At 62.9% G+C, this 114,517-nt stretch carries 99 protein-coding genes, 2 tRNA genes, 1 pseudogene and 1 riboswitch (1 of these 103 only partly in view); of the genes and pseudogenes, 68 read left to right on the top strand and 34 right to left on the bottom strand.

Annotated elements, in window-relative coordinates; translation table 11 throughout:
- The 3 genes in view from BLV20_RS12185 to BLV20_RS12175 are tightly spaced (at most 55 nt apart) and all read left to right on the top strand, a layout consistent with a single transcriptional unit that may run on beyond the window.
- Positions 1-505, top strand: the 3' portion of a protein-coding gene (locus tag BLV20_RS12185) for a glycosyltransferase (protein ID WP_092301592.1). It extends 452 nt beyond the left edge of the window; 505 of the gene's 957 nt are visible here — the last part of the coding sequence; its start codon lies beyond the left edge, outside the window; the stop codon is at positions 503-505.
- A gap of 55 nt (positions 506-560) precedes the next feature.
- On the top strand, positions 561-1,322 hold the full coding sequence (locus tag BLV20_RS12180; RefSeq protein WP_092301589.1) for a glycosyltransferase family protein: 762 nt from the start codon (positions 561-563) through the stop codon (positions 1,320-1,322).
- A 48-nt stretch (positions 1,323-1,370) separates the two neighbouring features.
- Positions 1,371-2,474 carry a glycosyltransferase gene (locus BLV20_RS12175; RefSeq protein WP_092301586.1) on the top strand — a complete coding sequence of 368 codons (1,104 nt, stop codon included), beginning with the start codon at positions 1,371-1,373 and terminating at the stop codon, positions 2,472-2,474.
- Here BLV20_RS12175 and BLV20_RS12170 read toward each other — a convergent pair.
- On the bottom strand, positions 2,460-3,065 hold the full coding sequence (locus BLV20_RS12170; RefSeq protein WP_092301583.1) for a BUD32 family EKC/KEOPS complex subunit: 606 nt from the start codon (positions 3,063-3,065) through the stop codon (positions 2,460-2,462). The two genes, BLV20_RS12175 and BLV20_RS12170, sit on opposite strands and share 15 nt — an antisense overlap.
- Positions 3,066-3,172: 107 nt before the next feature.
- Here BLV20_RS12170 and BLV20_RS12165 point away from each other — a divergent pair, with 107 nt between their 5' ends.
- The 3 genes from BLV20_RS12165 (at position 3,173) to hldE (ending at position 7,903) form a co-directional block, all read left to right on the top strand.
- Positions 3,173-4,345 carry an O-antigen ligase family protein gene (locus tag BLV20_RS12165; protein ID WP_092301580.1) on the top strand — a complete coding sequence of 391 codons (1,173 nt, stop codon included), beginning with the start codon at positions 3,173-3,175 and terminating at the stop codon, positions 4,343-4,345.
- Between the two features lie 15 nt (positions 4,346-4,360).
- Positions 4,361-6,169, top strand: coding sequence for a lipid A export permease/ATP-binding protein MsbA (gene msbA / locus BLV20_RS12160; RefSeq protein ID WP_092301577.1), 1,809 nt, complete (start codon positions 4,361-4,363; stop codon positions 6,167-6,169).
- Between the two features lie 309 nt (positions 6,170-6,478).
- A complete protein-coding gene (hldE, locus tag BLV20_RS12155) occupies positions 6,479-7,903 on the top strand; it encodes a bifunctional D-glycero-beta-D-manno-heptose-7-phosphate kinase/D-glycero-beta-D-manno-heptose 1-phosphate adenylyltransferase HldE (RefSeq protein WP_092301574.1) in 1,425 nt (474 codons plus the stop codon).
- 54 nt (positions 7,904-7,957) lie between these two features.
- On the opposite strand, the gene BLV20_RS12150 is transcribed toward hldE, so the two are convergent.
- The 4 genes from BLV20_RS12150 to BLV20_RS12135 form a co-directional block, all read right to left on the bottom strand.
- On the bottom strand, positions 7,958-8,929 hold the full coding sequence (locus tag BLV20_RS12150; protein WP_092301571.1) for a metal ABC transporter ATPase: 972 nt from the start codon (positions 8,927-8,929) through the stop codon (positions 7,958-7,960).
- Positions 8,930-8,970: 41 nt separating this feature from the next.
- Positions 8,971-9,783: an aldo/keto reductase gene (locus tag BLV20_RS12145; RefSeq protein ID WP_092301568.1), complete on the bottom strand. Its 813-nt coding sequence runs from the start codon at positions 9,781-9,783 to the stop codon at positions 8,971-8,973.
- On the bottom strand, positions 9,780-10,955 hold the full coding sequence (locus BLV20_RS12140; protein ID WP_092301565.1) for an NAD(P)/FAD-dependent oxidoreductase: 1,176 nt from the start codon (positions 10,953-10,955) through the stop codon (positions 9,780-9,782). Before BLV20_RS12140 ends, BLV20_RS12145 begins: the two co-directional genes overlap by 4 nt.
- 179 nt (positions 10,956-11,134) lie before the next feature.
- Positions 11,135-11,467, bottom strand: a complete 333-nt coding sequence (locus tag BLV20_RS12135) for a DMT family transporter (RefSeq protein WP_007921448.1) — start codon at positions 11,465-11,467, stop codon at positions 11,135-11,137.
- 109 nt (positions 11,468-11,576) lie between these two features.
- Between BLV20_RS12135 and BLV20_RS12130 the strand changes: the two genes are divergently transcribed.
- Both BLV20_RS12130 and waaA read left to right on the top strand, forming a co-directional pair.
- Positions 11,577-12,461, top strand: a complete 885-nt coding sequence (locus tag BLV20_RS12130; RefSeq protein WP_175540191.1) for a LysR family transcriptional regulator — start codon at positions 11,577-11,579, stop codon at positions 12,459-12,461.
- 23 nt (positions 12,462-12,484) lie between these two features.
- Positions 12,485-13,756, top strand: coding sequence for a lipid IV(A) 3-deoxy-D-manno-octulosonic acid transferase (waaA, locus tag BLV20_RS12125; protein WP_092301559.1), 1,272 nt, complete (start codon positions 12,485-12,487; stop codon positions 13,754-13,756).
- A gap of 124 nt (positions 13,757-13,880) precedes the next feature.
- On the opposite strand, the gene BLV20_RS12120 is transcribed toward waaA, so the two are convergent.
- On the bottom strand, positions 13,881-15,320 hold the full coding sequence (locus BLV20_RS12120; RefSeq protein WP_092301556.1) for a TolC family outer membrane protein: 1,440 nt from the start codon (positions 15,318-15,320) through the stop codon (positions 13,881-13,883).
- 196 nt (positions 15,321-15,516) lie between these two features.
- Positions 15,517-15,621: riboswitch (TPP riboswitch) on the top strand.
- Between the two features lie 175 nt (positions 15,622-15,796).
- Here BLV20_RS12120 and thiC point away from each other — a divergent pair.
- Complete coding sequence (gene thiC / locus BLV20_RS12115; RefSeq protein ID WP_092301553.1) at positions 15,797-17,686, top strand: phosphomethylpyrimidine synthase ThiC; 1,890 nt, start codon at positions 15,797-15,799, stop codon at positions 17,684-17,686.
- 293 nt (positions 17,687-17,979) lie between these two features.
- Here the strand turns inward: thiC and BLV20_RS12110 are convergent, their stop codons facing one another.
- Positions 17,980-18,726, bottom strand: coding sequence for an RsiV family protein (locus BLV20_RS12110; RefSeq protein WP_092301550.1), 747 nt, complete (start codon positions 18,724-18,726; stop codon positions 17,980-17,982).
- Positions 18,727-18,949: 223 nt separating this feature from the next.
- Here BLV20_RS12110 and BLV20_RS12105 point away from each other — a divergent pair, with 223 nt between their 5' ends.
- The 9 genes from BLV20_RS12105 (at position 18,950) to BLV20_RS12065 (ending at position 28,259) form a co-directional block, all read left to right on the top strand.
- The gene (locus tag BLV20_RS12105; RefSeq protein ID WP_092301547.1) at positions 18,950-19,567 is read left to right on the top strand and encodes an NUDIX domain-containing protein; all 618 of its coding nucleotides are present in this window, start codon (positions 18,950-18,952) and stop codon (positions 19,565-19,567) included.
- Entirely contained in the window at positions 19,558-20,010 is a 453-nt protein-coding gene (locus tag BLV20_RS12100; RefSeq protein ID WP_092301544.1) for a DUF1249 domain-containing protein, read from the top strand. Before BLV20_RS12105 ends, BLV20_RS12100 begins: the two co-directional genes overlap by 10 nt.
- A gap of 99 nt (positions 20,011-20,109) precedes the next feature.
- Complete coding sequence (gene cpdA, locus BLV20_RS12095) at positions 20,110-20,925, top strand: 3',5'-cyclic-AMP phosphodiesterase (protein WP_092301541.1); 816 nt, start codon at positions 20,110-20,112, stop codon at positions 20,923-20,925.
- Between the two features lie 115 nt (positions 20,926-21,040).
- Positions 21,041-21,649, top strand: a complete 609-nt coding sequence (locus BLV20_RS12090) for a YqiA/YcfP family alpha/beta fold hydrolase (RefSeq protein ID WP_092301538.1) — start codon at positions 21,041-21,043, stop codon at positions 21,647-21,649.
- A gap of 42 nt (positions 21,650-21,691) precedes the next feature.
- Entirely contained in the window at positions 21,692-23,599 is a 1,908-nt protein-coding gene (gene parE, locus BLV20_RS12085; RefSeq protein ID WP_007921422.1) for a DNA topoisomerase IV subunit B, read from the top strand.
- Complete coding sequence (locus tag BLV20_RS12080; protein WP_092301535.1) at positions 23,599-24,582, top strand: esterase-like activity of phytase family protein; 984 nt, start codon at positions 23,599-23,601, stop codon at positions 24,580-24,582. The genes parE and BLV20_RS12080 overlap by 1 nt, the downstream gene beginning before the upstream one ends.
- A complete protein-coding gene (locus BLV20_RS12075; protein WP_092301532.1) occupies positions 24,579-25,100 on the top strand; it encodes a retropepsin-like aspartic protease family protein in 522 nt (173 codons plus the stop codon). The genes BLV20_RS12080 and BLV20_RS12075 overlap by 4 nt, the downstream gene beginning before the upstream one ends.
- A 10-nt stretch (positions 25,101-25,110) precedes the next feature.
- A complete protein-coding gene (gene parC, locus BLV20_RS12070; protein WP_092301529.1) occupies positions 25,111-27,369 on the top strand; it encodes a DNA topoisomerase IV subunit A in 2,259 nt (752 codons plus the stop codon).
- Positions 27,370-27,548: 179 nt separating this feature from the next.
- Positions 27,549-28,259, top strand: coding sequence for a PqiC family protein (locus BLV20_RS12065; protein WP_092301526.1), 711 nt, complete (start codon positions 27,549-27,551; stop codon positions 28,257-28,259).
- Positions 28,260-28,494: 235 nt separating this feature from the next.
- On the opposite strand, the gene BLV20_RS12060 is transcribed toward BLV20_RS12065, so the two are convergent.
- A complete protein-coding gene (locus BLV20_RS12060; RefSeq protein ID WP_092301523.1) occupies positions 28,495-30,039 on the bottom strand; it encodes an AhpA/YtjB family protein in 1,545 nt (514 codons plus the stop codon).
- 134 nt (positions 30,040-30,173) lie between these two features.
- On the opposite strand from BLV20_RS12060, the gene serB reads away from it, so the two are divergent.
- Positions 30,174-31,388, top strand: a complete 1,215-nt coding sequence (gene serB / locus BLV20_RS12055) for a phosphoserine phosphatase SerB (protein ID WP_092301520.1) — start codon at positions 30,174-30,176, stop codon at positions 31,386-31,388.
- A gap of 90 nt (positions 31,389-31,478) precedes the next feature.
- On the opposite strand, the gene BLV20_RS12050 is transcribed toward serB, so the two are convergent.
- Positions 31,479-32,789, bottom strand: coding sequence for an MFS transporter (locus BLV20_RS12050; RefSeq protein ID WP_092301517.1), 1,311 nt, complete (start codon positions 32,787-32,789; stop codon positions 31,479-31,481).
- Positions 32,790-32,806: 17 nt separating this feature from the next.
- The gene (locus BLV20_RS12045; protein WP_092301513.1) at positions 32,807-33,982 is read right to left on the bottom strand and encodes a M20 aminoacylase family protein; all 1,176 of its coding nucleotides are present in this window, start codon (positions 33,980-33,982) and stop codon (positions 32,807-32,809) included.
- Positions 33,983-34,108: 126 nt separating this feature from the next.
- On the opposite strand from BLV20_RS12045, the gene BLV20_RS12040 reads away from it, so the two are divergent.
- Positions 34,109-35,062: a LysR family transcriptional regulator gene (locus tag BLV20_RS12040; protein WP_092301510.1), complete on the top strand. Its 954-nt coding sequence runs from the start codon at positions 34,109-34,111 to the stop codon at positions 35,060-35,062.
- A 148-nt stretch (positions 35,063-35,210) separates the two neighbouring features.
- Here the strand turns inward: BLV20_RS12040 and asd are convergent, their stop codons facing one another.
- The 3 genes from asd to BLV20_RS12025 are packed head-to-tail and all read right to left on the bottom strand — an operon-like array spanning position 35,211 to position 38,486.
- Positions 35,211-36,071 (bottom strand): archaetidylserine decarboxylase, encoded by an 861-nt coding sequence (gene asd / locus BLV20_RS12035; RefSeq protein WP_092301507.1) that lies wholly within the window; start codon positions 36,069-36,071, stop codon positions 35,211-35,213.
- Between the two features lie 17 nt (positions 36,072-36,088).
- Positions 36,089-36,904: a thiosulfate sulfurtransferase gene (gene rhdA, locus BLV20_RS12030; protein ID WP_092301504.1), complete on the bottom strand. Its 816-nt coding sequence runs from the start codon at positions 36,902-36,904 to the stop codon at positions 36,089-36,091.
- Positions 36,905-36,947: 43 nt separating this feature from the next.
- Positions 36,948-38,486, bottom strand: coding sequence for an HDOD domain-containing protein (locus BLV20_RS12025; protein ID WP_092301501.1), 1,539 nt, complete (start codon positions 38,484-38,486; stop codon positions 36,948-36,950).
- Positions 38,487-38,652: 166 nt separating this feature from the next.
- On the opposite strand from BLV20_RS12025, the gene motA reads away from it, so the two are divergent.
- Both motA and motB read left to right on the top strand, forming a co-directional pair.
- Entirely contained in the window at positions 38,653-39,504 is an 852-nt protein-coding gene (gene motA / locus BLV20_RS12020; protein WP_007921402.1) for a flagellar motor stator protein MotA, read from the top strand.
- A gap of 3 nt (positions 39,505-39,507) precedes the next feature.
- A complete protein-coding gene (gene motB, locus BLV20_RS12015) occupies positions 39,508-40,548 on the top strand; it encodes a flagellar motor protein MotB (RefSeq protein ID WP_092301498.1) in 1,041 nt (346 codons plus the stop codon).
- Positions 40,549-40,635: 87 nt separating this feature from the next.
- Here motB and rsgA read toward each other — a convergent pair whose 3' ends face one another.
- Complete coding sequence (gene rsgA / locus BLV20_RS12010) at positions 40,636-41,667, bottom strand: small ribosomal subunit biogenesis GTPase RsgA (protein ID WP_053259419.1); 1,032 nt, start codon at positions 41,665-41,667, stop codon at positions 40,636-40,638.
- Between the two features lie 107 nt (positions 41,668-41,774).
- Here rsgA and orn point away from each other — a divergent pair, with 107 nt between their 5' ends.
- Positions 41,775-42,317: an oligoribonuclease gene (gene orn / locus BLV20_RS12005; protein ID WP_007921399.1), complete on the top strand. Its 543-nt coding sequence runs from the start codon at positions 41,775-41,777 to the stop codon at positions 42,315-42,317.
- A gap of 190 nt (positions 42,318-42,507) precedes the next feature.
- Positions 42,508-43,122, top strand: coding sequence for a trimeric intracellular cation channel family protein (locus BLV20_RS12000; RefSeq protein WP_175540190.1), 615 nt, complete (start codon positions 42,508-42,510; stop codon positions 43,120-43,122).
- Here BLV20_RS12000 and queG read toward each other — a convergent pair.
- Positions 43,104-44,183: a tRNA epoxyqueuosine(34) reductase QueG gene (gene queG, locus BLV20_RS11995; RefSeq protein WP_092301492.1), complete on the bottom strand. Its 1,080-nt coding sequence runs from the start codon at positions 44,181-44,183 to the stop codon at positions 43,104-43,106. The two genes, BLV20_RS12000 and queG, sit on opposite strands and share 19 nt — an antisense overlap.
- 63 nt (positions 44,184-44,246) lie before the next feature.
- On the opposite strand from queG, the gene BLV20_RS11990 reads away from it, so the two are divergent.
- The 13 genes and pseudogenes from BLV20_RS11990 to BLV20_RS32010 all read left to right on the top strand — a co-directional run bounded on the left by BLV20_RS11990 (position 44,247) and on the right by BLV20_RS32010 (position 58,599).
- The gene (locus BLV20_RS11990) at positions 44,247-45,107 is read left to right on the top strand and encodes an NAD(P)H-hydrate dehydratase (protein WP_092301489.1); all 861 of its coding nucleotides are present in this window, start codon (positions 44,247-44,249) and stop codon (positions 45,105-45,107) included.
- Entirely contained in the window at positions 45,095-45,568 is a 474-nt protein-coding gene (gene tsaE, locus BLV20_RS11985) for a tRNA (adenosine(37)-N6)-threonylcarbamoyltransferase complex ATPase subunit type 1 TsaE (protein WP_092301486.1), read from the top strand. Before BLV20_RS11990 ends, tsaE begins: the two co-directional genes overlap by 13 nt.
- Positions 45,568-46,995 carry an N-acetylmuramoyl-L-alanine amidase gene (locus tag BLV20_RS11980; protein ID WP_218190300.1) on the top strand — a complete coding sequence of 476 codons (1,428 nt, stop codon included), beginning with the start codon at positions 45,568-45,570 and terminating at the stop codon, positions 46,993-46,995. The genes tsaE and BLV20_RS11980 overlap by 1 nt, the downstream gene beginning before the upstream one ends.
- The gene (gene mutL, locus BLV20_RS11975; RefSeq protein WP_092301480.1) at positions 46,992-48,902 is read left to right on the top strand and encodes a DNA mismatch repair endonuclease MutL; all 1,911 of its coding nucleotides are present in this window, start codon (positions 46,992-46,994) and stop codon (positions 48,900-48,902) included. The genes BLV20_RS11980 and mutL overlap by 4 nt, the downstream gene beginning before the upstream one ends.
- On the top strand, positions 48,902-49,873 hold the full coding sequence (miaA, locus tag BLV20_RS11970) for a tRNA (adenosine(37)-N6)-dimethylallyltransferase MiaA (RefSeq protein ID WP_092301477.1): 972 nt from the start codon (positions 48,902-48,904) through the stop codon (positions 49,871-49,873). The genes mutL and miaA overlap by 1 nt, the downstream gene beginning before the upstream one ends.
- Before the next feature lie 93 nt (positions 49,874-49,966).
- Positions 49,967-50,227, top strand: coding sequence for an RNA chaperone Hfq (gene hfq / locus BLV20_RS11965; protein WP_007921378.1), 261 nt, complete (start codon positions 49,967-49,969; stop codon positions 50,225-50,227).
- A 12-nt stretch (positions 50,228-50,239) separates the two neighbouring features.
- Entirely contained in the window at positions 50,240-51,541 is a 1,302-nt protein-coding gene (gene hflX, locus BLV20_RS11960; RefSeq protein ID WP_092301473.1) for a ribosome rescue GTPase HflX, read from the top strand.
- 96 nt (positions 51,542-51,637) lie between these two features.
- A complete protein-coding gene (gene hflK, locus BLV20_RS11955) occupies positions 51,638-52,807 on the top strand; it encodes an FtsH protease activity modulator HflK (protein WP_092301470.1) in 1,170 nt (389 codons plus the stop codon).
- Positions 52,807-53,676: a protease modulator HflC gene (gene hflC, locus BLV20_RS11950; protein ID WP_007921367.1), complete on the top strand. Its 870-nt coding sequence runs from the start codon at positions 52,807-52,809 to the stop codon at positions 53,674-53,676. The genes hflK and hflC overlap by 1 nt, the downstream gene beginning before the upstream one ends.
- Before the next feature lie 315 nt (positions 53,677-53,991).
- Positions 53,992-55,179 carry an ATP phosphoribosyltransferase regulatory subunit gene (locus BLV20_RS11945; protein WP_092301467.1) on the top strand — a complete coding sequence of 396 codons (1,188 nt, stop codon included), beginning with the start codon at positions 53,992-53,994 and terminating at the stop codon, positions 55,177-55,179.
- A 54-nt stretch (positions 55,180-55,233) separates the two neighbouring features.
- Positions 55,234-56,526 (top strand): adenylosuccinate synthase, encoded by a 1,293-nt coding sequence (locus BLV20_RS11940; protein WP_009041907.1) that lies wholly within the window; start codon positions 55,234-55,236, stop codon positions 56,524-56,526.
- A gap of 435 nt (positions 56,527-56,961) precedes the next feature.
- Positions 56,962-57,693: pseudogene (locus tag BLV20_RS32015) on the top strand (methyl-accepting chemotaxis protein); the annotation flags it as partial.
- 21 nt (positions 57,694-57,714) lie between these two features.
- Positions 57,715-58,599 carry a methyl-accepting chemotaxis protein gene (locus BLV20_RS32010; RefSeq protein WP_371914313.1) on the top strand — a complete coding sequence of 295 codons (885 nt, stop codon included), beginning with the start codon at positions 57,715-57,717 and terminating at the stop codon, positions 58,597-58,599.
- 70 nt (positions 58,600-58,669) lie between these two features.
- On the opposite strand, the gene BLV20_RS11930 is transcribed toward BLV20_RS32010, so the two are convergent.
- The 4 genes from BLV20_RS11930 to BLV20_RS11915 all read right to left on the bottom strand — a co-directional run bounded on the left by BLV20_RS11930 (position 58,670) and on the right by BLV20_RS11915 (position 61,808).
- On the bottom strand, positions 58,670-60,235 hold the full coding sequence (locus BLV20_RS11930) for an ABC transporter permease (RefSeq protein ID WP_092301462.1): 1,566 nt from the start codon (positions 60,233-60,235) through the stop codon (positions 58,670-58,672).
- Positions 60,235-61,260 (bottom strand): extracellular solute-binding protein, encoded by a 1,026-nt coding sequence (locus BLV20_RS11925; RefSeq protein ID WP_092301459.1) that lies wholly within the window; start codon positions 61,258-61,260, stop codon positions 60,235-60,237. The genes BLV20_RS11930 and BLV20_RS11925 overlap by 1 nt, the downstream gene beginning before the upstream one ends.
- Positions 61,261-61,462: 202 nt before the next feature.
- Positions 61,463-61,549: transfer RNA gene (locus BLV20_RS11920), tRNA-Leu, on the bottom strand.
- A 172-nt stretch (positions 61,550-61,721) separates the two neighbouring features.
- Positions 61,722-61,808 (bottom strand) — tRNA-Leu (locus BLV20_RS11915).
- 224 nt (positions 61,809-62,032) lie between these two features.
- Here BLV20_RS11915 and rnr point away from each other — a divergent pair.
- The 12 genes from rnr to BLV20_RS11855 all read left to right on the top strand — a co-directional run bounded on the left by rnr (position 62,033) and on the right by BLV20_RS11855 (position 79,353).
- Positions 62,033-64,639 carry a ribonuclease R gene (gene rnr / locus BLV20_RS11910; RefSeq protein ID WP_092301456.1) on the top strand — a complete coding sequence of 869 codons (2,607 nt, stop codon included), beginning with the start codon at positions 62,033-62,035 and terminating at the stop codon, positions 64,637-64,639.
- Entirely contained in the window at positions 64,636-65,403 is a 768-nt protein-coding gene (rlmB, locus tag BLV20_RS11905; protein WP_092301453.1) for a 23S rRNA (guanosine(2251)-2'-O)-methyltransferase RlmB, read from the top strand. The genes rnr and rlmB overlap by 4 nt, the downstream gene beginning before the upstream one ends.
- A gap of 279 nt (positions 65,404-65,682) precedes the next feature.
- A complete protein-coding gene (gene rpsF, locus BLV20_RS11900; protein WP_007921481.1) occupies positions 65,683-66,108 on the top strand; it encodes a 30S ribosomal protein S6 in 426 nt (141 codons plus the stop codon).
- A 28-nt stretch (positions 66,109-66,136) separates the two neighbouring features.
- The gene (rpsR, locus tag BLV20_RS11895) at positions 66,137-66,367 is read left to right on the top strand and encodes a 30S ribosomal protein S18 (RefSeq protein ID WP_002551829.1); all 231 of its coding nucleotides are present in this window, start codon (positions 66,137-66,139) and stop codon (positions 66,365-66,367) included.
- A 36-nt stretch (positions 66,368-66,403) separates the two neighbouring features.
- The gene (locus BLV20_RS11890; protein ID WP_092301450.1) at positions 66,404-67,303 is read left to right on the top strand and encodes a hypothetical protein; all 900 of its coding nucleotides are present in this window, start codon (positions 66,404-66,406) and stop codon (positions 67,301-67,303) included.
- A 21-nt stretch (positions 67,304-67,324) separates the two neighbouring features.
- Positions 67,325-67,771 carry a 50S ribosomal protein L9 gene (gene rplI, locus BLV20_RS11885; protein WP_007921484.1) on the top strand — a complete coding sequence of 149 codons (447 nt, stop codon included), beginning with the start codon at positions 67,325-67,327 and terminating at the stop codon, positions 67,769-67,771.
- Between the two features lie 133 nt (positions 67,772-67,904).
- Entirely contained in the window at positions 67,905-69,302 is a 1,398-nt protein-coding gene (gene dnaB / locus BLV20_RS11880; protein WP_007921486.1) for a replicative DNA helicase, read from the top strand.
- A gap of 192 nt (positions 69,303-69,494) precedes the next feature.
- Entirely contained in the window at positions 69,495-71,795 is a 2,301-nt protein-coding gene (locus BLV20_RS11875) for a YgiQ family radical SAM protein (RefSeq protein ID WP_092301447.1), read from the top strand.
- A 111-nt stretch (positions 71,796-71,906) separates the two neighbouring features.
- A complete protein-coding gene (locus BLV20_RS11870) occupies positions 71,907-72,425 on the top strand; it encodes a hypothetical protein (RefSeq protein ID WP_092301444.1) in 519 nt (172 codons plus the stop codon).
- 173 nt (positions 72,426-72,598) lie between these two features.
- Positions 72,599-75,874: a transglutaminase family protein gene (locus BLV20_RS11865; protein WP_092301441.1), complete on the top strand. Its 3,276-nt coding sequence runs from the start codon at positions 72,599-72,601 to the stop codon at positions 75,872-75,874.
- An 87-nt stretch (positions 75,875-75,961) separates the two neighbouring features.
- Positions 75,962-78,448, top strand: coding sequence for a circularly permuted type 2 ATP-grasp protein (locus BLV20_RS11860; protein ID WP_092301438.1), 2,487 nt, complete (start codon positions 75,962-75,964; stop codon positions 78,446-78,448).
- On the top strand, positions 78,448-79,353 hold the full coding sequence (locus tag BLV20_RS11855; RefSeq protein WP_092301435.1) for a transglutaminase family protein: 906 nt from the start codon (positions 78,448-78,450) through the stop codon (positions 79,351-79,353). The genes BLV20_RS11860 and BLV20_RS11855 overlap by 1 nt, the downstream gene beginning before the upstream one ends.
- Before the next feature lie 203 nt (positions 79,354-79,556).
- Here BLV20_RS11855 and BLV20_RS11850 read toward each other — a convergent pair whose 3' ends face one another.
- Positions 79,557-79,742 carry a hypothetical protein gene (locus tag BLV20_RS11850; protein ID WP_092301432.1) on the bottom strand — a complete coding sequence of 62 codons (186 nt, stop codon included), beginning with the start codon at positions 79,740-79,742 and terminating at the stop codon, positions 79,557-79,559.
- 69 nt (positions 79,743-79,811) lie between these two features.
- Positions 79,812-80,399, bottom strand: a complete 588-nt coding sequence (locus tag BLV20_RS11845; protein WP_092301430.1) for an LOG family protein — start codon at positions 80,397-80,399, stop codon at positions 79,812-79,814.
- Positions 80,400-80,750: 351 nt separating this feature from the next.
- Here BLV20_RS11845 and azu point away from each other — a divergent pair, with 351 nt between their 5' ends.
- The gene (gene azu / locus BLV20_RS11840; protein ID WP_092301427.1) at positions 80,751-81,197 is read left to right on the top strand and encodes an azurin; all 447 of its coding nucleotides are present in this window, start codon (positions 80,751-80,753) and stop codon (positions 81,195-81,197) included.
- A gap of 255 nt (positions 81,198-81,452) precedes the next feature.
- Here the strand turns inward: azu and nadE are convergent, their stop codons facing one another.
- The 3 genes from nadE to BLV20_RS11825 form a co-directional block, all read right to left on the bottom strand.
- Entirely contained in the window at positions 81,453-82,280 is an 828-nt protein-coding gene (gene nadE, locus BLV20_RS11835; RefSeq protein WP_092301424.1) for an ammonia-dependent NAD(+) synthetase, read from the bottom strand.
- Between the two features lie 3 nt (positions 82,281-82,283).
- A complete protein-coding gene (gene pncB, locus BLV20_RS11830; protein ID WP_092301421.1) occupies positions 82,284-83,510 on the bottom strand; it encodes a nicotinate phosphoribosyltransferase in 1,227 nt (408 codons plus the stop codon).
- A 226-nt stretch (positions 83,511-83,736) separates the two neighbouring features.
- A complete protein-coding gene (locus tag BLV20_RS11825; protein WP_092301418.1) occupies positions 83,737-84,642 on the bottom strand; it encodes a LysR family transcriptional regulator in 906 nt (301 codons plus the stop codon).
- A 163-nt stretch (positions 84,643-84,805) separates the two neighbouring features.
- Here BLV20_RS11825 and BLV20_RS11820 point away from each other — a divergent pair, with 163 nt between their 5' ends.
- The 9 genes from BLV20_RS11820 (at position 84,806) to BLV20_RS11775 (ending at position 96,501) form a co-directional block, all read left to right on the top strand.
- A complete protein-coding gene (locus BLV20_RS11820; protein ID WP_092301415.1) occupies positions 84,806-86,296 on the top strand; it encodes an L-piperidine-6-carboxylate dehydrogenase in 1,491 nt (496 codons plus the stop codon).
- Positions 86,297-86,503: 207 nt separating this feature from the next.
- On the top strand, positions 86,504-87,787 hold the full coding sequence (locus BLV20_RS11815) for an L-pipecolate oxidase (protein WP_092301412.1): 1,284 nt from the start codon (positions 86,504-86,506) through the stop codon (positions 87,785-87,787).
- 362 nt (positions 87,788-88,149) lie between these two features.
- Positions 88,150-89,286: a branched-chain amino acid ABC transporter substrate-binding protein gene (locus tag BLV20_RS11810; protein WP_092301408.1), complete on the top strand. Its 1,137-nt coding sequence runs from the start codon at positions 88,150-88,152 to the stop codon at positions 89,284-89,286.
- Between the two features lie 181 nt (positions 89,287-89,467).
- Positions 89,468-90,382: an ABC transporter permease subunit gene (locus BLV20_RS11805; RefSeq protein WP_092301405.1), complete on the top strand. Its 915-nt coding sequence runs from the start codon at positions 89,468-89,470 to the stop codon at positions 90,380-90,382.
- Positions 90,383-90,384: 2 nt separating this feature from the next.
- Complete coding sequence (livM, locus tag BLV20_RS11800; protein WP_092301402.1) at positions 90,385-91,680, top strand: high-affinity branched-chain amino acid ABC transporter permease LivM; 1,296 nt, start codon at positions 90,385-90,387, stop codon at positions 91,678-91,680.
- On the top strand, positions 91,677-92,552 hold the full coding sequence (locus BLV20_RS11795; RefSeq protein WP_092301399.1) for an ATP-binding cassette domain-containing protein: 876 nt from the start codon (positions 91,677-91,679) through the stop codon (positions 92,550-92,552). The genes livM and BLV20_RS11795 overlap by 4 nt, the downstream gene beginning before the upstream one ends.
- On the top strand, positions 92,549-93,268 hold the full coding sequence (locus BLV20_RS11790) for an ABC transporter ATP-binding protein (RefSeq protein ID WP_092301396.1): 720 nt from the start codon (positions 92,549-92,551) through the stop codon (positions 93,266-93,268). The genes BLV20_RS11795 and BLV20_RS11790 overlap by 4 nt, the downstream gene beginning before the upstream one ends.
- Positions 93,269-94,281: 1,013 nt before the next feature.
- A complete protein-coding gene (locus BLV20_RS11780; protein ID WP_092301393.1) occupies positions 94,282-95,046 on the top strand; it encodes an SDR family oxidoreductase in 765 nt (254 codons plus the stop codon).
- A 549-nt stretch (positions 95,047-95,595) separates the two neighbouring features.
- On the top strand, positions 95,596-96,501 hold the full coding sequence (locus BLV20_RS11775) for a cation diffusion facilitator family transporter (protein WP_092301390.1): 906 nt from the start codon (positions 95,596-95,598) through the stop codon (positions 96,499-96,501).
- A 105-nt stretch (positions 96,502-96,606) separates the two neighbouring features.
- Here the strand turns inward: BLV20_RS11775 and BLV20_RS11770 are convergent, their stop codons facing one another.
- The 7 genes from BLV20_RS11770 to BLV20_RS11740 all read right to left on the bottom strand — a co-directional run bounded on the left by BLV20_RS11770 (position 96,607) and on the right by BLV20_RS11740 (position 101,910).
- Positions 96,607-97,740: an AGE family epimerase/isomerase gene (locus tag BLV20_RS11770; RefSeq protein WP_092301387.1), complete on the bottom strand. Its 1,134-nt coding sequence runs from the start codon at positions 97,738-97,740 to the stop codon at positions 96,607-96,609.
- A 170-nt stretch (positions 97,741-97,910) separates the two neighbouring features.
- Positions 97,911-98,483, bottom strand: coding sequence for a HupE/UreJ family protein (locus BLV20_RS11765; protein ID WP_092301384.1), 573 nt, complete (start codon positions 98,481-98,483; stop codon positions 97,911-97,913).
- Positions 98,484-98,520: 37 nt separating this feature from the next.
- On the bottom strand, positions 98,521-99,135 hold the full coding sequence (ureG, locus tag BLV20_RS11760) for an urease accessory protein UreG (protein WP_092301381.1): 615 nt from the start codon (positions 99,133-99,135) through the stop codon (positions 98,521-98,523).
- A 52-nt stretch (positions 99,136-99,187) separates the two neighbouring features.
- Entirely contained in the window at positions 99,188-99,862 is a 675-nt protein-coding gene (locus tag BLV20_RS11755) for an urease accessory protein UreF (RefSeq protein WP_092301378.1), read from the bottom strand.
- The gene (ureE, locus tag BLV20_RS11750) at positions 99,859-100,359 is read right to left on the bottom strand and encodes an urease accessory protein UreE (RefSeq protein WP_092301375.1); all 501 of its coding nucleotides are present in this window, start codon (positions 100,357-100,359) and stop codon (positions 99,859-99,861) included. Before ureE ends, BLV20_RS11755 begins: the two co-directional genes overlap by 4 nt.
- Before the next feature lie 255 nt (positions 100,360-100,614).
- On the bottom strand, positions 100,615-101,247 hold the full coding sequence (locus BLV20_RS11745; protein WP_092301372.1) for a TetR family transcriptional regulator: 633 nt from the start codon (positions 101,245-101,247) through the stop codon (positions 100,615-100,617).
- Positions 101,248-101,487: 240 nt separating this feature from the next.
- On the bottom strand, positions 101,488-101,910 hold the full coding sequence (locus BLV20_RS11740) for a hypothetical protein (RefSeq protein WP_092301369.1): 423 nt from the start codon (positions 101,908-101,910) through the stop codon (positions 101,488-101,490).
- 388 nt (positions 101,911-102,298) lie between these two features.
- Here BLV20_RS11740 and BLV20_RS11735 point away from each other — a divergent pair, with 388 nt between their 5' ends.
- Positions 102,299-104,374: an AsmA family protein gene (locus BLV20_RS11735; protein WP_092301366.1), complete on the top strand. Its 2,076-nt coding sequence runs from the start codon at positions 102,299-102,301 to the stop codon at positions 104,372-104,374.
- Positions 104,375-104,856: 482 nt separating this feature from the next.
- On the opposite strand, the gene BLV20_RS11730 is transcribed toward BLV20_RS11735, so the two are convergent.
- Entirely contained in the window at positions 104,857-105,768 is a 912-nt protein-coding gene (locus tag BLV20_RS11730) for a LysR substrate-binding domain-containing protein (protein WP_092301363.1), read from the bottom strand.
- Positions 105,769-105,909: 141 nt separating this feature from the next.
- Here BLV20_RS11730 and BLV20_RS11725 point away from each other — a divergent pair, with 141 nt between their 5' ends.
- The 3 genes from BLV20_RS11725 (at position 105,910) to BLV20_RS11715 (ending at position 108,062) form a co-directional block, all read left to right on the top strand.
- Entirely contained in the window at positions 105,910-106,548 is a 639-nt protein-coding gene (locus BLV20_RS11725) for an FMN-dependent NADH-azoreductase (RefSeq protein ID WP_092301360.1), read from the top strand.
- Between the two features lie 9 nt (positions 106,549-106,557).
- Complete coding sequence (locus BLV20_RS11720; protein ID WP_092301357.1) at positions 106,558-106,863, top strand: DMT family transporter; 306 nt, start codon at positions 106,558-106,560, stop codon at positions 106,861-106,863.
- Between the two features lie 308 nt (positions 106,864-107,171).
- Positions 107,172-108,062: a lipase family alpha/beta hydrolase gene (locus tag BLV20_RS11715; protein WP_092301354.1), complete on the top strand. Its 891-nt coding sequence runs from the start codon at positions 107,172-107,174 to the stop codon at positions 108,060-108,062.
- Positions 108,063-108,123: 61 nt separating this feature from the next.
- On the opposite strand, the gene BLV20_RS11710 is transcribed toward BLV20_RS11715, so the two are convergent.
- A complete protein-coding gene (locus tag BLV20_RS11710; RefSeq protein WP_092301351.1) occupies positions 108,124-109,008 on the bottom strand; it encodes a DMT family transporter in 885 nt (294 codons plus the stop codon).
- Between the two features lie 96 nt (positions 109,009-109,104).
- Between BLV20_RS11710 and BLV20_RS11705 the strand changes: the two genes are divergently transcribed.
- The 3 genes from BLV20_RS11705 (at position 109,105) to BLV20_RS11695 (ending at position 111,451) form a co-directional block, all read left to right on the top strand.
- Positions 109,105-109,893 (top strand): AraC family transcriptional regulator, encoded by a 789-nt coding sequence (locus BLV20_RS11705; RefSeq protein WP_092301348.1) that lies wholly within the window; start codon positions 109,105-109,107, stop codon positions 109,891-109,893.
- A 71-nt stretch (positions 109,894-109,964) separates the two neighbouring features.
- A complete protein-coding gene (locus BLV20_RS11700; RefSeq protein WP_092301345.1) occupies positions 109,965-110,264 on the top strand; it encodes a PsiF family protein in 300 nt (99 codons plus the stop codon).
- A 173-nt stretch (positions 110,265-110,437) separates the two neighbouring features.
- Positions 110,438-111,451, top strand: a complete 1,014-nt coding sequence (locus tag BLV20_RS11695) for an AI-2E family transporter (protein WP_092301342.1) — start codon at positions 110,438-110,440, stop codon at positions 111,449-111,451.
- 157 nt (positions 111,452-111,608) lie between these two features.
- Here BLV20_RS11695 and BLV20_RS11690 read toward each other — a convergent pair whose 3' ends face one another.
- Positions 111,609-112,874: an Hsp70 family protein gene (locus BLV20_RS11690; RefSeq protein WP_009041945.1), complete on the bottom strand. Its 1,266-nt coding sequence runs from the start codon at positions 112,872-112,874 to the stop codon at positions 111,609-111,611.
- 297 nt (positions 112,875-113,171) lie between these two features.
- Between BLV20_RS11690 and BLV20_RS11685 the strand changes: the two genes are divergently transcribed.
- Positions 113,172-114,110 carry a DnaJ C-terminal domain-containing protein gene (locus BLV20_RS11685; RefSeq protein ID WP_092301339.1) on the top strand — a complete coding sequence of 313 codons (939 nt, stop codon included), beginning with the start codon at positions 113,172-113,174 and terminating at the stop codon, positions 114,108-114,110.
- 42 nt (positions 114,111-114,152) lie between these two features.
- A complete protein-coding gene (locus BLV20_RS11680) occupies positions 114,153-114,455 on the top strand; it encodes a chaperone modulator CbpM (protein ID WP_092301336.1) in 303 nt (100 codons plus the stop codon).
- Positions 114,456-114,517: the final 62 nt, after the last annotated feature.

Here is a 114,517-nt window from a genome sequence, read left to right as displayed (position 1 = left end):
GCTGGCATTCGTCGGCAGCACCAACAGCGTGGCCTATAGCGGCCGCAAAGCACTGCTGGACGAGCTCGGCCAGGTCGAACCCCTGGTGGTGACGCGGACCAAGTCGGGCGAAGAGTATTGCGACACGCTCAACCGTATCCGCTTTTTCGTCAGTGCCGATGTCGGCATGGGCGAATACATGATCAAGAATTTCGAGGCCATGGCCTGCGGCTGCGTGTTGCTGGCATTCGACCAGGGTGAGGCGGAAAATCGCGCACTGGGTTTGCAGGATATGCACAACGTAGTCTTTTATCAGAACATTCCGCAATTGCAGGAAAAGCTTGTCATGCTGCGTGCCGATCCGGCATTGGCGCAGAACATTGCGCGAAACGGGCGCGATCTGGCGGTTTCCCAGTTCAGCTTCGCCCGTATCGGTGAGCGTATTGTCAATGAGCTTCAACCCGCATTGCGGCCGCGTGCACCCTTGAGCTTTATCGAGCGTATGCGCTCGAAACTGGGTGTTTGACAGCTATCACTAACCCATCAATAGTGATCGCATTTTTGCTGTAGGTGAGAATCAAGTGCAGTTTAGCCAAGAGAGTGACATCACCCTGGTGGTCACCAGTTGCGGCCGTCTGGATCTGCTCAAGCTGACGCTGGAGAGTTTCGACCGCTTCAACACTGCCCCGATCCGTGAAGTCTTCATCACCGAAGATGCTGGCGACGAGCGAGTGCGCAGCGCTGTGCCCGCCCATTGGAAGGATCACTGTACCTTCTTCGTCAACCGACCGAAGCTCGGGCAGCTGGCGTCGATCGACCTCGCCTACGAGCAGGTCAAGACTCCTTATATCTTTCATTGTGAAGACGACTGGGAATTCTACCGTCCGGGTTTTGTCGAGGACTCGAAGGCGATTCTCGAGCAGCGCCCGGACATCCTGCAGGTCTGGTTACGCAGCTATGCGCACGACTTGCGCGTGCATAGCCCGTACATCCATCTGGGCCCGCGTGAGGTAATCGGTGGGGTGCCATGCTACCCACTGATTTCCGACAAGCCTGAATGGCAGAGCTTCTCGCTCAACCCTGGCTTGCGTCGTATTACTGAATATCGTCTGTGCGCGCCTTTTGCCGGGCACGGCGGAGAGAAAGCATTGTCCAAGCGCTATGCTGAGCTGAACCTGACGGCTGTCAGCCTGGAAGGTGATGCGGTGCTGCACACCGGTTTCGGTTTGCATGTGGAGACGGCGGCCGAGCGTGAACGCAAGGCCAGACGCAGTCGTCGCGAGCAGGTAAAGCTCGTTCTGGTTCTCTTGCTTGGAGTCGGTATTGGCTGGTTTATCAATTAGTTGCGTCGGTATCAGGGTTGCCAAAACCGTGAAAGGGCGGTGTGCCCTATGAACATTCTCAACATCATGTGGGCGGCAGGCCCCGCATTCGCTTCTGTGCACAAGGTTCATCAACAGATCCTGTCCCAGGCCGAGACCGATACGGTGGTCAAGACCTGGCTGCTGCAGGGGGCAGCCACCGGCTGCGTGGCGAATGTCGGTGAATGTCGGGAATGGAACCTGTCTTCGTCCCGCTTGAAAGCCAAGCATTTCTGGCGGCTGGTGCAGCCCTGGATGCGGATGCGTTTTCATCGGGCGCTGCAGGCGAGTGGCGCACGTGTGCTGCTGATCGACGGGATCGGCGTGGCGCGAGTGATGCTGCCGGTTCTCAAATCGTTGTCGCAGCTGCGTGTGGTGGTGGTCATCCATGGCGCTACGCGGCTGCATCAGTCGGATCAGGCCTTGTTCCAGCAGTTCCCGGCTTCGCAACTGACCCTGGCCGCGGTTTCGCAGACCCTGGCGGCGTCCTTGGAGCGCGACCTGCAAAAGCCGGTGATCACCCTGCGCACGGCGTTTGATCCCCAGGCTTTCAGCGCCAGGCTTCTGCCACGCGACCAGGCGCGCGCAAGTCTGGGCCTACCCGTTGATGACGCCCCGGTACTGGGCGCAATCGGACGGCTGGTAGCGGACAAGGGGTTTGCCTGTTTGCTGGAAGCTTTCGCCAAAATGCTCGACAGCCGACCCAACCTGCGTCTGGTGATCGTCGGCGAGGGGCAGGCCCGGCCTGAACTCGAGGCCCGTATCAAGCAGCTGGGCCTGGGTGACAAGGTCATGCTGCCCGGGCATCTGAAGCATGCCGCGACCCTGTTCAAGGCGTTCGACTGGGTAGCCATTCCATCGCTGGAGGAGGGCCTCGGCTTGACGCTGCAAGAGGCCGTGATGTCCGGCGTGCCGGTATTGACCAGCGACCTGCCGGTATTTCGCGAACAGTTGGCTGATACCGGACGCTATGCGCCGGTGAATGATGTCGATGCCTGGCGGGAGGCCATTTTCCAGGCCTTCAACCTGCCGGCACAGGAGGTCGCCGCCGATCAGTACGCCGCCTTGGCGCCCGACCAGGCCTGGCAGCGCTTCAGCCAGACCGCCGCCACCCTGTTGTCATGCCGAAATTAGCGCCTGTTCCAATGCTTGCATGGGAAAGCTGCCGTTCAGCTTCTCCCGGGCAATATAACGGGCGAAGTGTTGCAGGTTGCGTTTGATCAGATGAGGGGGAAGTGGCCCGCGGAAGAAACGCATGTCCGCCACATCGATCAGGCCGAAGCGATTGTCCGGAGTGATGACGATATTGCCCAGGTGCAGTGAGCGAAAGTAGATTCCCGAGCCGTGCAGGCTGCGAATCAGTTCGATCAGGGCTGGCAAGGTCTGCTGCCAGTCGAAGCCTTCCTTGCTGGAGACCTGGCGCAGGGTTTCACCGGGCAGCGGTCGGTATAGCACTGCGGTCATGCCGGGTTGTTCCAGACGATAGAACTCCAGGACCTGCAGCGTGGGAACGCCGAGTCGTTCCAGGCGTGCTGCGTTGTCGATGAAGCGCCTCGAGTAGGGCCGAAACAGGGCGGATGAAAAAAGACGCTTGCGGCGAAACAGTTTCAGAATATTCCCATCCTGCAACAGGTAGACTTTCGGGCCGTAGCTGTCGGCCTCCAGAATTCTGGCGCCTTCAATCATCTGATTCAAAGTGGCTTGGGGAAGCCGGGAGCATTGCATCGTAGGAAGCCTTGTCGAAGTGGCGGGCACAGTGGCGGGCAATGATGCCGAAAAGTTGTTGTTTTCACCATGCCGGGTTGGCGGGTGGACCATTCAGGAGCGAATAGATGCAGGCCACACGCTGGGCGCAAGTATGGATGACAATCGGGTTGCTATGGTTTTTGCTGGCCATTGCACTGGCGCCCACCAACAAGATTTATCAACAGGGGCTAGTGGCTTTCCTATGGCTGCCGGCGATGATTCTGGCTTGGTCTGCGCGCGAGCGCCTGATCGAGTGGTGGCATGCCCAGCGCTGGCTTGGCCTGGCATTGCTGGGGTTGGCGGTATGGGGGCTGATCAGCTTGCTGTGGACGCAGGCGGCAGACCCGTCTCGCGAGGCCAAGCGCCTGCTGTATATCGCGGTATTCCTGTTGTTTTTCCCGATTTTCGCCAATGCCCGGCCTGAACGGGTGATCCGCGTCATGCAGTGGGGCGGGGTGGGGCTGGCGGTGACTGCATTGCTGGCCATCATCCAGTTCTACTGGATCAACGGCAATGTCTGGTGGGCACGTCTCGAGGGGTTGGGTGAACTGGCTCATCCGATCCTCGGTGGTTATGTCATCGGACTGAGCGCCATCTGGATGCTGCACTGGGTGCCGCGCACTCGCGGCCTTCAAGCAGTGTGGCTGGTGGCGCTGGCGTTGCTCGGCGGGTTTGTCGTGCTGTGCCAGAGCCGTGGCGCTGCCCTGGCGCTGTTCCTGACGGTGCTGGCAATGCCTATCTGGTGCCGTGACCGGCTCAGCCGGATGTTTGCGGCTGCGGCGCTGCTGCTGGCGATGTTGGCGTTCTGGTTTCTCGAACCCTTGGTTCTGGCCCGTGGGGTGTCTTATCGTCCACAAATCCTCATGGCCAGCCTGCAGATGATTGCTGAGCATCCATGGACAGGTCTTGGCCTGGGTGCGGGTTATAAGGTATTCGCTGAAGGGCAGCAGTTCGATCACGCCCACAATCTGTTCACCCATATCGCTCTCGAGCTGGGTATTCCCGGGCTGCTGCTGTGGGGGGCGGTCTGGTTTGTGGCGTTGCGCGAAGCCTGGCGCGCCCGCGAAACACTTTATGGCCGGGGCGTTATCGGCATCTGGCTGTTTTCTTTCCTGGCCATGCAGTTCGATGCCGCCAGCCTGACCGGAACTCCCCGCGCCGAATGGTTCATCAGCTGGCTGCCGATCGGTTTGGCCACTGTTTTGGTCTGGGCGCGGGGTGGTCACACAGGCTGTGATAAAATCCCGCGTTCCTCCTAAACAGTGAGCTCGACGATGAGTGATGCACCGCTCAAAGCGGAACAGGATTCCAGCCTGAAAATCTATTTCCGGCTGTTGGGGTATGTAAAACCCTACATTGGCATTTTCCTGCTGAGTATCGTGGGCTTCGTGATATTTGCATCCACCCAGCCGATGCTGGCAGGCATTCTCAAATATTTCGTCGATGGCTTGAGCAATCCCGAAGCGGTGCTCTTTCCCAATGTCCCTTATCTGCGCGACTTGCAGCTATTGATGGCCGTGCCGCTGCTGATCATCCTGATCGCGGCCTGGCAGGGGCTTGGCTCTTTCCTCGGCAACTACTACCTGGCGAAGGTTTCCCTGGGGCTGGTGCATGACCTGCGGGTCGAGCTGTTCAACAAGCTGCTGGTCCTGCCCAACCGTTATTTCGATACCCACAACTCCGGGCACCTGATTTCCCGCATCACTTTCAACGTCACCATGGTCACCGGCGCTGCTACCGATGCCATCAAAGTGGTGATTCGTGAAGGCCTGACGGTGGTGTTCCTGTTCGTTTACCTGTTGTGGATGAACTGGAAGCTGACCCTGGTGATGCTGGCGATCCTGCCGTTGATTGCGGTCATGGTTGGCAGCACCAGCAAGAAATTCCGCAAGCAGAGCAAGAAGATCCAGGTGGCGATGGGCGATGTGACCCACGTGGCCTCCGAGACCATTCAAGGCTATCGCGTGGTTCGCAGCTTCGGTGGCGAAAGCTATGAGCAGCAACGTTTCGTCGACGCCAGCCAGAGCAACACCGACAAGCAACTGCGCATGACCAAGACCGGTGCGGTCTATACGCCGATGCTGCAACTGGTGATCTACTCGGCCATGGCAGTGTTGATGTTCCTGGTGCTGTTCCTGCGTGGCGATGCCACGGCGGGCGACCTGGTGGCCTATATCACCGCGGCGGGCCTGTTGCCCAAGCCGATTCGCCAGCTTTCGGAAGTCAGCTCGACCATCCAGAAAGGCGTGGCGGGCGCGGAAAGCATCTTCGAACAGCTGGACGTCGAGCCTGAAGTCGACCTGGGCCAGGTCGAGCGTGAGCGTATCGAGGGGCGCCTGGATGTGCGCAACCTGAGCTTTACCTATCCAGGCACCGACCGTGAAGTGCTGAAGGACATCAGTTTCTCCGCGGCTCCGGGGCAGATGATCGCCCTGGTCGGCCGTTCCGGCAGCGGCAAGTCGACCCTGGCCAGCCTGATTCCGCGCTTCTATCACCACGAAACGGGGCAGATTCTTCTCGATGACGTAGAGATCGAGGATTACCGCCTGCGCAATCTGCGTCGGCATGTGGCCCAGGTGACGCAGCACGTGACCCTGTTCAACGACAGCGTGGCCGCCAACATCGCCTATGGCGACCTGGCAGGGGCACCGCGGGAAGATATCGAGAAGGCGGCGGCGGATGCCTATGCCATGGATTTCATTTCCCAGTTGCCCGAAGGCCTGGACACCCAGGTTGGCGAGAACGGTGTACTGCTCTCCGGCGGCCAGCGCCAGCGTCTGGCGATTGCCCGGGCGCTGTTGAAGAATGCGCCGCTGCTGATTCTCGACGAGGCCACGTCGGCCCTGGATACCGAGTCGGAGCGGCATATCCAGGCGGCCCTGGACAAGGTCATGAAAGGGCGCACCACCCTGGTGATCGCGCATCGCCTGTCGACCATCGAGAAAGCCGACCTGATTTTGGTCATGGATCAGGGACGAATTGTCGAGCGCGGCACCCATGTCGATCTGTTGGCGCAGAATGGCTACTACTCGCGCCTGCATGCCATGGGCCTGGACGAGCCTGCGTCCGAAGGTATTGCCTGACCCGACTCCAGGGTGGGCAATGCCCACCCTGGAACGGTTTCCCGGCGTGCAATGCGCCGGCTGATTTTTTATCCCGCCTGTTACAGCCTTGTCCAAGACTGAATAATTCTTTGAAACAGCGTTGGATCAGGGTTGCGAGACCGGTGCCGACCACCCGGGCTGGCCCTTGCGACAAGCCGGTTGACGGAGCTTTTGCTCAATAAATGAACAGTTTGCATCGATCGCGAATACTCGTGCAGCGGTAGAACTAGGCAGCGTTCACCCTGTGTTAATATCGCGCCCCTGTTCATTTTGTATGTGGGTTGCTCCATGAAGTTGTCCATGCCGCGATTCGATCAAGCCCCTGTCTTGGTGGTCGGCGATGTCATGCTCGACCGTTACTGGCATGGTGGTACCTCACGGATTTCCCCTGAGGCGCCGGTACCGGTGGTCAAGGTCGAGCAAATCGAGGATCGCCCGGGCGGTGCCGCGAACGTTGCCTTGAACATTGCCGCGCTCGGCGCGCCGGCCTCGCTGGTCGGCGTCACCGGCGACGATGAGGCTGCCAATAGCCTCTCCAACAGCCTGGAAGGCGCGGGCGTGCGCGCCCTGTTCCAGCGCATTGCCCACCAGCCGACCATCGTCAAGCTGCGGGTCATGAGCCGGCACCAGCAATTGCTGCGTATCGATTTCGAACAACCCTTCGCCACGGATGCCCTGGCCTTGGGCGCCGAAGTCGACCAGTTGCTGGACGGCATCAAGGTGCTGGTGTTGTCCGACTACGGCAAAGGTGCCCTGAAGAACCATCAGGCGCTGATCCAGGCCGCGCGTGCCCGTGGCATCCCGGTGCTGGCGGACCCGAAAGGCAAGGATTTCTCGATTTATCGTGGCGCCAGCCTGATTACCCCGAACCTCAGCGAATTCGAAACCATCGTCGGCGGTTGTGTCGACGAGCACGACCTGGTCAGCAAAGGCGCGAAGCTGATGCACGACCTTGAGCTGGGCGCCCTGCTGGTGACCCGTGGCGAGCACGGCATGACCCTGCTGCGTCCCGATCACCCGGCGCTGCATCTGCCGGCCCGGGCCCGTGAAGTGTTCGATGTCACCGGTGCCGGCGATACCGTGATTTCCACCCTGGCGGCGGCAATCGCGGCGGGTGAAGAGCTGCCGCACGCGGTGGCCCTGGCCAACCTGGCTGCCGGCATCGTGGTCGGCAAGCTGGGTACCGCGGCGATCAGCGCCCCGGAACTGCGTCGCGCGATCCAGCGTGAGGAAGGTTCCGAGCGCGGCGTGCTGAGCCTCGACCAATTGCTGTTGGCGATCGACGATGCGCGTGCGCACAAAGAGAAGATCGTCTTCACCAACGGCTGCTTCGACATCCTCCACGCCGGCCATGTGACCTACCTCGAGCAGGCGCGGGCGCAAGGCGATCGCCTGATCGTGGCGATCAACGACGATGCGTCGGTCAGCCGCCTGAAAGGGCCGGGCCGTCCGATCAACAGCGTCGACCGGCGCATGGCGGTCCTGGCGGGCCTGGGCGCGGTGGACTGGGTCATCAGCTTCCCTGAAGGCACGCCGGAAAACCTGCTGGCCCAGGTCAAGCCGGACGTGCTGGTCAAGGGTGGCGATTACTCGGTCGATCAGGTGGTCGGCGCCGACATCGTCAAGGCTTATGGAGGCACCGTGAAGGTGCTGGGGCTGGTGGAGAACAGTTCCACCACGGCCATAGTCGAGAAGATCCGCAAGACCGAATGAGGCTTGCCGCCAATCCGCCCACTCTCGCGAAAGCTGGAGTGGGCGGGGCGGCGCTCAACGTTGCCGGCTGGTCTTGGTCGGTACCATCTTGCGCAATATCTGCCGCGCCTTGCCGGTAAAACGCTGGAGCTTGGAGTCTTTCTCCGGGGCGCTCAAGCCCTGCTGCTTCAGCCAGTCCTTCCAGCGAATCCGCTCCTCGCGCACCAACCAGCCTTGCTGCTGGGCGAAGCTTTCGGCCAGATACAGGCCGCGAGTGCTCGCCGGGTGCAACTGATCCTTCTTCAACGTATAGAGCTCGGCGCAGGGCTGCCCGTCCTTGAGCGGCATCAGGTACAAGTCCGGGCGCTTGCGATCCAGGCGTGCCACCAGTTGATCGCCTTCCAGGCGTTCGTCGACATGGAACAGGCTCAGGGATTTGGCTTCTTTGGGCACGTCCAGCCGCAGGTCATAAATCAGCTGCAGCGAAGCGGTAGGCAGGTGCACATAAGCCCGCGGCCGTTCCAGCAGCTGCAGGTTGGCGCAGCGCACCGGGCGTGCCGCGCCAGAAAGCGGCGTCAGGCGAAAGGGCAGGGCCTCGCGATAATGCAGGGCCGCCGAATAGGGCGCCGGCAGCCAGGTGTCGTTGAAACGCCCGCCGAGCCAGCCTTCCGGGGTTTCCAGCAGGCATTCCTCGGCGATTTCCTGGATGGCGGTATGCAGCGGCAGGTTCAGCTCGTGAGCCGGGACGTAACCGGAAATCAGCTTGAGCACCACGTCGCCGCGGTCTTGCCGGCGCTGGCGCACCAGCACCCAATAATCGCGGTTCTGCCAATGCAGGGTCAGGCGTACCGAGACGCCCAGGTTGGCCAGTTCCAGGGCAAAGCGCTCGGCGTCGGCCACCGCGACCGGGCGCCTACGCTGCAGGGTCTGCGCAAAGTTCAGCGGCATGCCGACGCTCTGGTAGCTGAGGCCTTCGGGAGTCGCTTCGACGAACAGGGGCAGGGTCTTGAAGTTGCTGGGGTTCTTTCTAATGAGCGTACGCGGCATGTCGGCTCCTTCTTGCGTCGGGGTCGGCCGCGTGGGCGGCATCAGTTCTTGCGCAGTACCTGCGCGACAGTGGCGACATTATGGGCCAGGTGCAACGGATTGATGGTCCCGACAATAGCACTGGCGACGCCCGGCTGGTCGAACAGCAATTCGAAGCTGGCGCGAACCGGGTCGACACCGGGGCTCAGGCACACATGGCCACTGGCCAGGGCTTTTTTCACCAGGATGCCCTTGCCGTGGGCTGCGGCGTAATCGATGACCGCTCTTTCGTTCTGTTCGTTCAAATTGTAGGTGACCATCGCGCAGTCGCCCTGTTCCAGGGCCTTGAGGCCGCCCTCGACGGTTTTCCCGGAAAACCCGAAACCACGGATCTTGCCTTCCTGCTTGAGCTCGGCCAGCGTCTGGTAGACCTCGCACTGCTCGAGGATGTGCAGGTCATTGCCGTCGGAATGCACCAGCACCAGGTCGATGAAGTCGGTTTCCAGGCGCTGCAGGCTGCGTTCCACCGAAAACCGGGTATGCGCAGCACTGAAATCGTGCCGCGACAGGCCGTTTTCGAACTCTTCGCCGACCTTGCTGACAATCACCCAGTCCTGGCGTTGTCCGCGCAGCAGCGGGCCCAGGCGCTCCTCGCTGCGGCCATAGGCCGGCGCGGTGTCGATCAGGTTGATGCCCAGGTCGCGGGTCAGCTTGAGCAGCATGCGGGCTTCGGCGTCATCCGGAATCTGAAAGCCGTTGGGGTATTTCACCCCTTGGTCGCGTCCGAGTTTCACGGTGCCCAGGCCCAGCGGAGACACCAGCAGCCCGGTGCTGCCGAAGGGGCGATGCAGGTCGTGCAGGGTCGCCTGGCTCATGGCAGCAGTTGCTCCCATGCCGGTTGCGCGATGGCGGGTTTCGGTAGCTCCGGTAACGGAGTCGCGGGGCCCGGCTTGATGCCGTCGCGCTCGAGGGCGGCGAACACCCGGTCGGCGAAGTCAGGGGCCAGGGCCAGCTTGGTCGGCCAGCCGACCAGCAGACGGTCCTGTTCGGCGAGGAAGGCATTGTCCGGGCGGGTCAGGCCCGATTGCGCGGGTTCGGCGCGGTCAACCCGCAGGGTGGCCCATTGCGCCTGGCTGAGATCGACCCATGGCAACAGGTTGCCGAGTTCTTTCTGGGCGGCGGCAATCTGCGCCGCCGGCTCGCGAGCCACGCCTTCGGCTTCGGCAATGTCGCCGCCGAGGTACCAGACCCATTGGCCGTCGGCCGCCGGGTGGGTGGTCACGGTGATGCGTGGCTTGGGCCCGCCACCCAGGCAATGGGCGTACAGCGGTTTCAGGCTCGGGCCCTTGACGATCACCATGTGCAACGGCCGGCGTTGCATGGCCGGCTGGCTCAGGCCGAGGCGGCTCAACAGCTCGGCGTTGCCGGCTCCGGCGCTGAGCACGACGCGTTGCGCGCGGATTTCCCGATCATCGACCCGCAGGCCCGCCAATTGCCCGTTTTCCAGCAGGGGTTCGATCTTCTGCGCGGCCAGCAGGCTGTCGCCGCCCAGTTCGGCCAGGCGCCCGATCAGGCTTGGCACATCGACCACCAATTCGGCCAGGCGATAGACCTTGCCCTTGAAGCGACGGTCCTGCAGGGCCGGTGGCAACTGGTCGCCCTTGACCTGGTCGACGCGGCCGCGCACCGCCTTGCTGGCGAAAAAGCTGGTGAGGTTGCCGGCCAGGGTGCCGGGGGACCACAGGTAATGGGCCTCGGACAGCAGGCGCACACCGGACAGGTCCAGCTCGCCGCTGCCGGCCAGGGCTTCGCGCCAGCGGCGCGGCATGTCGGCGATGGCTTCCGAAGCGCCGGTCAGGGCGCCATGCAGGGCATATTTGGCGCCGCCGTGAATGATTCCCTGAGACTTGACGCTTTGTCCGCCGCCGAGGCTGGCGCTCTCCACCAGCACAGTGGAAAAGCCCTGGCGACGCAGGCGCGCGTTCAGCCAGAGGCCGGCGACTCCGGCGCCGACAATCAGCACGTCGGTGGAAATAACGGATGGCATGCAGCGACCTCGGTGTTCAAGACTAGGCGCGCAGTATACAGGCTCGAGCCGCACAGGCTTTGTTGGCGATCAAACTGGCAGGGGCGCGCTTGGCGGAGCGCTTTGTGTTGTCGCTGCCGAAGGCTGCGATCGAGCGCGAAACGGTCGTGCTCTTGAAGGGCCTAAGGCAGCGGTACGGATCAGTGCCCGGCGGTCTTGGAAAACAGCTGGATTACCACCACGCCCAGGACGATCAGGGCCATGCCGAGCATCGCCGGGATATCCAGCTTCTGCCCGTAGAGGAACAGCGCGGCCACGCTGACCATGACAATGCCCATGCCGGCCCAGACCGCGTAAGCCACGCCCACCGGCACGGTGCGCACCACCAGGGTCAGCATCCAGAAAGCCACGCCATAGCCGACGATGATCAGCAGCAATGGCAGCGGAGTGCTCAGGCCCTTGACCGCTTTCATCGAAACAGTGGCGATCACTTCGGCGCAGATGGCGATGGCCAGGTAGGTGTAAGCGTTCATGGGAGAGTCCTCGTGTTTGGGCTTGCTTGATGAGGTCGGCATTCTAGAGATTGAGCAGATGGGGTAAAGTCATTACCTATCTGTTCTGAAGATGGGTTGGCTCATGAATGTGCAATGGAATCTGGAGCAGATGCGGCTGTTCGTCAGCGTCGCCGAGCAGCGCTCGTTTTCGGCTGTGGCTCGCGACCAGCGCAAGGCGCAATCGGCGGTCAGCAGTTCGATCGCGCTGCTGGAGGCCGACCTCGGCGTGACATTGTTCGAGCGCAGCAGCGGTCGTCAGCCGAAGCTCACGGAGGCGGGCAGCGCCTTGCTCGCGGAGGCGCGGGAAGTGCTGCGCCAATGCGAGCGCCTGAACGGGCGAGCGCTGGCGTTGATGCGGGGCCAGGAGGCGCGCTTGCGCCTGGCCCTGGACGAGGCGATGCCGTTCCAGCCGGTGCTCGATAGCCTCGAGGCCTTGTCCGAGCAGTTCCCCAGCCTTGAAGTCCAGCTGGCCAGCAGCGCCCAGGGTGATGTGGCGCGCAAGCTGGTGGAGCGCCGGGCCGACCTCGGCTTGCTGTTTCACCATGAACAGATGTCCGAGACCCTTGAGCGCCGGGCCCTGGGCAGTGTCGAGATGGTCACGGTGTGTGCGGTCGGCCACCCGTTGGCCGGCGAGCGACAGGTGGACCGCCAGCAACTGGCGCGGCATCGCCAGTTGCTGATCTCCCCGCAATTGAGCGCTTACCCCAGTGGCGAGCAGATCAGCCCGCAGGTCTGGCGCGCCGACAGCTTCTACGCGATGGCCGAGTTGCTGATGCGCGGCCTGGGCTGGGCCTGGCTGCCGCGGCATGTGGTGCAGTATCCGGCCTATCAGAACCAGATGGTCGAATTGACCAGCGAGTGGACCCCGCCGGCGCTGGTGGTGGAGCTGGTCTGGCGCCGCGATGAACCCCTGGGCCTGGCGGCGCAGTGGCTGGCGGAGCGTTTTGCCGTGCACCTGCGGGCGATTGGCTGAAAAAGCCGATAAACTCCGCCGCCATGAATAGAACTCTCTACACCGCACTGTTTTACTTGGGGCTGCCATTGGTGGCGATTCGTCTGTGGCTGCGGGCGCGCAAGGCGCCGGCTTATGCCAGGCGGGTTGGCGAACGTTTTTCCTGGGGCCTGCCGGCGATGCAGCCGGGCGGGATCTGGGTGCACGCCGTGTCGGTAGGGGAAAGCATCGCCGCCGCGCCGATGATCCGCGCCTTGCTGGCGCGCTATCCACAGCTGCCGATCACGGTCACCTGCATGACGCCGACGGGCTCGGAGCGTATCCAGGCGCTGTTCGCCAACGAGCCGCGCATCCAGCATTGCTACCTGCCCTACGACCTGCCGTGCGCCGCCGCGCGTTTTCTCGAGCGGGTGCGGCCGAAGCTGGCGGTGATCATGGAAACCGAACTGTGGCCCAACCACATTCACCAGTGCGCCAAGCGCGGGATTCCGGTGGCGCTGGCCAATGGGCGGTTGTCGGAGCGCTCGGCCCGGGGTTATGGGCGCTTTGCCAAGCTGACCGCACCGATGCTCGCGCAAATGAGCCTGTTCGCGGTGCAGACCGAAGCCGAAGCCGAACGTTTTCGCCAGTTGGGCGCACGCCCGGAAACAGTCGAGGTGACGGGCTCGATCAAGTTCGACCTGAGCATCGACCCGCAACTGCTGGTGCGCGCCAGCGAGCTGCGCCAGCAATGGCAAGCCGGCGAGCGCCCGGTGTGGATCGCCGCCAGCACCCATGAAGGCGAAGATGCCGTGGTGCTGGATGCCCATCGCCAATTGCTGGCCAGCCACCCGGATGCCTTGCTGATCCTGGTGCCGCGTCATCCGGAGCGATTCAACTCGGTGTTCGAGCTGTGCCGGCAGCAAGGTTTCGCGACTATTCGCCGCTCGAGCGCCGAGCCGGTCACCGCCGGCACTTCGGTGCTGCTGGGCGACACCATGGGCGAGCTGCTGTTTCTCTATGCCTTGGCGGACAGCGCCTTTGTCGGTGGCAGCCTGGTGCCCAACGGCGGCCACAACCTGCTGGAGCCGGCGGCCCTGGCCAAGCCGGTGCTGAGCGGACCGCATTTGTTCAACTTCCTGGAGATCGCGGCGATGCTGCGCGAGGCGGGCGCCTTGCAGGAAGTGGACGATGCTCATGGCCTGGCGGTGGCGGTGCAGCGCCTGTTCGAGTTGCCACGGGATGCACAAAAGATGGCCGACGCCGGGCTGCAAGTGATGCGCAGCAACCAGGGCGCCCTGCAGCGCCTGCTCGACGGGTTGGACCGCTTGCTGTAGCCGCTGCCGCAGGCTGCGATCCTGGCCGAAGGACAGGCAAAAAGGCCACCGCGATTCTGTTGAATGGCGGTGGCCTTTTTTACGACCGTTCCGGTCGATCGCAGCCTGCGGCAGCGGCTACAGGTTATTGGCCTGGGCGAGCCTTGAGCTGTTCCGCCGCGGCCTTGGCCAGGTCTGGCGGCAGGAAGTCGCGGTCCGGGTTGTAGTCGGCTTTCAGGTAGCGCGACAGGTCTTGTAGGTCGCCGGGGTTGAGGGTGCCGGCGGCTTGCTTGAGGCGCAGGTTGTCGAGGATGTAGTCGTAGCGGCTGTTGTTGTAGTTGCGCACCGAGGTGTACAGCTGGCGCTGGGCGTCGAGCACGTCGACGATATTGCGCGTGCCAACCTGATAACCGATTTCCGTGGCTTCCACCGCGCTCTGGTTGGAGATGATCGACTGGCGCCGGGCCTGGACCTGCTCGACATCGGTGTTCACCGCACGGTGCAGGTTACGGGTGTTTTCCACCACCTGGCGGCGCAGGGCTTCACGCTGTTGCTCGCTCTGGGTCAGGCGCGAGTAGGACTCGCGGACCTGGGAGCTGGTCAGGCCACCGCTGAAGATCGGAATGTTCAGTTGCAAGCCCACGGTGCGTTGTTCCACATCGCTGCCATAACGCTGGCCCAGCGGGCCGGGGTTGCTGAAGCCGAGGGCGTCGTTGTCGCCTTTCTTGTATTGCGCCACCGCATCGAGGGTCGGGGCGTGGCCGGCCTTGCGTTGCTTGAGGGTTTCCTCGGCGGCGCTGACCGCGTAGTTGCTGGCCAGCAGGTTGAGGTTTTGCTTGGCCGCGGTATCGACCCAGGCCTTGGCGTCATTCGGAGTCGGCGCCAGCACCGGCAGGCTGTGGACGATGCCCTGGATCGAGTTGTACTGGCGGTTGGTCAGGGTAATCAGCGCTTCGAACGCGTCATCTACCTGGCGCTGGGCGAGGATCCGGTTGGCTCGCGCAGTGTCGTAGCTGGCCTGGGATTGCAGGACGTCGGTCTTGTCCGACAGGCCGACGTCGAAGCGTTCGTTGGATTGGTCGAGCTGGCGCTTGAAGGCGGCTTCTTCGGCCTTGGTCGAGGCCAGGTTGTCCTGGGCGCGCAGGACCGAGAAGTAGCTCTCGGCGCTTTGCAGGATCAGGTTCTGCTCGGTGGCCGAGAGTTCCAGCGCGGCTTGCTCGTTGACGTCCTTGGCCGCTTGCAACTGGAACCAGCGGTCGGCACGAAAAATCGGCTGGGCCAGGGTCGCCTGGTACACGTTGCCGCTGCGGCTGGCGGTCATCGACGGCTCGTCGAACTTGGTCCGGGTATTGCTCAGCTCGGCGCCGGCCGAGAGATTGGGCAGCAACCCGGCGCGCGCCTGCGGTACCACTTCTTTGCGGGCGTCGTAATCGGCACGGGCGGCGGCGAGGTCGGCGTTGTTGTCCACCGCCTCCTGATAGACGCTGACCAGGTCGGTTTTGGTGGTCAAGGGCGCTTCTGCTGCCCAGGCCATTCCATTGGACGCACAAGACACGGCGATGGCCAGTGAGAGTTTGCGCAGCATTCGGCGATCCCTAGAGTTGATATTACAAGGATAATTCTGGCGCCAAGGCTAAGTCTCGGCCTATGCAGCGTCAAGGTTGGACGCAACTCAGCGAGTGTAGATGCGCCTGCGAAGGGCAACAATCCTGCATTTACGCCATTCATCCCGCTGTTTGCCGTGGGGTTGGCGTTCTGTGCCGGCTTTGTCTAGACTGGCCGGGTTCTTGTCGGGGTGCCTTGCTATGAGGCTGAGATCGGATAATCCGGATCCCGTTGAACCTGATCAGGTTAGCGCCTGCGTAGGGAACAAGATTTCTCGTCACCCGGCGAGTCCTCTTGTGCTTCGTCCGGGATGTTGTTCGACAATCGAACACCCCTCGAGCACCAAGCACTGCACCAGCTGGTTTTCGCCTCTGGCTCCAGCTATGGCTGCGTCCGTTCGTTACAGGTTCGCTCCGACAAAAATCCACTGCCTGGATGCCGTCTGGAGAGCCCGTGATGACTACAAAATTAAAAAACGCTACCCACCTTAGCGAATCGGCCAAGGTCGATGAGCAGTCGGTTCAGCCCTTTACCCGCTCGCAAAAAATCTATGTCCAGGGTTCGCGCCCGGACATCCGCGTGCCGATGCGCGAAATCAGCCTCGACGTGACCCCGACCGACTTCGGCGGCGAGATCAACGCACCGGTCACCGTCTATGACACCTCCGGCCCTTACACCGACCCCAACGTGGTGATCGATGTGCGCAAGGGCCTGGGCGACGTGCGCTCGGCCTGGATCGACGACCGTGGCGACACTGAGCGCCTGCCGGGCCTGAGCTCCAACTTCGGCCAGCAACGCCTCGCCGATCCCGAGCTGACCAAGCTGCGCTTCGCTCACGTCAACAACCCGCGCCGCGCCAAGGCCGGAGTCAACGTCAGCCAGATGCACTACGCGCGCAAAGGCATCATCACCGCTGAGATGGAATACGTCGCCATCCGCGAAAACATGAAGCTGCAAGAGGCCCGCGCGGCGGGTTTGCTCGATCAGCAGCACGCCGGCCACAGCTTCGGCGCGAGCATCCCGAAAGAAATTACCCCCGAGTTCGTCCGCGAGGAAATCGCCCGCGGCCGCGCGATCATTCCAGCCAACATCAACCACGTCGAACTGGAACCGATGATCATCGGCCGCAACTTCCTGGTGAAGATCAACGGCAACATCGGCAACAGCGCCCTGGGTTCGTCCATCGAAGAAGAAGTGGCGAAACTGACCTGGGGCATCCGCTGGGGTTCGGACACGGTCATGGACTTGTCCACTGGCAAGCACATCCACGAAACCCGCGAGTGGATCATCCGCAACTCGCCGGTGCCGATCGGTACCGTGCCGATCTACCAGGCGCTGGAGAAGGTCAACGGCGTGGCCGAAGACCTGACCTGGGAGCTGTTCCGCGACACGCTGATCGAGCAGGCGGAGCAGGGCGTCGACTACTTCACCATCCACGCCGGCGTGCTGCTGCGCTATGTGCCACTGACCGCCAAGCGCGTGACCGGCATCGTTTCCCGTGGCGGCTCGATCATGGCCAAGTGGTGCCTGGCGCATCATAAAGAGAACTTCCTCTACACCCACTTCGACGAAATCTGCGAAATCATGAAGGCCTACGACGTCAGCTTCTCGCTGGGCGACGGCCTGCGTCCGGGCTCGATCGCCGACGCCAACGACGAAGCGCAGTTCGGCGAACTGGAGACTCTCGGCGAGCTGACCAAGATCGCCTGGAAGCATGACGTGCAGTGCATGATCGAAGGCCCCGGCCACGTGCCGATGCAGTTGATCAAAGAGAACATGGACAAGCAGCTGGAATGCTGCGACGAGGCGCCGTTCTACACCCTCGGCCCGCTGACCACCGACATCGCGCCGGGCTACGACCACATCACCTCCGGCATCGGCGCGGCGATGATCGGCTGGTTCGGCTGCGCCATGCTCTGCTACGTGACGCCGAAAGAGCACCTGGGCCTGCCGAACAAGGACGACGTGAAGACCGGGATCATTACCTACAAGATCGCCGCGCATGCCGCCGACCTTGCCAAGGGCCATCCGGGCGCGCAGATCCGCGACAACGCGCTGTCCAAGGCGCGTTTCGAATTCCGTTGGGAAGACCAGTTCAACCTCGGCCTCGACCCGGATACCGCGCGTGCCTACCACGACGAAACCCTGCCCAAGGATTCGGCCAAGGTCGCGCACTTCTGCTCCATGTGCGGGCCGAAATTCTGCTCGATGAAAATCACCCAGGAGGTCCGCGAATACGCGGCCAACCAGCGCATCGAAGCGGTGGACGTGGATGTCGCCAAGGGGCTGGCGGAACAGGCCGAGCGCTTCAAGCAGGAAGGCAGCCAGTTGTACAAGAAGGTTTGATCCTGCGTTGATGATCGCTTCGCCAGAAGCGATCACTCATCACCCGTAGGAGCGAGCGGGCAGCGTCCGGCTTGCTCGCGATGGCGTCGTAACTGACACGCCGCTATCGCGGGCAAGCCTCGCTCTTTTTTGCGGATGGTTTTCCTGGCGCCAGCCTGATGGTGCTGCTGGCCGGCGCGCTGGCGGCGCCAGGTCTGGGGCTTGACCGGCCAGCGGCTATCGCCTGCTGGCCAACTTTTATCCGAGTGTTGGTGCAACCCTGCCGTCAGTGGTCCTGGCAGGACTGCCGAGGCTCAGCTACGACCAGGAAACAGCTCGGGTTTGAGGATGCCGTTGAGGCGGTTGTAAGGGATCTTCAGTTCGATGTGGCCCAGCGCGTAAGGCGCGATCACCGACACGTTGTATTTGAGGATCACGCCGCCGTAGGTCAGGGCCACGTTCGGGGTTTTCTGGAACGGCCAGGTCTTGATGAACTCTGGCTCCTGGTCCAGCTTGGTGCTGATCAGCCAGCTGTTGTGGGCCACCTGGGCGGCCTTCCAGAACGCGGCTTCCTGGCCCGGGCGCAGCATGTCGGACAGGGTCAGTTCCTTGTGCAGCTCGCGGGAGTAGTTGATGAAACCGCGACCGGGCGTGCCGTGGGCGCCACCGGTGTCCAGGTAGCTGGCCAGTTCGATGATCACCAGGCCGTCATGCTGTTCGCGTACCTTGGCTTGCAAGTACATGCTGTTGCGGCTGTCGGCCTCGCGCAGGAATTTCTCGCGATAGGCGCTCAGCGTCGCTGGAACGGCCTGGTCCGCCGTGGTGCGAGTCATTTGCAGCAGGCGTTTTTCAATCAGCGCATCCAACTGCGGTTCGTCGGCGAAGTGCACGGTGTCGATGTTCACCAGCGGGCAATCCTGGCTGCTGCAGCCGGGCTTGAGCTGTTCCGACTTGTCGCTGGTGCTTTGCAGGGGCTTTTGGTGGCTGGGTTGAAACAGGCTTTGGCAAGCGCCCAGGGTCAGGGCCAGGCAAGCCACGGAGGCGATTTTAAGAAGCGACATGTGCGTCCTTGATAAACCAGAGGTAGGCAAAAGTTACCGGCTTCGACTGCCTGCGGGGCAATCAGTTCGCCACTAAGCTCAATAGAAGCAATTAGATTAGGTTTGCCCCCTTGCCGTCTATCCCGCTGATGGTAAAGGGGCTGCATCATCGGTCATCGGCGCGTTAGGATGGCGCGATATCGAGGGGGAGCCTCGGATCGGACAGCAAGAAACGAGGATTGCTATGACGGACTTTGCCAACACCACGCCGACCACGGTCGATATCGTTCGGCGCGAAAAATGCTTCCAGGGTTTTTATCAGCTCGACCGTGTGCACCTGCGCCACGAGCTGTTTGCCGGTGGCATGGGGCGCGAGATCAGTCGTGAAATCTTTGTGCGTCACGATGCTGTCTGCGTACTGCCGTACGATCCGCAGCGCGATGAAGTGGTGCTGATCGAGCAGTTTCGCGTCGGTGCCATGGGGAAAACCGCGACTCCCTGGTTGATCGAGCTGGTCGCCGGTCTGATCGACAAGGAGGAGCATCCGGAAGAAGTTGCTCACCGCGAGGCGCAGGAGGAAGCTGGACTGACATTCTCCGCGCTGTGGCCGATGACCAAGTATTTTCCGTCGCCGGGGGGCAGTACCGAGTTTGTGCATCTGTACCTGGGACGCTGCGACAGCGGCGGTGCCGGCGGCCTGCACGGGCTGGTGGAAGAGGCGGAGGACATCCGTGTGTCGGTCTGGGCTTTCGAAGACGCGCTGCAGGCGGTAAGGGATGGGCGGATTTCCAACGCGGCGAGCATTATTGCCTTGCAATGGCTGGCTTTGAACCGCGTTGAAGTGAGGGGGTTATGGTCGTAAACAAAGCGCGCGATCGCTACCGGGTCGATCTCGTGGGGCTGCAAGCGTCCTGCGAGGCGAACTATGCCCGGCTGATGCGCCTGTTGCCCGATATGCGCAACCAGCCTGTGGCGCGGCGGATCGCGGTGACCCAGGGCGACCAGATGCTCGGCGTGCTGGCGCTGGAGGTGCTGCTGGCCTGTCCCTACACCACCACCCTGCAGGTGCGCCAGGAACATAGCCTGCCCTGGCTGCCGGTGCCGCAGCTGGAGGTCCAGGTCTACCACGATGCGCGCATGGCCGAGGTCATCAGCGCCGAGCACGCCCGGCGCTTTCGTGGCATCTATCCGTATCCGAACGCCTTCATGCACCAGCCGGACGAGAAGGCCCAGCTCAATGTATTTCTCGGTGAATGGCTGAGCCATTGCCTGGCCTGCGGCCATGAGTTCGAGGCCGTGCGGTAGATGTGAACTGCGTCCGGTTCGCCGGTTTCCCCTTTTGAATTTCCCCCAGCATAATTGCTCCCATTCCTCACTTCCCGTGACACGCCCTGGGAGACCGCCTTGCCGAGCGTATCCACTCTGACCACCGATGATCCCGTGTTGCTGGTGCAGCTGTCCGACAGCCATCTGTTCGCCGAAGCGGACGGTACGTTGCTGGGCATGAATACCCGCGACAGCCTGCAGCGGGTGATCGACCTGGTGCTGGAGCAGCAACCACGGATCGACCTGATGCTGGCCACGGGCGATCTGTCCCAGGACGGTACGCTGGAGTCCTATCAACTGTTCCGTGACATGACTCGACGGATTCCGGCGCCGGCGCGCTGGATCCCCGGTAACCACGACGAGCCGCAAATCATGGCGCAGGCGGCGGTGCAGAGTTCGTTGCTGGCGCCGGTGGTGGACATTGGCAACTGGCGGATCACTTTGCTCGACTCCGCCGTACCCGGCTCGGTGCCGGGCTACTTGCAGGACGAGCAGCTGCAATTGCTCGCCAGCGCCTTGAGCGAAGCCCCCGAACGCCATCACCTGATATGCCTGCATCATCATCCGGTCTCCATCGGGTGTGCCTGGATGGAGCCCATCGGGCTGCGCAATCCGCATGCGCTGTTCGCCGTGCTGGAGCGGTTTCCGCAGGCGCGCGCGGTGCTCTGGGGGCATGTGCATCAGGAAATCGACCGTCAGCAAGGGCCTTTGCGCCTGTTGGCATCGCCCTCGACCTGCATCCAGTTCGAGCCGGGCAGCGAAGATTTCAAGGTCGGTACGGCCGCGCCGGGGTATCGCTGGCTGCGCCTGCTGCCCGATGGGCGACTGGAAACCGGTGTCGAGCGGGTCAACGGCTTCGACTTCCAGGTCGACTACGGCAGCAACGGCTACTGACTTCGCCCAGGGCCGCAGCCTGTGGCGACGGGACAAAGGGATACACCTGAACACAAGTCAAGCAGCGATACACCCTGTAAACTGCGCCTTTTTGCACGATGCAAAGGGAGTGCGCATGTCCGGTTCGATCCTGTATATCCACGGCTTCAACAGCGCACCGGCGTCGAAGAAAGCCAGCCAGCTGGCGGCTGTCATGGCAGCGATCGGCCGCGCTGAGCAGTTGCGCGTGCCGGCCTTGCATCATCATCCGCGCGAGGCCATTGGCCAGTTGGAGCAGGCGATTGCCGAACTCGGGCGGCCACTGCTGGTCGGCAGCTCTCTCGGCGGCTACTATGCGACTCACCTTGCCGAGCGCCATGGCCTGAAAGCCTTGCTGATCAACCCCGCGGTCAGTCCGCACCGGATGTTCGACGGTTTTCTGGGCACGCAGACCAACCTCTATACCGGGGAAACCTGGGAACTGACCCACGACCACGTGACGGCCCTGGCCGAGCTGGAAGTGCCGGCGCCCCAGGACCCGCAGCGGTTCCAGGTCTGGCTGCAGACAGGTGACGAGACGCTGGACTATCGCAGCGCCCAGCTGTATTACCGAGCCTGTGCCTTGCGCATCCAGGCCGGCGGCGACCATAGTTTCCAGGGTTTTGCCGGACAATTGCCGGCGTTGTTGAATTTTGCCGGCATCGGCCCGGATCAGTACCAGGCGATCGATTTCACCTCGCTGTGAACCCTCGCTTCTATTTCATTGAACGACTAACGACGAGACCCCATGGCCACTCCCAGCGCTAGCTCTTATAACGCAGACGCCATCGAAGTCCTCTCGGGCCTCGACCCGGTGCGCAAACGCCCGGGCATGTACACCGACACCACCCGGCCGAACCACCTCGCCCAGGAAGTCATCGACAACAGCGTCGACGAAGCCCTGGCGGGGCACGCGAAGTCGATCCAGGTCATCCTGCATGCCGACCACTCCCTGGAAGTATCCGATGACGGCCGCGGCATGCCGGTGGACATTCACCCGGAAGAGGGTGTGTCCGGTGTCGAGCTGATCCTCACCAAGCTCCATGCGGGCGGCAAGTTTTCCAACAAGAACTACCAGTTCTCCGGCGGTTTGCACGGGGTGGGTATTTCCGTGGTCAACGCCTTGTCGAACCAGGTGCGGGTGCGGGTCAAGCGTGACGGCAACGAATACCAGATGACCTTCGCCGACGGCTTCAAGGCCACCGAACTGGAAGTGGTCGGCAGCGTCGGCAAGCGCAATACCGGGACCAGCGTGTACTTCGCCCCGGATCCGAAATACTTCGATTCGCCAAAATTCTCCGTCAGCCGCCTCAAGCACGTGCTCAAGGCCAAGGCCGTGTTGTGCCCGGGGCTGCTGGTCAGTTTCGAAGACAAAGGCACCGGTGAAAAGGTCGAGTGGCATTACGAAGACGGCCTGCGCTCTTACCTGGTGGATGCGGTCAGCGAATTCGAACGCCTGCCGGCCGAACCCTTCTGCGGCAGCCTGGCCGGCAACAAGGAAGCGGTGGACTGGGCCCTGCTGTGGCTGCCGGAAGGCGGCGACAGCGTGCAGGAAAGCTACGTCAACCTGATCCCGACCGCCCAGGGCGGCACCCACGTCAACGGTTTGCGCCAGGGCCTGCTGGATGCCATGCGCGAGTTCTGCGAGTTTCGCAACCTACTGCCGCGCGGCCTGAAACTGGCGCCGGAAGACGTCTGGGAGCGCATTGCCTTCGTTCTGTCGATGAAGATGCAGGACGCGCAATTCTCCGGCCAGACCAAGGAGCGCCTGTCGTCCCGCGAGGCGGCCGCTTTCGTTTCGGGTGTGGTCAAGGATGCGTTCAGCCTGTGGCTCAACGCCAACCCCGAATTGGGCATGCAACTGGCGGAACTGGCCATCAGCAACGCCGGCCGTCGCCTCAAGGCCAGCAAGAAGGTCGAGCGCAAACGCATTACCCAGGGCCCGGCGCTGCCAGGCAAGCTGGCGGACTGCGCCGGCCAGGACCCGATGCGTTCCGAGCTGTTCCTGGTGGAAGGTGACTCCGCCGGCGGTTCGGCCAAGCAGGCGCGGGACAAGGAGTTCCAGGCGATCCTGCCGCTGCGCGGCAAGATCCTCAACACCTGGGAAGTCGATGGCAGCGAAGTCCTGGCCAGCCAGGAAGTGCACAACATTGCCGTGGCCATCGGGGTCGACCCGGGCGCCGAGGACATGAGCCAGCTGCGCTACGGCAAGATCTGCATCCTCGCGGACGCCGACTCCGACGGCTTGCACATCGCCACGCTGCTCTGCGCGCTGTTCGTCCAGCATTTCCGCCCGCTGGTGGATGCCGGCCACGTCTATGTGGCGATGCCGCCGCTGTACCGCATCGACCTGGGCAAGGAGATTTACTACGCCCTCGACGAAGCCGAGCGCGACGGCATTCTCGATCGCCTGGTGGCCGAGAAGAAGCGTGGCAAGCCGCAGGTCACCCGATTCAAAGGCCTGGGTGAAATGAACCCGCCGCAGCTGCGTGAAACCACCATGGACCCGAACACCCGGCGCCTGGTGCAGTTGACCCTTGGTGAAGATTTCGCCGCGACCTCGGAAATGATGGACATGCTGCTGGCGAAGAAACGCGCCGGCGATCGCAAGAGCTGGCTGGAGTCCAAGGGCAACCTGGCCGAGGTTCTGGCCTGATGCGCAGAGGCTTTGCCCTGGCGTTACTGCTATTGGCAACCTCGGCGATGGCCGGCACTGCGCCCGAGTTGCGGCTGCTGGCCGAGCATCCGGTAGACGGCATGCGCGGCGGCAACCTTTCGGGGCTGGCGGTATGCGGCAAGGAACTGTGGACCGTCTCCGATCGCGACGATGACCAGATCTACCGGCTCGATACCAGCGACCGCGTGTGGCAGGCCGAAACCGTGCGCATCGAGGTGCCGCCGGTGCCGGACAGCGGTTTGCCGTGGGGCTTGAGCTCGCGCAACTGGGCGGCTTCGTTCGTGCGCGGTGGCGACCTGGATTTCGAAGGCATTAGCTGCGACAGCGCCGGCAACAAGTATGTGGTCAGCGAGTCCCACGCGGCGGTGTTGCAGTTGCCGCCGACGGGCTCGGCGGCCTGGCTGAAGATTTCGCCGATCATGGTGCGCGAGGCCCGGGCCAGCGGTATGTTGCTGCACTTCAATGCCTTGTTCGAAGGCCTGGCGGTCAACCCGGCCGGCGACAGGATCTGGCTGGCGGCCGAGCGCGAGCGTCGCGGGCTGCTGTTGATCAAGCGTCAGCAGAGCGTCTGGGACTGCGACGGCGGTTGCGTGCTGCTCAGCGAAGCGGGGCTGGAAATGCAGCCGTCGCAGATGCCCAAGGCCAAGGCGGTATCCCGGGATTTTGCCGACCTGTCGCTGTTCGAGGACAAGTTGTTCACCCTCGAGCGCAATGCGTTTCAGATCTGTCGCCGGGATGCATCGACCGCCAAGGTCGAGCGTTGCTGGTCGTTTGCCGCCGAGGCGTTGCAGGACAACCGACGTTATTCTCAGGCCTATGGCCTGACCGAGGCGCTGGTGGTGGATGCCGACGGCGCCTGGATCGGTGTGGATAACAACACCGGCGCCCGTGCCGACGGTGAAAAACGCCCGATCGTCTGGCGCTTCGCCGCGCCCGAAGGCGGTTGGAGTGCCAAGCCATGAGCCAGCAACCACCGGGCAAACGTGCCGGGCGCGTGCTGCTGGTGCTGGCCTGGGGCGCCGGGCTGTTCCTGGCGACCCGGTTTTTCGGCGAGTGGGAGCAGCGTCAGGAGAACCCCAATGCTGTCGTCACTTCGCAACAACATGAGGGTTACATCGAAGTGAAACTGGTCGACAACGGCCAGGGGCATTTCGTCGCCAGCGGCCGGATCAACGGCCAGCCGGTGGATTTCATGCTCGATACCGGAGCGACCGACGTGTCGATCCCGTCCGGGCTGGCCGAGCGTCTTGGCCTGGAGAAGGGCGCACCGGTGATCCTGAGTACCGCCAACGGTCGTAGCGAGGGTTATCGAACCCGTCTCGACCGCCTGCAACTGGGCGACATCGTCCTGCGCGATGTCCGTGCGCTGGTTGCGCCGGGCCTGGGCGGCGAGCAGGTGTTGCTGGGCATGAGCGCTTTGAAAAAACTTGAATTTACCCAGCGCGGCGGCACCTTGCTGTTGCGCCAGACAACGAACTGATGAGGCCCGCATGAGCGACTCCCTGGATCTCAGCCTGGATGGCGTAGAACGCCGATCGCTGGCTGACTTCACCGAAAATGCCTACCTCAACTACTCCATGTACGTGATCATGGACCGTGCTTTGCCGCATATCGGCGACGGCCTGAAACCGGTACAGCGGCGTATCGTCTACGCCATGAGTGAGCTGGGGCTGGATGCCGATTCCAAGCACAAGAAGTCCGCCCGTACGGTCGGTGACGTGCTGGGTAAGTTCCACCCCCACGGCGACTCGGCCTGCTACGAAGCCATGGTGCTGATGGCGCAGCCTTTCAGCTATCGCTACACGCTGGTGGACGGCCAGGGTAACTGGGGTGCGCCGGACGATCCCAAGTCCTTCGCCGCCATGCGTTATACCGAAGCGCGCCTGTCGCGTTATTCCGAAGTGCTGCTCAGCGAACTGGGCCAGGGCACCGCGGACTGGGGGCCGAACTTCGACGGTACCCTGCAGGAACCCCTGGTATTGCCGGCACGTTTGCCGAACATCCTGCTCAACGGCACCACTGGCATCGCCGTGGGCATGGCCACTGATGTGCCGCCGCACAACCTGCGCGAAGTCGCCACCGCCTGCGTGCGCCTGCTGGACGAGCCCAAGGCCACGGTCGAACAGCTCTGCGAGCATATCCAGGGCCCGGACTACCCGACCGAGGCGGAAATCATCACGCCGCGCGCGGACCTGCTGAAAATCTACGAAACCGGTCGCGGTTCGGTGCGCATGCGTGCCGTCTATCGCATCGAGGATGGCGACATCATCGTCACCGCGCTGCCGCACCAGGTATCCGGCGCCAAGGTGCTGGAACAGATCGCCGCGCAGATGCAGGCCAAGAAGCTGCCGATGGTCGCCGACCTGCGTGATGAGTCGGACCACGAGCACCCATGCCGGATCGTGATCATTCCACGCTCCAACCGGGTCGACCCCGACGAGCTGATGCAGCATCTGTTCGCTACCACCGAGCTGGAATCCAGCTACCGGGTCAACGTCAACATCATCGGCCTGGATGGCAAGCCGCAGCTGAAGAACCTGCGCGCCTTGCTGGTGGAGTGGCTGGAGTTCCGCGTCCTGACGGTGCGCCGCCGCCTGCAGTTCCGCCTGGACAAGGTCGAGCGTCGCCTGCACCTGTTGGACGGCTTGCTGATCGCCTACCTCAACCTGGATGAAGTGATCCACATCATTCGTACCGAGGAGCAGCCGCGGGCCAAGTTGATCGAGCGTTTTGCCCTGAGCGAAGTGCAGGCCGACTACATCCTCGATACCCGACTGCGCCAATTGGCGCGCCTGGAAGAGATGAAGCTGCGCGCCGAGCAGGATGAGCTGCTCAAGGAGCAGGCCAAGCTGCAAGCCCTGCTCAACAGCGAAGCCAAGCTGAAGAAGCTGGTGCGCACCGAATTGCTGCAGGATGCTGAAACCTATGGCGACGATCGCCGCTCGCCAATCGTCGAGCGCGCCGAGGCCAAGGCTCTGTCGGAAAACGAGCTGATGCCGACCGAACCGGTCACCATCGTTCTGTCGGAAAAAGGTTGGGTACGTTGCGCCAAAGGGCATGATATCGACGCCACGGGCCTGTCCTACAAGGCCGGCGACGGTTTCAAGACCTCGGCAATCGGTCGTTCCAACCAGTTTGCGGTGTTCATCGACTCCACCGGACGCAGTTATTCGGTGGCGGCGCATACGCTGCCATCGGCCCGCGGCCAGGGCGAGCCGTTGACCGGACGCCTGACGCCGCCACCTGGCGCCAGTTTCGAATGCGTGCTGTTGCCGGACGACGAGGCGCTGTACGTGATTGCGTCCGATGCGGGTTACGGCTTTGTGGTCAAGGGCGAGGATCTGCAAGCCAAGAACAAGGCCGGCAAGGCATTGTTGAGCCTGCCGAACAACGCCAAGGTGTTGTTGCCTCGGCCGGTGAGCGATCGCGAACAGAACTGGCTGGCTTCGGTGACCACCGAAGGGCGCTTGCTGGTGTTCAAGATCAGCGACCTGCCGCAGCTGGGTAAAGGCAAGGGCAACAAGATCATCGGGATTCCGGGTGAGCGCGTCGCCAGCCGCGAGGAATACGTGACCGATATCGCGGTGCTGCCCGAGGGCGCGACATTGGTGTTGCAGGCCGGAAAACGCACCCTGTCGCTCAAGGCCGATGATCTCGAGCATTACAAGGGCGAACGTGGTCGCCGGGGTAACAAACTGCCGCGAGGCTTCCAGCGAGTGGATGCGTTGTTGGTAGAAACTCTCAATTGATGCGGGGTAGAGCGTCCGATCTGCGATTTAACCGGTAGATCGACGCTACAGCACTGGAGTCACGGCGCATATTCACGGATGATATGCGCTTTCAAGCGCCGGCGTGGCTGAGCGTTATTCAGGGTTATTTTGAGTATTTACACTGTGGCTAGCCTTGTGGCCGCCACCTGGATGGGATGATGACTGCTCTGCGCCTTCCTCTTGTTTTCTTGCTCGCTGGCGTTCTTGGCCTGGCGGGCTGCAGCGTGCACCAGCCGGTGTCGCTGTATCAGCTGGACAGCGGAAGTCCAGCTCAACCGGCACAAAGTGCCGGTATGGCCGTATTGCTGGGGCCGGTACTGGTTGCCGACTATCTGCAACGTGAAACCTTGCTGCAACGCCAGAACGACGGCAGCCTGCAGGCTTCGACCGATGGTCGCTGGGCCGGCAGCCTGTCTTCCGATATCGATCAATTGCTGTTGCGCCAGGTCGCCGGCCAGCTGGATAGCCAGCGGGTCGTGCTGGCGCCGGCGAGTGCTGGCTTCACCCCGGATGTCCAGGTGCTGCTGTCGATCACTCGCTTGGATTCGGGTGCCTCGCAACCGGCAGTGCTGGACGCGCAATGGCGCCTGATCGATCGTCGTGGGCAGGTTCGCGACAACCGTATCGTTCATCTGCAAGAGCAGCATGCCGGCACCACCGCGTCTCAGGTCCAGGCCCAGGGCGTATTGCTGCAGCGCTTGGCCGAGCAATTGTCGGGAGCGCTCAAGCCACTGGCCAACCAGCCTACGGTAGCCGAGGTACCGCGTAAGGCGGCGCCGGCACCGGCGGCAAAGCCGGCCGAGCAGGAGAAGCCGAAGATTCCGATGGCCACGCCTATCCGCACGGATATGGAAGTGTTCCGCTTCTGAGTGTTGTGGTTCCAGGACAAAGCCCGCTGATCAGCGGGCTTTGTCGTTTCTGGGGAGTTGTTCGGTGGCTCGGGCGCTCTGCGGTGTTCTGCAGATTGCTATCGCGGGCAATCGAGCGTCGACCGGCCGCTCCTACAGAAGCAGATAGGTGCGAGGCTTACCCGCGATGGCGTCAGCCGATCAACACCCAACAAAAAGCCCGCATCGCTGCGGGCTTTTTTGTTGGGCGACTGGCTTACAGCTTGGCGCGGGTCTCATGCATCCGCGCCAGTTGCCGCTCGAGCATCGACGGGTAGGGCTCCATCAGGCGTTCGACGCAGCAGGCACCTTCCGGGCTGGCGATCGGACGAATGCGCGCGCGCTGGCGAATCAGGGCGTCGTCATTGATCTTGCGCTCGACCAGCAGCAGGTTGCGGCTGTGCTGGGACAGTGCCAGGGCGTCCTGGGCGGTCTCGGTCAGCAGCAGGTCGATCTGGCTCAGGCCGAACAGCTCATCGCCCAAAGTCAGGCCCAGTTGCAGCTGCAAGGTGATGCCGCTGTCGGCCACTTCGATTTGCAGGGCATGCCCCAAGGCACGCAACAATTCACCGCAGCAGATGGCGTTGGTCAGGTAATCGTCGCCGCTGTCTTCGCTGTGGAACAGCATCAGCGTGCTGCCGTCGTTCAGGGTGTGCAGTTCGCTCTGGTACAGCGAGGCGGCCTGGTCGAGGCAATCGCGATAACGTTCCAGCAACTCCGTCAGGCGCGCGCGCGGCAGGCGGCGCAGTTGTTCCTGGGCGCCCAGTTGCACTGCCAACACCGCGCTGTGTTGCGGCTGCGCCGGGACGGCGGTCTTGACGATCGGCTTGGTAGCGGTCGCGGTGGACGAGCTGTCGCGCAGGTCGGCGAACGGGTCTTCATCGTCGGCCAGGTCTTCTTCGGCGCTGACTACGTGCCGTGGCGCGGGCTTGAGGCCAGCCACCGGAGCGCTTTCATCGAAGCTCGGGTCGCGCAGGTTGCGCACCTCGAAGGTCGGCTCGGCGTCTTCGCTGTCGTCGTAGTCGCTATCGTCGATCTCGGCTTGCGGTTCCGGTTCCGGCTCGACCTTCTCCGGTGCGAAGCTGGCGTGCAGCTGGCGCGCAAGGTCGCCGATCTCGTCCTGGCGCTGAGTGGCCGGGGTGTGTTCGTCGATGTCCCGCAGCCAGACCCGCAGTTGCATCAGCGGAGTGGAGATGTGCCGCCCCAGGCGCAGGCTCAAGGCCAGGGCCAGGGCCAGCAGGATGGCGCTGAGAATGCCCATGCTCTGCAGGCTGATGGTCATCGGCTGCTGGAACTGTTCCATGTCCAGGCTGATGCGCAGGTTGCCCGCGGTCACGTCCTGGAAGGTGATCTTGGTCTGGTAGACGCCTTCGGTTTCGCCCAGCAGGCTGCTTTTCGGGCGCTGGCCGGCTTCGGCGAGGATGCGGTTGTCCACGCTGTAGATCGCCGCGTGGGCAACCAGCGGGTTCTTGGTCAGGTTATTCAGCAGCACGTTGAGGCTGAGGATGTCGTTGGACACCAGAAGCTCGGTGGCCGAGGTCGCGGTCTGGGTGGTCAGGCTCTGGCCCAGGGCGTCGGCTTGTTCGTGCATGGCCTGCTTGAATTGCAGCCCCATCACGCAGGCATAGATCACCAGGGCCAGGGCGACCAGGATCACGTTATGGCTGGCAATGCGCAATGCAATCGGTACGCGGCGGTGGCGCAGCGCACGGAAGATCAGCAGGAAGAAGTTATCGGTTTTAACTGGCGTGGGCCGGTTCACTGAGCTCGGCTCTTTTGTCCGTGAAGTTGAGGCGCAGTATAGCGACAGGCCCTAGACCGGCAAAGCGCTGGCTGTGCCCGATGGTCACTGAAAGTGGGTAGAATGCGGTTTTTTTCCACCTGCGGGGGTGCGCCTTGCGTGAAATCGTCCTGATAAACATCACCGGTGAAGACCGTCCGGGTCTCACTGCGGCTATTACCGGGGTTCTGGCCCAGGGTGGTGTGAATATTCTCGACATCGGTCAGGCGGTGATTCACGACACTCTGTCGTTCGGCATCCTGGTTGAAATTCCGGATAACGAGCAGAGTTCGTCGGTGCTCAAGGACATCCTGTTCACCGCCTATGAGCTGGACCAGCAGGTCCGTTTCACGCCGGTTTCCGAAGAGGATTACCAGCAATGGGTCGGTGGCCAGGGCAAGAAGCGCCATATCGTCACCTTGCTGACCCGCAAGGTCACCGCCGAGCAACTGCAGCGCGTCAGTTCGATCACTGCCAAGTACGGTTTGAACATCGACCACATCGATCGTCTCTCCGGGCGCATGCCGCTGGACACCCCGGCCGACAAGGGCAAGGGCTGCATTGAATTTTCCGTGCGCGGCGAAACTGCCGATCCGCAGGCCTTGCGTGCCGAGTTCCTCAGCGTGGCCCAGGAACTGAACGTCGATATCGCCTTCCAGGAAGACTCGCTGTTCCGTCGCAATCGCCGCCTGGCGGTGTTCGACATGGATTCGACGCTGATCGAGGCGGAAGTCATTGACGAGTTGGCCAAGGCGGCCGGCGTGGGTGACCGGGTGGCGGAAATCACCGAGCGGGCGATGGCCGGCGAACTGGATTTCCGTGCCAGCTTCAAGGAGCGCCTGGCCTTGCTCCAGGGCCTGGATATCAAGGTGCTGGACTCCATCGGCGCATCGCTGCGCCTGACCGAAGGTGCCGAGACGCTGTTCGCCGAACTCAAGCGCCTGGGTTACAAGACCGCGATTCTTTCGGGTGGCTTCACCTACTTTGCCAAGCAGTTGCAGGCCAAGCTGGGGATCGACTACGTATTCGCCAACGAGCTGGAAGTGGTCGACGGCAAAGTGACCGGTGTGGCGGTCGAGCCGATTGTCGATGCACAGCGCAAGGCCGATCTGCTGCGCGAGCTGGCCGCCAAGGAAGGTTTGCGCCTGGAGCAGACCATCGCGGTGGGCGACGGCGCGAACGACTTGCCGATGCTGGCGATCGCCGGCCTGGGCGTGGCCTTCCGCGCCAAGCCGCTGGTCAAGCAGTCGGCCAAACAGGCGATCTCCACCCTGGGCCTGGATGGCGTGCTGTATCTGCTGGGCTTCCGCGATCGCGACGGCCAAAGCTGATCTAGTAGGAGGTGCGCCGTCGCCAGGCTGCGCACCGCGGAACCTGAGTCCGCTGCCGGCCCGATGCTCTCCAGGCCGGCAGCGGGAGGTTTAGTCCAAGGCTTTGCCCGCGGTTTCCGGCACCATGGCCAGGCCGATCAGCGACAACAGAATGCAGGCCATCACATACCAGGCCGGCGAGCTGGGGTCGCCCGTGAGCTTGATCAGGCCGGAGGCGAAGAACTGCGCAAAACCGCCGAACACCATGACTCCCAGGCAATAGACGATGGACATGCCGCTGGCACGGATGCGGCGTGGAAACAGCTCCGGCAACACTGCAAGGGAGGGTACCGAGGTATATACCAAAGGCACGCTCAGCAGGCTGACTACCAATAGCAGCATTGGCAAGCCAGGCATGGCATGCAGCAGCAGGAAGCCAGGGTAGATCAGCGCCAGCAACGCCAGCCGCGGCAGCAGGATCGATCGGCGCCGGCCGATCCGGTCGCTCAGTCGCCCCGCCGGGACCGACAGCAGCACCGTCAGCAGCGCCGACGCCGAGGCCGCCCAGATCGCCACCGACAGGGGCATGCCGAGCAAGGTCACGGCGTGGTTGGCCTGGTAGTGGCTAATGATAAAGGTCGGTGCCGTTGCTCCCACCGCCACTAACACTCCGGCGATAATCTGCCGCGAATGCTGGCGCAGCAACGGCCCCGCCGGCTCCTGGTCTGGCGCAGGCTCACCTTGGGGCGAGCTGGTGCTAACGGCGGCAGTTTCATCCAGCCGGTGGCGAATGTATTCACCTACCGGGATCGTCAGCACGCCGACCGCGAACACCATCCGCCAGCCCCAACTGTCCATGGCTTCCGGTGACAGGACTGCGCCCAGCAACGCCACCACCAATGTGCCGCAGAGTACCCCCAGGCCCTGGCTCAACAGCTGCCAGCTACAGTAATAGCCGCGTGTTCGGTCGTTGGCGTACTCCATCAGCATGGAGGTGGCCGCACCGACCTGGCCACCCACGGCAAAGCCTTGTACCAGGCGCGCCAGCAGCACCAGCAACGGGCCCAGCAGGCCGGCCTGGGCGTAAGTGGGGGCGATCACTAACAGCAGCGAACCAATGGCCATCAGCCAAAGGCTTAGTCGCAACGCCGGTTTGCGGCCTCGACGGTCGGCATACAGGCCAATCAGGATGCCGCCGATGGGCCGACTGATAAAACCGGTGCCAAATACCGCCAGCGACAGCATCAATTGCAACAAGGGTTCATCGGTGAATGGAAAGAACAGGCGCCCCATCAAGGTGGCCAGGGCGCTGTAGACGATGAAGTCGTAGAACTCCAGGGCGTTGCCCAGTGTGATGGCGATAATTGCGCGCCGACTGGGAGCCGACGCATTGAGCGCCGGCGCTTCCTGTAAAGCGGTCATGGCAAGTGCTCCCGGAGTCAGGCCAGATAGCGTTCTACCAGCTTGACCCAGTAACTTGCCCCGATCGGCAGGGCCTGGTCGTTGAAGTCATAACCTGGGTTATGCACCATGCAGCCGCCTTCGCCGTCGCCATTGCCGATAATCAGGTAGCAGCCTGGTACCTGCTCCAACCAGAAGGCGAAGTCCTCGCTGCCGGTCAGCGGCTGCATGTTCGTCGCCAATCCTTCCTCCCCGAGCCAGTCTCGCGCCACTGCCTCGGCCAGCCGGGTCGCCGCGACATCATTGACCAGCATCGGATAGCCATACTCGTAATCCACCTCGGCACGGGCGCCAAATCCCGCGGCCTGGGCCTCGGCCAGGGCCACGATGCGTTGACGCAACAGCTCGCGGATGTTCGGGCACAAGGCACGTATGCTCAGGCGCATTTGCGCGGTATCCGGAATCACGTTGGGGGCCTCGCCGGCCATGATCGCCCCCACAGTGATTACGGCCGTCTCCAGTGGAGGCACGTTGCGCGACACAATGCTTTGCAGGGCCATCACCAGAGAGGCACAGACCACGATCGGGTCCACGGCCTTGTGCGGCATCGCACCGTGGCCGCCGGTGGCCTGGATGCGGATGGTGGCGGTATCGGTGGAGGCCATGAATGGCCCAGGCAGGAAGCCCAGCTTGCCCAGGGGCACCCCCGGCATATTGTGCATAGCGAAAATCGCCTGGCAGGGGAACAGATCGAACAGGCCATCCTCCAGCATGCGCTTGGCCCCGGAGCCGCCATGACCTTCTTCGGCCGGCTGAAAGAACAGGTGCAGGGTGCCACGAAAAGGCCGGCGCTTGGCCAGGTCCCAGGCCGCGGCCAGCAGCATGGCGGTATGGCCGTCGTGGCCGCAGGCGTGCATCTTGCCCTCGACCCGGCTGGCCCAGGGCAGGCCGGTGGTTTCCTGGATCGGCAGGGCATCCATGTCGGCGCGCAGGCCGATAGCGGGCCCTTCTCCATTGCGGAGTGTGCCGACCACGCCGGTTTCCCCCAGCCCTTCGTGAATGTCGTAGCCCCAATTCTGCAGGCAGCGAATCACCTGGGCGCGGGTCTCGAACTCTTCGAATCCCAATTCGGGATGGGCATGGATCTCATGGCGCAGGGCGATCATGGATGGGGTGATTTCACGGATACCGGGCAAGATGGCGGACGCGTCCATGACGATGTCTCCTTTTTATTGTTGGGGTTATGACCTAGGCCTGGGGATACTAGAAGCAACCCAGAACACCGGGAAGGCGCAAAAAAGTTGTCAGTAGCACTTCTGGTTGATGGTGGGAGAGGAACAATGAAGATCCATCAGTTGCAGGCATTGATCGCCATGGCGGAGCACGGCAGCATCCGCGCCGCTGCCAAGGCGCTGGCCCTGTCGCAAGCCGCGGTCAGCAAGACCTTGCGCGAACTGGAGGCTGAACAGCAGTTGCCCTTGCTACAACGCCATGCCGGCGGTACGCGGCTGAACGATGCCGGACGGGTACTGCTCAAGCATGCCCGGCAGGTGCTCAGGCAACTGGAGCGAGCCGAGGATGAACTGGCCGCTTTGCGCGGCCAGCACGCGGCGCGCCTTTGCGTCGGGGTCACGCCCTGGCTGGCTGAAACGCTGTTGCCGGATGTGGTGCGGTTGTTTCGCCAGCGCATGCCGGAGATTCGCCTGGAATTGTTCGAGGGATTGCTGGCGGTAGCCTTGCCCCTGCTACGGGATGGTCAAATGGACTTCGCCATCGGCCCGCTGTTCAGCAGCATTTCCGCCCAGGAGTTCCATTGCCAGCCGTTGTTGACCCACCCTTGTCGGGTCTTCGCCCGCCATGGCCATCCGGCGTTGCGGGCCAGTTCCCTGGAGGAGTTGCTGGAGCAGGACTGGGTGGTCAACTACAGCCCGGTCACTTATGAGCAGGTGATGCACTCGTTGTTCGGTCGGCATGGATTAGGCATCGGTCCCGAGCGATTGATCTGTGCCCATTCGATGACCCTGCTGTCGAGCATGGTGCTGCAAGCCGGCATGTTGAGCTTCGGCCCGGAGCCATTGTTGCTGTGCCATGGCTTCCAGCCCCATGTGCAAGCCTTGTCGCTGCGCGAGGAGATGGATGGACAGGCCATGGGCATCATCAGTCATCAGGGGCATACCCACAGTTATGCCGCGATGTGTTTTATCGACTGCCTGCAACAGAGCCTGAAGCAGAAAAGCCGTTCGTCGCACCCGACGGATCGTGCCCTGAGCGAGATGCTGAGCTTGTTGTTCTAGTGGCCCCAGTGGTACTGCGTCGGGAGCCTGCGACGGGCAAAAAAAAGCCGCCTGTCGAAAGACCGGCGGCTTTTTTCGGGCACTCCCCGAACTGGCGGGGCTTCATCGCGCCTGGAGCTGCTCGCTCTTCAGTGCGCGGTCAACCGCCTCAGGCGTTTGCCGAGGTCAGGCTCTGGCCCATCTGGACCGGCGAGCCGGCGGCCAGTGTTTCGGCCCACTGCACTTGGTTCGGACCGAATAGCACGATCGCGGTGGAGCCCAGTTTGAAGCGGCCCAGTTCGGCGCCTTTTTCCAGGTGGATCGGCGCACGAGCGGCTTCGTCGTAGCGCACGGTCTTCAGTTCGCGCTTCGGCGGAGTCACCAGGCCAGCCCAGACGGTTTCGATCGACGCCACGATCATCGCGCCTACCAGTACCACGGCCATCGGGCCGCGTTCGGTGTCGAAAATGCACACCACGCGCTCGTTGCGGGCGAACAGTTCCGGAACATTTTCCGCGGTGGTCTGGTTGACCGAGAAGATTCGCCCCGGCACATAGACCATTTCCCGCAGGGTGCCGGCCAGCGGCATGTGCACGCGGTGGTAGTCCTTCGGCGACAGGTAGATGGTGGCGAAGTCGCCGCCCATGAACGGTGCGGCCAGGGCCGAATCGCCACCCAGCAGTTCAAGCACGCTGAAGCTGTGGCCCTTGGCCTGGAATACCCGACCATGTTCGATCGGGCCGAGCTGGCTGACTGCGCCGTCGGCCGGGCTGAGGATAGCGCCCGGGGTCTGGTCCAGCGGGCGGGCACCGTCTTTCAGGGCGCGGGTGAAGAAGGCATTGAAGTGCTCGTAAGCGGTGAGGTCTTCCACCAGTGCTTGCGACATGTCTACCTGATAGCGCTTGGCGAACCAGGCGGTGAAGGCATTCTTGAACCAGCGCACGCGGCATTCGGCGATGCAGCCGGCCAGGCGCGACAGCAGGTGGTGAGGCAGCAGGTACTGGCTGAGGATAAACAAACGCTTTTTCATTAACTGTCCTTAAAACCTTAAATCTCTACGGGAGTGTCGGGGTGGTTGCCCCATTCGCCCCAGGAACCGGCATAGCCTTTGACTCTCGGATAACCGAGCGCCTTGGCCACCAGATAGGTGAAGCCAGAGCGGTGGTGAGTCTGGCAGTGGGTAATCACTTCTTTGTCTTTGCTGATGCCGAGTTGTTCCAGGATCTGCGGCATGTCGCTGCGGATCCGCAAGCTGCGCGCCGGGTCCATGCCCGCCGTCCACTCGAAGTTGATCGCGCCGGGAATGTGCCCACCCTTGGCCGCGAGGACTTTTTCCCCCGAATATTCCAGCGGGCCACGAGCATCCCAGATTGCCAGGTCGGCCGCGCCAAGACGGCTTTGCAGGTATTCGCGGGTGGCGGTCGGCTCATCGTGCAGGGTCAGGGCGACAGGGCCGCCGACGGCCGCCGGGACTTCGATCGAGACCGGCAGGCCGTCGGCCAGCCAGGCCAGCAGCCCGCCGTCCAGGTAGTGGTAGCGGGAGTGGCCGATGACATCCAGCAACCAGATGAAGCGCCCGGCCCAGCCGCCGCCTTCGTCGTCATAGACCACGTAGACCGCATCCGGGTTATGCCCCAGCTCGCCGAACAGGGTTTCGAGGGCTGCCTGTGGCGGCATCAGCCCGGGAGTCGGTGCCTGACCGAGCTGGGTACGCTTGGGGTCGACGAAATGCGCGCCGGGAATATGGCCCGCGGCATAGCGAGCGGCGCTGGTCAGGTCCACCAGGATCAGTTCGCGGGCGTCCAGGCGAGGGAGCAGGTCGCTCGGCTCGATCACCAGCGGCAAGCCAGAGAAGTCAGGCATGTGAGGTCTCCAGGGCACAAAGGGAAGGATTGTAGCGCAAGCGTCAGCGGCTGCGGTTGGTAAAGCTGTGCAGGGCCTTTTCGATGCATTGCGCGGTTTTGCCGAACGCTTGCACAGAGACTTCCGAGAACGGCTGGCCGCCCTGGTCGGCGACGATCAGCATGATCACGCGGCCATTGCTCGGCACCGAGCGCATCAGCAGGTGTTCGCCACGAAACAATGTGCGCAGGCTCGCGGGCAGGCGGGAGGAGAACTGGGCGTTGTTGGCCGGCGTCAGGCGCACTTGCGCCGGGGCCTCCAGCAGTCTTTGCAATACGCTGCTCTGGTCGATCGTCAAAGCCAGGTTCATGGCGGGCGCGGGCAGCCCGGCGGTTTGATGCACGCGCAACTGGGTCCGCGTGCGATCGACCATCAGCAGCATCACCCGCCGCATGCCGCAGGCTACCAGCGCGTCGCGGGCAAAGGTGGTCAGGTGCATGGCATTGCTGAAGCGGCTGGGTTCCGCCAGCAGCTCGCTGCACTGCTTGCGCCATCTGGCCAGGTCTTCGGCGGTTGGCGCGGAAACCGGGAGCTCGCCGCGATGCACGCGCCGGGCTTCCCAAGGCCAAAGCAAAGCCTCGGCCGGGTGCCAGAGGTCGGGCATGTGGTGATGCCGGGCGCTCTGCACGGCTTGCTGGTGCAGCTGTTGTTGCAGCTCATCCATCGGCATTTGCAGGTACAGGCTGGTCAGGTATTGCCAGCGCATGCAGTGCGGGCCGTTCCAGGACTCCTGCGCCGAGAGGGCCAGGGCATTGGCCAGCAACACACTGTTGGCCGGCTGGTTCAGCCAGCGCTGCAGGGCCGGGTCGGCATCCAGGCATTGGCGCTGGTGCAGCGGATGGGCGTTGTCCCGGGCGATATGCAGGGCCTTGACCAATTGGTCCTGCTCGTCGATCAGCAGGCGGTAGCCTTGCAGCACCCAGATCGGCAGATGCCAGACCTCGACCAGTGCCTGGCACAGCTGAAGCAGGCCGACGCCGAACAATTCCTGCTCGACCTGCTGGACTGGTTCGGCCTTGTGGACGACGCGCAGCTCCCATTCTTCGAGCAGTTTTGGATAGGTCAGCGCCAACGGCCACAACGGCGAAAGAAACAGCAGGCTGCCCCAGTGAATGTCCTGCCAGAGCCTGGCCAGGCGCCCGGCGAAAAAGCCGTTGGCCTGTTGGGTCGCGTGCTGGCTGACCAATTGCAGCTGGCGCAGCCCGAGCGGAATTTCCTGTTCGGGCTGGGCGGGCAGGCGGGCGAGCAACTCTTCGGTGCGCGTAAGGCCCAGGCGGTTGAGCGCGATCTCGAGGTTCTCGGCCGGCTCGCCCATGCTGCCGTGAGTGTGACGGTTGGCTTCGCGAATCACGCTCAAGGCCAGCGCGGGGCTGTCCTGCATCAGGTCGGCAATGTCGCGCAATGAGCTGCGATTGTCCCTGATGGCTTTGCAGACCCGGTCATGGCTGGCTTGCGGCACTGGCAAGCGAACCGCGTCGAGCAGCTTTATCCAGGATTCGAGGGAGTGGGGGGCGGTAGTTGGGACTGTCGTTTCATTAGACATGGCTGGGCGCAATCATCGTCTGCTGTAAACACGCCCAGAGCGGGCCAAACTGGCTTTTCGCCTTAACGGCCTATAGTCTGGCGCAGTTTTGCCGATAAGTAGAAGAAGAGTTTTAAGAACTTCCGAATATGACCTTGAACCCGACTCAATAAGTACTTTCCTACCTATGGCTAAAATTATCGGCATCATCGTCGTGTTCGCGAGCGTGCTCGGCGGATACGTGCTTTCTCACGGCAAAATTGCCGCCCTGATCCAGCCTTTCGAGGTCCTGATTATCGGCGGCGCCGCTCTGGGGGCGTTCCTGCAGGCGAACCCTGGCTACATGACCATGCATGTACTCAAGAAGTCCTTGGGGATGTTCGGTTCGCGCTTTTCCCAGACCTTCTACCTGGAAGTGCTGGGCCTGATCTACGAGATCCTCAACAAGAGCCGCCGCGAAGGCATGATGGCGATCGAGGGCGATATCGAAGACGCCGCCGCCAGCCCGATTTTCGCCAAGTACCCGTCGGTGCTCAAGGACGAACGCATGACCGCGTTCATCTGCGATTACCTGCGCATCATGTCTTCCGGCAACATGGCTCCCCACGAGCTGGAAGGCCTGTTCGACATGGAGCTGTTCAGCCTCAAGGAAGATCTCGAGCATCCGTCCCATGCGGTCAACGGCATCGCCGACGGCATGCCGGGCTTCGGTATCGTTGCGGCGGTACTGGGTATCGTGGTGACCATGGCCTCCCTGGGCGATGGCGACCAGAAATCCATCGGCCTGCACGTAGGTGCGGCGCTGGTCGGTACCTTCTTCGGTATTCTCGCGGCCTACGGCTTCTTCGGCCCGCTGGCCCATTCCCTGGCACACGATGCCAAGGAAGAGCTGAACGTCTACGAGGCCATCAAGGCTTCCCTGGTGGCCTCGGCTTCCGGCATGCCGCCATCGCTGGCCGTGGAGTTCGGGCGCAAGGTTCTGTACCCGGCGCACCGTCCGAGCTTCGCCGAGCTGGAACAAGCGGTTCGCGGTCGCTAAGCCATGGAAAACAATCAGCCGATTATCATCAAGCGCGTCAAGCGCTTTGCCGGCGGGCATCACGGCGGGGCGTGGAAGATCGCCTTCGCCGACTTCGCCACGGCAATGATGGCGTTCTTCCTGGTGCTGTGGCTGTTGTCCACCGCCACCCCGGAACAGAAGATCGCCATCGCCGGTTACTTCAAGGACCCGATCGGCTTCTCGGAAAGCGGCACGCCCTACATTATCGACCTGGGCGGTTCTCCCGAGCTGGCACCGGAAAACACCCTCAACCCCGAGATCAAGTCGCAGCCACAGCCGGACAAGGTCACGGTCGACACCGACCAGGTCGAAAGCATGGCCGAGCAGGTTGAAAGGGAGCGCCTGGAACTGTTGCTGCAGGAGCTGCAGAACAAGGTCGAGGAAAACCCGCAGTTGCAGAAGTTCAAGGACCAGATCCTGTTCGAGATCACTCCGGACGGCTTGCGCATCCAGATCATCGATTCGGAAAACCGGCCGATGTTCGACTCCGGCAGTGCGCGCCTCAAGCCGTACTTCGAGGACATCCTGCTGGCCATGGCCGACACCATCAAGGCGGTGCCGAACAAGATCAGCATCAGCGGGCACACCGATGCCAAGCCATATTCGGGCACTGGCGACTTCGGCAACTGGGAGCTTTCGGCCAACCGTGCCAACGCCGCGCGTCGCGCGCTGGTGGCAGGCAGCTATCCGGATGGCCAGGTGGCGCGCGTGGTGGGTTACGCCTCTTCGTCGCTGTTCGATCGCAAGGATCCGTTCAACCCGATCAACCGGCGTATCGACATCGTGGTGCTGACCAAGAAGGCCCAGCGCGCGATCGAAGGCGAAGTTGCCCCCGAGGCTGCGGCGCCAACCCAGGGCCAGGGTGCCCCGGGCGAAGTGCCGGTCGACCCGAACGCCTTGCCGCCAGAGCAGGAGCCTTTGCCGGCCCATGAACTGCGCGAGCGATTGAATATCTTCGAAGACGCAGCACCGAAGACCGAAGGCGCGGCTGCACCCGCCGCTACGCCTCCAGCTGCGCAGTAACCGCTAGCAACGGGCCTCTATAAAAGAGGGCCCATGAAAAAGGCCGCGATCATCGCGGCCTTTTTTGTTTCTGCTTGGCGCTGCCTATTAATAGCTGCTGTCCGGCAGGCTGGCGATGATCGAGCGATAGCTGTTCATCCGCTGCTGCTGGATCCGCCCGTCTTCCAGGGCCTTGAGCAAGGCACAGCCCGGTTCGCGGTCATGCTTGCAGTCGCGGAAACGGCAGGTGCCCAGCAGGTCGTTGAACTCGATGAAACCCGCCTCGACATCGGCGCGGCTGACGTGGCCCAGGCCGAACTCGCGAATGCCGGGGGAGTCGATCAATTCGCCGCCGCCCGGGAAGTGGAACAGGCGCGCGGTGGTGGTGGTGTGGGTGCCCTGGCCGGACAGTTCCGACAAGGGCCCGACACGGGTCTCGACTTCCGGCAGCAGGCTGTTCACCAGCGACGACTTGCCCACGCCCGACTGGCCGACGAATACGCTGATCCGCCCATCCAACTGGGCTTGCAGCTGTTCCATGCCATTGCCGTGGTGGGCCGAGACTTCCAGCACCGGATAGCCCAATTGCCGATAGACCGCCAGCAAGGCGTTCAGCGCCGGGGCATTCTGCTCGTCGATCAGGTCGAACTTGTTGAGCAGCAACAGCGGGCGGATGCCGGCATGTTCGGCCGCCACCAGGTAACGGTCGATCAGGTTGGCATGGGGCTCGGGCAGCGGGGCGAAGACGATCACGATCATGTCGACGTTGGCGGCGACCGGCTTGAGCTGGCCGCGGCTGTCCGGGCGGCACAGCTCGGTGTGCCGCGGCAGTTGCGCGACGATCACGCCAATGCCCTGGTTGCCCGGGCGCCAGACCACCTGGTCGCCGGTCACCAGCGCCGGCAGGTTGGCGCGCAAGTGGCAGCGGAACACCTGGCCGGCCAGCTCGCCTTCGCGCGCCTCGACCTCGACCTGCACGCCGAAGTGAGCAATCACCAGGCCGGTCTGTTCGGGGCCGAGATCGCCGCCTTCCAGCGCTTCCACGGCAGAGGACTCGCGTTTGGCGGCGCGGGCGGCGCGTTCGCCTTGAATCTTTTCGATGCGCCAGTTTTGGCGACGATTGAGCTGGCGTTTGGCCATTGGTGTTCCGTGTCGATAATGCGGCGGTTAGGTAAAACGGCCGCGAGTTTAGCACGCCGGCAGGTCCCTCTAGGCTAAACTGCGCAACTACGCCGAGGAGCCCCCACATGCAAAACCCGCAGAATCTGATCTGGATCGATCTGGAAATGACCGGTCTGAACCCTGATACCGATGTCATCATCGAGATGGCGACCATCGTCACCGATAGCAACCTCAATACCTTGGCTGAAGGACCGGTCATCGCCATCCACCAGAGCGATGAAATTCTCGCCGGCATGGACGAGTGGAATACCCGCCAGCACGGCGGTTCCGGGCTGACCCAGCGCGTGCGCGAAAGCCGCATCAGCATGGCTGAAGCGGAAGCGCAGACCATCGCTTTCCTGGAGCAGTGGGTGCCCAAGGGCAAGTCGCCGATCTGTGGCAACAGCATCTGCCAGGACCGGCGCTTCCTGTACCGCCATATGAAAGCCCTGGAAAGCTATTTCCACTACCGCAACCTTGATGTTTCCACCCTTAAGGAACTGGCCGCCCGCTGGGCCCCGGACGTGCGCGACAGCTTCAAGAAAGGCAGCACCCACCTGGCCCTGGACGACATTCGCGAGTCCATCGCCGAGCTGCAGCATTACCGCAAGCACTTCATCAAGCTTTGATGGTCCGGGGGGGGGGGGCGTCGGCTCTGACGTCATCGCGGGCAAGCCTCGTTCCTACAAGTCCGCGTGATCCGTAGGCGCGAGGCTTGCCCGCGATAGGCGCCTTGCGCTCTCCAGTAATTCCAGCTGGCGCCCCCTTTTGGTGCCAGCAGCAACTGAGTAGACTGCGCGCCTTCCTGCAAGGACCGCCATCATGCTGCTGATGCTTTACCTGATCGCCATTACCGCTGAAGCCATGACTGGCGCGTTGTCCGCCGGCCGTCGTGGCATGGACTGGTTCGGCGTGGTGTTGATCGCCTGCGTCACGGCCCTGGGCGGCGGTTCGGTGCGTGACGTGCTGCTGGGGCATTACCCGCTGACATGGGTCAAACACCCGGAATACCTGGTACTGACATCGGTCGCGGCCCTGGTGACGATCTTTATCGCGCCCTTGATGCGCCACTTGCGTTCGCTGTTCCTGGTACTCGACGCCGTGGGGCTGGTGGCGTTCACCCTGATCGGTTGCATGACCGCCCTGGAAATGGGCCACGGCATGGTTGTGGCATCGGTCAGCGGGGTGATTACCGGGGTATTCGGCGGCATCCTGCGGGACATTTTCTGCAACGATATCCCGCTGATCTTCCGTCGTGAGCTGTATGCCAGCGTCTCGTTCGCCGCGGCCTGGTGCTACCTGCTCTGCATCTATCTGCAATTGCCCGGCGAGCAGTCGATCCTCATTACCCTGTTCGGCGGTTTCCTACTGCGTTTGCTGGCGATCCGTTTTCACTGGGAAATGCCCAAGTTCGTCTACAACGACGAGCAATGACGGCTGGCGTGCTGCTTCAGCGCCCATTCCACGTGTTCGCGCACCAGTTCTGACGGGTAGTCCCGACGGGCTTTCAGGGCTTCCAGCACGGGAATGCTCGATGGCGCGTTGCCCAGCCCGACCGCCAGGTTGCGCAACCAGCGCTCATAACCGGCGCGGCGCAGCGGCGAGCCTTCGGTGCTGCTGAGAAACTTTTCCTCATCCCACATGAACAGTTCGGCCAGTTCGGCATTGTCGAGGTTGTGGCGGGGCTTGAAGTCGCCCTCGCCGGACGGGCGGGCGAAGCGGTTCCACGGGCAGACGATCTGGCAATCGTCGCAGCCGAATACCCGGTTGCCGATCAGTGGGCGCAGGTCCTCGGGGATGGCGTTTTTCAGCTCGATGGTCAGGTACGAAATACAGCGCCGGGCGTCCAGTACGTAAGGGCCGACGAAGGCCTTGGTCGGGCAGATGTCCAGGCACGCGCTGCAGCGACCGCAGTGCTCGGTGGCGTGTGGCTCGTCCACCGGCAAGGGCAGGTCGACGAACAATTCGCTGAGAAAGAAATAACTGCCGGCCTTGCGGTTGAGCACCAGGGTGTTTTTACCGATCCAGCCGAGCCCGGCCTGTTCGGCGATGGCTTTTTCCAGCACAGGGGCGCTGTCGACGAAGGCGCGATAGCCGAACGGGCCGATCTCTTTCTGGATGCGCTCGGCCAGTTGCTGCACCCGTTTGCGGATCAGCTTGTGATAGTCGCGGCCCAGGGCGTAGCGCGAGACGTAGGCTTTTTCCGGCTGGGCCAGGCGTTGCGCCATCTGGGTGTCGCCGGGCAGGTAATCCATGCGCAGGGACACCACGCGCAGGGTGCCGGGTACCAGTTCCTCCGGATGCGAGCGTTTGCTGCCGTGGGCGCCCATGTAGTCCATTTCGCCGTGGTAGCCGGCCTCGAGCCAGCGTTCCAGGTGCTGCTCATGCTCGGCCAGGTCGAGGCCGCTGATGCCGACTTGCTGAAAGCCGAGCTCGCGGCCCCAATCCTTGATCGATTGGGCGAGGGCGGGCAGATCGGTGGTGATGGCAGGCATGAGGCGAGAGAAACCGGGGCTGAGGTGCGTATAATTCTGCCAGACATCGGAGCCCGAAGACGCATGCCGCAGACAAAACACCCTTTACCCGACACGCAGTTACTGACGCCCGGTACGTTGTCGCGGCTGACTGCCCGCTCGCCGAGTGCCCACAAAGGCCAGTTCGGGCACCTGTTGCTGATCGGCGGCGATCGCGGTTTTGGCGGCGCGGCGCTGCTTTGCGCCGAGAGCGCCCTGCGCAGCGGTGCCGGGATGGTTTCCCTGGCGACTCGTCGCGAGCACGTGCCAGCGGCCCTGGCGCGGGTCCCGGAGGTCATGGCGCTGGGCACGGACTCGGCCAACCAGTTGATGGGCTTGCTGGAGCAGGCGTCGGTCATTGTCGCCGGGCCCGGCCTGGGCCAGGCGGCCTGGGGGCGCAGTCTGTTGTCTGCCGCCGCCAATGCGCCTCGGCCGCAGGTCTGGGATGCCGATGCCCTCAATCTGCTGGCCAAAGGTGGTTTGAGCTTGCCTTCGGGCAGCGTAATCACCCCGCATCCTGGGGAAGCCGCACGGTTGTTGGGTATTTCCACTGCGCAAGTACAGGCGGATCGCCCGGCCGCCGTTCGGGCTCTGAGCAAAAAATACACAGTTGTCGCCGTCCTGAAGGGCGCTGGAAGCCTGATTGCCAGCCCTGATGGGCGCCTATCCCGTTGCGACCGGGGGCATCCAGCCATGGCCACCGCAGGCCTGGGGGATGTGCTGGCCGGCCTGGTCGGGGCCTTGCTGGCCCAGGGACTGCCGGCGTTCGATAGCGCTTGCCTGGCGGTGTGGCTGCATGCCGTCGCGGGCGAGCATCAAGGTAAGTTGGGCCGGGGGCTGGCGGCCAGCGATCTGATCCCGGCCATTCGTCAGTTGCTGGAGGAGCAATCACCGTGTCTGAAATAACCCTGTATCTGGCAGACGAAGACGCCATGATCGCCTTTGGCGCGCGCCTGGCTCAGGTCACTCAAGGGGTGGGTGTGATCTTTCTGGAGGGCGACCTGGGGGCGGGGAAGACTACCTTGTCCCGGGGCCTCATTCGTGGCCTGGGGCACACCGGCGCGGTGAAAAGCCCGACTTTTACCCTGGTCGAGCCTTACGAAATCGGCGATGTGCGGGCTTTTCACTTCGATCTTTATCGGTTGGTCGATCCGGAAGAGCTGGAGTTTCTCGGCATTCGCGATTACCTCGAGGGCGATGCACTGTGTCTGATCGAGTGGCCCCAGCGTGGTGCGGGCTTTTTGCCAAAGCCGGACCTGACCATTACCATTAGCCCGCATAACAGCGGGCGTTCCCTGCATTTGTTGTCGCAAGGCTCGCGTGGCGAGGCCTGGTGTGCCGCTTTGGCGTTGGAATTCAATAATTGATGGGGTTAGGTATGCGCATTCGCGCGTTGGTTGCTGTCGTAGGACTGTTGCTTACGGCATTGGCCGTCGACGCTCTGGCTGCTACACAGGTCCGCAGTGTTCGCCTGTGGCGGGCACCGGATAACACTCGACTGGTATTTGACTTGTCCGGTCCGGTGCAGCACAGCGTCTTCACCCTGACGGCCCCTGATCGTCTGGTGATCGATATCAACGGTGCGACCCTCGGCGGGCCGCTGAATGTCTCTACGGCCAATACGCCGATTACCGCCATGCGTTCGGCCCAGCGCACGCCTACCGACCTGCGGGTGGTCGTCGACCTGAAAAAAGCCGTTACCCCCAAGAGCTTTACCCTCACGCCCAATGCCCAATACGGCAATCGCCTGGTGGTCGACCTGTTCGATAACCCGGCCGACGCCGCGCCAACGCCGGCGCCCGCGCCGAATGTCGCGACCGTGCCGGCGGTGCCGGTAACGCCGACCAAGCCCGAGATCAAGCTGCCACCGGCTCCGGCCGGCAAGCGCGATATCGTCGTGGTCATCGATGCCGGTCACGGCGGCGAAGACCCGGGCGCCTCAGGCTCTCGTGGCCAGCATGAAAAAGACGTGGTATTGGCCATCGCCCGTGAGCTGCAGCGCCAGATCAACGGCATCAAGGGCTTCCGCGCCGAGCTGACCCGTACCGGCGACTACTTCATCCCTCTGCGCGGGCGCACCGAGATCGCCCGCAAGAAAGGCGCCGACCTGTTCGTCTCGATCCATGCCGACGCAGCGCCTTCGCGCGCGGCCTTCGGTGCCTCGGTGTTTGCCCTTTCCGACCGTGGCGCCACCTCCGAGACGGCCCGTTGGCTGGCCGACAGCGAAAACCGTTCCGACCTGATTGGCGGGGCCGGCAACGTCAGCCTCGATGACAAGGACCGGATGCTTGCCGGCGTATTGCTCGATTTGTCCATGACCGCCTCGCTGACCTCCAGCCTCAACGTCGGCCAGAAGGTACTCAGCAACATCGGCCGGGTCACCCCGCTGCACAAGCAGCGCGTCGAACAAGCGGGGTTCATGGTGCTCAAGTCTCCGGACATTCCGTCGATCCTGGTGGAAACCGGCTTTATCTCCAACGCCAACGAAGCCTCCAAGCTGGCCACTGTCAGCCACCAGCAGGCATTGGCGCGTTCCATCAGCAGCGGCGTACGGCAGTTCTTCCAGCAGAACCCGCCACCGGGCACCTACATTGCCTGGCTGCGCGACTCCGGGAAGATTGCCCAGGGGCCTCGTGATCACCGCGTGAGCCCGGGGGAAACCCTGGCGATGATCGCCGTGCGTTATCAGGTTTCCGCCGCCACCTTGCGCAGCGCCAACAACCTGAGCAGCGATGAGCTGAAAATCGGTCAGACCCTCACCATCCCGGGTACAGAACTGGCGGCCAAGGAATGAACGACGCAGTGATCAGCAGCGCCCGCATCGAGCTGCTCAGCCCGCGCCTGGCGAACCAGATCGCCGCCGGCGAGGTGGTCGAACGTCCGGCCTCGGTGATCAAGGAGTTGCTGGAAAACAGCCTGGACTCGGGGGCCAAGCGCATCGACGTGGATGTCGAACAGGCGGGGGTCAAACTGCTGCGGGTGCGCGATGACGGCAGCGGAATTTCCGCGGACGACTTGCCGCTGGCCCTGGCGCGTCACGCCACCAGCAAGATCCGCAACCTCGAGGACCTGGAACAGGTCATGAGCCTGGGCTTTCGTGGTGAAGCACTGGCCTCCATCAGCTCGGTGGCGCGCTTGACCCTGACCTCCCGCACTCGCGATGCCGATCAGGCCTGGCAGGTCGAAACCGAAGGTCGCGACATGGCACCCCGGGTGCAGCCGGCGGCCCATCCGGTCGGCACTTCGGTGGAAGTCCGCGATCTGTTCTTCAATACCCCGGCCCGGCGCAAATTTCTCAAGGCCGAGAAAACCGAGTTCGATCACCTGCAGGAAGTGATCAAGCGCCTGGCCCTGGCGCGTTTCGATGTGGCTTTCCACCTGCGTCACAACGGTAAAAGCGTTCTCAGCCTGCACGAAGCCAATGACGATGTGGCGCGTGCCCGGCGAGTGGCGGCGGTGTGCGGTTCGGGGTTCCTCGAGCAGGCCCTGCCGATCGAAGTCGAGCGCAACGGTCTGCATCTGTGGGGCTGGGTAGGCTTGCCGACCTTTTCCCGCAGCCAGGCGGACCTGCAATATTTCTACGTCAACGGTCGCGCGGTGCGCGACAAGCTGGTGGCCCACGCGGTGCGCCAGGCTTACCGTGACGTGCTGTTCAATGGTCGGCATCCGACCTTTGTCCTGTTTTTCGAAGTCGACCCGTCGGTGGTCGACGTCAACGTGCACCCGACCAAGCATGAAGTGCGCTTCCGTGACGGACGCATGGTCCATGACTTCCTCTATGGCACCCTGCACCGCGCCCTGGGCGATGTGCGTCCGGAAGATCAGTTGGCCGCACCGGCCGCGGTCGCTGGCATAGTGCGGCCGAGCGGGATCGAGGCCGGCGAATTCGGTCCCCAGGGCGAAATGCGCCTGGCGGCGAACATGACGCTGGAACAGCCGCAGGCGCAGCCGGCCTTCAACTCGCCGGGAGGCGGCTCGGGTGCGGGTTATCAGTACCAGTACACGCCACGTCCGCAGCCCGTGCTGCCAGCGGCCGAGGCGCAAAGCGCCTATCGCGAGTTTTTCGCTCCGCTGCCGGAGTCCGGGGCTGCGGCCTTGCCGGATGCTCAAGGCGATATCCCGCCGCTGGGCTACGCGCTGGCGCAGCTCAAGGGCATCTATATTCTCGCGGAGAACGCCCAGGGCCTGGTGTTGGTGGATATGCATGCGGCCCACGAGCGGATCATGTATGAGCGCCTGAAGGTGGCAATGGCCAGCGAAGGCCTGAGTGGCCAGCCGCTGCTGGTACCGGAGTCGATCGCGGTCAGCCAGCGCGAAGCGGATTGTGCCGAAGAACATGCCAGCTGGTTCCAGCGCCTGGGCTTCGAGTTGCAGCGCCTGGGCCCGGAATCGCTGGCGATCCGCCAGATTCCAGCCTTGCTCAAGCAGGCGGAAGCCAACCGCCTGGTGCATGACGTGCTGGCCGACCTGATGGAGTACGGCACCAGCGACCGTATCCAGGCGCACCTCAACGAATTGCTGGGCACCATGGCCTGCCACGGCGCGATTCGGGCCAATCGCCGGCTGGCCCTGCCGGAAATGAACGGTTTGTTGCGCGACATGGAAAACACCGAGCGCAGCGGCCAATGCAACCATGGCCGACCGACCTGGACCCAGTTGGGCCTGGACGATCTGGACAAACTATTCCTGCGCGGTCGTTGATGAGCCAGCTCCCTCCAGCGATTTTCCTGATGGGCCCGACTGCCGCTGGCAAGACCGACCTGGCCATCGAACTCACCAAAGTCCTGCCTTGCGAGCTGATCAGCGTCGATTCGGCGCTGGTCTACCGCGGCATGGACATAGGCACCGCCAAGCCGTCCAAGGATATCCTGGCCGAGTTTCCGCACCGTCTGATCGATATTCGCGACCCCTCCGAGAGCTATTCGGCGGCGGACTTCCGCACCGATGCCCTGGCAGCGATGGCCGACATCACCGCGCGAGGCAAGATTCCGTTGCTGGTAGGCGGCACGATGCTCTATTACAAGGCTTTGCTCGAAGGCCTGGCGGATATGCCGCCGGCCGATCCACAGGTTCGCGCCGAGCTCGAAGAAGAGGCTGCACGCCTTGGCTGGCAAGCCTTGCATGACCAACTGGCGGTCATCGACCCGGAATCGGCGGCGCGGATCCACCCCAATGATCCGCAACGCCTGACCCGGGCGCTGGAAGTCTATCGAGTCAGCGGCCTGAGCATGACCGCCCACAGACTGCGACAATCTGCGCAAAGTACTGAAGCAGCCGCTTCGGGACGGGGACAATTGCCCTATACTGTCGCGAACTTGGCCATTGCCCCGGCAAACCGCCAGGTATTGCATCAGCGTATTGCACAAAGATTCACAATTATGTTGGAACAGGGATTCGTCGACGAGGTCGTAGCTCTGCGTTCTAGAAGTGACCTGCATGCCGGGTTGCCGTCTATACGTGCTGTAGGCTACCGACAGGTCTGGGATCATCTGGATGGCAAGCTGACATTCGCCGAGATGCAGGAGCGCGGCATCATCGCCACGCGCCAATTGGCGAAGCGCCAGTTCACCTGGTTACGCAGCTGGGCTGATTTACACTGGCTGGACAGCCTGGATTGCGACAATCTGCCACGCGCCTTGAAATACCTGGGAACGGTCTCCATATTGAGCTGAGTCCTTGCAATTGCCGTCTATCCTTGGGGGTGGGGCGGTTTTAGCCATCTGTTTTCCGATTTTTTATTATTGATCCTTAAAGGAGTGCGGCACATGTCAAAAGGGCATTCGCTACAAGACCCTTACTTGAATACTTTACGTAAAGAGAAAGTTGGGGTTTCCATCTATCTGGTCAACGGGATCAAGCTGCAAGGTACGATCGAGTCTTTCGACCAGTTCGTCATCCTGCTGAAAAACACCGTCAGCCAAATGGTTTACAAGCACGCTATCTCGACAGTGGTGCCGGTTCGTCCAATTCGTCTGCCTAGCGCATCCGAATCCGAGCAAGGTGACGCTGAGCCAGGTAACGCCTGATAGGAGTCTCCTTTGTTCTTTGAGCGCCACGGTGGTGGTGAACGTGCAATCCTCGTTCACTTGGATGGTCAGGACCCTGAGGCGCGCGAAGATCCGCAGGAGTTTCAGGAGTTGGCAATATCGGCCGGCGCCGAGACCGTCGCGTTTGTTAACGTGCCGCGTCATCGGCCAACCGCCAAATACCTGGTTGGCAGTGGCAAGGTCGAAGAATTACGCGACCTGGTCAAAGCCGAACAGGTCGATCTGGTGATTTTCAATCACATCCTCACACCCAGTCAGGAACGTAACCTCGAACGTGCTTTCGAGTGTCGCGTGATTGACCGCACGGGTCTGATTCTCGACATCTTCGCCCAGCGCGCCCGCACTCACGAAGGCAAGCTCCAGGTAGAACTGGCCCAGCTTGAGCATATGAGTACGCGTTTGGTGCGTGGCTGGACTCACCTTGAGCGGCAGAAGGGCGGTATCGGCCTGCGCGGCCCGGGTGAAACCCAACTCGAGACCGACCGGCGACTTCTGCGGGTTCGCCTGCGGCAGATCAAGGCCCGGTTGGAGAAGGTCCGCAGCCAGCGCGAGCAAGCTCGTCGTGGGCGCAAGCGTGCCGATATTCCTTCGGTATCGTTGGTGGGCTACACCAACGCCGGCAAATCCACCTTGTTCAACTCCGTTACCGAGTCCGATGTATTCGCGGCCGACCAACTGTTCGCCACCCTCGATCCGACTTTGCGCCGGCTCGAGCTGGACGATCTCGGCCCGATCGTGCTCGCTGACACTGTGGGCTTCATTCGTCACCTGCCGCACAAACTGGTCGAGGCGTTTCGGGCTACGCTCGAAGAGTCGAGCAACTCCGACCTGCTGCTGCATGTGATCGATGCCCATGAGCCTGAGCGCATGGCCCAGATCGAACAGGTCATGGTGGTGCTCGGCGAGATCGGGGCCCAGGACTTGCCGATACTGGAGGTCTATAACAAACTCGATTTGCTCGAGGGAGTAGACCCGCAGATCCAGCGCGATGCCGATGGCAAGCCGCAGCGGGTCTGGTTGTCGGCTCGCGAAGGGCAAGGGCTGGACCTGCTCAAGCAGGCCATCGCCGAACTGCTCGGCGAAGATTTGTTCGTAGGCACCTTGCGCTTGCCGCAGCGTTTTGCTCGACTGCGAGCGCAGTTCTTCGAGCTGGGCGCAGTGCAGAAAGAAGATCACGACGAGGAAGGTGTCAGCCTGCTGGCTGTCCGCTTGCCACGGGTCGAGCTGAATCGACTGGTAAGCCGCGAAGGCATGCAGCCGCTGGAATTCATCGAGCAACACACTTTGCAATAAAAGCCTGAAAAAGCGGTTGTGCCGCTGTAGCAGGCATTCTGTAGCATTGGTCGGCGCGCCGTGGGTGCGTCTTTGCTTTATCAGATGGAGAGCGCTATGGCTTGGAATGAGCCGGGTGGCAACTCGAATAATCAGGATCCTTGGGGTGGTAAACGCCGCAACAATGGCGACCGCAAGGGGCCACCGGATCTCGACGAGGCCTTCCGCAAGCTGCAGGAAAGCCTGAATGGGTTGTTCGGTGGTGGTAAGAAACGTGGTGACGATGGTGGCAGCTCCGGTAAGGGCGGCGGTTTCGGCCTGCTCGGTATCGGCCTGGTCGTGCTGGCGGCTGTTTGGCTGTACAGCGCGGTATATGTCGTGGACGAGCAGGAGCAGGCCGTGGTGCTGCGCTTCGGCAAGTACTACGAAACCGTCGGCCCGGGCCTGAACATCTACTTCCCGCCGATCGATCGCAAGTACATGGAGAACGTCACGCGTGAGCGTGCCTATACCAAGCAGGGTCAAATGCTGACTGAAGACGAAAACATCGTCGAAGTGCCGCTGACCGTGCAGTACAAGATCAGCAACCTGCAGGACTTCGTGCTGAATGTCGATCAGCCGGAAATCAGCCTGCAGCACGCCACCGACAGTGCCCTGCGCCACGTAGTGGGTTCTACCGCTATGGACCAGGTGCTGACCGAAGGCCGTGAGTTGATGGCTAGCGAGATCAAGGAGCGTCTGCAACGTTTCCTCGATACCTATCGCACCGGTATCACCGTTACCCAGGTGAACGTACAGAGCGCAGCGGCACCGCGTGAAGTGCAGGAAGCCTTCGATGACGTGATCCGTGCCCGTGAAGATGAGCAGCGTTCGCGCAACCAGGCTGAAACCTACGCCAACGGTGTCGTACCGGAAGCCCGTGGTCAGGCCCAGCGCATCCTCGAGGATGCCAACGGTTATCGCGATGAAGTGGTTTCTCGCGCCAAGGGTGAGGCCGATCGCTTTACCAAGTTGGTGGCTGAGTACCGCAAGGCGCCTGAAGTCACCCGCGAGCGTCTGTACCTGGACACCATGCAGGAAGTCTTCAGCAATACCAGCAAGGTTCTCGTGACCGGCAACAAGAACGGCCAGAGCAATCTGCTGTACCTGCCGCTGGACAAAATGGTCGAAAGTGGCCGTAACACCAGCGCTCCGGTGACTGGCGCAGCAGCCAGCAGCAACGAAGCGAATGTGCGTTCGGCAGCTGATCTGCAGCAACAGCAAGCGCGTACCAGGGAGAGTCGCTGATGAGCAATAAATCGCTGATCGCCCTTATCGTCGGCGTCGTCGTGGCGATCGCTGCCTGGAACTGCTTCTACATCGTCGCTCAGACCGAGCGCGCGGTGTTGCTGCAGTTCGGTCGTGTGGTCCAGGCTGACGTGCAGCCGGGCCTGCATGTGAAAGTGCCCTATGTGAATCAGGTGCGTAAGTTCGACGCCCGCCTGATGACCCTGGATGCACCGACCCAGCGTTTCCTGACGCTGGAAAAGAAAGCCGTGATGGTCGATGCCTATGCCAAATGGCGCGTGAAGGATGCGGAGCGTTTCTACACCGCGACTTCCGGCCTCAAGCAGATCGCCGACGAGCGTCTTTCCCGTCGTCTGGAGTCGGGCCTGCGTGACCAGTTCGGTAAGCGCACCCTGCATGAAGTGGTTTCCGGTGAGCGTGATGCGCTGATGGCGGATATCACGGCTTCGCTCAACAAGATGGCCGAGAAAGAACTGGGCATCGAAGTGGTCGATGTCCGGGTCAAGACCATCGACTTGCCGAAGGAAGTGAACCGCAGCGTCTTCGAGCGCATGAGCACCGAGCGTGAACGTGAAGCCCGCGAGCATCGCGCCAAGGGTAACGAACTGGCGGAAGGTATTCGTGCCGACGCCGATCGTCAGCGCCGTGTTCTGCTGGCTGAAGCCTATCGTGAATCCGAAGAGATTCGCGGTGACGGCGACGCCCAGGCTGCAGCCATCTACTCCAAGGCCTACGGCCAGGACCAGGAGTTCTACGGCTTCTACCGTAGCCTGCGCGCCTATCGTGAAAGCTTCGCGAACAAATCCGACGTCATGGTCCTCGACCCAAGCAGCGATTTTTTCCGTTACCTGGAAAAGGCCAAGCCTTGATGCGACGTTGACCTGAATCGCCCCGCCCGGCGGCTAAAGTGTCTGGCGGGGTGCTCCTTTGGGAAAACGAGTGTATGATGCGGCAGCCGGGAAATTCCCGGCTTTTTTGCGTCTGCACGTTTGATTGTGGTTACTGGTGCAAGACGGCGAGTTGAACGACTCGACAGTTTTTTTCGAGGAAAGTGAGTGGCGAAGCCGGTTCCAGGCTTTTCGCCCCGTCGCCCATGCGCGTGGTTTGCGCATGAGCCGATCATTTTCTGCTTCACTCAAGGCCCGCCCATAGGTTGGCCGCCTGGATCACAGGGGAATGGCGTAATGGCAACGGTAGACCGCTGGCTGCTGCCAGATGGCATCGAAGAAGTACTGCCACCTGAGGCGGCGCGCATTGAAGTTGCGCGTCGCCAGGTGTTGGATCTGTTCCAGAGCTGGGGTTACGAGTTCGTCGTGACCCCTCATATCGAGTACCTGGAATCCTTGCTGACTGGCGCGGGCCAGGACCTCGACCTGCGTACTTTCAAGGTCATCGACCCGCAATCGGGCCGGCAGATGGGTTTCCGTGCCGACATTACGCCGCAAGTGGCCCGCATCGACGCGCATACCCTGCGTCGCGAAGGCCCGAGCCGCCTGTGTTACGCCGGTAGCGTGCTGCATGCGCAGCCGCGTGCCTTGTCGTCCTCGCGCAGCCCGATTCAACTGGGCGCCGAGTTGTACGGCGATGCGAGCCCGAGCAGCGACGTCGAAGTCATCAGCCTGATGCTGGCGATGCTGCAATTGGCCGATGTGCCGGATGTGCACATGGATCTGGGGCATGTCGGTATCTACCGCGGCCTGGCCCGTGCGGCCGGCCTCTCCGGCGAAGTCGAGCAGCAGCTGTTCGATGCCCTGCAACGCAAGGCCATCGACGAGGTCATTACCTTGACCGAAGGCCTGCCGGCCGATCTGTCCGGCATGCTGCGCGCGTTGGTCGACCTGTGCGGCGGCCGTGAAGTGCTGGCTGCGGCCCGCGAACGCCTGGCCCATGCACCGGCGGCGGTGCTGGCGGCCCTGGACGACCTGTTGGCGATCGCCGAGCGTCTTTCCGTGCGTTTCCCTGAATTGCCGCTGTACTTCGACCTGGGCGAGCTGCGCGGTTACCACTACCACACCGGTGTGGTGTTCGCAGTGTTCGTGCCGGGCGTTGGCCAGTCCATTGCCCAGGGCGGTCGTTACGACGACATCGGCGCCGACTTCGGTCGCGCCCGTCCGGCAACCGGCTTCTCTACCGATTTGAAAACCCTGGTGACCCTGGGGCGTGCTGAGATCGAGCTACCGTCTGGCGGTATCTGGATGCCGGACAGTACGGATGCAGCCCTCTGGCAGCGGGTTTGCCAGTTGCGCAGTGAGGGTCAGCGCGTGGTTCAGGCCTTGCCTGGACAACCATTGGCCGCCGCCCGTGAAGCGGACTGCGACCGGCAATTGATTCAGCAGAACGGGCTTTGGCAAGTATTGCCGCTGGCTTCTTGAGTTTTCCCGCCGGCCGTTGCCGGCACCAAGTTTGCGCGAATGAGGACAAGTGTTATGGGTAAGAATGTCGTAGTCCTGGGCACCCAGTGGGGTGATGAGGGCAAAGGCAAGATCGTTGATCTGCTGACCGAACATGCTGCCGCCGTAGTGCGCTACCAAGGTGGCCACAACGCTGGCCACACCCTGGTGATCGACGGCGAGAAAACCGTCTTGCACCTGATCCCTTCGGGTGTGCTGCGCGAAGGCGTCCAGTGCCTGATCGGCAACGGCGTGGTGGTAGCACCGGACGCCTTGCTGCGTGAGATCGTCAAGCTGGAAGAGAAGGGTGTACCGGTGCGTGAGCGCCTGCGTATCAGCCCATCCTGCCCGCTGATCCTGTCCTACCACGTAGCACTGGACCAGGCGCGTGAAAAAGCCCGTGGCGAGCAGAAGATCGGTACCACCGGTCGCGGCATCGGCCCGGCTTACGAAGACAAGGTCGCTCGTCGCGGCCTGCGTATTGGCGACCTGTTCCACCGCGAGCGTTTCGCCGCGAAGCTGGGCGAGTTGCTGGACTACCACAACTTCGTGCTGGTCAATTACTACAAAGAGCCGGCCATCGACTTCCAGAAGACGCTCGACGAGTGCATGGAATACGCCGAGCTGCTCAAGCCGATGATGCTGGACGTGACCGCCGAGCTGCACCAGCTGCGTCGCGCGGGCAAGGACATCATGTTCGAAGGCGCCCAGGGCTCGCTGCTGGACATCGACCACGGTACCTACCCGTACGTCACCAGCTCCAACACCACCGCCGGCGGCATCGCCACCGGTTCGGGCGTTGGCCCGATGTACCTGGACTACATCCTGGGCATCACCAAGGCTTACACCACTCGCGTAGGCTCGGGCCCGTTCCCGACCGAACTGTTCGACGACGTCGGCGCATTCCTGGCCAAGCGTGGCCATGAGTTCGGTGCAACCACCGGCCGTGCACGTCGTTGCGGTTGGTTCGACGCCGTCATCCTGCGTCGCGCCATCGACGTCAACAGCATCTCGGGCCTGTGCCTGACCAAGCTGGACGTGCTGGACGGCCTGGAAACCATCAATATCTGCGTGGGCTACAAGAACCAGGATGGTGCGGTCATCGACGCGCCAACCGACGCCGACAGCTACATCGGCCTGGAGCCGGTGTACGAGCAGATGCCAGGCTGGAGCGAGTCGACCCTGGGTGCCAAGACCCTGGAAGAGTTGCCGGCTGCTGCCCGTGCCTACATCAAGCGCATCGAAGAGCTGGTCGGCGCGCCGATCGACATTATTTCGACGGGCCCGGACCGCAACGAGACCATCGTTCTGCGTCATCCGTTTGCTTGATAAGTCGTTGATGTAAAAAACAAAGGCCCCTCTCGAGGGGCCTTTGTCGTTTCTGCCTGCCAGGCGGCACGACCCTTGCTGTGATTTCCCCTTTCAGAGTGCCATCACTTTAATGGCGTCCAAGTAGAGGGATTTCCTGTGTCGGCTGTTCTCTCACTGTTACAAAGCCGTTTGTTGCGGCCTGTGTTCGTTACCCTTGGTATCGCCCTTTTGGTGCAGGTACTGGTTGCCGTTGCCCTGACCCGGAGCACGGTGACGGCGCTGGAGGCTGACCTGGCCGCTCGCCTGGGCGTTGATAGCCAGAAGCTGTCCGGCGAGTTGGAGCAAGCGGCTCGCGAAGTCACGTCCAGCCTGGAAAGCCTTTCCAGCAGCACCCGGCAGCGCTTGACCGCGGGGCTGTCCTCGCGTCTTGAAGAAGAGCAGGCGCAATTGCGGATGACGCTGGAGAAGGATCTCAAGGATTCGGCCAACGATATGGCCCAGCTGCTTGCATCGGTGGCGCCGCGGGCCATGTGGGACAGCGACGTTCCGACCCTTTCCGAATTCGCCCGGCGCGCCCAGCGCAATCCCAATGTGCTGTTCGTGGTGTATGACGACGCCAATGGCGAGCACTTGACCCGTTACCTGAATCGGGAGAATCCGATCAACAAGGCGCTGCTGGAAAAGGGCCAGGGCGACCGCGCGCTGGACAAGGTGCTGGATGCGGCCAAGAACGATCCCTCGGTGTATTACCTGGAGGCCTCCATCAGCCCTAATGGCGTGGAAATCGGCAAGGTGTTGATGGGCGTTTCCACGGCGTCGGTCGAGGCCGATGTGGTGGCTCTGGACAAGCGCTTCGCCGCCTTGATCGCCAGCAGCGATCAGTTGGTCGGCGATAGCCTCAAGGGCGCTTCGGCAGACAGCTCGGCGGCCATGCGCGCGCGCCTGCAATCGGCGCAAGCCAGTGCTTCGGACATGCAGGCCAACACTGCTGCCACTGTTCAGGACGCGGCGGCCACCCTGCGCTGGCGCATTGGCGTGGGCCTGGCGCTGGTCGGCGGCGGGGTCTTGCTGTTGCTGGCGGTGGTACTGGGGCGGCGGGTGGTCAGCAAGCTGCATCTGCTGATTGCGGCACTGAACGACCTGGCGGCCGGCGAGGGCGATTTGACCAAGCGGGTCCAGCTCAACAGCAATGACGAGATTGGCGACATGGCGTCGGCGGTCAACCGCTTTGTCGACAAGTTGCAGCCGATCGTGCGCGAAGCGGGCGATGTGGCGCAGCGTACTGGTGTCGAAATCGGCGCGATGAGCCTGCGTAACGCCGGCGCGGACGCTGCGGCCGAGGCTCAGCGCGACGAGGTGGCGGAGAGTTTGCGGGCGCTGTCGCAGATGGCCGATGAGGCGCAGGCGGAGAGCCAGGCAATGCAGGCGGCCTTGCAGCAGGTGGTGGAGATCCGTCAGGCGACCGACGAAAACACCCGGACTTCGGCCCAGGTGGGCAGCCTGATCGAGGCCCTGGCGGGGCAGGTCGACACGGGGGCCAAGGTCATCGAGCGTCTGGCGCAGCAGAGTGAACAGATCGAGGTGGTGTTGACGGTGATTCATGGGATTGCCGAACAGACCAATCTACTGGCCTTGAATGCGGCCATCGAAGCGGCACGGGCCGGGGAGACCGGGCGCGGCTTTGCGGTGGTGGCCGACGAGGTGAGGGCATTGGCGAGCAAGACGCAAAGCTCCACCGGGGATATCCAGGCGCACATTGGCGCTCTGCAGCAGGGCGCGCGCGAGGCGGTCGCGGCGATCGGCCAGGCTGGAAGGCAGGCCAATGAAGGGTTACTGGTATTGCGCGACAGTGCGCGATTGCAGCAGTCGGTGCAATCGTCGGTGGAACAGGTGCATGCAGCGATCGGCCTGGCGACCCAGGCGGCTGCTCATCAGGCCCAGGGTGCGCAAGCGGTGCGCGGCCGGGTCGAAACCATTCATGCCCAGGCCGAACGTGCGGCGCAGGCGGTGGTGGAAACCACGGCCAGCGGCAAGGTGCTGGATAGCTTGGCGGCACAGTTGAAGGCCAGCCTGGGGCAGTTCCGGGCTTGAGTTTTCGCGAGGGTTGAATGCGGGTTGCAGGCTCCTGCAGAGGGCCTTTGCGCTTTCTGCAGGAGCGGGCTCAGCGGCTCAGATACATTCGTGTCGTCAGCAGATAGACCGGTAATCCCGACACCAGGATCAGCAGCGCCGCATAAGGCGCTGCGGCAGCAAATTCCACATTCGCCGTGTGCGCCCAGACTTCCGTTGCCAGTGTATTCAGTCCGGTTGGGCTGAGCAGCAGGGTAGCCGTCAGTTCCTTCATGGCATCCAGGAATACCAGGGCAAAGGCGGCACCCAATGCCGGGAAAATGATTGGCAGGGTCACGCGGCAGAAGGCCGTAAATGAGGAGGCGCCCAGGGTGCGGGCGGCTTCTTCGAGTTGCGGTGCCGCCTTGTTCAGGGCAGTGCGGATCGGCGCCTGCGCCAGGGGCAGGAACAGCAGGGCATAGGCGATCAGCAGCAGGGTCGAGGTTTGATACAGCGCCGGTACATAGTGCAAGGCAAAGAACACCAGTGTCAGGGCGATCACCAGGCCTGGCAGAGCATGCAGCAGGTAGGGCAGACGCTCGGCCCAGAGCGCCAGGCGACCCTTGTGGCGTACCACCAGCAACCCGACCGGTACCGCTAGCACCAGGCACAGCGCCGCGCCGCCCAGCGACAGCGCGAGGGAAGACAGCAAGGCTTCGCCGATGGCCGCCACCGGGAAAGCGGCTGATGAACCGACGGCCAGCCAATACGCCAGCATGCCCAGCGGAATACCGCTGCCGATCAGGGTCAGCAGCGCGCAGTACAGTTGCCCGCCAATCGCCCACTTGCCGAGGCGCACTTGCTCGGCATGTCGCGCCGCGCCCTGGCCGGTTCGTACATGGCGGCCTTTACCGCGAACCCGCAACTCCAGCCACAGCAGAGCCATGCACAGCGCCAGCAACACGGCGGAAAGCATCGCCGCGTTGGCGTTGCTGAATTCCAGTTCGAATTGTTGATAAATCGCGGTGGTAAAGGTTTGCAGGCCAATGATCGACAGTGCGCCGAACTCCACAAGCATGTGCAGGGCGATCAGCAGCGAACCGGCCAGCAATGACGGCCAAAGCAAGGGCAGGGTGATCCTGAAGAACACGCCCCAGCGATTTTGCCCGAGGGTGCGGGCCGACTCCTCCAGGGACGGATCGAGATTGCGCAGGGTGGCCGCGACAGGCAGGAACACCAGCGGGTACTTGGACAGGCTCATCACTAGGATGGCTCCACCCAGGCCTTCGAAGCTGGCGCTGAGGGACACCCAGGTAAAGCTGCTGACAAAGGCGGGTACGGCGAAGGGCAGGCACAAAATCACGCCCCACAGGCGCCGCCCCGCCAAATCGCTGCGTTCCAGCAGCCAGGCCAGGGACAGCCCGACTATGGCGCAGGTAATGGTTACGCCGATCAGTAGCAGCAGGGTATTGCGCAGCAGGCCGAATACGTAGGGTCGCCACAGCAGATGCAGGGCTTCGGCCCAGCCGGCCTGCCAGGCCTTGAGTCCGACGTAGAGCAATGGCAACAGGCTGAGGCCGACCAGCAGCAGAACCGGCAACAACAGCCAGATCGATGGTCCCTTGCGCCTCGGTATGTAGTTTGTACGCGAGGCAGGGGCAGGCAACGATGCGCTCATCAGTTCAGGCCGACTTCGCGTTCCAGCTCCAAGGCTTCTTCAGCGTTGCCAAGATCGGCCGGAGTGACTTTCGGCGCTTCCAACTCATTGAATGGCTTGAGGCCGCGATCTGACTCCAGGCCCTTGCGCAGCGGGTACTCGGCGGTGGTCTGGGTGATCACCCGCTGACCTTCTTCGCTGGCCATATAGGCGAGGAATTGCTGGGCTTCTTTGGGGTGCTTGCTGGATTTGAGCACTGCGGCGCTGGATACGGTGATCAGCCCGCCAGCATCGCCGCCAGTGAAATAGTGCAGCTTCGAATCCAGTTGGCCTTTCTCGCGTTGCAGGGCGAACCAGTAGTAATTGTTCACCAGCACGGTGGCGATTTCGCCATTTTCCACGGCCTTCAACGCCACCATGTTGTTGCTATACGTCTTGCCAAAGGCGCGCAGGCCAGTCAGCCATTCTTCGGCGGCGTCCATCCCGTGCAGCTTGATGATCGCCACGGCCTGTTCCTGGAATGCGCCGCTGGTGGGGACGAAGCCCACTTTGCCTTGCCATTGTGGCTGGGAAAATTCCATCACCGATGTTGGCAGGTCTTTTTCATCGATCAGCTTCGGGTTGAAGGCCACCACGCGAACGCGGGCGGTGATACCGATCCAGGTGTCATTGCTGGCGACGTAAGCCTTGGGCAGGGCTTCAAGGGTCGCTGCGTCGGTTTTGGCCAGCAGGCCTTGCTCGCCAAGTTTGTTCAGTGGCGGCGATTCTTCGGTGTAGATCACGTCGGCGGGGGAGCGCTCGCCCTCTTCCACGACTTGGCTGGCGAGCTGGTTGCTGCTGCCTTTGCGCACATTGACGTGAATGCCGGTCTTGGCTTCGAAAGCCTTGGCGATAGCGTCACCGACTTCCTTGTGTTGGCCGTTGTAGAGAGTCAGGGAAACCGGGTCGGCTGCTTGAGTGAGTGGAGATGCCAGGGCCAGGCCCAGCAAAGTGATGGTCAAGCCACGCAGAAGGGATGTTGGAAGGGCGGTGTTTCTAAACATCATTCGCAGGTTTCCTCACTGTGGTGCCGCAAAAACTTGTAACAATCATAAACGATATTGTTTCTCATGTGCGGCTTGACAAGGCTGGATCGCCAAGGAGGAGGGGTGGTTTGGTGGGGGAGATAATTGTTCTGGATCAGAAACGCAAAAACCCGCTTTCGCGGGTTTTTGTGATGTTTCACAGCTATGCTGTGAAACTTGAATGTGGTGCCCAGAAGAAGACTCGAACTTCCACGGCCTTGCGGCCACCAGCACCTGAAGCTGGCGTGTCTACCAATTTCACCATCTGGGCAGTATCAGCAACGTTGCCGCTGTTGATGGGGCGAACTATACGGAGCACCTTCGGATCTGTAAAGCCCTGTTTTGACTTAGACTCAATAAATCAAACACTTAGAATGCAAAAAACCCGCTTTCGCGGGTTTTTTGAGGGAGTCTGAAGATTCAAATGATCTGCAGCTCTGAATTGGTGCCCAGAAGAAGACTCGAACTTCCACGGCCTTGCGGCCACCAGCACCTGAAGCTGGCGTGTCTACCAATTTCACCATCTGGGCAGTATCGACAGCGTCTCCGTCGTCGATGGCGCGCACTATACGGACCACTTTTTGAGCTGTAAACCCCTGTTCTTGAAAATATTGAAAAAAATGCGCCAGCGGCTTTTGCTGGCTGATTCTGAGGCGACTAAAGGACTTTTCAGAGCCTGACTTAGCCTGAAATTTCCCGTTTCAATACGCGTATGCCAAACTAACCCGCATATAGACAAGGTGAAATTTATCTAATGGCCGATTGGCAGTCCCTCGATCCCGAGGCCGCTCGTGAAGCGGAAAAATATGAAAACCCTATCCCTAGCCGCGAACTGATCCTTCAGCACCTTGCTGATCGGGGTTCGCCTGCTAACCGCGAGCAGTTGGTCGAAGAGTTCGGTCTGACCACCGAAGACCAGATAGAAGCGCTGCGTCGCCGCCTGCGCGCCATGGAGCGCGATGCTCAACTGATTTATACCCGTCGCGGCACTTATGCGCCGGTGGACAAGCTCGACCTGATCCTCGGCCGCATCAGCGGGCATCGTGACGGCTTCGGCTTCCTGGTTCCCGATGACGGCAGCGACGACCTGTTCATGAGCCCGGCGCAGATGCGTCTGGTGTTCGACGGTGACCGTGCACTGGCCCGGGTTTCGGGGCTGGATCGCCGCGGTCGCCGTGAAGGCATGATCGTCGAAGTGGTGTCCCGTGCTCATGAGAGCATCGTCGGCCGTTACTTCGAAGAAGGCGGCATCGGTTTTGTAGTGGCAGACAATCCGAAGATCCAGCAAGAAGTGCTGGTAACCCCGGGGCGCAATGCCGGCGCCAAGATTGGCCAGTTTGTCGAAGTGAAAATCACCCACTGGCCGACGCCGCGCTTCCAGCCGCAAGGCGACGTGGTCGAGGTCGTGGGCAACTACATGGCCCCAGGCATGGAAATCGATGTTGCCTTGCGCACCTACGATATTCCTCATGTCTGGCCGGAAGCGGTGCTTAAGGAAGCTGGCAAGCTCAAGCCGGAAGTCGAAGAGAAGGACAAAGAGAAGCGCATCGATTTGCGCGACTTGCCGTTCGTGACCATCGACGGCGAAGACGCTCGTGACTTCGACGATGCGGTCTATTGCGAAGCCAAGCCTGGCAAGCTGCGCCTGTTTGGCGGCGGCTGGAAGCTGTACGTGGCGATTGCCGACGTTTCCAGTTACGTGAAGATTGGTTCGGCGCTGGATAACGAGGCGCAGGTGCGTGGCAACTCGGTGTACTTCCCCGAGCGCGTGGTGCCGATGTTGCCGGAGCAACTGTCCAACGGCCTGTGCTCGCTGAACCCGAAAGTCGATCGTCTGGCCATGGTGTGCGAGATGACCATCTCCAAGTCCGGCGAGATGACCGACTACCAGTTCTACGAAGCGGTGATCCACTCCAAGGCGCGCCTGACCTACAACAAGGTCAGCACCATCCTCGAGCAACCGAAAACCAGCGAGGCCAAGCAGCTGCGCGGCGAGTACGCCGATGTCGTGCCGCACCTCAAGCAGTTGTACGCGCTGTACAAGGTTTTGCTCGGTGCCCGTCATACCCGTGGCGCCATCGACTTCGAAACCCAGGAAACCCGGATCATCTTCGGTTCCGAGCGCAAGATCGCCGAAATTCGTCCGACTACCCGCAACGACGCGCACAAGCTGATCGAGGAGTGCATGCTGGCGGCCAACGTGGCCACCGCGGAATTTCTCAAGAAGCACGAAATCCCCGCGCTTTATCGTGTTCACGACGGTCCGCCGCCAGAGCGCCTGGAAAAGCTGCGAGCCTTCCTCGGCGAGCTCGGCCTGTCCCTGCATAAAGGCAAGGACGGCCCGACGCCGAAGGACTATCAGGCATTGCTGGAAAGCATCAAGGATCGTCCGGATTTCCATCTGATCCAGACCGTGATGCTGCGCTCGTTGAGCCAGGCGGTGTACAGCGCTGACAACCAGGGCCACTTCGGCCTGAACTATGAAGCCTATACCCACTTCACCTCGCCGATTCGTCGTTACCCGGACCTGCTGACGCACCGGGCGATTCGCAGTGTCATCCACTCCAAGCAGAACACGCCTCACGTGCGTCGTGCCGGTGCGATGACCATTCCGAAGGCGCGCATCTATCCCTACGACGAGGCGATTCTCGAGCAACTCGGCGAGCAGTGCTCGATGAGCGAGCGGCGTGCCGACGAAGCGACTCGCGACGTGGTGAACTGGCTCAAGTGCGAATACATGAAAGACCGCGTCGGCGAGTCTTTCCCGGGCGTGATCACCGCGGTGACCGGGTTTGGCTTGTTCGTCGAGTTGACCGATATCTATGTCGAAGGTCTGGTGCATGTCACGGCTCTGCCGGGCGACTACTACCACTTCGATCCTGTGCATCACCGCCTGGCCGGCGAGCGTACCGGTCGCAGCTTCCGCCTGGGTGACAGCGTGGAAGTGCGGGTCATGCGTGTCGATCTGGACGAGCGCAAGATCGACTTCGAGATGGCGGAAAAAACCATCAGCGCGCCGATCGGTCGCAAAAAACGCGGCGCTGCCGACGTGCCTCCGGCCAAGACCGCTGCCGAGCCTGCTCCAGCCAAGGCTGGGCGTCGTGGCCCGGCCAAGGAAAAGCCGGTCGAGGCTTATCGCTCCAGCGATGCGGCGGCGAAAAACGCCGAAGTGCGCAAGAGTCGTGAAATGAAACAGGCGTTGCTGGCCGAAGCCAAGAGCGGCGGTAAAGCGGCGCCTGGGGGAAAGTCCGGAAAGCCGGCGTCCAGCAAACCGAGCAAACATCGTAAAGGTCCGCCAAAAGCGGGCGCAGGTCCTGCGGCGAAAAGCGGCGGGGCGCGTAAACCCAAGGCCAAGTCATGAGTCAGTTGGAAAAAATCTACGGCGTGCACGCTGTGGAAGCATTGCTGCGTCACCACCCCAAGCGCGTCAAGCAGATCTGGCTGGCCGAAGGCCGCAGCGATCCGCGGGTTCAGGTGCTGGTGGACCTGGCCGGGCAGAATCGCGTGGCGGTCGGTCAGGCCGAGCGTCGTGAAATGGACGCCTGGGTCGAAGGCGTTCACCAGGGCGTCGTGGCTGAAGTGAGCCCGAGCCAGGTCTGGGGCGAGGCGATGCTCGATGAGCTGCTCGACCGTACCGAAGGTGCGCCGTTGCTCCTCGTGCTGGACGGTGTGACCGACCCGCACAACCTTGGCGCCTGCCTGCGTACCGCCGATGCGGCCGGTGCGCTGGCGGTGCTGGTGCCGAAAGACAAATCGGCGACCCTGACCCCGACCGTGCGCAAAGTGGCGTGCGGTGCCGCGGAAGTCATCCCCCTGGTGGCCGTGACCAACCTGGCGCGCACCCTGGAAAAGCTCCAGCAGCGTGGCCTGTGGGTCGTCGGCACGGCTGGCGAAGCCGAGCAGGAACTGTATGACCAGGACCTGACTGGGCCGACCATCCTGATCATGGGTGCTGAAGGCAAGGGCATGCGTCGCCTCACCCGCGAGCATTGTGATTTCCTGGTGCGCCTGCCGATGGCCGGTAGCGTCAGCAGTCTCAACGTTTCCGTGGCTACCGGCGTGTGCCTGTTCGAAGCCACGCGCCAGCGCGCGGCCAAAGCCAAGGGCGCGGCCAAAAAGGCCTGAGTCTCTTACTTTCATGCAGGTGCGAACGTGCTCGCGACAGCGGCCCCGGTGAGGTGCCGCCATCGTGGGCGGGTTCTACCGACAGCTTCGGCAAGCCCTGCGTTGAATTGTTCAAATAATCACCAATTGCCTTGCGCCGCTGTTCCCCCTTCTCTACAATTGCGCCCCTTGCCGTTGCGGCAGGCGCATATGTGCCTATCTCTGGCAAGACACACAAGTGTCATTCACTCCTTGTCTGACCGCTTTTGAGCGGCAGGCTACAACCCGTAAGGAGCATTCATGCGTCATTACGAAATCATCTTTCTGGTCCACCCTGACCAGAGCGAGCAAGTCGGCGGCATGGTTGAGCGTTACACCAAGCTGATCGAAGAAGACGGCGGCAAAATCCACCGTCTGGAAGACTGGGGCCGTCGTCAACTGGCCTACGCAATCAACAATGTTCACAAGGCTCACTACGTGATGCTGAACGTTGAGTGCACCGGTAAAGCCCTGGCTGAGCTGGAAGACAACTTCCGTTACAACGATGCTGTGATCCGTAACCTGGTCATCCGTCGCGAAGAAGCCATCACTGGCCAATCCGAGATGCTCAAGGCTGAAGAGAACCGCAGTGAGCGCCGTGAGCGTCGTGACCGTCCTGAGCATTCTGACAGCGCCGATGGCGATGACAGCGATAACAGCGACGCCAGCGATAACGCTGACGAGTAATCCACGGACCTTTTGAGGAGCCAATTACATGGCACGTTTCTTCCGTCGTCGTAAATTCTGCCGCTTCACCGCTGAAGACGTGAAAGAGATCGATTACAAAGATCTCAACACTCTGAAAGCCTACGTATCTGAGACCGGCAAAATCGTTCCAAGCCGTATCACCGGTACCAAAGCTCGTTATCAGCGTCAGCTGGCCACCGCTATCAAGCGCGCCCGCTTCCTGGCCCTGCTGGCCTACACCGACAGCCACGGCCGCTGAGACCGGGCAGTCGATAAGTAGTAAGGGATTGAATGCATGCGCGCCTTAGCTGAGTTCATCATGCGCGGCCGTATGCAGGCCACTCTGGTAGTGGCCGGATGTGCGGCATTGCCGTTGTTGTATTGGTTGGGTGCTGCCGCGGGGAGCCTGGTGCTCCTGCGGCGCGGTTTGAGTGACGCTCTTGGCGTCCTCGCCCTGGGATTGCTACCGGCATTGTTCTGGTGGCTGTATTCCGGCGATCCACGCGCACTCATGGTGTTGCTTGGATCTTCGGGCCTTGCGTTGGTTTTGCGCGCAAGCGAATCCTGGAACCGTGTGCTGCTGGTCAGCATAGCGCTGGGCCTGGTGTTTGCTGGAGTGTTGGGTGTGGCTTACCGCCCCCAGATCGAGATGCTCTCGCAGGAGTTGGTAAAAATCCTGCCATTGGCCCTCGGTGATCTCTACCAGCAGCTATCGGTTGAAGAGCGAGCCCGTCTTGCCTCGCTGATTGCACCGGTCCTGACCGGCCTGATTGCGGCCTTGTTGCAGATCGTCAGTGTGCTGAGCCTGATTGTCGGGCGCTACTGGCAGGCGTTGTTGTACAACCCGGGTGGTTTTGGGCGCGAGTTTCGCGCTATCAAGCTCCCGCTGGGACTGGCGATGTTGCTGCTGGCCTGCATGCTGCTGGGACCGAACCTCGGTCCACAGATGGCAATGCTGACGCCGTTGTGCAGCGTACCGCTGGTATTTGCCGGGCTGGCCCTGATTCACGGGCTGGTGGCACAAGGGCGACTGGCCAGGTTCTGGCTGGTGGGGTTGTACGTAACGCTGTTGCTGTTTATGCAACTGATCTATCCGTTGCTCGTGGTGTTGGCCATTGTCGACAGCCTGATTGATTTTCGCGGTCGTTCGGCGCCGAAAGACGCTGATAACGGTCCTGCGAACGGTGAAGGTTAAAAGTTAAGAGGTTATTACCAAATGGAACTGATCCTGCTGGAAAAAATCGCCAACCTGGGCAACCTGGGCGATAAGGTAAACGTTAAGGCTGGTTACGGCCGTAACTACCTGCTGCCTTTCGGCAAAGCCACCGCTGCTACCGCTGCCAACCTGGCTGCGTTCGAAGCGCGTCGTGCCGAGCTGGAAAAACTGGCTGCAGAGAAAAAGGCTTCTGCCGAAACTCGCGCTGCCCAACTGGCTGAGCTGGAAGTGACTATCACTGCCACCGCTGGTGACGAAGGCAAGCTGTTCGGTTCGATCGGCACCCACGACATCGCTGATGCACTGACCGCCTCCGGCGTTGAAGTTGCAAAAAGCGAAGTTCGTCTGCCGAACGGCACCATCCGCAACGTGGGTGAATTCGACGTGGCCGTGCACCTGCACGCCGAAGTTGAAGCCACCGTACGCGTTGTCGTGGTAGCAGCTTAAGCAGTACTTGTCGGCTGGCACCCTTGGGAGCTAGCCGGTAACATCGGGCACGATCCTGTTTACAGGTCGTGCCCTTTGTCTTTCTGTACCCTCAGTTTTCAAACCCCAGCTTTTCCTAAAAAACCAAGTGGCCATGAACGATATCTCCGCTCCCGAGCAATACGATCTGCAAACCGCTGCCCTGAAGGTGCCGCCACATTCCATCGAGGCCGAACAGGCCGTGCTCGGTGGTCTGATGCTGGACAACAACGCCTGGGAGCGGGTGCTCGATCAAGTCTCCGACGGTGACTTCTATCGACATGACCACCGCTTGATCTTCCGTGCGATCGCCAAGCTGGCCGATCAGAACATGCCGATCGACGTGGTGACCCTGTCCGAGCAACTGGACAAGGAAGGCCAGACCTCCCAGGTCGGCGGCCTCGGTTACCTTGGCGAGCTGGCGAAGAACACACCGTCGGTGGCCAACATCAAGGCCTATGCGCAGATCGTTCGCCAGCGCGCCACCCTGCGCCAGCTGATCGGCATCAGCACCGAGATCGCCGACAGCGCCTTCAACCCCGAAGGCCGCACCGCCGAAGAGATCCTCGACGAAGCCGAGCGGCAGATCTTCCAGATCGCCGAAGCGCGTCCGAAGACCGGCGGTCCGGTGGGCGTCAACGAGTTGCTGACCAAGGCCATCGACCGCATCGACACCCTGTTCAACACCGACAACGCCATCACCGGCCTGTCCACCGGCTACACCGACCTCGACGAGAAGACCAGCGGCCTGCAGCCAGCCGACTTGATCATCGTCGCCGGCCGTCCATCCATGGGTAAGACCACCTTTGCCATGAACCTGGTGGAAAACGCCGTGCTGCGCAGCGACAAGGCGGTGCTGGTGTATTCCCTCGAGATGCCAGGCGAATCGCTGATCATGCGTATGCTGTCGTCCCTCGGCCGTATCGACCAGACCAAGGTGCGTTCCGGCCAACTGGAAGACGACGACTGGCCGCGCCTGACCTCGGCGGTCAACCTGCTCAACGACCGCAAGCTGTTCATCGACGACACCGCCGGTATCAGCCCCTCGGAAATGCGTGCGCGGACCCGCCGCCTGGTGCGTGAGCACGGCGACATCGCGCTGATCATGATCGACTACCTGCAGCTGATGCAGATCCCGGGTTCCAGCGGTGACAACCGGACCAACGAGATTTCCGAGATCTCCCGTTCCCTCAAGGCCCTGGCCAAGGAATTCAACTGCCCGGTGGTGGCCCTGTCCCAGCTCAACCGCTCCCTCGAGCAGCGCCCGAACAAGCGCCCGGTGAACTCCGACTTGCGCGAATCCGGAGCGATCGAGCAGGACGCCGACGTCATCATGTTCGTGTACCGGGACGAGGTGTATCACCCCGAGACCGAGCACAAGGGCATTGCCGAGATCATCATCGGCAAGCAGCGGAACGGCCCCATCGGCTTTATCCGCCTGGCGTTCATCGGCAAGTACACCCGCTTCGAGAACCTCGCGCCGGGCAGCTACAACTTCGACGACGACGAGTAAGGCCCGGCCTCTCGATCGCAGGCAAGCCTCCAAGGTCATCGTGTTCCTGGGAGCGAGGCTTGCCCGCGATAAGCGCCTCACCGATTTCCGACCATGGTCGTCGGAATTGGTCATTTTTTGTGCTATATTCCGCGCCCGCGAATTTCTCTGTAAATAAACGCGCCCTCATCTACACCTATACCGGTCATCGACATGCAAGCAGCCAAGCCGTTATTTGACTATCCCAAGTACTGGGCCGAATGTTTCGGGCCGGCGCCGTTCCTGCCGATGAGCAGGGCGGAGATGGATCAGCTCGGCTGGGACTCCTGCGACATCATCATCGTCACCGGGGATGCCTACGTCGATCACCCGTCGTTCGGCATGGCGATCATCGGCCGGCTGCTGGAGTCCCAGGGCTTTCGCGTCGGGATCATCGCCCAGCCGAACTGGCAGTCCAAAGACGACTTCATGAAGCTCGGCGAGCCGAACCTGTTCTTCGGCGTCGCGGCCGGCAACATGGACTCGATGATCAACCGCTACACCGCGGACAAGAAAATCCGTTCCGACGACGCCTACACCCCGGGTGGCCTGGCGGGCAAGCGTCCGGACCGCGCCAGTCTGGTCTACAGCCAGCGCTGCAAGGAAGCTTACAAGCACGTGCCGATCGTCCTTGGCGGTATCGAAGCCTCCCTGCGCCGCATCGCGCACTATGACTACTGGCAGGACCGGGTGCGCAACTCGATCCTGATCGACGCCAGCGCCGACATCCTGCTTTACGGCAACGCCGAGCGGGCGATTGTCGAAGTCGCCCAGCGCCTGTCCTACGGGCACAAGATCGAAGACATCACTGACGTGCGCGGCACTGCGTTCATTCGCCGTGACACGCCGCAGGGCTGGTACGAAGTGGACTCCACGCGTATCGACCGCCCGGGCAAGATCGACAAGATCATCAACCCCTACGTCAATACCCAGGACACCCAGGCCTGCGCCATCGAGCAGGAAAAAGGCCCGGTCGAAGATCCCCAGGAAGCCAAGGTCGTGCAGATCCTGGCCAGCCCGAAGATGACCCGCGACAAGACTGTGATCCGCCTGCCGTCCATGGAAAAGGTGCGCAACGATCCGGTGCTCTACGCCCACGCCAACCGCGTGCTGCACCTGGAAACCAACCCGGGCAACGCCCGTGCGCTGGTGCAGAAGCATGGCGAGGTGGATGTCTGGTTCAACCCGCCACCCATTCCGATGACCACCGAAGAGATGGACTACGTGTTCGGCATGCCTTATCAGCGCATCCCGCACCCGGCGTACGGCAAGGACAAGATCCCGGCCTACGAAATGATCCGCTTCTCGGTGAACATCATGCGCGGCTGCTTTGGCGGCTGCACCTTCTGCTCGATTACCGAGCACGAAGGGCGGATCATCCAGAACCGTTCCGAAGAGTCGATCATTCGCGAGATCGAAGAGATCCGCGACAAGGTCCCAGGTTTTACCGGGGTCATTTCCGACCTTGGCGGCCCGACCGCGAACATGTACCGCATCGCCTGCAAGAGCCCGGAAATCGAATCCGCGTGCCGCAAGCCGTCCTGCGTGTTCCCTGGCATCTGCCCGAACCTGAACACCGACCACTCTTCGCTGATCCAGCTGTACCGCAGCGCCCGTGCCTTGCCGGGGGTGAAGAAGATCCTGATCGCTTCCGGCCTGCGCTACGACCTCGCGGTCGAGTCGCCGGAGTACGTCAAGGAACTGGTGACCCACCACGTCGGTGGCTACTTGAAGATCGCCCCGGAACACACCGAGGAAGGTCCGCTCAACCAGATGATGAAGCCGGGTATCGGGTCCTACGACCGGTTCAAGCGGATGTTCGAGAAGTACTCCAAGGAGGCAGGCAAGGAGCAGTACCTGATTCCGTACTTCATCGCCGCGCACCCGGGCACCACCGACGAAGACATGATGAACCTGGCCCTGTGGCTCAAGGGCAACGGCTTCCGCGCCGACCAGGTGCAGGCGTTCTACCCGTCGCCGATGGCCACCGCCACTGCGATGTATCACTCGGGCAAGAACCCGCTGCGCAAGGTCACCTACAAGAGTGACGGGGTGACTATCGTCAAGAGCGAGGAGCAGCGTCGCCTGCACAAGGCGTTCCTGCGTTACCACGACCCCAAAGGCTGGCCGATGCTGCGTGAAGCGCTGACCCGCATGGGCCGCGCCGACCTGATCGGGCCGGGCAAGAACCAGTTGATTCCTTTGTATCAGCCGTCGACCGACAGCTACCAGAGCGCCCGTCGCAAGAACTCGACGCCGGCTGGCAGCCACAAAGTGGCCAAGGAAACCACCAGGATCCTTACCCAGCACACCGGCCTGCCACCCCGTGGCAGCGACGGCGGCAACCCGTGGGACAAGCGTGAACAGGCCAAGGCCGCCGCGATGGCCCGCAATAAGCAGGCCGCCAAGGAACGCACGGATGCAGCCAAGGGCAAAGGCAAGAAGCCGACCCGCAAACCGGTCGTGCCCCGCTAAGGCCACTGCTGTAAAGACACAACGCCAACCCCAGGGTTGGCGTTGTGCATTTCGCCGTTCGGGTTTGCTAAGGTGCGCCCCAGGATTGGCATCAACTCAAGGAAGAGCCGCGTGTTACCTCGCCGCAAAACCCCGCAACAACAGCGGATCGAAAACCAGCTGCTGCGTCTCAAGACCGCCGAGTGGCTCGCCTGGCAGCCCTATGTTCGGCGCTTCGGGATGATTCATATCGCGGTGATGATGACGACCGTCTTCAGCATCTCGCTGACTGCCGCGCAGGTGCCTCACCTGTATTTCCCCCGCGACTTCCAGGTCGCCAACTACGCCGCGATGGGCATGCTGGGCGCCGGCCTGCTGATGAGCCTGTGTTTCATGCTGGTGATCCGCGGCTACCCACGTGGGGCCTGGGCCTTGTTCGGCGCGCTGGTGTTCTGCCTGGGGTGCGCGGTGCTGGTCCTGCTGGATTCCCGCCAGCGCCTGTTCCCGGCCTTTGTCCTGTGCATCCCCCTGGCCGGGCTATACCTGATGAGCACCCGGCGCTACCAGCGCGGGCTCAAGGTGCTGCAAGTGGCGGCGCGCAAACGCCGGCGCCTGCAGCGACTGGAAGCCGGCCTGAAGCAGGGGCGCTGACCGCCGGTTACATCCTGTCGCCACATTTATGTGCAACCCTGTGCACGTCCAGGCACGCGCCGCTCGCTTTTGGTGCCGCGCTGCCCGCCGCCGTCGAGTAAAGCCCCGGGACTGGCGCCCTGGCATAAGTCTTGCGCGCTTTGGCGTACGTTCAGGCCCGCAGGAGGCACGCCGTGTCGATCCATGTCGCATTGCACCATGTCACGCATTACCGCTACGACCGCGCGGTCGAACTCGGCCCACAGATCGTCCGCCTGCGCCCGGCGGCCCATAGCCGCACGCGGATTCTCTCCTATGCGCTGAAGGTCGAGCCGGAGCAGCATTTCATCAACTGGCAGCAGGACCCCCAGGGCAACTACCTGGCGCGCCTGGTCTTCCCGGAAAAGACCGACGAGCTGCGGATCGAAGTCGACCTGCTGGCCGAGATGGCCGTCTTCAATCCGTTCGACTTCTTCCTCGAGCCTTATGCCGAGCAAATCCCCTTCGCCTATACCGCCGATGAGCAAAGGGAGCTGGCGCCTTACCTGGAAACCCTGGAACCGACGCCCAAGTTCAAGGCGTACCTCGAAAGGATCGACTGCACGCCAATACCGGCGGTGGACTTCCTGGTGGCGCTGAACCAGCGCCTGAGCGAAGACATCGACTACCTGATCCGCATGGAGCCCGGCGTGCAGACGCCCGAACAGACCCTGGACAAGGCGTGCGGCTCCTGCCGCGATTCCGCCTGGCTGCTGGTGCAGCTGCTGCGCCACTTGGGGCTGGCCGCGCGGTTTGTTTCCGGCTACCTGATCCAGCTGACCGCCGACGTCAAATCCCTCGACGGCCCGTCCGGCACCGAGGTCGACTTCACCGACCTGCACGCCTGGTGCGAGGTGTACCTGCCCGGCGCCGGCTGGATTGGCCTGGATGCCACTTCCGGGTTGTTTGCCGGGGAAGGGCACATACCGCTGGCGTGCAGCCCCGATCCATCCTCGGCGGCGCCGATCAGCGGCCTGGTGGAACCTTGCGAATGCCAGTTCAGCCATGAGATGTCAGTGGAGCGGGTCTGGGAGGCGCCGCGGGTCACCAAGCCCTACACCGAGGAGCAATGGCTGGCGATCCAGGCCCTGGGCCGGCAGATCGATGCCGACCTGCTGGAGGGCGACGTGCGCCTGACCATGGGCGGCGAGCCGACGTTCGTCTCGATCGACGATCCCGATGGCGCCGAATGGAACACCGCGGCCCTCGGGCCGAACAAGCGCCGGCTGTCCGCCGAGCTGTTCCAGCGCCTGCGCCAACACTACGCGCCCAAGGGCCTGGTGCATTTCGGCCAGGGCAAGTGGTACCCGGGCGAGCAGTTGCCGCGCTGGTCGCTGAACTGCTACTGGCGCCGCGACGGCGTGCCGATCTGGCACAACGCCGCGCTGATTGCCGACGAGCATGAAGACTACGGCGCCGACAGCGAACTGGCCGGGCGTTTCCTGGCCAGCGTCGCCGAGCGCCTGAAGCTGCCGTCGCGCTTCGTGTTCCCGGCCTACGAAGACAACTTCTACTACCTGTGGCGCGAAGGCAGCTTGCCGCAGAACGTCACGGCCGAGGACTCGCGGCTGGCGGACGAGCTGGAGCGGGCGCGCCTGCGTAAAGTCTTCAGCCAGGGCCTGGGCAAGGTCATCGGCCAAGTCCTGCCGCTGGCCCGCACCGCCAAGGGCGACCAGTGGCAGAGCGGCCGCTGGTACCTGCGCGACACCCATTGCCGGTTGATCCCGGGGGATTCGCCCCTGGGTTATCGCCTGCCGCTGGCATCGCAGCCCTGGGTGACGGCGGCGGAGTATCCCTATGTGCACCCCACCGACCCGAACCAGGACCTGCCCGAGCTGCCGGACAGCGCGCAGTTGCGCGAGCACGGCGCAGCGGCCGAGGCCGATGAGCGGGTGCCGCAGATTGACCAGTCCGCCGACTGGCTGACCCGCACCGCATTCTGCGCCGAGGCGCGGGAAGGGCGGCTGTACCTGTTCATGCCGCCCCTGGAACGCCTGGAGGATTACCTGGAACTGGTCAGCGCCATCGAGGCCACCGCCGAGGAGCTGCATTGCCCGGTGTTGCTGGAGGGCTACGAGCCACCGAGCGACCCGCGCCTGAGCAACTTCCGCGTCACGCCGGACCCAGGCGTGATCGAGGTCAACGTGCAACCGTCCGCCAGTTGGGACGAGCTGGTGGAGCGCACCGAATTCCTCTACGAAGAAGCCCGGCAGACCCGCCTGACCACCGAGAAATTCATGATCGACGGGCGCCACACCGGCACCGGCGGCGGCAACCACTTCGTGCTGGGCGGCGCGACACCGGCGGACTCGCCGTTCCTGCGCCGGCCGGACCTGTTGCGCAGCCTGATCAGCTACTGGCACAACCACCCTTCGTTGTCCTATCTGTTCTCCGGTTTGTTCATCGGCCCGACCTCCCAGGCGCCGCGGGTCGACGAGGCGCGCAACGATGCGTTGTACGAGCTGGAAATCGCCTTCGCGCAAATGCCCGAACCGGGTGAGGAATGCCCGCCGTGGCTGGTCGACCGGCTGCTGCGCAACCTGCTGATCGATGTCACCGGCAACACCCACCGCGCCGAGTTCTGCATCGACAAGCTGTACTCGCCGGACGGCGCCACCGGGCGCCTGGGCCTGCTCGAGCTGCGCGCCTTTGAAATGCCGCCCCATGCGCGCATGAGCCTGGCCCAGCAATTGTTGCTGCGGGCCTTGGTGGCGCGCTTCTGGCGCGAGCCTTACGCACCGGCCAAGCTGGCGCGCTGGGGCACTGAGCTGCACGACCGCTTCCTGTTGCCGCACTTCATCGAGCAGGACTTCGCCGACGTCATCGTCGAGCTCAACGCCGCCGGCTACCCGCTGCGGGCCGAATGGTTCGCCGCGCACCTGGAATTCCGTTTCCCCAAGATCGGCGATTACGCGGTCGGCGGGGTCGAGCTGGAGCTGCGCCAGGCCCTGGAGCCCTGGCATGTGCTGGGGGAGGAAGGCTCCGCCGGCGGTACGGTGCGCTACGTCGATTCGTCGCTGGAGCGCCTGCAAGTCAAGCTCACCGGGCTGGCGCCGCAGCGCTACCTGCTGACCTGCAACGGTGTCGCGGTGCCGTTGCAGCCCACCGGGCGCGTCGGGGAGTTTGTCGCCGGCGTGCGCTACCGGGCCTGGCAACCCTTCAACTGCCTGCAGCCGACCATCCCGGTGCATGCGCCGCTGGTGTTCGACCTGCTCGACACCTGGATGCAGCGCTCCCTGGGCGGTTGCCAATACCACGTGGCGCATCCAGGCGGGCGCAATTACGACAGCCTGCCGGTGAATGCCAACGAGGCCGAAAGCCGGCGCATGGCGCGCTTCTTCCGCCTTGGGCATAGCCCCGGGACCTTGTCGGTGCCGAGCCTTGCGATCAACGACGAGTTGCCGATGACACTCGATTTGCGACGTTTCTAAAGCAGACGCGACGCCCGGCTGTTTCGCATACCCGGGCGTCATGTGACTGCGTTAATCTGACTTGCCTTGCCGTCTGCCGAGCTCTCCATGCCTGATCTGCTTGACCACTACCCGCTGACGGCGGGTACCTACCACGAACTGCTCGACGCCAGCGGCGCGGTGCGCCCGCACTGGCGCCGGCTGTTCGACCAATTGCAGCGCAGCACGCCGGCGCAGTTGATGCAGCGCCAGGCCTTGCTGACCCGGCAGATTCAGGAAAACGGCGTCACCTACAACGTTTACGCCGACCCCAAGGGCGCCGACCGGCCTTGGGAGCTGGACCTGCTGCCCCATGTGATCGCCGCCGACGAATGGCAGCAACTGTCCGCCGGAATCGCGCAGCGGGCGCGCTTGCTCAACGCGGTGCTGGCCGACCTGTACGGCCCGCAGCGGCTGATCAGCGAGGGCCTGCTGCCGGCCGAACTGGTGTTCGGGCATAACAACTTTCTCTGGCCGTGCCAGGGTATCCAGCCGCCGGACGGCGCCTTCCTGCACCTGTACGCGGTCGATCTGGCGCGCTCCCCGGACGGGCGCTGGTGGGTCACCGCCGACCGTACCCAGGCGCCCTCCGGTGCCGGCTACGCCCTGGAAAACCGCATGATCGTGTCCCGGGCCTTTCCGGACCTGTACCGCGATCTGCAAGTGCAGCACCTGGCCGGGTTCTTCCGCACCCTGCAGGAAACCCTGGCCCGCCAGGCGCCGCGGGACGACGAGGCGCCCCTGATCGTGCTGCTGACCCCGGGGCGTTTCAACGAGAGCTATTTCGAGCACCTGTACCTGGCGCGCCAGCTCGGTTATCCGCTGGTGGAAGGCGGCGACCTGACGGTGCGCGACGCCACGGTCTACCTCAAGACCCTGAGCGGCCTGCGGCGGGTGCACGCGATCATGCGCCGGCTCGACGACGACTTCTGCGATCCGCTGGAACTGCGCACCGACTCGGCCCTCGGCGTGCCGGGGCTGCTGGAGGCGGTGCGGCGGGGGCGGGTGCTGGTGGCCAATGCCCTGGGCAGCGGCGTGCTGGAGTCGCCGGGCCTGCTGGGTTTCCTGCCGAAAATCAGCGAGCACCTGTTTGGCGAAGAACTGATCCTGCCGTCCATCGCCACCTGGTGGTGCGGCGAGGCGCCGGTGCTGGCCCAGGCCCTGGAAAAACTCCCGGAGCTGCTGATCAAGCCGGCGTTCCCGTCCCAGAGCTTTGCCCCGTTGTTCGGCCGCGACCTCTGCGAGAAAGAGCGCCAGGCCCTGGCCGAGCGCATGCGGGCACGGCCTTATGCCTATGTTGCCCAGGAACTGGCGCAGCTGTCCCAGGCGCCGGTCTGGCAGGCCGAAGACAGCCAGTTGCAACCGCGAGCCATCGGCATGCGGGTGTATGCCGTGGCCAGCCACGACGGTTACCGGGTATTGCCGGGCGGCTTGACGCGGGTGGCCGCCGAGGCCGATGCCGAGGTGGTGTCGATGCAGCGCGGCGGCGCCAGCAAGGACACCTGGGTGCTGGGCGAACGCGCGCCCAGCGGCGAACAGTGGAAGGGCCAGCGGACCATTGGCGTGCATGACCTGGTGCGGCGCGATCCGTACCTGCCGTCGCGGGTGGTGGAAAACCTGTTCTGGTTCGGCCGTTACTGCGAACGTTGTGATGGCAGCGCGCGGTTGCTGCGGATCATGCTGGCGCGCTATGTCGACGGCGATGACCCGCAGGCCCTGCAGGCGGCGGTCGACCTGGGCGAAAGCCTGATGTTGCTGCCAGACGAAGGCGAGTTGCCGGAGCGCCTGCTGGCGGCCCTGCAGGGGGACGACTGGTCCTTCAGCCTGCGCTCCAACCTGCAGCGCCTGCAGTGGGCGGCCTCCCAGGTGCGCGGCAAGCTTTCGCGGGAAAACTGGCAGGCGCTGGTGGAGTTGCAGCGCGAAGCCCTGGAGCTGGAGGCTCGCGAGCCGGCCTTTGGCGAACTGCTGGATTTTCTCAACCGCCTGGTGATGTCCCTGGCGGCGCTGTCGGGCTTCGCCCTGGACGACATGACCCGCGACGAAGGCTGGCGCTTCCTGATGATCGGCCGGCGCATCGAGCGTTTGCAGTTTCTCAGCAGCAGCCTGGCGGCCTTCCTGCGCGGCTCCAGTGCGTTCGACCAGGCCGGGCTGGAATGGCTGCTGGAGCTGGGCAACAGCAGCATCACCTACCGCTCGCGCTACCTGGCGGTGGCGCAGTTGATCCCGGTGCTCGACCTGTTGCTGCTCGACGAGCAGAACCCGCACGCGGTGCTGTTCCAGCTGAAGCTGGTGACCCGCACCCTCAATCGCCTGAACGACGAGTTCGGCGTGCCGCGTGAGTCTGGTTTGCCCAGGCTGGTGGGGCGCCTGTCGCGCTTCGACCTGGGCTGCCTGGAAAACCCGCTGTTCGGCGAGGCCAGCGTGCGTGCGGCGCTCGAAGGCCTGGCCGACCTGTTGCAGGAAATCGCCGATGCCAGCGGGCAAGTCTCCGATCGCCTGGCGCTGCGGCATTTCGCCCATGTCGACGATGTCAGCCAACAAACGGTGTCCGTCTGATGAGCGCCCATTACCAAATCTTCCACGATACCCATTACCACTACGACAGCCCGGTGTCCCTGGCCCAGCAACTGGCGCACCTGTGGCCGCGCGCCTGCGCCTGGCAGCTCTGCAGCCAGCAGGAGCTGCTGATCAGCCCCGAACCGACCACTCGCCGCGACGAGCTGGACGTGTTCGGCAACCCGCTGACCCGCCTGGCGTTCGAGCGTCCCCATGACGAGCTGCTGGTCAATGCCCAGTTAACGGTGGAGGTGCTGGCCAGGCCCGCGCTGGACTTCACCCGGTCGTTGCCCTGGGACGCCACCCGCAACGCGCTGACCTACAGCAGCCAGCCGTTGTCCGCGTCGTTGATGGAGGCGTGCCGTTACCGCTTCGAGTCGCCTTACGTACACCTGAAGAAAAGCTTCGTCGAATTCTCCGAAAGCTGTTTCCCCGCGGGGCGTCCGTTGCTGCTGGGAGTACAGGCGCTGATGGAAAAGATCTTCAGCGAGTTCACCTTCGATGCCGAGGCCACCCAGGTGGCGACGCCGCTGGTCGAGGTGCTGGAGCGGCGGCGCGGGGTCTGCCAGGACTTCGCCCACCTGATGCTGGCGTGCCTGCGTTCCCGTGGCCTGGCGGCGCGTTATGTCAGCGGCTACCTGCTGACCCAGCCGCCACCGGGGCAGCCACGGCTGATCGGCGCGGACGCTTCCCATGCCTGGGTCTCGGTATTCTGCCCGGTGCTCGGCTGGGTCGATTTCGACCCGACCAACAACGTCCAGCCCGCGCTGGAGCACATCACCCTGGCCTGGGGCCGGGATTTTTCCGATGTCTCGCCATTGCGCGGGGTGATTCTCGGCGGCGGCAGCCATGACCCGGAAGTGCGGGTGACGGTGATGCCGCTCAATGAACGGATCTCCCTGTAGTCGCTGGCGCAGGCTGCGACAAGGTTCGCAAAACCTTCCTGCAGCCTCGAACATACGGCCGCTACGCGCCGGACCAGTTACCGACCAACTTGCCTGGGGGTTATCGCGATTCGATTGTCTAAGCGTTGGGTATCCCAAGGTCGGCAACGGATGGCCGACCCCGGATCCCGAGGGCCCGATAGAGGTATCGGGCCTGGCGGGGCTCAGGCCTGGGGGGCCTGGTCGTCTGCGGCATCGGCGTCATCGACGGCCGCTTGGTCTTCTGTATCCGGGCCCGCTGCGCCGGCTTCTTCGGCGGCAGCTTTCTTGCGTTGCAGCTTTTCCTCTTTCTTCTGCTCCTTTGCCAGGTCTCGCTGACGTTTGGCGAAGGAGTAATTGGGTTTGGCCATGGGCGATCCTCTGGGGTCGAAGGTGAGGTTTGAGCGGCGCGTATTCTGCCTTGTATCGGAGCCCGGCGGTTAGTCGGGTTTTTGCTCGGCCCATTTGGGGGCTACCGTGGGTTGCCAGGTTTCCAGGGCGTCGAGCAGCGTGCGCGGCGATTCGCTCACTTGCAGCATGTCACGGTGCGGGGTGCGAACGAAGCCTTCGCCGACGATATGATCGAGAAAACCGGTGAGTTTCTCGTAGAAACCGTTCACTTCCAGCAACCCCAGCGGCTTGGCGTGATAACCCAGCTGGCCCCAGGTCCAGACTTCGAACAATTCTTCCAGGGTGCCCAGGCCGCCCGGCAGCGCGATAAAGGCATCGCTCAGTTCGGCCATGCGCGCCTTGCGCGCGTGCATGCCGTCGACCACCTCCAGGCGCGTCAGGCCCGGATGACCGATCTCCTTGTCCTTGAGGCTCTGGGGAATGATGCCGATGACTTCGCCACCGGCGGCCAGGGCCGCATCGGCGACGATGCCCATCAGGCCGACGGCGCCACCGCCATAGACCAGGGTCAGCCGGCGCTCGGCCAACTGCCGGCCGAGGGCTTCGGCGGCCTCGCGGTAGGCCGGGTTGCTACCGGTGCTGGCCCCGCAGAACACACATACAGACGCTAAAGACATGCCTTACTCCATGATCGGTGAGGGCCACAGAGTAATGGCAGGCAGGCCTCGCTCCAAGGATCAATCCTCGCGACGGGCGCTTTCATAGGTGCCGCTGGCGCCACAGGCGTAGGCGGCGAGCAGGCTGCGGAACAGGCTGTTGAGGTGCATGGCGGACACTCCGATGGGTGATGTGCGCCGAGCATAGGCCCCGCGGTTGCCGGCTGGCTGTTTGATTCTCTCGATCAGGCCGATAGCGCAAAGTTGTATACAATTTCTTGATGCAAATCATAGGAACTTGTGAAAAATTCAGGCAGTCTTCACTTCCATGGATTCAGATGGATTTTGTTAACCCTGCCTTGGAGATTCACCATGTTTGCCAAACTCGTTGCGGTATCCCTGTTGACACTGGCCAGCAGCCAGCTGATGGCCGCCGAATGCAAGGTCGATGTCGATTCCACCGACCAGATGTCCTTCAACACGAAGGAAATCACCATCGATAAAAGTTGCAAGACCTTCACCGTGAACCTGACCCATTCCGGCAGCCTGCCGAAAAACGTCATGGGCCATAACTGGGTATTGAGCAAAACCGCGGACATGGCCGGTATCGCTACCGACGGCATGGCTGCCGGCATCGACAAGAACTACCTGAAGGAAGGCGACAGCCGCATCATCGCCCACACCAAGATCATCGGTGGCGGCGAAAAGGACTCGGTAACCTTCGACGTATCGAAGCTGACCGCTGGCGAAAGCTATGAGTTCTTCTGCTCGTTCCCGGGCCACAACTCGATGATGAAAGGCGCCGTGGTGCTGAAGTGATCCGGCATTACTGAGAAGGCGCCCCGGCGGGGCGCCAGACCGCCACAAAAAACACCGTGTTCTCTTGAGGAGAACACGGCGTTTTTTTGTGCGCGCATCTTGTAGCCGCTGCCGAGCCTGCGAGGCTGCGTACGGCCGCAGAGCGCTCGCAAAATCAGGCGCCGCATACGTCCCATGGACCGCGCGGGCAGGTTTTGCGAGGACTGCGTCCTTGTACGCAGCCTCGCGGGCTCGGCAGCGGCTACGGCTGTTTATTTATGGCGCGAATGGCATCACGCGTTTGTGATGGGTCTTGTTGTAGGTATTGCAGATGATCTTGAAGGCTTCCTCGCGCACCGGCTGGCCATGCAGGAAGGCGTCGATCTCGGCGTAGGTCACGCCGTGGGAGGCCTCGTCCGGCTTGCCGGGAGACAGGTCCTCGAGGTCTGCGGTAGGGATTTTTTCCACCAGCGACTCCGGCGCGCCGAAATACCGGGCAATCGCCCGCACCTGGTTCTTCACCAGGCCGCTCAGCGGGGCCAGGTCACAGGCGCCGTCGCCGAACTTGGTGAAGAAGCCCATCACGGCCTCGGCGGCATGGTCGGTGCCGATCACCAGGCCCTGGGCGGCGCCGGCGATGGTGTATTGCGCGACCATGCGCATGCGCGCCTTGGTGTTGCCGAGCACGAAGTCCCGCGCTACCGCCTGATGGCCTTCGAAGGCCGCCACTTCGTTGGCCAGGGACTTGACCGCCGGGCCGATGTTCACGGTATGGCGTTCGTCGGGCTCGATGAAATCCACCGAAGCCTGGGCATCGTGCTCATCGAACTGCACGTCGTACGGCAGGCGCACGGCGATGAAGCGATAGCTCTGGTCGCCGCTGCTTGCGCGCAGTTCGCGCATCGCCCGCTGGGCCAGCAGGCCTGCGGCCAGGGAGTCGACGCCACCGCTGATGCCTAGCACCAGGGTCTTGAGCCCGGAATTGACCAGGCATTGCTGGATGAAGGCGACCCGCCGGGCGACTTCTGCCTCGAGATCGGCCTGGTCCTTGAAAGGGGGTTGGACCTTGAGCTGTTCAGCAATTTCACGCTGTACGGCTTGCATGATTCACTCCTTGCTTGATGTGCCAGAAAGGGCGGCAGGTACTTGGAAAACGTGGCGCAAATAAGCGACGAAGTTGGGATCCTTGCAATGAGTCTTGCCCGCTTCGTCGGAAATCTTGGCGACGGGCTGGCCATTGCAGGCGGCCATTTTAAGCACGATGCTCATCGGCTCGACACCGGGAATATCGCACGTCAGGTTGGTGCCGATACCGAAGCTGACATTGATCCGACCACGCAACGCGCGAAAAATCTCCAGCGACTTGGGCAGCGTCAGGCTGTCGGAGAACACCAGGGTCTTGCTCATCGGCTCGATCCCCAGTTTCAGGTAATGGGCGATGGCTTTTTCCGCCCAGGCGATCGGGTCGCCCGAGTCGTGGCGCAAACCGTCGAACAGCTTGGCGAAATACAGATCGAAATCGCTGAGGAAGGCGTCGGTGGTGATGCAGTCGGTCAGGGCGATCCCCAGCAGGCCGCGGTATTCGCGGACCCAGCAATCGAGGGCGGCAATCTGGCTGTCGATCAGCCGCGGCCCCAGCTGCTGGTGGGCCATGATCCATTCGTGGGCCATGGTGCCCAGGGGTTTCATGTCCAACTCGCGGGACAGGTGCACGTTGCTGGTACCGACGAAACGCCCGGGGAAATCGTGCTTGAGCACATTCACCACTTCTTCCTGGACCCGGTACGAGAAGCGCCGGCGGGTGCCGAAGTCGGCCACTTGCAGGTGCGCCAGCTCATCGGCGCTGGCGTTGGCGCTCAGCCAGTCGAACTTGCGATACAGCTGTTCGCGCGCCTGTTCCAGGACAACTTCGCGGTAGCGATAGCGGTTACGCACCTCGCTGACGATCGCCAGCATCGGCACTTCGAACAGGATCACATGCAGCCAGGGCCCGCGCAGGCGGATGAACAGCTCGCCGTTCTCGATGCCGGTGTGGACATAACGCAGGTTGAAGCGAAACAGTCCGAGAAAACGCAGGAAATCCGGCTTCAGGAAGCTGATGCGCTCGAGAAAGCTCAACTGGTCGGCGCTCAGGCTCAGGTCGGCCAGGCGCTCGAACTGATAGCGGATCTCCGCCAGGTAAGGGCGCAGGTCCTCGCTGTTGCGGCAGCGGAATTCCCATTCGACTTCCACATTGGGGTAGTTGTGCAGCACCGCCTGCATCATGGTCAGTTTGTAGAAATCGGTGTCGAGCAGGTTCTGCACGATGCGATCGGCAAACACACTCTCGCTCATAACGGAAATCTCCATGCTGGCCGCGAAGGGCGCGGCTTTTCAGCTTTTCAATAAAGGCAGTAGTGGCGCATATCCGCCGTGGGTTGTGCCAGTGTTTTTTGCTTGGGGACGATGTCGAGGCTGATGGACTCATCGCGGGCAAGCCTCGCTCCTACAGGTACGGCGCTGCTCTTGTAGGAGCGAGGCTTGCCCGCGATAAGGCCGTGCGGCTCGCACCGATCCCGGATCAGGTCGGGCCCGTGCTGTCGATCTGCTCCAGCATCCAGCGCACGAAATCCCGCACCTTGGGCACTTCGGCCGCGTGTTCCGGGTAGGCCAGGTAATAGGCATCGTGGCTGGGCATGGCGTAGTCCCAGGCCAGCACCAGCTTGCCCTCGGCCAGCTCTTCCTCGACCAGGAACCGCGGCAGCAGGGCCACGCCGCAGCCGACCTGGGCGGCCCGGATGCACATATAGAAGGTTTCGAAGCGCGGGCCGTGATAGCTGTGCTCGGTGTGGTAACCCTGGCTGTCGAACCAGTCATGCCAGGCCTGCGGCCGCGAGGCCAGTTGCAGCAGCACCAGCTCGGCCAGTTGCGTCGGGTCGGTGAAGGGCTTGTCCGGCAGGCTGCCCGGGGCACAGACCGCCACCAGTTCTTCGCCGAACAGCTTCAGGCACTCGGTGCCGGGGCGCGAACCCTGGCCGAAATAGAACGCCATGTCGCTGCGGCCCTGCAGCAGGTCGTCGGCTTCCTGCTCGTTGCACAGGTCGAGGTGGATTTGCGGATGGCGCAGGCGCCAGCCCTTGAGGCGCGGCACTAGCCAGCGCGCGCCGAAGGTCGATGGCGTGGACACCCGCAGGACCTCGGTTTCGCCGCCATAGGAGCGCAGGTAATGGGTCGACATCTCGATCTGCGAAAGGATCTTGCGCACTTCCACCAGGTACAGGTCGCCGGCCGGGGTCAGTTGCAGGCGCCGGCGAACCCGGCGAAACAGCAGGTGCTGCAGGAGTTCCTCGAGCTGCGCGACCTGCTTGCTGACCGCGCTCTGGGTCAGGTTCAGCTCCTCCGCTGCGCGGGTGAAGCTCAGGTGCCGGGTGACGGCCTCGAAACACTGCAGGGCGGTGATCGAGGGCAGGTAGCGTTTGTTCAGCATCGAGGGTTCCTTGTTCTTGTCCCGGCTGCGCAGCATGAATAAACGGAATGATATCTCGCCTAATCGTCGTTTGTTGGCAAGTCTCGGGCCGGCTACAACTAGAGTCCTGAATAGCTGTTTCAACGGCTACGACTTTTTGCTTTCCATTTGTAAGGAGTGACCCATGGTTGCCGCATTGCTTGATCGTCTTGGTGTGAACCCGGCCCTGTACCAATCGGGCAAGCAGCCCGTGCATTCGCCGATCGACGGCAGCCGCATCGCCTCGGTGAACTGGCAGGGCGCAGCCGAAGTGGAGCAGCAGGTCAGTCGCGCCGAGCATGCCTTCGAACTGTGGCGCAAGGTGCCGGCGCCGCGTCGCGGCGAGCTGGTGCGCCAGTTCGGCGAAGTGCTGCGCGAATACAAGGCCGACCTGGGCGAGCTGGTGTCCTGGGAAGCCGGCAAGATCACCCAGGAAGGCTTGGGCGAAGTGCAGGAAATGATCGACATCTGCGACTTCGCGGTCGGCCTGTCGCGCCAGCTGTACGGCCTGACCATCGCTTCCGAGCGTCCTGGCCACCATATGCGCGAGACCTGGCACCCGCTGGGCATCGTCGGGGTGATCAGCGCGTTCAACTTCCCGGTCGCGGTCTGGGCCTGGAACACCACCCTGGCGCTGGTCTGCGGCAACCCGGTGATCTGGAAACCCTCGGAAAAAACACCCTTGACCGCCCTGGCCTGCCAGGCGCTGTTCGAGCGCGTGCTGAAAAACTTCAACGACGCCCCCGAATACCTGAGCCAGGTGGTCATCGGCGGGCGCGACGCCGGCGAAGCGCTGGTGGACGACCCCCGCGTGGCCCTGATCAGCGCCACCGGCAGCACCCGCATGGGCCGCGAAGTGGCACCGAAGATCGCCGCGCGTTTCGCCCGCAGCATCCTCGAACTGGGCGGCAACAACGCGATGATCCTCGCCCCGAGCGCCGACCTGGACATGGCCGTGCGCGCCATCCTGTTCAGCGCCGTCGGTACCGCTGGCCAGCGCTGCACGACGTTGCGCCGGCTGATCGCCCACGAATCGGTGAAGGACGAAATCGTCACCCGCCTCAAGGCCGCCTATGCCAAGGTGCGCATCGGCCATCCGCTGCAAGGCAACCTGATCGGCCCGCTGATCGACAAGCACAGCTTCGACAATATGCAGGATGCGCTGGAGCAGGCGCTGAGCGAAGGCGGTCGGGTATTCGGCGGCAAGCGCCAGCTCGAGGAGCAGTTCCCCAACGCGTATTACGTGTCGCCAGCGATCGTCGAGATGCCGGAGCAGAGCGATGTGGTGTGCAGCGAAACCTTCGCGCCGATTCTCTACGTGGTGGGCTACAGCGATTTCGACGAAGCGCTGCGCCTGAACAACGCCGTGCCGCAAGGCTTGTCGTCCTGCATCTTCACCACCGATGTGCGCGAGGCCGAACAGTTCATGTCGGCGGTGGGCAGCGACTGCGGCATCGCCAACGTCAATATCGGCCCGAGCGGCGCGGAAATCGGCGGCGCCTTCGGGGGCGAGAAAGAAACCGGCGGCGGCCGCGAATCCGGCTCCGATGCCTGGCGCGCCTATATGCGCCGGCAGACCAACACCGTGAACTATTCGCTGGAGCTGCCATTGGCGCAGGGTATTACCTTCGATTGACCGACCCCAATCGCGCCCGCTCGCCGGGCGCTGTAGCCGCTGCCGAAGGCTGCGATAGGCTCCGAAGGAGCTTGGTTGCCAATCTCCTGTCGGGCCTATGGCGGTCTTCAGGTCGCCGCGACCGTACCGGTCGATCGCAGCCTGCGGCAGTGGCTACAGGGAGGTGCTGGTTCATGGTCTGTAGTTCGTTGATTTCGGAGTCTGGCAATGCCGTTACGCGAAGAATGCCTGTGGGAAAAACTGACGCCGCAAAGGCCTGACAATGCCGCGCTCAAGGGCGAGGTCACGGTGGATGTCTGCGTGATCGGTGCGGGTTTTACCGGCCTGTCGGCCGCCGTGCACCTGCTGGAGCAGGGCAAAAGGGTCTGTGTACTGGAAGCCCATCGCACCGGGCACGGTGGTTCGGGGCGCAACGTCGGGCTGGTGAATGCCGGGATGTGGATCCCGCCGGACGAGATCGAAGCCGGTTTCGGCGAGGCGGTCGGCAGTCAGCTCAACCGCATGCTGGGGGCGGCGCCGTCCCTGGTGTTCAGCCTGATCGACAAATACCGCATCGATTGCCAGCTGCGCCGCGAAGGCACCTTGCACATGGCGCACAACGCCCGGGGTGAGGCCGACCTGCGCAGCCGCGAGGAACAATGGAAACGTCGCGGCGCACCGGTCGAGCTGTTGACCGGCGCGGCCTGTGAGAGCGCCACCGGCACCCAAAAGATTGCCGCTGCCTTGCTCGATCGCCGGGCCGGCACGGTCAACCCCATGGCCTATGTCAGTGGCCTGGCCAAGGCCGCGCTCGACTTGGGTGGCCAGCTGTTCGACCATTCGCCGGTGACCCGGCTCGAACGCCAGGGCCAGCGCTGGTCGGTGCAGACCGCCCAGGGCTCGGTGCTGGCCGAGCAGGTGGTGATCGCCTCCAACGCCTACACCGAGGGCGACTGGACCGAATTGCGGCGCAACTTCTTCCCCGGTTATTACTACCAGGTCGCTTCCAGGCCGCTGACCGAAGACGCCGCGCAGCGGATCCTGCCGGGTGGCCAGGGTTCCTGGGACACCCGCCAGGTGCTCAGCAGCATTCGCCGGGACGCCGACGGCCGCCTGCTGCTGGGCAGCCTGGGCAATGGCAACCAGAAGCCGGCCTGGTTCCTCAAGGCCTGGGCCGACCGGGTGCAGCAGCACTATTTCCCCTACCTGAAAACGGTGGAATGGGAATGCACCTGGACCGGCTGTATCGCCTTCACTCCCGACCATCTGATGCGCCTGTTCGAGCCGGCGCCCGGTTTAGTGGCAGTCACCGGCTATAACGGCCGGGGCGTGACCACCGGCACCGTGGTCGGCAAGGCGTTCGCCGATTATCTGTGTAACGGAAACCCCCAGGCCCTGCCGATTCCCTTCGCGCCCATGCAGCCCCTGGCCGGCGCGGGCTTGCGCAGTTGCCTGTACGAGGCCGGGTTTTCGCTGTATCACGCGGGCCAGTGCCTGCGGATCGTTATCTGATTGAGGAAATATGTTGCGCGGTGCGGCGCTTTTCGGCGCAGCGACTAGCCTGTAATGGTGCGGGGCGTAGCAGTCCCGCACCAGCAGTGTGCAGTTAGGTTACGCAGGCTGTTACAGGCTGGTTGCACGTTGATTTGTCCCGCGGTTGCAATGATGGCGCAGGCGGGTTGCGCCCTGTGTTTTATACGGTTTTACCTTCCGCGGTTTAGACGGTTGCACGCCCAATAAAAAAGGGCTCGAAACAGTCGAAATAACAATAAAAGAGCGACTTTTTTAAGAATAAAAAACCAATGGCACGGCCCTTGCTCTGAGCATTCGGTGAAGTCGCAGTGCCAACTAAAAAAACCTTGGAGCACCACCTCATGTCCCAGACGTTTTACAAGAAAGGCTTTCTGGCCCTCGCAGTGGCAGCTGCGTTGGGTGTTTCTGCGTTTGCTCAGGCCGACCTCAAGATCGGCGTAGCGGGTCCCATGACAGGCGCCAACGCGGCATTTGGCGAGCAGTACATGAAGGGTGCACAAGCAGCGGCTGACGAAATCAACGCCAAGGGCGGCGTCAACGGCGAGAAGATCGTCCTGATCAAGGGCGACGACGCCTGCGAACCGAAACAGGCCGTGGCCGTAGCCAACCGCCTGGTCGACCAGGACAAGGTGATCGGCGTGGTCGGGCACTTCTGCTCCTCCAACACCATCCCCGCTTCCGAGGTGTACGACGAAGCTGGCGTGATCGCCATCACCCCGGGCTCCACCAACCCGCAGGTCACCGAGCGCGGCCTCTCCGCCATGTTCCGCATGTGCGGGCGTGACGACCAGCAGGGCATCGTCGCCGGCGACTACATCGTCGACGTGCTCAAGGGCAAGAAAGTCGTGGTCCTGCATGACAAGGACACCTACGGCCAGGGCCTGGCGGACGCCACCAAGGCGCAACTGGCCAAGCGCGGCGTGACGCCGGTGCTGTACGAAGGCCTGACCCGCGGCGAGAAAGACTTCAGCGCCGTGGTCACCAAGATCCGCGCCGCCGGTGCCGATGTCGTCTACTTCGGCGGCCTGCACCCGGAAGCCGGCCCGCTGGTGCGCCAGATGCGCGAGCAGGGCCTCAAAGACGTCAAGTTCATGTCCGACGACGGTATCGTCACCGACGAACTGGTGACCACCGCTGGCGGCCCACAGTACGTCGACGGTGTGTACATGACCTTCGGCGCCGACCCGCGCCTGCTGCCGGACAGCAAGACCGTGGTCGACGCTTTCCGCAAGGCCGGCACCGAGCCTGAAGGCTACACACTGTATGCCTACGCGTCGGTCCAGGCCCTGGCTGCCGGCTTCAACGGCGCCAAATCCAACAAGGGCGAAGACGCCGCCAAGTGGCTCAAGGCCAACCCGGTGAAAACCGTGATGGGCGAGAAGACCTGGGACGCCAAGGGCGACCTGAAAGTCTCCGACTACGTGGTTTACCAGTGGGACAAGGACGGCAAATACCACCAGCTGGAAAAACAGAAGTGACATGAGCGCCCGGGCGGGCCGGACCTTGTGCCTTCAAGGCATGGGCCGGCCTGCCGCAAGCGTGTCCGTGCAGTACCTGTCTTTTCTCGTAGAGCTGCACAACTGTCGTGTTGCGCGGGTGGTTGAACGCCAGGCCGTCGTATCCGCTGTGTGCAGTCTCTCAAATGCGTGAGATTGCGTTATGGATGGTATTTTCCTGCAGCAACTGATCAATGGACTGACCCTCGGGTCTGTCTATGGTCTGATCGCCATCGGCTACACAATGGTCTATGGCATCATCGGCATGATCAACTTCGCCCACGGCGAGGTTTACATGATTTCCGCTTACCTCGCGGCAATCAGTCTGGCTCTGCTGGCCTACTTCGGCATCGAATCCTTCCCGCTGCTCATTCTCGGTACCCTGGTCTTCACCGTCGTCGTGACGGGGATTTATGGCTGGGTGATCGAGCGCGTCGCCTACAAGCCCCTGCGCAACTCCACCCGACTGGCGCCGCTGATCAGCGCCATCGGTATCTCGCTGATCCTGCAGAACTACGCGCAGATCAGCCAGGGCGCCAAGCAACAAGGTGTGCCGACGCTGCTGGCCGGCGCCTGGAAGGTCGAGATCGGCACCGGTTTCGTCCAGCTCACCTACACCAAGATCTTCATCCTGGTGGCGGCATTCGTCGGCATGGCCCTGCTCACCTACATCATCAAGTACACCAAGCTCGGCCGCATGTGCCGCGCCACCCAGCAAGACCGCAAGATGGCCTCGATCCTCGGGATCAACACCGACCGGGTGATTTCCTACGTGTTCATCATCGGCGCCGCCATGGCGGCGCTGGCGGGCGTACTGATCACCATGAACTACGGCACGTTCGACTTCTATGCCGGCTTCATCATCGGCATCAAGGCGTTCACCGCGGCGGTCCTCGGCGGCATCGGCTCGCTGCCCGGGGCGATGCTCGGCGGGATCATCCTCGGGATCTCCGAGTCGCTGTTCTCCGGTCTGATCAACTCCGACTACAAAGACGTGTTCAGTTTCTCGCTGCTGGTGCTGATTCTGATCTTCCGTCCCCAAGGCCTGCTGGGTCGCCCACTCGTGGCGAAGGTATAAGTATGTCTGCTGCCAATAAACCGATTGATATCAAAAAGAGCCTTATCGACGCCGTGCTGGCCGGGCTGATCTCGCTGATCGTGTTCGGCCCTATCGTGGGCGTGGTGCTCGAAGGCTACAGCTTCAACCTGCAACCGGCCCGCGTCGGCTGGCTGGTGGCGATCGTGATGGTCGGCCGTTTCGCCTTGAGCCTGTTTTTGCAGACACCCAAGGGGCTGAAGATCCTCCAGGGCTTCGAAAGCAGCAGCTCGGGCGTGCATGTGCACGCGCCGGACTACAAGTCGCGGCTGCGCTGGATCATCCCGGCGCTGATCGTGATCGCCATCGTCTTCCCGTTCTTCGCCAACAAGTACCTGCTGACCGTGGTCATTCTCGGGCTGATCTACGTGCTGCTCGGCCTGGGGCTGAACATCGTGGTGGGCCTGGCCGGGTTGCTCGACCTGGGGTACGTGGCGTTCTACGCCATCGGTGCCTACGGCCTGGCGCTGGGTTACCAGTACCTCGGCCTGGGCTTCTGGACGGTGCTGCCGCTGGCGGCCATCGCCGCGGCGATGGCGGGCTGCATACTCGGCTTCCCGGTGTTGCGCATGCACGGTGACTACCTGGCTATCGTGACCCTGGGGTTCGGCGAGATCATCCGCCTGGTGCTCAACAACTGGCTGTCCTTCACTGGCGGCCCGAACGGCATGCCGGTTCCGTCACCGAGCATTTTCGGCCTGGAATTCACTCGGCGGGCGAAGGATGGCGGGGTGCCGTTCCATGAGTTCTTCGGCCTGGAATACAACCCCAACCTGAAGTTCCTGTTCATCTACATCGTGCTGTTCATCGTTGTGCTGCTGGTGCTCTACATCAAGCACCGCCTGACCCGCATGCCGGTCGGCCGGGCCTGGGAAGCCTTGCGCGAAGACGAGATCGCCTGCCGCGCCATGGGCCTGAACCACGTGTTGGTGAAACTCTCGGCCTTTACCATCGGCGCTTCCACCGCCGGCCTGGCCGGGGTGTTCTTCGCCAGCTACCAGGGCTTTGTGAACCCGTCTTCCTTCACCTTCTTCGAGTCGGCGCTGATCCTGGCCATCGTGGTCCTGGGCGGCATGGGTTCGACCGTGGGCGTGGTGATCGCGGCGTTCGTGCTCACCGTGGCGCCGGAGCTGCTGCGCAGCTTCTCCGAGTACCGGGTGTTGCTGTTCGGCATTCTCATGGTGTTGATGATGATCTGGCGGCCACGCGGCCTGATTCGTATCAGCCGTACCGGGGTGATGCCGCGTAAAGGGGCCTTGGTCGAGAGGAGCGCGCCATGAGCGATGAAATCATTCTCAAGGTAGAGAACCTGATGATGCACTTCGGTGGCATCAAGGCCCTGAGCGATGTCAGCCTGGAGGTCAAGCGCAATTCGATCTTCGCCCTGATCGGCCCCAACGGCGCCGGCAAGACCACAGTGTTCAACTGCCTGACCGGCTTCTACAAAGCCACGGGCGGGCATATCGCCCTCAATACCCGGGGCACGCCGACCAACGTCATCAAGCTGTTGGGCGAGCCGTTCCGGGCGACCGACTTCGTCTCGCCCAAGCGCTTTGCCAGCCGGCTGTTCTACAAGATGTTCGGCGGTACCCACCTGGTGAACCGCGCGGGCCTGGCGCGGACTTTCCAGAACATTCGCCTGTTCAGGGAAATGTCCGTGGTGGAGAACCTGCTGGTGGCCCAGCACATGTGGGTCAATCGCAGCCTGGTGTCCGGCGTCCTCAATACCAAGGCTTACCGCAAGGCCGAAAGCGACGCCCTGGACCATGCCTTCTACTGGCTGGAAGTGGTGGACCTGGTGGACTGCGCCAACCGCCTGGCCGGCGAACTCTCCTACGGCCAGCAACGCCGCCTGGAAATCGCCCGCGCCATGTGCACCCGGCCGCAGATCATCTGCCTCGACGAACCGGCCGCCGGCCTCAACCCCCAGGAAACCGAAGCGCTCAGCGCGATGATCCGGCTGCTGCGTGACGAGCACGACCTGACCGTGGTGCTGATTGAACATGACATGGGCATGGTGATGAGTATTTCCGACCATATCGTGGTGCTCGACCACGGCAACGTGATCGCCGAGGGCGGGCCTGAAGCGATCCGCAACGATCCGAAAGTGATTGCCGCCTACCTGGGTGCGGACGAAGAGGAGCTGGTATGACGACTGCACCTATCCTCGAACTCAAGGACCTGGATGTGTATTACGGGCCGATCCAGGCCCTGAAAAAAGTCTCGCTGCACATCAACGAAGGTGAAACCGTGAGCCTGATCGGCTCCAACGGTGCCGGCAAGTCGACGCTGCTGATGTCGATTTTCGGCCAGCCGCGGGCCGAGTCCGGGCAGATCATCTATCGCGGCGTGGACATCACCCACAAGTCCTCGCACTACATCGCCTCCAACGGCATCGCCCAGTCGCCGGAAGGGCGCCGGGTATTTCCCGACATGACGGTGGAGGAGAACCTGCTGATGGGCACCATCCCCATCGGCGACAAGTACGCCGCCGAAGACATGCAGCGCATGTTCGAACTGTTCCCGCGGCTCAAGGAACGGCGGACCCAGCGGGCCATGACCATGTCCGGCGGCGAACAGCAGATGCTCGCCATCGCCCGCGCGCTGATGAGCCGTCCCAAGCTGCTGTTGCTCGACGAACCGAGCCTGGGGCTGGCGCCGATCGTGGTGAAGCAGATCTTCGCCACCCTGCGCGAGCTGGCGTCCACCGGCATGACCATCTTCCTGGTCGAGCAGAACGCCAACCACGCGCTGAAGCTGTCGGACCGGGCCTATGTGATGGTCAACGGTGAGATCCGCCTGAGCGGCAGCGGCCACGAACTGCTGGCCAACGAGGAGGTGCGCAACGCCTATCTGGGCGGCCACTGAGCCTGCCTGTCGGGTAAAAAAACTGCCCCGCCGGCTCGCGCCGCCGGGGCATTTTTATCCACACCCTGCGCCCATCCCCGTAGGAGCGAGGCTTGCCCGCGACAAACGATGACGCGGCCTACCAAGCCCAAACCGCCTCGCCGCCTGCCAATCAAACATCGCCGCGCCGCCACCCCTGCATGATCGAAAAACCTTTGTCCACAGCAGAAGCCGGAAATTGTGGAAAACATTATTCGCAAGCTGGCAAAGCGCGGCATAAAGACGCTGCAAATAGTTGTTTTGCCACGCTTTTGACTTGTCCCCGTTTGCTGTGGAACTGGCTGTGGGTAACGTGGGAGTAGCTGGCTGTACACCTTGAACGGCGTGGCCTCCAGGCGTGTGGTCGTTTTTTGATCAGGCGTTTTCGCCGAACCTCGAGCCGCCGTTGTCAACCTTTTTATTGTCGCAGGCAAAGGGCTGGAACAGCCTGGATAAGCCTGTGGATAAGTCTGTGATTAAACTCTGGAAAGAGTCGCCAAGGCAGCGTCGTTGCTGGCTCCAAGCCATCCCTCGTCTGACTGTCCGGTCGCCTTTTTTGCCCAGGGCTGCATGGACGCCATGCCCGGGTCAAGCAAAAAACTTTCTAAAACCGCCTGCAGCCCCTGTGGATAGCGGCTTGCGGACTTTTGCACTTGCCCCCAAAGACTGTGGAGCGTCCTGTGGATAAGGTGCGTGCATATGGCTGCGGGCCACGACCTGCCTGGCTTGGCGGTGGTTGGTTGTTTTTTGTACAGTTGTGTCTCTGTAGCCGCTGCCGAAGGCTGCGATAAAGCCCGGAGGTCCTTTCAACGATCTTGAAGAGCACGCCCTCTTCGAACGGAATGCCGCCCAGACGCAGCCTTCGGCAGCGGCTACAGGGGAGGCTGATCGCCTGGCTCGCACAACCTCCGGTTGCTGCTGCGATTCAGGCCGGGCATGCTGCGACACGATTTTTCATTTCCACGGCGGTCCGACGCCCCAGCAAGGAGAACACCATGACTTCCACCCTGTTTATTACCGGCGCGACCTCCGGTTTTGGCGAAGCCTGTGCCCGTCGTTTTGCCGAGGCCGGCTGGTCGCTGGTGCTGACCGGTCGCCGTGAAGAACGCCTCAACGCCCTGTGCGCCGAACTGTCGAAGCAGACCGAAGTGCACGGCCTGGTGCTCGATGTGCGGGACCGCAAGGCCATGGAGGAGGCGATTGCCAACCTGCCGCCGTCGTTCGCCAAGTTGCGCGGGCTGATCAACAACGCCGGCCTGGCCCTGGGCGTCGACCCGGCGCCCAAGTGCGACCTGGATGACTGGGACACCATGGTCGACACCAACATCAAGGGCCTGATGTACAGCACCCGCTTGCTGCTGCCACGGCTGATCGCCCATGGCCGCGGCGCCGGCATCGTCAACCTCGGCTCCATCGCCGGCAACTACCCGTACCCGGGCAGCCACGTGTATGGCGCAAGCAAGGCGTTCGTCAAACAGTTCTCGCTGAACCTGCGTTGCGACCTGCAAGGCACTGGTGTGCGGGTCACCAACATCGAGCCGGGCCTGTGCGAAAGCGAGTTCTCCCTGGTGCGTTTCAAAGGCGACCAGGAGCGCTACGACGCCACCTACGCCGGCGCCGAGCCGATCCAGCCGCAGGACATCGCCGACACCATCTTCTGGGTGCTCAACACCCCGGCCCACGTCAATATCAACAGCCTGGAGCTGATGCCGGTGAGCCAGACCTGGGCCGGTTTCGCCATCGAACGCAACAAAAACTGATCCGCCCCTAGGCTGGAATCCCCTGTAGCCGCTGCCGAGCCCGCGAGGCTGCGAACGACTGCGCAGCAGGCGCCGCTCTTTCGGGCGCTGAGGTCCTGCGGACCTATCGCAGCCTGCGGCAGCGGCTACAGGGGGCGTCTACAACTCTTGCCACTGTCGCAAGGTCTTGCGCACATAGCATGATCCCCCGTAGCCGCTGCCGAGCCCGCGAGGCTGCGATCGACTGCGCAGCAGGCGCCGCTCTTTCGGGCGCGGAGGTCCTGCGGACCTATCGCAGCCTGCGGCAGCGGCTACAGGGGCGTCTACAATTCTTGCCACCGTCGCGAAGCCTTGCAGACGTAGCCTGATCCCCCGTAGCCGCTGCTGAGCCCGCGAGGCTGTGAACGACTGCGCAGCAGGCGCCGCTTTTTCGGGCGCTGAGGTCCGGCAGCGAACATCCACGTACTGTCGTTCAGGCGGCTAACAGCTCGCACAAGGTAAACTCGCGCTCCGCAATTTACCGCCGCCTTGCAACAAGGCGGCGATTTCAAAGGTTCTCGAGGAGGAAATGTGAGTAACCGAGGTGAGCAGGTACTGCTCAAACAATCGACCATCCTGATGTTCGCCGTGGCGATCGCCGCTATCGTCACGGGTTTTTTTTCCGGCTCCCAATCGATTCTGTTCGATGGTTTTTTTTCGCTGATCGCGACCGTCATCAAGGTCTTGATGCTGATCACCGCCAAGCTCATCGCCAAGGAAAGTAACCAGCGCTTTCAGTTCGGCTTCTGGCACCTGGAGCCGATGGTGCTGCTGATCGAAGGCAGCTTTTTGTTGCTGATTGCGATCTACGCCTTTCTCAGCGGTATGTTCGGCATCATCAACGGTGGCCGCGAGATCGAACTGGGCCTGGTGATTCCTTTTGCGATGGTGCTTAGCGTCGTCTGTTTCGCCTATTTCTTCTACGTCCGTTATCGCAATCGCACGTTGAAATCCTCGTTGATCCAGTTCGACAACATCAGCTGGCTGGTGGACGCGATGCTCTCGGTCGGCTTGCTGGTGAGCTTTCTCATCGCGTTGCTGCTCAAGACCCAGGGTTATGGCCAGTGGGCCGCTTACGTCGACCCGTCAATCCTGATCCTGCTGGCCCTGAGCATGCTGGCGCCGGCCTTCAATATCCTCAAGCCAGCGTTACGCGATGTACTGGGAATTGTCCCGGACCAACTGGATGACAAGGTTCGCCAAGTGATGGACGAGGCGAAAGTCGAGCACGGCTTTGCCGACTACATCTCGTATGTGCAGAAGCACGGACGGGCGCGGTTCATCGAGATTCACATCGTGCTGCCGCAGGACTATCCATTGCAGGGCGTGGCGACGCTGGACAAGCTGCGCGAGGAGATATCCACACAGCTCGGCAAGGCCGATGCCGCGCGCTGGCTGACCATCAGCTTTACCGGCGACCGCAAGTGGATTGCCTGAGGCCTTCCTGAACGCAGGCGCTCAATCGCGAGCAAGCTTCGCTCCTACACAGGCATGCCCGTTTTTCTGTAGGAGCGAAGCTTGCTCGCGATAGCGCGGTAAAGATCAGCCGAAGTATTCAGCCAGGCCGAGATAGCAGGTCGCCAGGTGATAAGGCGTGGTCGACGGCATGTCCCGGCGGCTGAGTACGCCATGGGCATCCAGGCATTCGTTCCAGCCCTTGGCATGCAGGAAGTGTTGTTGCAGCGCCAGCAACTGCTGCTGCAGGCGTTCGGCGCTGCCCTGGCGCAAGGTCAGGGCACGCAGGTATTCGGCCTGGGCCCAGATGCGTTGGGTCGGGTCGAGCACATCGCCATCGATGCTCAGCATTCCGCTCACCGCGCCGCTGGAGTTATCCACACCCGTTTGCTCGGCATAGGCAAAGGCTCGCTCCAGCGAAGCGTGCAAAGCGCAACCACGGAGCAAGGCCGAGGATTGCAGCAGGAAGAACCATTCGAACTGATGCCCCGGCTCGAACCAGTTATCCACAGCCCCCAGCGGTTTCTCCATCATCAGCCCATGCCGTGGCTCGATGAAGCGCTTCTGCATGGCCGTACACAGGGCCAGCAGCGCGTTTTGCACGGCGGCGTCGTCACGCACGGCCAGGGTCGCGAGGAAGGCTTCGGCGAGGTGCATCAGCGGGTTCTGCAAGGGGCCGCAAGCCAGGGACGACCAGTCCTCGGCGAGGACCGCTTCGTACAAGCCATCGCCGCTGGCAAAACGCTCGGCCACCACCTTCAGCGCAGCGTTGAGCACCGACTCCACCAGCGGCTCGCGGACTTTGGCCCAGTAATGGGCGCAGGCAAAGATGATGAACGCGTGGGTGTAAAGGTCTTTGCGCCGGTCCAGCGGTGCGCCCTGGGCATCGATGCTGTAGAACCAGCCGCCGTGCTCGGCATCGTGGAAGTGCCGTTGCAGGGAACGGAACAGCGCCGCGGCGCGCTCTTCGGCAAGCGGCGTAAGGCCGTCGCCGATCAGGCTGGAAAACAGGTACAGCTGCCGCGCGCAGGCCATCGCCCGATAACGTTGCGGCGGCAGCGGCGCGTGCTCGGCATCCAGCGCCTCGAAAGGCAGCGCCAGTTCCGGATTCCAGCCCGGCCCCTGCCAGAGCGGCACGATCACACTGTGGAAATGCTGCTGCACGGCCGCAAACAGGGCGGTCGATTCAGAGGGGAAAGTGGGGCTGGAAACATCGGGCATTGGCTGGCGTCGTCACGGCAGGGTGGAATGCGCGACATGGTAGCAGAGAAGGTCCCGGGGATCGTGGTTGCGGGGCGGGGCTTGCTCGCGATGCATGGCGCCGATACATCGCGTCGGCTGGATCGCGAGCAAGCTTCGCTCCTACGGGAGGGGCAGCGCCATAGGGCGGTTCAGCCTGCCAGCAGCCACACGCCCGTGGCGGCGGATGCCGCACCCGCCAGGCGCACCAGCGGCGCCGCGGCCTGTGGCAGGACGCGCACCACCGCATAACCGGCCGCGTGCAGCGCCGCGGTGGCAGCGACGAAGCCGGCGGCGTAGGTCCAGGGGCTGGACATGTCCGGCAGCTCCAGGCCATGGGCCACGCCGTGGAACAGGGCGAACAGCGCGGTGGCGGCCACTGCCAGGCTCAGCGGCGGACGCACCGCCAGGGCCACGGCCAGGCCGAGGGCCAGGACCGAGGCGGCGATCCCGCTTTCCAGGGCCGGCAGGTTCAGCCCCGCAAAGCCCAGCACGCCGCCGAGCAGCATGGTGCCGACGAAAGTGCAGGGCAGGGCCCAGCGTGCCGCGCCCTGCTGCTGCGCGGCCCACAGGCCGACCGCAACCATCGCCAGCAAATGGTCGAGGCCGCCGATCGGGTGGCTGATGCCGGCCATCAGGCCGTTGTCGCCATGGCCCGGATGGGCGAAGGCCAGGGCCGGAGTCAGCAGCAGGGCGAGGGTGCCGAGGATGCGTTTGAGTGTCATGGGCAGGCTTCCTTGTTGAGCTTTTGGAAAAGGGCGATCAGGCCGCGGTCAGCAGTCCCTGGCGTTCGATAAAGGCGATGATTTCTTCCAGGCCCTGGCCGGTCTTCTGGTTGCTGAAGACGAACGGCTTGCCGCCGCGCATGCGCCGGGTATCGCCGTCCATCATCTCCAGCGAGGCGCCGACCAGGGGCGCCAGGTCGATCTTGTTGATCACCAGCAGGTCGGACTTGCAGATGCCCGGGCCGCCCTTGCGCGGCAGCTTGTCGCCCGCCGACACGTCGATCACGTAGATGGTCAGGTCGGACAGTTCCGGGCTGAAAGTCGCCGAGAGGTTGTCGCCGCCGGACTCCACCAGAATCAGGTCGAGGCCGGGAAAACGCCGGTTCAGCTGGTCCACCGCTTCGAGGTTGATCGAGGCGTCTTCGCGAATTGCCGTGTGCGGGCAGCCGCCGGTTTCCACGCCGATGATGCGTTCGGGCGCCAGGGCCTGGTTGCGCACCAGGAAATCGGCGTCTTCGCGGGTGTAGATATCGTTGGTCACCACCGCCAGGTTGTAGCGCTCGCGCAGGGCCAGGCACAGGGCCAGGGTCAGGGCGGTCTTGCCGGAGCCCACCGGGCCGCCGATGCCGACGCGCAGAGGTTGTGCGTTCATGTGCTTCTCCACAATTAAAGGCGCCAAGTGAAAGGCGCCAAACTAAAAGGACCTAGGAACGGAACAGGCGGCTGTACTGGCGCTCATGGGCCATGCACGCCAGGGACAGGCCGAAGGCGGCGCTGCCGTAATGTTCGGGGTCGAGGCTCGAAGCGTCGTGCTGGGCCTGTTGCAGCAGCGGCAACAGTTCGCTGGTCAGGCGCTGGGCGGCCTGCTGGCCCAGGGGCAGGGTTTTCATCAGCACCGCCAGCTGGTTTTCCAGCCAGCTCCACAGCCAGGCGGCCAGGGCGTCCTGCGGGCTGATCCGCCAGGCCCGCGCCGCCAGGGCCCAGCCCAGGGCCAGGTGCGGCTCGGCGATCTGCGCGAGAAAGGCCCGGGCCGGCGCGTCCAGCTCCGGCAGGCCGTTCAGCAGCTGTTGCAGGGAATAGCCCATCTGCCGGCTTTCCTGATGCAATTCACGGGTTTCGCGGCTGGCGCGGTGCTCCTGGCTCAGTTGCAGCAACTGCGCCCAGTCCGCGTCCGCCGCCGCCCGGCAATGGGCCAGCAACAGCGGCGCCTCGAAGCGCGCCAGGTTGAGCAGCAACTGGTCGCCGATCCAGCGCCGGGCGCTGGGCGGGTCGTTGACCGTGGCTTGCTCCACGGCCATTTCCAGGCCCTGGGAATAGCTGTAGCCGCCAATCGGCAGCTGCGGGCTGGCCAGGCGCAGCAGGGCCCAGGCCGGGTTCATGGGCGGACGCCGAACTGGTGCAGCCGCGGCGCGTAGTTGAAGTCCTCGTCGCCGTGGCGGGAATGATGATGGCCGCCGCCGTAGGCGCCATGTTCCGGCTGGAACGGAGCCTCGATGGTTGCGGTATTGGCGCCGAGCTGCTCGAGCATGGCCTTGAGCACATAGTCGTCGAGCAGGCGCAGCCAGCCATCGCCGACTTGCAGGGCGACATGGCGGTTGCCCAGGTGATAGGCGGCGCGGGTCAGTTCGAAGGCATTGCGGCAGGTGACATGCAGCAGGGTTTCCGGGCGCGCGCAGACCCGCACGATACGGCCATCCTCGGCTTGCAGGCATTCGCCGTCATGCAGCGGCGGCTGGCCACGCTCCAGAAACAGCCCGACGTCTTCGCCGTCGGCACTAAAACAGCGCAAGCGGCTTTTGCTGCGGGCTTCGAAAGTCAGGTGCAACTCGGCGGACCAGTCGGGTTGCGGCGCGATTCTGCGATGAATCACCAGCATTTGAAGGCTTCCAGCTATGAGCGATGCAGGGTGTAGAGCAAGTGCCTTGCCAATCGCCCGGTCTGATTGGAAACAGGTGGAAAGCGCCTGAAAATGGGGCAGGCTTCTGTTTTATTTTGTTACAAATTTAGGGTGTGCGCTGATTTATAGCACTGACTTGGTGCGCCGTGCTGTTTTTTGATGCGCGATAAAGCGCCGCTCTGGCGCGGGCAAACGAGGCGATCGGGAAGTTGTGGGCTTAGCGGCGCGACGGGGTCATTCCGTGCTGCCCAGGCCCTGCCAATGCTTGAGACCGATAAAGATGAAGCGCAGCTGCTGGGTGATTTTCGCCTGGGGCGTGAGGTGCTCGGGCAGGGCTTCGGCGGGCGGGTCGATGATGTCCGGCAAGGTGGCGAACACACTTTTGACGATCAGGTCGGCCATCACCGTCAGGTCGGCGATGTTCAGGTGTTGCAGCTTGGGCATCAGGGTCAGGTCGGCCGCCAGGTCGGCGCTGATGTTTTCCCGCAGGCTGGCGATCGCCTGGCGCACCGGCAGCGAACCGCCGTATTGCTCGCGGGCGAGAAACAGGAATTGCGAGCGGTTGGCCGCCACCACGTCGAGGAAGATCCGCACCGAGGCGTCGATGATGCCGCCCATGACAAATTCGTTATGGCGCACCAGGCGGATGGTTTCACGGAAGGTCTGGCCGACTTCGCTGACCAGTTCCAGGCCCAGCTGGTCCATATCGGCGAAATGCCGATAGAACCCGGTCGGCACGATGCCGGCGGTTTTCGCCACTTCGCGCAGGCTCAGGCTGCCGAATCCGCGGCCGCATTCCATCAGGTGGCGGGCAGCGTCCATCAGAGCGTTGCGAGTCTGTTGTTTCTGTTCGGCGCGGGGCAGCATCGGCTGGCGGGTTTTCTGATCAAGAGAGCGGCGCACTCTAGCAAATCAACTTTGCCGGCGTCGAACCTGGAGGAAACGGTAGGTTGAAGGCGAAGCATGGATCGAAGGGGTGCGGCGGATAAAGAACGCGGTGCTGCTCAGGGAAAAACAAAGCCCGATCCAGGGACCGGGCTTTTTTGCAGAGGCTTCATAGGCTTGACTCACAGCTGGGTTGCATTAGGCCAAACGGTCGTTGCCGTCTTACACCAGACCTTTCTCTTCCAGGCGATCGCGGCCGCCTTCAGCTACAGCTTGGCCCAGGGGAGTGCGATCGAAGCCATCTTCAGCCAGGGTCTGGCCTTGTGGAGTGCGGTCGCTGCCGTCGGAAGCCAGGGTTTGGCCTTGTGGAGTGCGGTCGCTGCCATCGGAAGCCAGGGTTTGGCCTTGTGGGGTACGGTCGCTGCCGTCGGAAGCCAGGGTTTGGCCTTGTGGGGTGCGGTCGCCGCCATCGGACGCCAGGGTTTGGCCTTGTGGAGTGCGGTCGCCGCCGTCGGAAGCCAGGGTCTGGGTGAATACCGAGGTGCTGGCCTTGACTTGTGGGGTAGCCTGTTCGGCGGCTGGCAAGGCGAAAGCATTGGCTGCCAGGATCGAGAGAGTCAGGCTAAGCAATAATTGGCGTTTCATGATGAGTTGCTCCTTGGGAGGGCGATAAAGTGGGTACGGAGCCAATGTTACGCGCGCAAAATCGATATAAAAGTTCATAAAGGCAATGGTAGTAATCAACAGAATTGATTGTTCTGCTCGAAGGCTCTAGAACGGGCGTTTTCGAAGAGTGGTTTTGCACCGGGGTGGGTATTTTCGACTCATCCGCGCCTCGCAAAAGTGCGGCGACGGTAACGCCAACCTGGCGCTTCGGTCAGAAAAACTCATACTTTCGGGGCTGATTCGCCGTCTTGGGTTAAACCTGCGTGCCCTTTGTCAGTCCTAGTTTTCATGACCGGTGGATTTCAACCCCGGCAGTTCACAGGGGCGTCGCTATCCCGACGCCCGTCAGTAGTCAGGAGCCCTGTGCATGACGCGCACTCGTAAAATTCTCGCCTGGACAGTCGGTAGCCTTTTTCTGCTGCTGGCCGTACTGGTATTGGTCATCGCGTTCTTCGATTGGAACCGGATCAAGCCGCCGCTCAATGCCAAAGTCTCCGAAGAACTGCATCGCCCCTTCGCCATCAACGGCAACCTGGCGGTGATGTGGCAGCGCGAGCCCGACGAAGGCGGCTGGCGGGCCTGGGTGCCGTGGCCGCACGTGGTGGCCGAAGACCTGTCCCTGGGCAATCCCGAGTGGTCCAAGGCGCCGCAGATGGTCAGCCTCAAGCGTGTCGAATTGCGCATTTCGCCTCTGGCGTTGCTGGTGCAGCGCGTGCGCATCCCGCGCATCGACGTCACCGAGCCGAATGCCGCCCTCGAACGCCTGGCCGACGGCCGCGCCAACTGGACCTTCCAGTTCGACCCGAAAGACCCGGATGCCGAGCCTTCCAGCTGGGTGCTGGACATCGGCGCCATCGGCTTCGACAAAGGCCATGTCACCCTTAATGACCAAAGCCTGAAAACCCGCCTCGACCTGCTGATCGACCCGCTGGGCAAGCCGATTCCGTTCAGCGACATTGTCGGCGACAAGGCGGCGAAGAAAGTCGAGGAGAAAGGCGCCGCGCCGCAATCCTATGCCTTTGCCTTCAAGGCCACGGGGCAGTATCACGGCCAGGCGCTGGTCGGCTCCGGCAAGATCGGCGGCCTGCTGGCGCTGCAGGATGCGAGCAAGCCGTTCCCGCTGCAGGTTCAGGCAACGATCGGCGATACCCGTGTTGAACTGGCCGGCACCCTGACCGACCCGCTGAACCTCGGTGCGCTGGACCTGCGCATGAAGCTCGCCGGCACCAGCCTGAGCCATCTCTACCCGCTGACTGGCGTGACCCTGCCGGACTCGCCGGCCTATGCCACCGATGGCCACCTGACCGCGCAGCTGCGCGACCCGGCCGGGGCGAAGTTCCAGTACCAGGATTTCAACGGCAAGATCGGCGACAGCGACATCCACGGCAACCTGACCTACCTCGCCAGCCAGCCGCGGCCCAAGCTGACCGGCGCGCTGGTGTCCAACCAGCTGCTGCTCAGCGACCTGGCGCCGCTGATCGGCGCCGATTCCAATGCCGAGCAGAAGGCGCGCGGTGGCGACAGCAAGCAGCCGGCGGACAAGGTGCTGCCGGTGGAAGAGTTCCGCACCGAGCGCTGGCGCGACATGGACGCCGATGTCGAATTCACCGGCAAGCGCATCGTCCACAGCGCCGAACTGCCTTTCACCGACCTGTACACCCACCTGGTGCTCGATGACGGGCACCTGAGCCTGGAACCGCTGCGTTTCGGCGTGGCTGGCGGCAAGCTGGACGCGCAGGTTCGCCTCAATGGCCAGACCACGCCGCTGGAAGGCCGGGCCAAATTGACCGCGCGCAACTTCAAGCTCAAGCAACTGTTCCCGACCTTCGAGCCGATGAAAACCAGCTTCGGCGAACTCAACGGCGATGCCGATATCGCCGGGCGCGGCAATTCGGTGGCGGCCTTGCTCGGCAGCGCCAACGGCGAGCTGAAGATGCTGATCAACGACGGGGCCATCAGCCGCGGCCTGATGGAGATCGCCGGGCTCAACGTGGGTAACTACCTGATCGGCAGGATATTTGGCGACAAGGAAGTGAAGATCAATTGCGCCGCCGCCGACTTCGGCATCAAGACCGGCCTGGCCACCACTCGCCTGTTCGTGTTCGATACCGAGAACGCGATCGTCTACATCGACGGCACCGCGAACATGGCCAGCGAGCAACTGGACCTGACCATCAGCCCGGAATCCAAGGGGCTGCGCCTGTTCTCCCTGCGTTCGCCGCTCTATGTGCAAGGCAAGTTCATCAAGCCTGAGGCCGGGGTCAAGGCTGTGCCGCTGATGCTGCGCGGCGCCGGCATGGTCGCGTTGGGCGTGGTCGCCGGGCCGGCGGCCGGGTTGCTGGCGCTGGTGGCGCCGAGCGGCGGCGAGCCCAACCAATGCGCGCCGCTACTTGAGCAGATGCGCGCGGGCAAGGCACCGGTGGCGGTCAAGCCAACCCGTTAAGCCCACGCGCCTTTCGCGTCCGTAGGAGCGAAGCTTGCTCGCGAAGAACCCGACGCGGTGCATCTGTATAACCGCGGCGCTTTTTTCGCGGGCAAGCCTCGCTCCTACGGTTGAGCATCCTGGCTCGCGAACTGCCCGCGTCCGTAGGAGCGCAGCTTGCTCGCGAAGAACCCGGCGCGGTGCATCTGCATAACCGCGGCGCTTTTTTCGCGGGCAAGCCTCGCTCCTACGGTTGAGCATGCTGGCTCGCGAACTTCCCGCGTCCGTAGGAGCGCAGCTTGCTCGCGAAGAACCCGGCGCGGTGCATCTGCATAACCGCGGCGCTTTTTTCGCGGGCAAGCCTCGCTCCTACGGTTGAGCATGCTGGCTCGCGAACTTCCCGCGTCCGTAGGAGCGCAGCTTGCTCGCGAAGAACCCGACGCGGTGCATCTGCATAACCGCGGTGCTTTTTTCGCGGGCAAGCCTCGCTCCTACCTGGGGTGTCAGCCGGCGGCGAGCATCGGGTGGCCGGCGGCCTGGGCTTCTTCGCGCAACCATTGGAAAAACGCCCGCACCGGCGGATGCCGTTCGCGCCCGGGCACGCACAAGGCGCTGTAGCCCGCGCCGTCGACGTGAACCCCGGGGCGATACGGCACCAGCAGGCCGCTGGTCACGCTCTCCGACACCAGGATATTGCTGGCCAGCACCAGGCCCTGGCCGGCAATGGCCGCCTGCAGTGCGTAGTGCTCCTCGTCGTATTCACGAAACACCGGGCGGCCCTGCATCCAGGTTTCCCCCGCCTTGTTGCACCAGGCCTCCCAGCCATGGGCGTAGAGCTTGGAGTTGTGCCAGCGCACGCTGATCAGCGTCGGCGTGTGCTCGCGAGCCTGCGCCACCTGCTCCGGCGAGCCGTAGACCGCGAAACATTCGTCGAACAGGCACAGCCCGTAGAGAGTGGGGTAGTCGTCCAGGCTGTAGCGGATCACCAGGTCGATGCTCGCATCCTGATGCAGGTCGATGACCTCGCAATTGGTGTCCAGGCGCAGGTTGATGTTCGGATGCCGGCTATAAAAACGCCCCAGGCGCGGCACCAGCCACAGCGCGGCGAAGGCCGGCGTGGTGGAGATCATCAGGTTCGCGCCGCTGCGTTGCGGGCGCAGGCTGTCGACGCTTTGCGCCACTTCCAGCAAGGCGCCGTGCAGGCTGTGGAACAGCCGTTCGCCGCATTCGGTCAGGCGTACCTGGCGTGGCAGGCGCTCGAACAGCGGCACGCCGAGCCAGCTTTCCAGGGAGCGGATCTGATGGGAAATCGCGGTGGGCGTGACCGACAGTTCTTCGGCGGCGGCCTTGAAACTCAGCAGCCGGGACGCCGATTCAAAGGCGCGCAGCGCGGTCAGCGGCAGGTTGGCAAACATAAACGTCACCTTATGGATGAAATGGATTCATCCTGATCAACTATTGCTCATTTGTTCCCGGGGGCCCGCATCAATAGCTTTATTCCTCGCCCAGGAAGGCTTTCGAGGTCTTCCGCAATTATCCAGGATGAGGAAAGACAGATGAGCAGGATTCTAGCAGTACATGGCAGCCCCCGTGGCGAGCGCTCCCACTCGCGGCGGCTGACGGAGGTTTTTCTCAAGGCTTGGCTCGAAGCCCACCCCCAGGGCCGGTTGACCCGTCGGGAAGTCGGCCGGGCCTCGCTGCCCCATGCCAGCGAGGCCTTCGTGGCGGCGGCGTTCTACCCCGAACCCCAGGCGCGGCCCTTGTCGATGCAGGCCGACCTGGCCCTGAGCGACGAGCTGGTCAGCGAAGTGCTGGAGCATGATCTGTTGGTGATCTCGGCGCCGATGTACAACTTCAGCGTGCCCAGCGGCCTCAAGGCCTGGGTCGACCAGATCGTGCGCCTGGGCCTGACCTTCAACACCGTGCAGGACAACGGCATCGCCCAATACGAGCCGTTGGTACGGGGCAAGAAAGCGCTGATCGTCACCAGTCGCGGCGGCTTCGGCTTTGGCCCGGGCGGCGAGCTGGAGTGGATGAACCACGCCGACCCATGGTTGCGCACGGCGCTGGGCTTTATCGGCATCGAGGACGTCACGGTGGTCGCGGCCGAAGGCGAGGAGTCGGCCGAGCGCACCTTCCAGGTGTCCTGCGCCGAGGCCGAGCAGCGCTTGCTGGCGCTGGCGCGGACCTTCTGAGGAGGCGACATGGCCTGGCTGTTCTTGCTGGTCGCCGCGGCCTTCGAAGTCACCTTCGCCATGGCCATGAAGTACGCCGACGGTTTTACCCGCTTGTGGCCGTCGCTGCTGACGGTGCTGGCCGCGGTGGGCGGCATCTACTTCCTGACCCTGGCGATGCGTGAGCTGCCGGTGAGCATCGCCTACCCGATCTGGACCGCCATCGGTTCCCTGGGCACGGTGTTCCTCGGTTTTGCCTTGCTGGGCGAGAGCCTGACGCTGGTCAAGCTGCTGTCGGTGGGGCTGATCGTGGCGGGAGTGGTGGGGCTGAAATAGCGTATCCCTTGTAGGAGCGAAGCTTGCTCGCGCTGGGCTGCGTAGCAGCCCCAAACCCGCTCAGGTTCTACTGGAAGAAATCCATTGCCTGAACCGGAGCTATCGCGAGCAAGCTTTGCTCCTGCAGACCCGGGGCGATCCATTTACAGCCAATCCCCTGTAGCGAGCTTGCTCGCGTTAGCCTTGAGGGAATGTCATACAGTGGTCGCGAAGCTGTCATCTTGGCTGTCGATGCTCTGGGCTGCTGTCTTGTATCCAGCCTTTGGGCGTCGTTTCCCTGACATAGGCCCGGTCACAAGGATGTTCACATGTCCCAAGAGCTCGCCACGCGTTACCCGTTGGTCCTGGTTCCCGGCATGCTGGGGTTTATCCGGCTGGTGCTGTATTCGTACTGGTTCGGCATCGAATCGGCGCTGCGTCGCGGCGGCGCCACGGTAATTGCGGTGCAGGTTTCGCCGCTGCATTCGACCCAGGTGCGGGGCGAGCAGCTGTTGCTGCGGATCGAGGAAATACGCCGCGAAACCGGCGCCGACAAGGTCAACCTGATCGGCCACAGCCAGGGCGCGCTCACTGCCCGGTATGCCGCGGCCAAACGGCCGGACTGGGTGGCCTCGGTGACTTCGGTGGCCGGGCCCAACCACGGTTCTGAACTGGCCGACTACATCGAGCGGCATCATTCCATCGACACCCTGCGCGGGCGCCTGCTGAGTTTTATCCTGCGGGTGATCGCCGTGCTGATGTGCTGGCTGGACACCGGCTATCGCGGGCCGAAGCTGCCGGCGGACATCCATGCCGCGCATCGCTCGCTGACCTGCGAGGGCGTGGCGCTGTTCAACCGCGAGTATCCCCAGGGCCTGCCGCAGAGCTGGGGTGGGCAGGGGCCGGAAGTGGTCAACGGGGTGCGCTATTACTCCTGGTCCGGCACCTTGCAGCCGGGCAAGACCAATCGTGGGCGCAACCTGTTCGACGGCACCAACCGCACCTGCCGGCTGTTCGCCAGGACCTTTGTTCGCGAGGCCGGACAGTGCGACGGCATGGTCGGCCGCTACAGCTCGCACCTGGGCACGGTGATTGGCGACGATTACCCCCTCGACCATTTCGATATCGTCAACCAGTCGCTGGGGCTGGTGGGGCGGGGCGCCGAGCCGGTCCGGCTGTTTGTCGAACATGCCCGGCGGCTGAAGGCGGCGGGGGTGTAAACGGCGAGGTCGGGTCGTCGTTGATCGCGGGCAGCCTTGCTCCTGCCGCGATGACGATCGGTCAGGCGCTGGCCTTGCGCCCCAGCACGGTGGTCCAGCGTTCCGAAAGGATGACCCCGCCGAGGGTCAGCACCCCGCCCACCAGGTGATACAGCGCCAGCTGTTCATGCAGCACCACGGCGGCAATCAGTGCGGTAATCAGCGGCAGCAGGTTGAAGAACAGCGTGGTGCGGCTCGGCCCCAGGCGCACCACCGCCTGCATCCACGCCAGCGGCGCGAGCATCGAGGCCAGCAGGCAGGCATACAGCACCAGGGGAATGTTGTGCAGGGTCAGGCCGGTTTTCGGCGAGGCCAGGAACAACGGAAACAGCACCACCACCGCCACCAGCACCTGCAGATACAGCAGCACCAGCGGCGGCAGGCGCAGCTGCCATTTTTTCAGCAGGGTGCTGTAGACCGCATAGGCCAGGGTGGCGATCAGCATCATCGCGTCGCCCAGGTTCACGCCATGTTCCAGCAGCACGCCGAGGCTGCCGGACGACACCACCACCAGCACCCCGGCAAACGACAGCACCGCACCGGCCAGGGCGCCGGCCGTCAGGCGCTGGCCGAGGCTGGCGATGGCCATGGCCAGCGACATCAGCGGCATCAGCGAAAGGATGATGCCCATGTTGGTGGCCGAGGTCAGGGTCGCGGCGAAGTAGGCCAGGCTCTGATACACCGCCATGCCCAGCACGCCGAGGATGAAGATCTTGCCCAGGTTCGGGCGGACCACCGCCCAGTGGGCAATCACCGGCTTGAGCATGAAGGGCGTGAACAGCAAGCCGGCCAGCAGCCAGCGATAGAAACCGATCTCCGCGGGAAAGATCGCCCCGACCGCCAGCTTGTTGATAACGGTATTGCCGGCCCAGATAAAGATGGCCAGTAACGGATAAGCGTATTGCATGAGAAAAACCAGAACGTTGATGAAGGGGAATTATCCGCCTGTCTGGATCCGCGCCTATACTTCGATCCAGACAACCCGCCCTGGAATCCGGACAGCATGAGCAAAAAACACATCGACCTGCTGTCCTTCAGCGGCCTGCCGGCGCCGGTGTACTTCCGCTATGCCGATTTCGATGCCCACAGCCACGCGCTGGAACATCGCCACCCCTGGGGCTGCCTGGAATATTCGGCCCATGGCGTGATGCACATGGAGATCGCCGGCCAGCGCTTCATGGCGCCGCCGCAGTACGCGATCTGGATACCGCCGGGCACCGAGCATAGTTTCTACAGCCCGCAGCCGATCGTGTACCGCGCCGTGTGCCTGGCCCCGGAGCTGTGCCGGGCGCTGCCGCAGCAGGCCTGCACCTTGGCCATCAGCGATATTCTCAAGGCGATCCTCAAGGACTTCGCTGCGCGCGATGTGCAGATCCCCGAGCATGAAGCGGACAGCCGCCTGGCCCAGGTGATGCTCGACCAGTTGCAACAGGCGCCAGTGCATGACGGTTATCTGCCTTATGCCAGCAGCCCCTCCTTGCTCGGTGTGCTGGAGGCATTGCAGGCCGCCCCGGGGGATAACCGCGCGCTGGCCGACTGGGCGCGGCAGATCCATGTCAGCGAACGCACCCTGGCCCGGCAGTTCGTGCGCGAGCTGGGCATGAGTTTCGGCGAATGGCGCCAGCGCCTGCGCTTTCTCGCCTCCATCGAGGCGCTGGACAGCCCGCGCAGTGTCCAGGAAGTGGCGTTCGACATGGGCTACAGCAGCGCCTCGGCGTTCATCGCCATGTTCCAGCGCCAGGCCGGCTGCACGCCCGAGCAGTACCGGCGCACCAGCCTACAGAACAGGTGAACCTGTAACAGGGTTTGTCTACACTGCGCGGGAGGCCGCGCCCGTCGGTGCGGTAACAAGGAGAAAACTCCATGAAGATGCTGCGTATCCCTTTGTTGATGGTTGGCCTGCTGCTCTGCTCGCAAGGATTTGCCGCCACCGCCCAGCAGACCAAGATGACCACCTGCAACGCCGACGCCACCGCCAAAGCCCTCAAGGGCGATGAACGCAAAGCCTTTATGAGCAACTGCCTGAAAGCCACGCCGGCTGCCGAGCCCACCCCGTCCACGCCGCAGGAACGGATGAAGACCTGCAACGCCGACGCCACTGCCAAAGCCCTCAAGGGCGACGAACGCAAGGCCTTCATGAGCTCGTGCCTGAAGAGCAAATAACCTTCTCCCTCGCAGGCGCGGGCTTGTTCACGATCCGGTCACGGCGGTTTGCCTGACATACCCTGTATCGTTGATCGCCAGCAAAGCCGCGCCTGTCGGCCTCGACGCCTCTCGCATCGTCAGTGCAACGCTGGCAGACTTCCCATCCTTTCACGCTGTTTGTTTGAGGCTGTATGCCAACGTTTTCTCAGCGTCATCTGTTGTTGTTGTTCAGTTGGGTGATCATCTTCGGCGGCCTGTTGCTGGTGATACCGCTGCGGTTGCTGCCGAGCCTGCTGGCGGGGCTGCTGGTGTTCGAACTGGTCAATATGCTCACCCCGCAACTGCAACGGCTGATCGAAGGACGGCGGGCGCGCTGGCTGGCGGTGGCCTTGCTCGGCACCCTCGTCGTCAGCGTGCTGACGCTGCTGTTCGCCGGCGCCATCAGCTTCCTGCTGCACGAGGCGGAGAACCCGGGGGCCTCCCTGGACAAATTCATGCTGGTGGTGGACAAGGCGCGCGGGCAATTGCCGCCGTTCCTCGATTCCTATCTGCCGGCCAGCGCGGCGGAGTTCCAGGTGGCCATCGGCGCCTGGGCCAGCAAACACCTGAGCGAGTTGCAACTGGTGGGCAAGGACGCGGCGCACATGTTCGTGACCTTGCTGATCGGCATGGTGCTGGGGGCCATCATCGCCCTGCAGCGCGTGCCCGACCTGACCAAGCGCAAGCCGCTGGCGGCCGCGCTGTTCGACCGCCTGCACCTGCTGGTCCAGGCCTTTCGCAACATTGTCTTCGCGCAGATCAAGATCTCGCTGCTCAACACCTTCTTTACCGGGATCTTCCTCGCGCTGATCCTGCCGATGTTCGGCGTCAAGCTGCCGCTGACCAAGACCCTGATCGTGCTGACCTTCCTGCTGGGGCTGTTGCCGGTGATCGGCAACCTGATCTCCAACACCCTGATCACCATCGTCGGCCTGTCGCTGTCGGTCTGGGTGGCCGCGGCGGCGCTGGGCTACCTGATCGTTATCCACAAGCTGGAATACTTCCTCAACGCGCGGATCGTCGGCGGGCAGATCAGTGCCAAGTCCTGGGAGTTGCTGTTGGCGATGCTGGTGTTCGAGGCGGCGTTCGGCCTGCCGGGGGTGGTGGCGGGGCCGATTTATTACGCCTACCTGAAGAGCGAATTGAAGCTGGCGGGGTTGGTTTGATCGGGTAAGGCCGATTTGACGCTATCGCGGGCAAGCCTCGCTCCTACGGAAAACGTTGGGGCTTTCGCGGGCAAGCCTCGCTCCTACGGGGTGCGGGCAGGCCTTGTTCCTGGGTAGGAGCGAGGCTTGCCCGCGATGGGCGCGCCCCGCTTCCGGATCAGCCGTAGCGTTTCTTCGCTTCGATCGCCAAGCCGCTGCCGATGCTGCCGAAGATGTTGCCTTCGACGTGGCGCGCGTTGGGCAGCATGTCCGCGACGCTCTGGCGCAGCGCCGGGATGCCGCTGGAACCGCCGGTGAAGAACACCGTGTCGACCTGGCCGACGCCGACATTGGCATCGCCCAGCAATTGCGTGACGCTGCCGCGGATGCGTTCCAGCAGGCTGTCGATGGACGACTCGAACAGCGCGCGGCTCAGGTCCACGCTCAGGCCCGCCTCGATGCGGTCCAGGGGCACCACGCGGTTGTCGGCGTGGGTCAACTGGATCTTGGTTTCTTCCACTTCCATGGCCAGCCAGTGCCCGGCGCGCTGCTCGATCAGCTTGAACAGGCGGTCGATGCCGCCGGTGTCCTCGATGTCGTAGCGCATGCTGCCCAAGGCCAGCTGGGACTTCTGCGAATACACCGAGTTGATGGTGTGCCAGGTCGCCAGGTTCATGTGGGTGCTGGTGGGCATGTAGGCGCCGCTCTTCATCCGGCTGCCGTAGCCGAACAGTGGCATCAGCCCTTGCAGGCTCAACTGCTTGTCGAAGTCGGTCCCGCCGATATGCACGCCGCCGGTGGCCAGGATGTCCTCGTGGCGGTTGTCCAGGCCACGGCGCTCGGGCGACAGGCGCACCAGGGAGAAGTCGGAGGTACCACCGCCGATGTCGACGATCAGCACCAGCTCTTCGCGCTCGATGGTCGACTCGTAGTCGAAGGCCGCGGCAATCGGTTCGTACTGGAACGAGACCTCCTTGAAGCCCAGCTTGCGCGCCACTTCCACCAGGGTGTCCTGGGCTTCCTGGTCGGCGGCGGCGTCGTCATCGACGAAAAACACCGGGCGGCCCAGCACCACTTCCTCGAACTCCCGGCCGGCGGCGGCTTCGGCGCGGCTCTTGAGCTGGCCGATGAACAGGCCCAGCAGGTCCTTGAACGGCATCGCCGTGCCCAGCACGCTGGTGTCGTGCTTGATCAGCTTGGAGCCCAGCAGGCTTTTCAGCGAGCGCATCAGCCGGCCTTCGTAGCCTTCCAGATACTCGTGCAGCGCCAGGCGGCCATATACCGGACGGCGCTCTTCGATGTTGAAGAAGACCACCGACGGCAGGGTGATCTTGTCGTCTTCCAGCGCAATCAGCGTTTCCATGCCGGGGCGCAGCCAGCCGACGGTGGAGTTGGACGTGCCGAAGTCGATACCGCAGGCACGGGCCGCAGATGCGTTTTTCATGTCTTTCGAGTTCCGGTTAAAAAACGGCCGCGCAGTGTATGCCAGTCGTTCGCAGAATCGAAGGCCGACCATCCGCTAAATCACAACCGGCAAGCCTTGAAAGACTATTCTTCACCCCAAACTTGCAGGCATGGGCCGGGCAGCCAATGGGCGGTCGCAAGAACCGCCGCCAGCTGCCGATAAACTTCTGCCGCGCCGCGTGAGTCACAGTATTGAGATCGATCAGCCCTGACGCTGTTCATGAGCGCATGCTGTACGTCGCGCCGCGCCACATTGATAACGGATGGTGATCCTTAGATGGACTTCAAAGACTATTACAAGATTCTCGGGGTGGAGCCGACGGCGGACGACAAGGCGATCAAGGCCGCCTATCGCAAGCTGGCGCGCAAATACCACCCGGATGTCAGCAAGGAAAAAGACGCCGAAGCCAAGTTCAAGGACGCGTCGGAAGCCTACGAGGCGCTGAAAAGCGCGGACAAGCGGGCCGAATACGACGACCTGCGGCGTTATGGCCAGCACGGCCAGCCGTTCCAGGGCCCACCGGGCTGGAAAGGGCGCGCGGATGCCGGCGGTTTCGGCGATGGCGGGGATTTTTCGGACTTCTTCAGTTCGATCTTCGGCAACCGCGGGCCGGGTTTTGGTGGCGGACATTCGCGTAGCACAGGGCGCCGAGGGCAAGACGTGGAAATGGAACTACCGATCTTCCTGGAAGAAACCCTGTCGGCCGAGTCGAAGAAGGTCAGCTTCCAGGTGCCGCACTACAACGCCGCCGGCCAGCACGTCAGCAACACCAGCAAGAGCCTGAACGTGAAGATCCCGGCTGGCGTCGCCGACGGCGAGCGCATCCGCCTCAAGGGCCAGGGCGCGCCGGGTGTTGGTGGCGGGGCCAATGGCGACCTGTACCTGACCATTCGTTTCGCCCCCCATCCGAAGTTCGATATCGAAGGCGAGAACCTGATCATCACCTTGCCGCTGGCCCCTTGGGAGTTGGCGCTGGGGGCCGAGGTCGCGGTGCCGACCCTGACCGGTAAGATCCACCTCAAGGTCCCGGCCGGCAGCCAGAACGGCCAGCGCCTGCGCGCCAAGGGCCATGGCCTGCTGAACAAGGCCGGGCACCGCGGTTATCTGTTTGTGCAGCTCAAGGCCGTGATGCCCAAGGCTTCCGGCGATGACGTCAAGGCGCTGTGGCAGGAGTTGGCGAAAAAGGCCGCTTTCAATCCGCGGGAGCATTTCTGATCCGCTACCCCATTCTGATTCGGAACATAGGAGTCGCTGACCATGAGCACCCTGATCGTTCAACTGGATATGGAAGAGTTCTGCGAAGTGGCCGATCTGCCGGCTGCCTATGTGATGGAAATCGTCGAGCACGGGATCGTCGATCCGCAGGGCTCGACGCCCCGGGACTGGCGTTTCACCGACTACGAACTGGCGATCGCCAAGCGCGCCGCCAAGTTGCGGCGTGACCTGGAACTGGAATGGGAAGGCGTCGCCCTGGCGCTCGAACTGCTCGACGAAGTGCGCGAACTGCGTACGGAAAACCAGATGCTCAAGCAGCGCCTGGGGCGCCTGCTCACCGACTGACTGGGGGCGTGCAAAAAAACACGACGGCCGTAGGAGCGAGGCTCGCCCGCGAAGAACGATGA

It is taken from the genome of Pseudomonas sp. NFIX28, from assembly GCF_900107395.1.
Lineage (GTDB): Bacteria > Pseudomonadota > Gammaproteobacteria > Pseudomonadales > Pseudomonadaceae > Aquipseudomonas.
The sequence above is the reverse complement of the archived record's forward strand: the minus strand, read 5'-3'. Positions and strand labels throughout refer to the sequence as shown.

Coding starts and splice junctions, on each gene's coding strand:
- pncB (WP_092301421.1), bottom strand. CDS start 83,510: ATGAGCGAGAGTGTGTTTGCCGATCGCATCGTGCAGAACCTGCTCGAC.
- BLV20_RS12040 (WP_092301510.1), top strand. CDS start 34,109: ATGAAGATCCATCAGTTGCAGGCATTGATCGCCATGGCGGAGCACGGC.
- BLV20_RS11700 (WP_092301345.1), top strand. CDS start 109,965: ATGAAGATGCTGCGTATCCCTTTGTTGATGGTTGGCCTGCTGCTCTGC.
- msbA (WP_092301577.1), top strand. CDS start 4,361: ATGAGTGATGCACCGCTCAAAGCGGAACAGGATTCCAGCCTGAAAATC.
- BLV20_RS11680 (WP_092301336.1), top strand. CDS start 114,153: ATGAGCACCCTGATCGTTCAACTGGATATGGAAGAGTTCTGCGAAGTG.
- BLV20_RS11875 (WP_092301447.1), top strand. CDS start 69,495: ATGCAAGCAGCCAAGCCGTTATTTGACTATCCCAAGTACTGGGCCGAA.
- BLV20_RS11825 (WP_092301418.1), bottom strand. CDS start 84,642: ATGCTGAACAAACGCTACCTGCCCTCGATCACCGCCCTGCAGTGTTTC.
- BLV20_RS12165 (WP_092301580.1), top strand. CDS start 3,173: ATGCAGGCCACACGCTGGGCGCAAGTATGGATGACAATCGGGTTGCTA.
- motB (WP_092301498.1), top strand. CDS start 39,508: ATGGAAAACAATCAGCCGATTATCATCAAGCGCGTCAAGCGCTTTGCC.
- BLV20_RS11770 (WP_092301387.1), bottom strand. CDS start 97,740: ATGCCCGATGTTTCCAGCCCCACTTTCCCCTCTGAATCGACCGCCCTG.
- BLV20_RS11720 (WP_092301357.1), top strand. CDS start 106,558: ATGGCCTGGCTGTTCTTGCTGGTCGCCGCGGCCTTCGAAGTCACCTTC.
- rsgA (WP_053259419.1), bottom strand. CDS start 41,667: ATGGCCAAACGCCAGCTCAATCGTCGCCAAAACTGGCGCATCGAAAAG.
- asd (WP_092301507.1), bottom strand. CDS start 36,071: ATGAAAAAGCGTTTGTTTATCCTCAGCCAGTACCTGCTGCCTCACCAC.
- thiC (WP_092301553.1), top strand. CDS start 15,797: ATGACTACAAAATTAAAAAACGCTACCCACCTTAGCGAATCGGCCAAG.
- BLV20_RS11925 (WP_092301459.1), bottom strand. CDS start 61,260: ATGATGTTTAGAAACACCGCCCTTCCAACATCCCTTCTGCGTGGCTTG.
- dnaB (WP_007921486.1), top strand. CDS start 67,905: ATGAACGATATCTCCGCTCCCGAGCAATACGATCTGCAAACCGCTGCC.
- BLV20_RS11890 (WP_092301450.1), top strand. CDS start 66,404: ATGCGCGCCTTAGCTGAGTTCATCATGCGCGGCCGTATGCAGGCCACT.
- BLV20_RS12065 (WP_092301526.1), top strand. CDS start 27,549: ATGACTGCTCTGCGCCTTCCTCTTGTTTTCTTGCTCGCTGGCGTTCTT.
- BLV20_RS11730 (WP_092301363.1), bottom strand. CDS start 105,768: ATGTTTGCCAACCTGCCGCTGACCGCGCTGCGCGCCTTTGAATCGGCG.
- BLV20_RS32010 (WP_371914313.1), top strand. CDS start 57,715: ATGGCGTCGGCGGTCAACCGCTTTGTCGACAAGTTGCAGCCGATCGTG.
- BLV20_RS11765 (WP_092301384.1), bottom strand. CDS start 98,483: ATGACACTCAAACGCATCCTCGGCACCCTCGCCCTGCTGCTGACTCCG.
- queG (WP_092301492.1), bottom strand. CDS start 44,183: ATGCCTGCCATCACCACCGATCTGCCCGCCCTCGCCCAATCGATCAAG.
- hflK (WP_092301470.1), top strand. CDS start 51,638: ATGGCTTGGAATGAGCCGGGTGGCAACTCGAATAATCAGGATCCTTGG.
- rpsF (WP_007921481.1), top strand. CDS start 65,683: ATGCGTCATTACGAAATCATCTTTCTGGTCCACCCTGACCAGAGCGAG.
- rhdA (WP_092301504.1), bottom strand. CDS start 36,904: ATGCCTGACTTCTCTGGCTTGCCGCTGGTGATCGAGCCGAGCGACCTG.
- BLV20_RS11805 (WP_092301405.1), top strand. CDS start 89,468: ATGGATGGTATTTTCCTGCAGCAACTGATCAATGGACTGACCCTCGGG.
- BLV20_RS11755 (WP_092301378.1), bottom strand. CDS start 99,862: ATGAACCCGGCCTGGGCCCTGCTGCGCCTGGCCAGCCCGCAGCTGCCG.
- BLV20_RS12075 (WP_092301532.1), top strand. CDS start 24,579: ATGAGCCAGCAACCACCGGGCAAACGTGCCGGGCGCGTGCTGCTGGTG.
- BLV20_RS11930 (WP_092301462.1), bottom strand. CDS start 60,235: ATGAGCGCATCGTTGCCTGCCCCTGCCTCGCGTACAAACTACATACCG.
- BLV20_RS12025 (WP_092301501.1), bottom strand. CDS start 38,486: ATGTCTAATGAAACGACAGTCCCAACTACCGCCCCCCACTCCCTCGAA.
- BLV20_RS11715 (WP_092301354.1), top strand. CDS start 107,172: ATGTCCCAAGAGCTCGCCACGCGTTACCCGTTGGTCCTGGTTCCCGGC.
- waaA (WP_092301559.1), top strand. CDS start 12,485: ATGAATAGAACTCTCTACACCGCACTGTTTTACTTGGGGCTGCCATTG.
- BLV20_RS12100 (WP_092301544.1), top strand. CDS start 19,558: ATGGTCGTAAACAAAGCGCGCGATCGCTACCGGGTCGATCTCGTGGGG.
- BLV20_RS11705 (WP_092301348.1), top strand. CDS start 109,105: ATGAGCAAAAAACACATCGACCTGCTGTCCTTCAGCGGCCTGCCGGCG.
- BLV20_RS11790 (WP_092301396.1), top strand. CDS start 92,549: ATGACGACTGCACCTATCCTCGAACTCAAGGACCTGGATGTGTATTAC.
- BLV20_RS12145 (WP_092301568.1), bottom strand. CDS start 9,783: ATGAGCCAGGCGACCCTGCACGACCTGCATCGCCCCTTCGGCAGCACC.
- BLV20_RS12120 (WP_092301556.1), bottom strand. CDS start 15,320: ATGCTGCGCAAACTCTCACTGGCCATCGCCGTGTCTTGTGCGTCCAAT.
- BLV20_RS12090 (WP_092301538.1), top strand. CDS start 21,041: ATGTCCGGTTCGATCCTGTATATCCACGGCTTCAACAGCGCACCGGCG.
- BLV20_RS12170 (WP_092301583.1), bottom strand. CDS start 3,065: ATGCAATGCTCCCGGCTTCCCCAAGCCACTTTGAATCAGATGATTGAA.
- nadE (WP_092301424.1), bottom strand. CDS start 82,280: ATGCAAGCCGTACAGCGTGAAATTGCTGAACAGCTCAAGGTCCAACCC.
- BLV20_RS11855 (WP_092301435.1), top strand. CDS start 78,448: ATGAGCGCCCATTACCAAATCTTCCACGATACCCATTACCACTACGAC.
- BLV20_RS11990 (WP_092301489.1), top strand. CDS start 44,247: ATGCCGCAGACAAAACACCCTTTACCCGACACGCAGTTACTGACGCCC.
- parC (WP_092301529.1), top strand. CDS start 25,111: ATGAGCGACTCCCTGGATCTCAGCCTGGATGGCGTAGAACGCCGATCG.
- BLV20_RS11860 (WP_092301438.1), top strand. CDS start 75,962: ATGCCTGATCTGCTTGACCACTACCCGCTGACGGCGGGTACCTACCAC.
- BLV20_RS11940 (WP_009041907.1), top strand. CDS start 55,234: ATGGGTAAGAATGTCGTAGTCCTGGGCACCCAGTGGGGTGATGAGGGC.
- BLV20_RS11690 (WP_009041945.1), bottom strand. CDS start 112,874: ATGAAAAACGCATCTGCGGCCCGTGCCTGCGGTATCGACTTCGGCACG.
- BLV20_RS11980 (WP_218190300.1), top strand. CDS start 45,568: ATGGGGTTAGGTATGCGCATTCGCGCGTTGGTTGCTGTCGTAGGACTG.
- rnr (WP_092301456.1), top strand. CDS start 62,033: ATGGCCGATTGGCAGTCCCTCGATCCCGAGGCCGCTCGTGAAGCGGAA.
- azu (WP_092301427.1), top strand. CDS start 80,751: ATGTTTGCCAAACTCGTTGCGGTATCCCTGTTGACACTGGCCAGCAGC.
- rpsR (WP_002551829.1), top strand. CDS start 66,137: ATGGCACGTTTCTTCCGTCGTCGTAAATTCTGCCGCTTCACCGCTGAA.
- BLV20_RS11795 (WP_092301399.1), top strand. CDS start 91,677: ATGAGCGATGAAATCATTCTCAAGGTAGAGAACCTGATGATGCACTTC.
- ureG (WP_092301381.1), bottom strand. CDS start 99,135: ATGAACGCACAACCTCTGCGCGTCGGCATCGGCGGCCCGGTGGGCTCC.
- mutL (WP_092301480.1), top strand. CDS start 46,992: ATGAACGACGCAGTGATCAGCAGCGCCCGCATCGAGCTGCTCAGCCCG.
- hldE (WP_092301574.1), top strand. CDS start 6,479: ATGAAGTTGTCCATGCCGCGATTCGATCAAGCCCCTGTCTTGGTGGTC.
- rlmB (WP_092301453.1), top strand. CDS start 64,636: ATGAGTCAGTTGGAAAAAATCTACGGCGTGCACGCTGTGGAAGCATTG.
- rplI (WP_007921484.1), top strand. CDS start 67,325: ATGGAACTGATCCTGCTGGAAAAAATCGCCAACCTGGGCAACCTGGGC.
- BLV20_RS12105 (WP_092301547.1), top strand. CDS start 18,950: ATGACGGACTTTGCCAACACCACGCCGACCACGGTCGATATCGTTCGG.
- BLV20_RS11845 (WP_092301430.1), bottom strand. CDS start 80,399: ATGTCTTTAGCGTCTGTATGTGTGTTCTGCGGGGCCAGCACCGGTAGC.
- BLV20_RS12150 (WP_092301571.1), bottom strand. CDS start 8,929: ATGCCGCGTACGCTCATTAGAAAGAACCCCAGCAACTTCAAGACCCTG.
- BLV20_RS12175 (WP_092301586.1), top strand. CDS start 1,371: ATGAACATTCTCAACATCATGTGGGCGGCAGGCCCCGCATTCGCTTCT.
- BLV20_RS12140 (WP_092301565.1), bottom strand. CDS start 10,955: ATGCCATCCGTTATTTCCACCGACGTGCTGATTGTCGGCGCCGGAGTC.
- BLV20_RS11710 (WP_092301351.1), bottom strand. CDS start 109,008: ATGCAATACGCTTATCCGTTACTGGCCATCTTTATCTGGGCCGGCAAT.
- BLV20_RS11695 (WP_092301342.1), top strand. CDS start 110,438: ATGCCAACGTTTTCTCAGCGTCATCTGTTGTTGTTGTTCAGTTGGGTG.
- BLV20_RS11685 (WP_092301339.1), top strand. CDS start 113,172: ATGGACTTCAAAGACTATTACAAGATTCTCGGGGTGGAGCCGACGGCG.
- BLV20_RS11745 (WP_092301372.1), bottom strand. CDS start 101,247: ATGCTGCCCCGCGCCGAACAGAAACAACAGACTCGCAACGCTCTGATG.
- motA (WP_007921402.1), top strand. CDS start 38,653: ATGGCTAAAATTATCGGCATCATCGTCGTGTTCGCGAGCGTGCTCGGC.
- BLV20_RS11780 (WP_092301393.1), top strand. CDS start 94,282: ATGACTTCCACCCTGTTTATTACCGGCGCGACCTCCGGTTTTGGCGAA.
- BLV20_RS11725 (WP_092301360.1), top strand. CDS start 105,910: ATGAGCAGGATTCTAGCAGTACATGGCAGCCCCCGTGGCGAGCGCTCC.
- BLV20_RS11740 (WP_092301369.1), bottom strand. CDS start 101,910: ATGAAACGCCAATTATTGCTTAGCCTGACTCTCTCGATCCTGGCAGCC.
- BLV20_RS11815 (WP_092301412.1), top strand. CDS start 86,504: ATGCCGTTACGCGAAGAATGCCTGTGGGAAAAACTGACGCCGCAAAGG.
- BLV20_RS12110 (WP_092301550.1), bottom strand. CDS start 18,726: ATGTCGCTTCTTAAAATCGCCTCCGTGGCTTGCCTGGCCCTGACCCTG.
- hfq (WP_007921378.1), top strand. CDS start 49,967: ATGTCAAAAGGGCATTCGCTACAAGACCCTTACTTGAATACTTTACGT.
- hflC (WP_007921367.1), top strand. CDS start 52,807: ATGAGCAATAAATCGCTGATCGCCCTTATCGTCGGCGTCGTCGTGGCG.
- BLV20_RS12050 (WP_092301517.1), bottom strand. CDS start 32,789: ATGACCGCTTTACAGGAAGCGCCGGCGCTCAATGCGTCGGCTCCCAGT.
- BLV20_RS11810 (WP_092301408.1), top strand. CDS start 88,150: ATGTCCCAGACGTTTTACAAGAAAGGCTTTCTGGCCCTCGCAGTGGCA.
- livM (WP_092301402.1), top strand. CDS start 90,385: ATGTCTGCTGCCAATAAACCGATTGATATCAAAAAGAGCCTTATCGAC.
- BLV20_RS11850 (WP_092301432.1), bottom strand. CDS start 79,742: ATGGCCAAACCCAATTACTCCTTCGCCAAACGTCAGCGAGACCTGGCA.
- parE (WP_007921422.1), top strand. CDS start 21,692: ATGGCCACTCCCAGCGCTAGCTCTTATAACGCAGACGCCATCGAAGTC.
- BLV20_RS11820 (WP_092301415.1), top strand. CDS start 84,806: ATGGTTGCCGCATTGCTTGATCGTCTTGGTGTGAACCCGGCCCTGTAC.
- BLV20_RS12045 (WP_092301513.1), bottom strand. CDS start 33,982: ATGGACGCGTCCGCCATCTTGCCCGGTATCCGTGAAATCACCCCATCC.
- ureE (WP_092301375.1), bottom strand. CDS start 100,359: ATGCTGGTGATTCATCGCAGAATCGCGCCGCAACCCGACTGGTCCGCC.
- miaA (WP_092301477.1), top strand. CDS start 48,902: ATGAGCCAGCTCCCTCCAGCGATTTTCCTGATGGGCCCGACTGCCGCT.
- BLV20_RS11735 (WP_092301366.1), top strand. CDS start 102,299: ATGACGCGCACTCGTAAAATTCTCGCCTGGACAGTCGGTAGCCTTTTT.
- BLV20_RS12135 (WP_007921448.1), bottom strand. CDS start 11,467: ATGAACGCTTACACCTACCTGGCCATCGCCATCTGCGCCGAAGTGATC.
- BLV20_RS11945 (WP_092301467.1), top strand. CDS start 53,992: ATGGCAACGGTAGACCGCTGGCTGCTGCCAGATGGCATCGAAGAAGTA.
- BLV20_RS12080 (WP_092301535.1), top strand. CDS start 23,599: ATGCGCAGAGGCTTTGCCCTGGCGTTACTGCTATTGGCAACCTCGGCG.
- orn (WP_007921399.1), top strand. CDS start 41,775: ATGCAAAACCCGCAGAATCTGATCTGGATCGATCTGGAAATGACCGGT.